This is a genomic window from Sphingobium sp. CFD-2 (assembly GCF_024611135.1).
Classification (GTDB): Bacteria; Pseudomonadota; Alphaproteobacteria; order Sphingomonadales; family Sphingomonadaceae; genus Sphingobium; species Sphingobium fuliginis.
This window is the reverse complement of sequence record NZ_CP084405.1, coordinates 56182-171524: the sequence shown is the minus strand read 5'-3', so window position 1 is coordinate 171524 and position 115343 is coordinate 56182. Positions and strand designations below refer to the sequence as shown.

103 protein-coding genes, 2 tRNA genes and 1 pseudogene (2 of these 106 only partly in view) are annotated in these 115343 nt (G+C 65.6%); 57 read left to right on the top strand and 49 right to left on the bottom strand.

Annotation, left to right across the window (positions count from 1 at the left end; genetic code table 11):
* The 9 genes from LDB29_RS00795 to LDB29_RS00755 all read right to left on the bottom strand — a co-directional run.
* Nucleotides 1–238: the start of an MFS transporter gene (locus tag LDB29_RS00795; RefSeq protein ID WP_025547204.1), read on the bottom strand. It extends 1424 nt beyond the left edge of the window; only the first 238 of its 1662 coding nucleotides appear in the window; it begins with the start codon at nt 236–238; its stop codon lies beyond the left edge, outside the window.
* An 83-nt stretch (nt 239–321) separates the two neighbouring features.
* Entirely contained in the window at nt 322–2682 is a 2361-nt protein-coding gene (locus tag LDB29_RS00790; RefSeq protein ID WP_025547202.1) for a TonB-dependent receptor, read from the bottom strand.
* Nucleotides 2683–3096: 414 nt separating this feature from the next.
* A complete protein-coding gene (locus LDB29_RS00785) occupies nt 3097–3774 on the bottom strand; it encodes a nitroreductase (protein WP_099186187.1) in 678 nt (225 codons plus the stop codon).
* 50 nt (nt 3775–3824) lie between these two features.
* Entirely contained in the window at nt 3825–4277 is a 453-nt protein-coding gene (locus LDB29_RS00780; protein ID WP_025547200.1) for a nuclear transport factor 2 family protein, read from the bottom strand.
* Between the two features lie 85 nt (nt 4278–4362).
* Nucleotides 4363–5301 (bottom strand): hydroxymethylglutaryl-CoA lyase, encoded by a 939-nt coding sequence (locus LDB29_RS00775; protein ID WP_025547199.1) that lies wholly within the window; start codon nt 5299–5301, stop codon nt 4363–4365.
* Between the two features lie 5 nt (nt 5302–5306).
* On the bottom strand, nt 5307–6116 hold the full coding sequence (locus LDB29_RS00770) for an enoyl-CoA hydratase/isomerase family protein (RefSeq protein WP_025547197.1): 810 nt from the start codon (nt 6114–6116) through the stop codon (nt 5307–5309).
* Nucleotides 6106–7257, bottom strand: coding sequence for a CaiB/BaiF CoA-transferase family protein (locus tag LDB29_RS00765; RefSeq protein ID WP_025547195.1), 1152 nt, complete (start codon nt 7255–7257; stop codon nt 6106–6108). Before LDB29_RS00765 ends, LDB29_RS00770 begins: the two co-directional genes overlap by 11 nt.
* Before the next feature lie 14 nt (nt 7258–7271).
* On the bottom strand, nt 7272–9005 hold the full coding sequence (locus LDB29_RS00760) for a hydantoinase B/oxoprolinase family protein (RefSeq protein WP_025547193.1): 1734 nt from the start codon (nt 9003–9005) through the stop codon (nt 7272–7274).
* Nucleotides 9006–9010: 5 nt separating this feature from the next.
* Complete coding sequence (locus tag LDB29_RS00755) at nt 9011–11056, bottom strand: hydantoinase/oxoprolinase family protein (protein ID WP_099186188.1); 2046 nt, start codon at nt 11054–11056, stop codon at nt 9011–9013.
* A gap of 505 nt (nt 11057–11561) precedes the next feature.
* On the opposite strand from LDB29_RS00755, the gene LDB29_RS00750 reads away from it, so the two are divergent.
* The gene (locus tag LDB29_RS00750) at nt 11562–12314 is read left to right on the top strand and encodes an SDR family NAD(P)-dependent oxidoreductase (protein WP_025547191.1); all 753 of its coding nucleotides are present in this window, start codon (nt 11562–11564) and stop codon (nt 12312–12314) included.
* A 59-nt stretch (nt 12315–12373) separates the two neighbouring features.
* Here the strand turns inward: LDB29_RS00750 and LDB29_RS00745 are convergent, their stop codons facing one another.
* From LDB29_RS00745 to LDB29_RS00730, 4 genes are all read right to left on the bottom strand, one after another.
* On the bottom strand, nt 12374–12784 hold the full coding sequence (locus LDB29_RS00745; protein WP_025547189.1) for a nuclear transport factor 2 family protein: 411 nt from the start codon (nt 12782–12784) through the stop codon (nt 12374–12376).
* A 44-nt stretch (nt 12785–12828) separates the two neighbouring features.
* Nucleotides 12829–14955, bottom strand: a complete 2127-nt coding sequence (locus LDB29_RS00740; protein ID WP_099186189.1) for a PQQ-dependent dehydrogenase, methanol/ethanol family — start codon at nt 14953–14955, stop codon at nt 12829–12831.
* A 237-nt stretch (nt 14956–15192) separates the two neighbouring features.
* Nucleotides 15193–15696 carry a hypothetical protein gene (locus LDB29_RS00735; protein WP_025547183.1) on the bottom strand — a complete coding sequence of 168 codons (504 nt, stop codon included), beginning with the start codon at nt 15694–15696 and terminating at the stop codon, nt 15193–15195.
* Between the two features lie 105 nt (nt 15697–15801).
* Nucleotides 15802–17973: a TonB-dependent receptor gene (locus tag LDB29_RS00730; RefSeq protein WP_257555680.1), complete on the bottom strand. Its 2172-nt coding sequence runs from the start codon at nt 17971–17973 to the stop codon at nt 15802–15804.
* A gap of 291 nt (nt 17974–18264) precedes the next feature.
* Here LDB29_RS00730 and LDB29_RS00725 point away from each other — a divergent pair, with 291 nt between their 5' ends.
* Entirely contained in the window at nt 18265–19350 is a 1086-nt protein-coding gene (locus LDB29_RS00725) for a LacI family DNA-binding transcriptional regulator (protein ID WP_200887603.1), read from the top strand.
* Nucleotides 19351–19411: 61 nt separating this feature from the next.
* Here the strand turns inward: LDB29_RS00725 and LDB29_RS00720 are convergent, their stop codons facing one another.
* The gene (locus LDB29_RS00720) at nt 19412–20179 is read right to left on the bottom strand and encodes an SDR family NAD(P)-dependent oxidoreductase (RefSeq protein ID WP_025547178.1); all 768 of its coding nucleotides are present in this window, start codon (nt 20177–20179) and stop codon (nt 19412–19414) included.
* Between the two features lie 242 nt (nt 20180–20421).
* Between LDB29_RS00720 and cofH the strand changes: the two genes are divergently transcribed.
* From cofH to LDB29_RS00685, 7 genes are all read left to right on the top strand, one after another.
* Nucleotides 20422–22863, top strand: coding sequence for a 5-amino-6-(D-ribitylamino)uracil--L-tyrosine 4-hydroxyphenyl transferase CofH (gene cofH, locus LDB29_RS00715; RefSeq protein WP_099186988.1), 2442 nt, complete (start codon nt 20422–20424; stop codon nt 22861–22863).
* Entirely contained in the window at nt 22860–23537 is a 678-nt protein-coding gene (gene npdG, locus LDB29_RS00710) for an NADPH-dependent F420 reductase (protein WP_025547176.1), read from the top strand. Before cofH ends, npdG begins: the two co-directional genes overlap by 4 nt.
* Nucleotides 23538–23623: 86 nt before the next feature.
* Entirely contained in the window at nt 23624–25252 is a 1629-nt protein-coding gene (locus LDB29_RS00705) for an MFS transporter (RefSeq protein ID WP_257555678.1), read from the top strand.
* Nucleotides 25253–25358: 106 nt separating this feature from the next.
* Complete coding sequence (locus LDB29_RS00700; RefSeq protein ID WP_025547173.1) at nt 25359–26780, top strand: hypothetical protein; 1422 nt, start codon at nt 25359–25361, stop codon at nt 26778–26780.
* 56 nt (nt 26781–26836) lie between these two features.
* Nucleotides 26837–27628, top strand: a complete 792-nt coding sequence (locus LDB29_RS00695) for a hypothetical protein (protein ID WP_025547172.1) — start codon at nt 26837–26839, stop codon at nt 27626–27628.
* Nucleotides 27629–27739: 111 nt separating this feature from the next.
* Complete coding sequence (locus LDB29_RS00690; RefSeq protein WP_025547170.1) at nt 27740–28324, top strand: hypothetical protein; 585 nt, start codon at nt 27740–27742, stop codon at nt 28322–28324.
* A 73-nt stretch (nt 28325–28397) separates the two neighbouring features.
* Nucleotides 28398–29030, top strand: coding sequence for a VOC family protein (locus LDB29_RS00685; RefSeq protein ID WP_025547168.1), 633 nt, complete (start codon nt 28398–28400; stop codon nt 29028–29030).
* A gap of 679 nt (nt 29031–29709) precedes the next feature.
* On the opposite strand, the gene LDB29_RS00680 is transcribed toward LDB29_RS00685, so the two are convergent.
* The 3 genes and pseudogenes from LDB29_RS00680 to LDB29_RS00675 form a co-directional block, all read right to left on the bottom strand.
* Nucleotides 29710–30021: a hypothetical protein gene (locus tag LDB29_RS00680; protein WP_025547166.1), complete on the bottom strand. Its 312-nt coding sequence runs from the start codon at nt 30019–30021 to the stop codon at nt 29710–29712.
* Nucleotides 30022–30080: 59 nt separating this feature from the next.
* Nucleotides 30081–30329, bottom strand: a pseudogene (locus tag LDB29_RS29350) (integrase arm-type DNA-binding domain-containing protein); the annotation flags it as partial.
* Between the two features lie 158 nt (nt 30330–30487).
* Nucleotides 30488–30562: transfer RNA gene (locus tag LDB29_RS00675), tRNA-Gln, on the bottom strand.
* 128 nt (nt 30563–30690) lie between these two features.
* Between LDB29_RS00675 and LDB29_RS00670 the strand changes: the two genes are divergently transcribed.
* From LDB29_RS00670 to LDB29_RS00660, 3 genes are all read left to right on the top strand, one after another.
* Nucleotides 30691–31212, top strand: coding sequence for a MarR family winged helix-turn-helix transcriptional regulator (locus LDB29_RS00670; RefSeq protein WP_025550834.1), 522 nt, complete (start codon nt 30691–30693; stop codon nt 31210–31212).
* A 74-nt stretch (nt 31213–31286) separates the two neighbouring features.
* On the top strand, nt 31287–31601 hold the full coding sequence (locus LDB29_RS00665) for a hypothetical protein (RefSeq protein WP_099186197.1): 315 nt from the start codon (nt 31287–31289) through the stop codon (nt 31599–31601).
* 106 nt (nt 31602–31707) lie between these two features.
* Entirely contained in the window at nt 31708–32592 is an 885-nt protein-coding gene (locus LDB29_RS00660; RefSeq protein WP_025550836.1) for a DMT family transporter, read from the top strand.
* 171 nt (nt 32593–32763) lie between these two features.
* Here the strand turns inward: LDB29_RS00660 and LDB29_RS00655 are convergent, their stop codons facing one another.
* A complete protein-coding gene (locus tag LDB29_RS00655) occupies nt 32764–33519 on the bottom strand; it encodes an enoyl-CoA hydratase-related protein (protein ID WP_025550838.1) in 756 nt (251 codons plus the stop codon).
* A 138-nt stretch (nt 33520–33657) separates the two neighbouring features.
* Between LDB29_RS00655 and LDB29_RS00650 the strand changes: the two genes are divergently transcribed.
* From LDB29_RS00650 to LDB29_RS00590, 13 genes are all read left to right on the top strand, one after another.
* Nucleotides 33658–34647 (top strand): bile acid:sodium symporter family protein, encoded by a 990-nt coding sequence (locus LDB29_RS00650; RefSeq protein ID WP_025550840.1) that lies wholly within the window; start codon nt 33658–33660, stop codon nt 34645–34647.
* A 4-nt stretch (nt 34648–34651) separates the two neighbouring features.
* The gene (locus LDB29_RS00645) at nt 34652–35167 is read left to right on the top strand and encodes a phosphoribosyltransferase (protein WP_025550842.1); all 516 of its coding nucleotides are present in this window, start codon (nt 34652–34654) and stop codon (nt 35165–35167) included.
* A 69-nt stretch (nt 35168–35236) separates the two neighbouring features.
* On the top strand, nt 35237–36409 hold the full coding sequence (locus tag LDB29_RS00640) for an aromatic ring-hydroxylating dioxygenase subunit alpha (protein WP_373886285.1): 1173 nt from the start codon (nt 35237–35239) through the stop codon (nt 36407–36409).
* Complete coding sequence (locus LDB29_RS00635; protein ID WP_025550846.1) at nt 36406–38016, top strand: NAD(P)/FAD-dependent oxidoreductase; 1611 nt, start codon at nt 36406–36408, stop codon at nt 38014–38016. Before LDB29_RS00640 ends, LDB29_RS00635 begins: the two co-directional genes overlap by 4 nt.
* Nucleotides 38017–38080: 64 nt before the next feature.
* Complete coding sequence (locus LDB29_RS00630) at nt 38081–39091, top strand: aspartate carbamoyltransferase catalytic subunit (RefSeq protein ID WP_025550847.1); 1011 nt, start codon at nt 38081–38083, stop codon at nt 39089–39091.
* 169 nt (nt 39092–39260) lie between these two features.
* Entirely contained in the window at nt 39261–40484 is a 1224-nt protein-coding gene (locus tag LDB29_RS00625) for a dihydroorotase family protein (RefSeq protein WP_099186198.1), read from the top strand.
* A gap of 169 nt (nt 40485–40653) precedes the next feature.
* Nucleotides 40654–40729, top strand: a tRNA-Trp gene (locus LDB29_RS00620).
* Nucleotides 40730–40899: 170 nt separating this feature from the next.
* The gene (gene secE, locus LDB29_RS00615; RefSeq protein WP_025550848.1) at nt 40900–41106 is read left to right on the top strand and encodes a preprotein translocase subunit SecE; all 207 of its coding nucleotides are present in this window, start codon (nt 40900–40902) and stop codon (nt 41104–41106) included.
* Between the two features lie 29 nt (nt 41107–41135).
* Nucleotides 41136–41672, top strand: coding sequence for a transcription termination/antitermination protein NusG (gene nusG / locus LDB29_RS00610; RefSeq protein ID WP_007683610.1), 537 nt, complete (start codon nt 41136–41138; stop codon nt 41670–41672).
* A 187-nt stretch (nt 41673–41859) separates the two neighbouring features.
* A complete protein-coding gene (rplK, locus tag LDB29_RS00605; protein ID WP_013040886.1) occupies nt 41860–42291 on the top strand; it encodes a 50S ribosomal protein L11 in 432 nt (143 codons plus the stop codon).
* Nucleotides 42292–42295: 4 nt separating this feature from the next.
* Entirely contained in the window at nt 42296–42994 is a 699-nt protein-coding gene (rplA, locus tag LDB29_RS00600; RefSeq protein ID WP_044661677.1) for a 50S ribosomal protein L1, read from the top strand.
* 360 nt (nt 42995–43354) lie between these two features.
* Nucleotides 43355–45103: a DEAD/DEAH box helicase gene (locus LDB29_RS00595; protein WP_025550852.1), complete on the top strand. Its 1749-nt coding sequence runs from the start codon at nt 43355–43357 to the stop codon at nt 45101–45103.
* A gap of 40 nt (nt 45104–45143) precedes the next feature.
* The gene (locus LDB29_RS00590) at nt 45144–46685 is read left to right on the top strand and encodes a cryptochrome/photolyase family protein (RefSeq protein WP_025550854.1); all 1542 of its coding nucleotides are present in this window, start codon (nt 45144–45146) and stop codon (nt 46683–46685) included.
* 14 nt (nt 46686–46699) lie between these two features.
* Here the strand turns inward: LDB29_RS00590 and LDB29_RS00585 are convergent, their stop codons facing one another.
* From LDB29_RS00585 to LDB29_RS00570, 4 genes are all read right to left on the bottom strand, one after another.
* Nucleotides 46700–47641, bottom strand: a complete 942-nt coding sequence (locus tag LDB29_RS00585; RefSeq protein ID WP_257555665.1) for an IS110 family transposase — start codon at nt 47639–47641, stop codon at nt 46700–46702.
* A 351-nt stretch (nt 47642–47992) separates the two neighbouring features.
* Nucleotides 47993–49639 (bottom strand): YbaL family putative K(+) efflux transporter, encoded by a 1647-nt coding sequence (gene ybaL / locus LDB29_RS00580; RefSeq protein WP_025551612.1) that lies wholly within the window; start codon nt 49637–49639, stop codon nt 47993–47995.
* 58 nt (nt 49640–49697) lie between these two features.
* Complete coding sequence (locus LDB29_RS00575) at nt 49698–49838, bottom strand: hypothetical protein (RefSeq protein WP_173676453.1); 141 nt, start codon at nt 49836–49838, stop codon at nt 49698–49700.
* Between the two features lie 56 nt (nt 49839–49894).
* Nucleotides 49895–50293, bottom strand: a complete 399-nt coding sequence (locus LDB29_RS00570; RefSeq protein ID WP_244968638.1) for a hypothetical protein — start codon at nt 50291–50293, stop codon at nt 49895–49897.
* Between the two features lie 188 nt (nt 50294–50481).
* Between LDB29_RS00570 and rplU the strand changes: the two genes are divergently transcribed.
* The 6 genes from rplU (at nt 50482) to LDB29_RS00540 (ending at nt 55336) form a co-directional block, all read left to right on the top strand.
* Nucleotides 50482–50778 (top strand): 50S ribosomal protein L21, encoded by a 297-nt coding sequence (rplU, locus tag LDB29_RS00565; RefSeq protein WP_007683601.1) that lies wholly within the window; start codon nt 50482–50484, stop codon nt 50776–50778.
* A 30-nt stretch (nt 50779–50808) separates the two neighbouring features.
* Nucleotides 50809–51078 (top strand): 50S ribosomal protein L27, encoded by a 270-nt coding sequence (gene rpmA / locus LDB29_RS00560; protein ID WP_022683124.1) that lies wholly within the window; start codon nt 50809–50811, stop codon nt 51076–51078.
* 273 nt (nt 51079–51351) lie between these two features.
* Nucleotides 51352–51942 carry a GNAT family N-acetyltransferase gene (locus LDB29_RS00555; RefSeq protein ID WP_025551609.1) on the top strand — a complete coding sequence of 197 codons (591 nt, stop codon included), beginning with the start codon at nt 51352–51354 and terminating at the stop codon, nt 51940–51942.
* Nucleotides 51943–52064: 122 nt separating this feature from the next.
* Nucleotides 52065–53159, top strand: a complete 1095-nt coding sequence (obgE, locus tag LDB29_RS00550) for a GTPase ObgE (protein ID WP_025551607.1) — start codon at nt 52065–52067, stop codon at nt 53157–53159.
* Nucleotides 53160–53280: 121 nt separating this feature from the next.
* Entirely contained in the window at nt 53281–54411 is a 1131-nt protein-coding gene (gene proB, locus LDB29_RS00545) for a glutamate 5-kinase (RefSeq protein ID WP_025551605.1), read from the top strand.
* 4 nt (nt 54412–54415) lie between these two features.
* On the top strand, nt 54416–55336 hold the full coding sequence (locus LDB29_RS00540; RefSeq protein ID WP_025551603.1) for an NAD(P)-dependent oxidoreductase: 921 nt from the start codon (nt 54416–54418) through the stop codon (nt 55334–55336).
* An 80-nt stretch (nt 55337–55416) separates the two neighbouring features.
* Here the strand turns inward: LDB29_RS00540 and folP are convergent, their stop codons facing one another.
* Together folP and LDB29_RS00530 are read right to left on the bottom strand one after the other, a co-directional pair.
* A complete protein-coding gene (gene folP / locus LDB29_RS00535; RefSeq protein WP_099186199.1) occupies nt 55417–56538 on the bottom strand; it encodes a dihydropteroate synthase in 1122 nt (373 codons plus the stop codon).
* 44 nt (nt 56539–56582) lie between these two features.
* A complete protein-coding gene (locus LDB29_RS00530) occupies nt 56583–57707 on the bottom strand; it encodes a site-specific DNA-methyltransferase (RefSeq protein ID WP_306812469.1) in 1125 nt (374 codons plus the stop codon).
* Nucleotides 57708–57997: 290 nt separating this feature from the next.
* On the opposite strand from LDB29_RS00530, the gene LDB29_RS00525 reads away from it, so the two are divergent.
* Nucleotides 57998–58339 carry a helix-turn-helix transcriptional regulator gene (locus LDB29_RS00525; RefSeq protein ID WP_025551600.1) on the top strand — a complete coding sequence of 114 codons (342 nt, stop codon included), beginning with the start codon at nt 57998–58000 and terminating at the stop codon, nt 58337–58339.
* A gap of 68 nt (nt 58340–58407) precedes the next feature.
* Here the strand turns inward: LDB29_RS00525 and LDB29_RS00520 are convergent, their stop codons facing one another.
* Nucleotides 58408–59205, bottom strand: a complete 798-nt coding sequence (locus tag LDB29_RS00520; protein ID WP_025551598.1) for a nucleotidyltransferase family protein — start codon at nt 59203–59205, stop codon at nt 58408–58410.
* A 36-nt stretch (nt 59206–59241) separates the two neighbouring features.
* Nucleotides 59242–60771 (bottom strand): M23 family metallopeptidase, encoded by a 1530-nt coding sequence (locus LDB29_RS00515; protein WP_025551597.1) that lies wholly within the window; start codon nt 60769–60771, stop codon nt 59242–59244.
* Between the two features lie 379 nt (nt 60772–61150).
* Between LDB29_RS00515 and LDB29_RS00510 the strand changes: the two genes are divergently transcribed.
* From LDB29_RS00510 to LDB29_RS00495, 4 genes are all read left to right on the top strand, one after another.
* The gene (locus LDB29_RS00510) at nt 61151–63796 is read left to right on the top strand and encodes a helicase-related protein (protein WP_257555654.1); all 2646 of its coding nucleotides are present in this window, start codon (nt 61151–61153) and stop codon (nt 63794–63796) included.
* Nucleotides 63789–64085, top strand: a complete 297-nt coding sequence (locus tag LDB29_RS00505) for an RNA-binding S4 domain-containing protein (protein ID WP_044661669.1) — start codon at nt 63789–63791, stop codon at nt 64083–64085. Before LDB29_RS00510 ends, LDB29_RS00505 begins: the two co-directional genes overlap by 8 nt.
* Nucleotides 64086–64294: 209 nt before the next feature.
* Entirely contained in the window at nt 64295–64633 is a 339-nt protein-coding gene (fdxA, locus tag LDB29_RS00500; protein WP_025551122.1) for a ferredoxin FdxA, read from the top strand.
* Nucleotides 64634–64912: 279 nt separating this feature from the next.
* Nucleotides 64913–65440, top strand: coding sequence for a CarD family transcriptional regulator (locus tag LDB29_RS00495; RefSeq protein ID WP_025551124.1), 528 nt, complete (start codon nt 64913–64915; stop codon nt 65438–65440).
* 116 nt (nt 65441–65556) lie between these two features.
* Here the strand turns inward: LDB29_RS00495 and LDB29_RS00490 are convergent, their stop codons facing one another.
* Together LDB29_RS00490 and LDB29_RS00485 are read right to left on the bottom strand one after the other, a co-directional pair.
* Complete coding sequence (locus LDB29_RS00490) at nt 65557–65796, bottom strand: hypothetical protein (RefSeq protein WP_025551125.1); 240 nt, start codon at nt 65794–65796, stop codon at nt 65557–65559.
* A gap of 71 nt (nt 65797–65867) precedes the next feature.
* The gene (locus tag LDB29_RS00485; protein WP_025551127.1) at nt 65868–66335 is read right to left on the bottom strand and encodes a hypothetical protein; all 468 of its coding nucleotides are present in this window, start codon (nt 66333–66335) and stop codon (nt 65868–65870) included.
* Between the two features lie 128 nt (nt 66336–66463).
* On the opposite strand from LDB29_RS00485, the gene betI reads away from it, so the two are divergent.
* The 3 genes from betI (at nt 66464) to ahpF (ending at nt 69582) form a co-directional block, all read left to right on the top strand.
* The gene (betI, locus tag LDB29_RS00480; RefSeq protein ID WP_048577133.1) at nt 66464–67102 is read left to right on the top strand and encodes a transcriptional regulator BetI; all 639 of its coding nucleotides are present in this window, start codon (nt 66464–66466) and stop codon (nt 67100–67102) included.
* A 131-nt stretch (nt 67103–67233) separates the two neighbouring features.
* Nucleotides 67234–67797: an alkyl hydroperoxide reductase subunit C gene (gene ahpC / locus LDB29_RS00475; RefSeq protein WP_013040906.1), complete on the top strand. Its 564-nt coding sequence runs from the start codon at nt 67234–67236 to the stop codon at nt 67795–67797.
* Between the two features lie 204 nt (nt 67798–68001).
* Nucleotides 68002–69582 (top strand): alkyl hydroperoxide reductase subunit F, encoded by a 1581-nt coding sequence (gene ahpF, locus LDB29_RS00470; RefSeq protein ID WP_025551129.1) that lies wholly within the window; start codon nt 68002–68004, stop codon nt 69580–69582.
* A 75-nt stretch (nt 69583–69657) separates the two neighbouring features.
* Here the strand turns inward: ahpF and LDB29_RS00465 are convergent, their stop codons facing one another.
* From LDB29_RS00465 to glmM, 5 genes are all read right to left on the bottom strand, one after another.
* The gene (locus LDB29_RS00465) at nt 69658–70299 is read right to left on the bottom strand and encodes a L,D-transpeptidase family protein (RefSeq protein WP_200887657.1); all 642 of its coding nucleotides are present in this window, start codon (nt 70297–70299) and stop codon (nt 69658–69660) included.
* Nucleotides 70300–70391: 92 nt separating this feature from the next.
* Entirely contained in the window at nt 70392–70991 is a 600-nt protein-coding gene (locus LDB29_RS00460; RefSeq protein ID WP_025551133.1) for a ribonuclease HII, read from the bottom strand.
* Nucleotides 70984–71745, bottom strand: a complete 762-nt coding sequence (thiD, locus tag LDB29_RS00455; protein WP_025551135.1) for a bifunctional hydroxymethylpyrimidine kinase/phosphomethylpyrimidine kinase — start codon at nt 71743–71745, stop codon at nt 70984–70986. Before thiD ends, LDB29_RS00460 begins: the two co-directional genes overlap by 8 nt.
* Nucleotides 71742–71966: a DUF1272 domain-containing protein gene (locus tag LDB29_RS00450; protein ID WP_025551137.1), complete on the bottom strand. Its 225-nt coding sequence runs from the start codon at nt 71964–71966 to the stop codon at nt 71742–71744. Before LDB29_RS00450 ends, thiD begins: the two co-directional genes overlap by 4 nt.
* Before the next feature lie 123 nt (nt 71967–72089).
* Entirely contained in the window at nt 72090–73430 is a 1341-nt protein-coding gene (gene glmM, locus LDB29_RS00445; protein ID WP_025551139.1) for a phosphoglucosamine mutase, read from the bottom strand.
* Between the two features lie 89 nt (nt 73431–73519).
* Between glmM and LDB29_RS00440 the strand changes: the two genes are divergently transcribed.
* Nucleotides 73520–74893 (top strand): sodium:alanine symporter family protein, encoded by a 1374-nt coding sequence (locus LDB29_RS00440; protein ID WP_025551141.1) that lies wholly within the window; start codon nt 73520–73522, stop codon nt 74891–74893.
* A gap of 395 nt (nt 74894–75288) precedes the next feature.
* Here LDB29_RS00440 and LDB29_RS00435 read toward each other — a convergent pair whose 3' ends face one another.
* From LDB29_RS00435 to radA, 4 genes are all read right to left on the bottom strand, one after another.
* Nucleotides 75289–76611: an aminopeptidase P family protein gene (locus LDB29_RS00435; RefSeq protein WP_099186202.1), complete on the bottom strand. Its 1323-nt coding sequence runs from the start codon at nt 76609–76611 to the stop codon at nt 75289–75291.
* 119 nt (nt 76612–76730) lie between these two features.
* On the bottom strand, nt 76731–76913 hold the full coding sequence (locus LDB29_RS00430; protein ID WP_025551144.1) for a general stress protein CsbD: 183 nt from the start codon (nt 76911–76913) through the stop codon (nt 76731–76733).
* 269 nt (nt 76914–77182) lie between these two features.
* Complete coding sequence (locus tag LDB29_RS00425) at nt 77183–77698, bottom strand: CvpA family protein (protein WP_044661661.1); 516 nt, start codon at nt 77696–77698, stop codon at nt 77183–77185.
* Nucleotides 77699–77709: 11 nt separating this feature from the next.
* On the bottom strand, nt 77710–79077 hold the full coding sequence (gene radA, locus LDB29_RS00420; protein ID WP_044661660.1) for a DNA repair protein RadA: 1368 nt from the start codon (nt 79075–79077) through the stop codon (nt 77710–77712).
* A gap of 89 nt (nt 79078–79166) precedes the next feature.
* Here radA and LDB29_RS00415 point away from each other — a divergent pair, with 89 nt between their 5' ends.
* From LDB29_RS00415 to LDB29_RS00405, 3 genes are all read left to right on the top strand, one after another.
* Nucleotides 79167–79865, top strand: coding sequence for an endonuclease/exonuclease/phosphatase family protein (locus LDB29_RS00415; protein ID WP_171009986.1), 699 nt, complete (start codon nt 79167–79169; stop codon nt 79863–79865).
* A gap of 115 nt (nt 79866–79980) precedes the next feature.
* On the top strand, nt 79981–82314 hold the full coding sequence (locus LDB29_RS00410) for a patatin-like protein (protein WP_099186204.1): 2334 nt from the start codon (nt 79981–79983) through the stop codon (nt 82312–82314).
* Complete coding sequence (locus LDB29_RS00405; RefSeq protein ID WP_099186205.1) at nt 82311–82919, top strand: hypothetical protein; 609 nt, start codon at nt 82311–82313, stop codon at nt 82917–82919. The genes LDB29_RS00410 and LDB29_RS00405 overlap by 4 nt, the downstream gene beginning before the upstream one ends.
* 4 nt (nt 82920–82923) lie before the next feature.
* Here LDB29_RS00405 and LDB29_RS00400 read toward each other — a convergent pair whose 3' ends face one another.
* Complete coding sequence (locus LDB29_RS00400) at nt 82924–83211, bottom strand: 4a-hydroxytetrahydrobiopterin dehydratase (RefSeq protein ID WP_099186206.1); 288 nt, start codon at nt 83209–83211, stop codon at nt 82924–82926.
* Nucleotides 83212–83297: 86 nt separating this feature from the next.
* Here LDB29_RS00400 and LDB29_RS00395 point away from each other — a divergent pair, with 86 nt between their 5' ends.
* From LDB29_RS00395 to LDB29_RS00385, 3 genes are read left to right on the top strand one after another with little or no spacing between them, the layout of a single operon-like run.
* A complete protein-coding gene (locus LDB29_RS00395) occupies nt 83298–83723 on the top strand; it encodes a metallopeptidase family protein (protein ID WP_044663047.1) in 426 nt (141 codons plus the stop codon).
* A complete protein-coding gene (ccmA, locus tag LDB29_RS00390) occupies nt 83720–84325 on the top strand; it encodes a heme ABC exporter ATP-binding protein CcmA (RefSeq protein WP_061940251.1) in 606 nt (201 codons plus the stop codon). The genes LDB29_RS00395 and ccmA overlap by 4 nt, the downstream gene beginning before the upstream one ends.
* Nucleotides 84322–84969 (top strand): heme exporter protein CcmB, encoded by a 648-nt coding sequence (locus tag LDB29_RS00385; protein ID WP_048577144.1) that lies wholly within the window; start codon nt 84322–84324, stop codon nt 84967–84969. Before ccmA ends, LDB29_RS00385 begins: the two co-directional genes overlap by 4 nt.
* Before the next feature lie 175 nt (nt 84970–85144).
* Here the strand turns inward: LDB29_RS00385 and LDB29_RS00380 are convergent, their stop codons facing one another.
* The 9 genes from LDB29_RS00380 to LDB29_RS00340 all read right to left on the bottom strand — a co-directional run bounded on the left by LDB29_RS00380 (nt 85145) and on the right by LDB29_RS00340 (nt 95168).
* Nucleotides 85145–85828 carry a Fe2+-dependent dioxygenase gene (locus LDB29_RS00380; RefSeq protein WP_025548744.1) on the bottom strand — a complete coding sequence of 228 codons (684 nt, stop codon included), beginning with the start codon at nt 85826–85828 and terminating at the stop codon, nt 85145–85147.
* A 49-nt stretch (nt 85829–85877) separates the two neighbouring features.
* Nucleotides 85878–86642, bottom strand: a complete 765-nt coding sequence (locus tag LDB29_RS00375; protein ID WP_025548745.1) for an energy transducer TonB — start codon at nt 86640–86642, stop codon at nt 85878–85880.
* A 175-nt stretch (nt 86643–86817) separates the two neighbouring features.
* Nucleotides 86818–89379, bottom strand: a complete 2562-nt coding sequence (locus tag LDB29_RS00370) for a TonB-dependent siderophore receptor (protein WP_025548747.1) — start codon at nt 89377–89379, stop codon at nt 86818–86820.
* 86 nt (nt 89380–89465) lie between these two features.
* Nucleotides 89466–89741 carry a ribbon-helix-helix domain-containing protein gene (locus tag LDB29_RS00365; RefSeq protein ID WP_025548748.1) on the bottom strand — a complete coding sequence of 92 codons (276 nt, stop codon included), beginning with the start codon at nt 89739–89741 and terminating at the stop codon, nt 89466–89468.
* On the bottom strand, nt 89741–90463 hold the full coding sequence (gene phbB / locus LDB29_RS00360; protein WP_025548750.1) for an acetoacetyl-CoA reductase: 723 nt from the start codon (nt 90461–90463) through the stop codon (nt 89741–89743). Before phbB ends, LDB29_RS00365 begins: the two co-directional genes overlap by 1 nt.
* 36 nt (nt 90464–90499) lie before the next feature.
* On the bottom strand, nt 90500–91471 hold the full coding sequence (gene hemH / locus LDB29_RS00355; protein ID WP_025548751.1) for a ferrochelatase: 972 nt from the start codon (nt 91469–91471) through the stop codon (nt 90500–90502).
* 5 nt (nt 91472–91476) lie between these two features.
* Nucleotides 91477–93744 (bottom strand): molybdopterin cofactor-binding domain-containing protein, encoded by a 2268-nt coding sequence (locus LDB29_RS00350; protein WP_099186207.1) that lies wholly within the window; start codon nt 93742–93744, stop codon nt 91477–91479.
* 56 nt (nt 93745–93800) lie between these two features.
* On the bottom strand, nt 93801–94229 hold the full coding sequence (locus LDB29_RS00345) for a CoA-binding protein (protein ID WP_025548752.1): 429 nt from the start codon (nt 94227–94229) through the stop codon (nt 93801–93803).
* 171 nt (nt 94230–94400) lie between these two features.
* On the bottom strand, nt 94401–95168 hold the full coding sequence (locus LDB29_RS00340) for an Mrp/NBP35 family ATP-binding protein (RefSeq protein WP_226869663.1): 768 nt from the start codon (nt 95166–95168) through the stop codon (nt 94401–94403).
* 334 nt (nt 95169–95502) lie between these two features.
* Between LDB29_RS00340 and hflK the strand changes: the two genes are divergently transcribed.
* The 8 genes from hflK to LDB29_RS00300 all read left to right on the top strand — a co-directional run bounded on the left by hflK (nt 95503) and on the right by LDB29_RS00300 (nt 105081).
* Nucleotides 95503–96630 (top strand): FtsH protease activity modulator HflK, encoded by a 1128-nt coding sequence (gene hflK, locus LDB29_RS00335; protein WP_025548756.1) that lies wholly within the window; start codon nt 95503–95505, stop codon nt 96628–96630.
* Nucleotides 96630–97475: a protease modulator HflC gene (gene hflC / locus LDB29_RS00330; protein ID WP_025548757.1), complete on the top strand. Its 846-nt coding sequence runs from the start codon at nt 96630–96632 to the stop codon at nt 97473–97475. Before hflK ends, hflC begins: the two co-directional genes overlap by 1 nt.
* A gap of 109 nt (nt 97476–97584) precedes the next feature.
* Complete coding sequence (locus LDB29_RS00325; RefSeq protein WP_025548759.1) at nt 97585–99093, top strand: Do family serine endopeptidase; 1509 nt, start codon at nt 97585–97587, stop codon at nt 99091–99093.
* 145 nt (nt 99094–99238) lie between these two features.
* Nucleotides 99239–100864, top strand: a complete 1626-nt coding sequence (locus LDB29_RS00320) for a helicase HerA-like domain-containing protein (protein ID WP_025548760.1) — start codon at nt 99239–99241, stop codon at nt 100862–100864.
* Between the two features lie 15 nt (nt 100865–100879).
* A complete protein-coding gene (locus tag LDB29_RS00315) occupies nt 100880–101323 on the top strand; it encodes a hypothetical protein (RefSeq protein ID WP_025548761.1) in 444 nt (147 codons plus the stop codon).
* 174 nt (nt 101324–101497) lie between these two features.
* The gene (locus LDB29_RS00310) at nt 101498–102802 is read left to right on the top strand and encodes an MFS transporter (protein WP_044661643.1); all 1305 of its coding nucleotides are present in this window, start codon (nt 101498–101500) and stop codon (nt 102800–102802) included.
* Nucleotides 102799–103716: a cysteine synthase A gene (gene cysK / locus LDB29_RS00305; RefSeq protein WP_025548763.1), complete on the top strand. Its 918-nt coding sequence runs from the start codon at nt 102799–102801 to the stop codon at nt 103714–103716. The genes LDB29_RS00310 and cysK overlap by 4 nt, the downstream gene beginning before the upstream one ends.
* A 30-nt stretch (nt 103717–103746) precedes the next feature.
* Nucleotides 103747–105081: a cell wall hydrolase gene (locus LDB29_RS00300; RefSeq protein ID WP_099186208.1), complete on the top strand. Its 1335-nt coding sequence runs from the start codon at nt 103747–103749 to the stop codon at nt 105079–105081.
* Nucleotides 105082–105101: 20 nt separating this feature from the next.
* Here the strand turns inward: LDB29_RS00300 and LDB29_RS00295 are convergent, their stop codons facing one another.
* Nucleotides 105102–106199 (bottom strand): helix-turn-helix transcriptional regulator, encoded by a 1098-nt coding sequence (locus tag LDB29_RS00295; protein WP_025548765.1) that lies wholly within the window; start codon nt 106197–106199, stop codon nt 105102–105104.
* A 119-nt stretch (nt 106200–106318) separates the two neighbouring features.
* Between LDB29_RS00295 and LDB29_RS00290 the strand changes: the two genes are divergently transcribed.
* Nucleotides 106319–107521 carry an MFS transporter gene (locus LDB29_RS00290; protein WP_244968636.1) on the top strand — a complete coding sequence of 401 codons (1203 nt, stop codon included), beginning with the start codon at nt 106319–106321 and terminating at the stop codon, nt 107519–107521.
* Here LDB29_RS00290 and LDB29_RS00285 read toward each other — a convergent pair.
* The gene (locus LDB29_RS00285) at nt 107501–109759 is read right to left on the bottom strand and encodes a TonB-dependent receptor (RefSeq protein ID WP_025548768.1); all 2259 of its coding nucleotides are present in this window, start codon (nt 109757–109759) and stop codon (nt 107501–107503) included. The two genes, LDB29_RS00290 and LDB29_RS00285, sit on opposite strands and share 21 nt — an antisense overlap.
* A 448-nt stretch (nt 109760–110207) precedes the next feature.
* Here LDB29_RS00285 and rpoB point away from each other — a divergent pair, with 448 nt between their 5' ends.
* Together rpoB and rpoC are read left to right on the top strand one after the other, a co-directional pair.
* Nucleotides 110208–114371 carry a DNA-directed RNA polymerase subunit beta gene (rpoB, locus tag LDB29_RS00280; protein ID WP_044661637.1) on the top strand — a complete coding sequence of 1388 codons (4164 nt, stop codon included), beginning with the start codon at nt 110208–110210 and terminating at the stop codon, nt 114369–114371.
* An 85-nt stretch (nt 114372–114456) separates the two neighbouring features.
* Nucleotides 114457–115343 carry the 5' end (the start) of a DNA-directed RNA polymerase subunit beta' gene (gene rpoC / locus LDB29_RS00275; RefSeq protein WP_037482269.1) on the top strand. 3370 nt of this gene lie beyond the right edge of the window, so only the first 887 of its 4257 coding nucleotides appear in the window; the start codon lies at nt 114457–114459; its stop codon lies off the right edge, out of view.

The following is a 115343-nucleotide window of genomic DNA, read 5'->3' as shown; positions in this document are numbered from 1 at the left end:
AGACGCCGAAAGCGGTTCCGTGCAGGAAACCAAGCTCCGCGTCGCTGAGCCCGAAATGCGCCTTGATGTCTTCGGCCAGGATCGAGAGGATGGTGCGGTCCATCCAGGTCAGGGTATAGACTCCGACAAGCACCATCAGAACATAACGGGCATAGGGACCGTCGACCGCATTCCGTTCCGCCGCGGCTCCGCCCATGACCCTGTTGTCCGGTGCAAGCGATGCGCTGCTGGCTTCCAAACCCGTTCCTCCTTCACCCGCCCGCTCATAACGTCGCTGAAGGGCGACCGGCTGCACGACGGCAAGCCGGCTACCCTTGAACGTCACTGGATATTATATCGCAGCTTCAGGCCGATCTGCCGGCCGCGCGAATAGGAGCCGAACGTCGATGTCGAAGACCCCACGCCCGTATAGTCGACTTCCAGCAGCCGCTTGTCAGTCAGATTCCGGCCGAACAGCGACATCGCCCAGCGGCCATCCTCCGGCCCGAAATCGATATGCGCGTCCAGTTGGGCATAACCGTTCTGCACCATGCGCGGATCGTTGAACGATCCCGCATTATATTTGGTGCGCGCAAAGACGGACGCGCCGGCCGCGATCTGATTGCCGTTCCCGACCGGCTGCACATATTCGACATTGAAGGAGCCCGTCCATTTGGACGAATAGGGCGTCGGCGTCCCGGAAAGATCCTGCGCGCCGCCGACACAGCCGGGCGCCAGCCGCGCATTTTGCAGCGTGTTGCAGGCTGCCCCCACGAAGGAAATATATTTGGCGTCCAGATAGGCGCCGTTGAAGCCCAGCCGCAAATTGTCGGTAACCTGATAATTGAGGTCCAGCTCGACGCCCTGCGACCGCGCCTTGCCGATGTTCGACACGACCAGGTTGAAGCCCTGCCGCACCGATTGCTGCAGGCCGTTAAATTCCTCGCGGAACACCGCGATCGAATAATCGAGGCGGTTGTCGAGCAGAAGTCCCTTTATCCCGGCCTCGACCATCCATGCCTTTTCGGACCCGAACCCGTCATTGGCCGGGCTGGTGGTATAGGTATAGTCGAAACCGCCGACCTTGGCCCCCTTCACATATTTCACATAGGCCATGTTATTGGGGGAGAATTTATACTGCACGATCGCCTGCGGCTGCCACTGGCGGTCGACCAGATGGAAGGTGCCCATGGGGAAGGCGTGCTGGATTCCGCCGAGCACCGCCGCAAGGACTCCGTCCAGCGAGGGGTCGCGCGCGGCCAGCAGCGCGGCGCGCGAGGTGTCAAGATCGATGTTCGGAATGATGCGCGCCGCGAACATGCTCTGCCCGGCCTTTTTCCGCGTGTCGGAATAGCGGACGCCGCCGGACAGGCTCAACTGATCGGTCAGATGGTAGGTGAGATCCACGAAAGCCGAAAAGACCCGGTTCTTCTGATCGAAGGTGAAGTTCCGCGAGAAAGGCGTCGCCGCGGTTCCGGTAAGCCCCAGGGCGCCCAGATTCAGTTCCTGGTTCGCGTCGATCGCCAGGGTGTCGCGCTGATAATAGCCGCCGACGGTGGCGTCCAGCTTGCCGAAAGTGCCGCCAAAGCGCAGTTCCTGGCTGAACTGCTTATAGTGGGTCCATTGCCCGTTCACGAATGCGGGACTGTGGTTGATGCCGTCGGTGCCGTATATCACGACGCCGTCGCTCTTCCGCCATGCCGTGGTCGAGGTCAGCGTCCCGCCCGCAATGTCGTAATTGATGTCGGCCTGATAAAGTTGCGCTTCCAGCTCCGCCAATTCGTCGGTGAAGAACGGCGCGACATTGGTGTTGACGTAGCGCGTGTCCTTGTCGCCCACCACGGGATAGAGCGAGGTATTGCCCACCAGCGGCTGGTTGGTCGGCACCAGCGTGTTGCCGCGGTCCTTGATCCGGTCAAGCTCGGCGCGCAGCACGATGTCCAGCCCGTCGACCGGCTGCAGCCGCAGCGACGGACGTATCGCATAGTTGCGCGTTTCGGGTTCGCGTTCGCCCTTGACCGGATTGTCATATCGTCCCCGGTCCAGATTCTGGAAAAGCCCCGCCACGCGCAGACTCATGCCCTCGCTGAGCGGAACGGTGACGCCGGTCTGCGCCTGAAATTCGCGGCCATAAAATTCGTAGCCGATCGAACCGTCAGCCTCGAATTCGTCGCCGGGCTTCTTGGTCGAGATATTGAGCGCGCCGGCCGTGGCGCTGTTGCCGAACGTCAGCACCTGCGGCCCCTTCAGCACTTCCACCCGCTCGACATCGAAGATCGGAATGCGGGCTTCCTGGTCGCGGCCGTAGGAGACGTTGTCGACGAATTTACCGACGGCTTGTTCGAAACCCGCATTGCCGCCCGACCCGAACCCGCGGATGACCGCCACGCTGTTCGCGGCGCCATAGGTGTAGTTGAAGCTGGGCGTGATCTTGCCGATGTCGATCATCTGCGTGATATTCTGCCGCTGCAAAGTCTCGCCGCTCAAGGCGGTGATCGCCACGGGAACGTCGCGAAGGCTTTCGGAACGCTTGCGCGCCGTCACGACAATGTCGCCAACCGATGAGCCGCCGCCCGCGGCCTGGTCCGCGCCCGCCGCCTGGGGAGCTTCCTGCGCCTGCACCGCCCCGGCCGCCAACGCCACGGCGGAAACCCCCGCCAGTGCCTTGGCCGCCGCGATATGCCATTTTCCCATTGCGATCATCCTCTTTCCCCTCCTTATGATGCGCCGGTCTCGTCGCCGTCGCGCGCTTTTCGATGCTGTGGCTCGGGTCCGTTTCGAAACGGATCGCCATTCAGGCCGATCCGGACAAACGTCCTCCCGGCCACGGGCAGAACAAATTTAATATAGGTACAGAACACGCCCCTTCCGTCATCGCGCACCGCGATTTCAGGATATTTTGAGGTCGCGCTATTCAACGATCTTCGACGAAGAGAGATTTCTCTGCTTCACGAATATCCATGGCATGGATTTTCCACAGCTATCGTCCATCTCTCCCGTCCTGGTCCTGGAGGCCGATCTGAACTTCCCGACATCTTTCGGGCTTTATGCGCAATCGACCTCTTCATTATCGATTCGTATCTTAGGACACAGGCCGGCGCGTGTCAATGAAACGTTTCATTTATGAAAAGTGACATGATCCTGAATGGCCGTCTTGCCGATCCAGTAGCGGCTGGCCGCCGAATCTAGGTCGGGATAGCCGAAGGATATGCCGAAAAGCATCTTGAGCGACGGATCGATGCCCAGCACCTCGCGGGCCGTTTCCGCGAAAAAGCCGAGCAAGGTCTGGGGCACGCCCCCCAGGCCGTGGGCCGCAAGCGAAAGCAGGAACGTCTGAGCATACATGCCCACATCGCCGGCGATCCGGACGCTGTCGTAGAATGACGGCATGAACAGCAGGCAGGCATGCGGCGCACCAAAGAATTCGAGATTCCGCAGCATCGTCATGCGACGCTCGTCGAACGCCTCGCGCGCGACGCCCAGCGCTTCGTAATAAGCGGCGGCCTGGGCCTTCTGGCGGTCGCTGTAGACGCCGTAAAGTTCATCATATCCAAACGGAAAATCAGGCGTCAGCCGTCCCGCCGCCTCCGCCTCCAGCATCGCCTTGCTCAGCTCGTCGCGCTTCGCGCCGGAGACGATATGCACCGACCAGGGCTGGATATTGGCGTTCGATGGGGCATGGCGCGCATCATCGACCACCGCCTGCATCAACGCGTCCGGCACGGGCGTCGGAAGAAAGGCCCGAACGGACCGCCGTTCGCGAACGACATCGTGAAACAATTTGCTCTCATCCATCGCAAGTTCACCTTATTGAGACAGAAGCGGATACCGCCAGACGCCGTTCGTCAAGCGTCTACCAGTCGTTTTCCGAACAAGGCGACGTCCAGTTGAAGCGGGTCCAGAAATTCGACAAGCTCGGCAAAACCCTCGCCCTCGACACGCAGGTAGAAACCGTAGAAGGGCTGGGCATAGGGACCATATTTGCCCGCGCCGCCGGTGCTGGACGCCCGCAAAAAGGCGCGATAGCCGTCGATCATGATTTCCGAGAACGTCATCTGCGGACGCACCGTGAAATGCACGAGCAGGGGCGCCAGCCGCTCCATCGTGTCGTCCGGGCCATAATAGGTGCCCGATACCGGGGATTCGCCTATAAGCGTATACACCGCATCCGCATTGAGCATGCGGTAGCAAGCTTCGAAATCCCCGGCCACATCACGCTCTATGAAGCGATCGACCAGTGCGCGGGTCTTCTTCTCCGCGACCGCCCGCTCTTCGAGGCTCAGACTATAATCAAGCATGTCATCTCTCCCAAACGGCCCATGGCGGGGATACCGCGCCTCACCAAATTATGAAACGTTTCATATCTCACTTTCCAGCCATACATCAAGACGCGACGCGCATCGTCTTGGGCAGGCCCGCGCGGGCGAGCTGGCCGCCAAGCGCGCCGGGCGGCAACATCGCGGCGACGGCCGATCGCGCAGCCAGCAGCCGGGCGAGATCGATCCCGGTATCCACCCCCATCAGCTCGAACATGAATATGAGGTCCTCGATCGCGACATTGCCCGTCGCCCCCGGCGCATGCGGACAGCCGCCCAGTCCGCCGAGCGACCCATCGAAGATACGGATGCCCGCCCGATAGGCTGAAAAGGCGTTGGCAAGCGCCAGCCCACGCGTATCGTGCAGGTGGATGGCGATGGGCAAATCGGCAAAGCGTTCCAGCATCGCCGCGCTCAACCCGGCGACCGCGATCGGATCGGCATAGCCCACCGTGTCGGCTATGGTGATGCCGTCGACGCCGGCGGCGGCGACCTCTTCAGCCAGCCGGAGGGTCGCCTCGGGATCGACCCTGCCTTCGATCGAACAGCCGAACGCGGTCGACAATCCGACATCGATCCCGGGGCGACCATCCGGCGGAAGGCTTGCCAGCATCGCCACGATCTCGCGCAATTGGCCAATCGATTCATGGGGCGTGCGGCGGACATTGGCCAGATTATGGCTTTCGCTCACCGAGATGACGAAGTTGATCTTGTCGACGCCCGCTTCGGCGGCGAGCTGCGCGCCCCTGAGATTGGGCGCGAGCGCTGTCACCGTCAATCCCTCAACCCCCCGGGCGTAGCGGACGATGTCGGCCGCGTCGGCAAATTGCGGCATGAGCGTCGCGGGTACGAAGGAGCAGACCTCCATCTCCCGCAGTCCAGCCGCGCGTTCGGCGTCGATCCAGGCTTGCTTCTGCCCGGTCGTCGGACCGGCGGCCAGCATCTGAAGACCGTCCCTAAGCCCGACTTCCCGAATGACGACAGGCCGAATGACGACAGGGTCCATCGCGCTCACCGCCCCTGAAACACCGGCGGGCGCTTCTCGTTGAAGGCCGCTATCCCCTCGCGCCGGTCTTCCGTCCCGATCAGGCGGCTATAGGCCTCGACCTCAAAGAACAGCCCCGTCCGCAAATCCATCTGCAGGCCAAAGCCAATCGACTTCTTCGCTTGCGCGATCGCGATCGGCGCGTTGGCGCAAATCGTCGCCGCGGTCTCCAGCGCGGCCGCCATGATGGCCGCGCCGGGCATGATCTTGTTCACCAGCCCCCATTCCAGCGCTTCGGCCGCCCCGAAAATGGCGCCGCTCAGGATGAGTTCCTTGGCGCGGGGGGCGCCGACGATCCGGGCCAGATGCTGCGTGCCGCCGCCGCCAGGCATGATGCCCCGCATCACTTCGGGAAAGCCGAAGCGGGCATGATCCGCGGCATAGGCGAAATCGCATCCGAGCATCAGTTCCAGCCCGCCCGCAAGCGCCGCCCCATTGACGACCGCGATCGTCGGGATCGGGCAGTCGCTGATCGCGCGCACCATCCGCTCGAACAGATAATGCTGTTCCTGAAACGCCGCATCGTCCATGCCGTTGCGTTCCTTGAGGTCGGCGCCGGCGCAGAAGATGCGATCGCCTTCAGCCGTCAGGATTATGCACCGATAGAGGGACGGTTTCGCCTCCAGAGCGCCGAAGATCCGGACAAGCTCCTCGCCCATCCTGGTGTTCAGCGAATTGCCGCGGCCCGCCCTTGCAAGCGTGATGCGCAGCATATGATCGCCGGGATGATCGAGGCGGACGGTTTCCAGACCGTCGAAGCTGAGTTCATGCGCCATGATGACTCCGCGTTTCCAGGGGATCGTGCGCGCCCAGCCGGGGGCCGGGCCGGCCGAGCGGCGGGCGGCAACTGTCAAAGGCGAGCGGAAGGCCGACCGTCTTTAACTCATTGCCGGAGGTGGCGCCGATGATGCCCAACGCGCCGACCTGCGCGCTGCCCATCACCTGATCGATGCTGTTCACCCGGCCGCAGGGGACGCCGGCGCCCTCCAGCTCCTTCTCCAGATTCGGTCGGTTGCGTTCGCAGATCATGGCCTGCAGCATGGGAAGAAGCGCGCTTCGGTTGCGGACGCGCATGTCGTTGGTGGCGAAACGCGGGTCGCCGCCCAGCTCGGGCGCGCCAAGCACGGAACAAAGCGAACGGAACAATTTGTCGTTGCCCGCCGAAATCATCAGCTCTTCGCCATTGCGGCAGAAGAAGGTCTGATAGGGCACGATGTTGGCATTGCCCGAACCATGCCTTTCGGGCGCTTCGCCGGAATTCAGATAGTCCGAAATCTGGACCGTCTGCCAGGCGAGCGCGGTTTCATAGAGGGACGTGTCGATCGTCGCGCCGACGCCCGTCTTCGACCGCTCGATATAGGCGGACAATATGCCCATGCACGCCCACATTCCCGTGCCCATGTCATTCACCGAGATCGGAATGCGGATGCTGGGATCGCCGGCGCGGCCCAGCAGGCTCATCATGCCGCTCACCGCCTGGATCAGCGGATCATAGCCGGGATGATCGCGCAACGGCCCGGTCGAGCCGAAAGCGGTGATGTTGCAATAGATGAGCGCGGGCTTGGCCGCGCGCAGCGTCGCCGCGTCCAGGCCGACGCGCTCGACGATGCCCCGCTTGAGATTCTGAACGACGATGTCGGCTTCGCCCAGGATCAGATCCGCGATCTGCCCGACCGACCGGCTGTCGCGAAGATCGGCGGTGACGCTCTCCTTGCCCAGATTGACGGCGTGGAACATGATCGCCGCGTCGCCATGGCGCACCGAACCCCATGCGCGGGCGTGATCGCCCATCCCCGCATTCTCGATCTTGGTGACGGTCGCGCCAAGCTGGCCCAGAATATGGCCGGCATAGGGCGCCGACAGGCTGTGGCCGATCTCGACCACCTTCACGCCCGCCAGCGGAAGGGGACGCGTCATGTGCTGGTCCCCCATCAAACGGCTGCCTTCCCGGTCGCGGAACCGCTATCCGGCGCCGCCTGGCGATAGTCCCGGCGCGCAGCGGCCGCCGTCACGTAACCGTCGGCCAGATCGGCGGCGATCGCCGCCTGATCGCGGTCCTCCGGCTTCCCGAAACCGCCGCTGCCGGCCGGTTGCACCAGAACCCGGTCGCCCTTCCGCACGATGACATGGCTGCCGCGCGCGGGAACCGTCTCGACCGTGCCGTCGGACCGTTCGATCTCGCATTTGAAGCAACTGCCCGGCAGGCCGCCCTCCAGACCGTCGGGCACCTGACGCTCGCGCTCTCCGGCGACGGTGAAGGTCGCTTCGTCATAATCGACGCGATAGACCCGCCGCGCGGCCAGGCCGCCGCGATGGCGGCCCGCGCCGCCGCTGTCCGCCACCAGGCTCCATTCGTCTATGCGCAACGGATAGGCCTGCTCTATGGCCTCCACCGATTGCGCGCCCGCATTGCCGACATAGACGCGGATCGCGCTCACGCCGTCCTTGTCACTGCGCGCGCCCATGCCGCCCGCATGCACGTCGAACAGGCTGGCGAAGCGCCGGCCGGTCCGCGCCACCCGATCCTCATCCGGATCGGAACCGGCGAAGATTCCCGCGCACGCCGCGCAGTTGCTCTGCGCCGTGACGCGCTGGGGCACCGCAGGCGCGAGGGCTTTCAGCAGCATGTCGATCACCCGCGGCGACGTTTCCGTCACGCCGGACACGACGGAGGCGGGAAAGCTGCAGTTGAGGACGCTGCCTTCCGGCGCGATCACCTTCACCGGCCGATAGCAGCCCTGGTTGATGGGGATCATGTTGTCGGTGATCGCCTTCACCGTGAACCAGGTGCTGTTGTAGGTGACCGACAAGGGGCAGTTGATGCCGCCGCGCACCTGCGCTCCGCTGCCGCTATAGTCGAATTCGATCGTGTCGCCCTGCTTGGTGATCTTGACCCGAATAGGGATCAAGGGCCGCTCGCCGTCGACCTCGTAGACGGCGTCGATCTCATCCTCGCCCAGATACACGCCATCGGGCATCGCTTCGAGCGCCTGGCGCATCAGCGCCTCGGAATGGTCCAGCGATCGCGACATGGCGGACTTCAGGGCGTCGGCGCCATAGCGCTCGACCAGAGTCAATATGCGCTGGCCGCCGACGAAGCAGCCGGCATATTGCGCCTGCATGTCCAGCAGCCGCGTCTCGGGATCGCGCGTATTTTGCAGGATCAGGGTCTTCACATCCTCGACCACCCGGTCGTCGCGATAGAGCCGGACGGGAGGAATGCGAACACCCTCGCCAAAAATGTCCCAGGTCTCCGCCGCGAAGCTGCCGGGGGACTGGCCGCCTATGTCGCTCCAATGCCCCTTGGTCATCACATAGGCGACGATCCTGTCGCCCGCGAAGACGGGTCTGGTGAACTGCACGTCCGGGTGATGATTGCCGCCCCCCAGATAGACGTCGTTGCTGATGATGACGTCGCCGGGCCGCAGATTGTCCGCGCCGATCGCCTGGACGGTGGCCTTGGTCGAGATGACCGCCGCGCCGAGCATCGTGGGTATGTCATTGCCCTGCGCGACCAGTTGCATCTCATCGTCGAAGATCGCGGCCGATGCGTCCCCGCCGGAATGGATGATGGGGCTTCCCGCCGTGCGGGTCATGGCGATCTTCATCTCGCGCGCGATCGCATACAGGCTGCTGCGGATGATTTCGTAGGTTATGGTATCCATCGCTGTCAGAGCTCTACAATGAGGTTGCTGAAGGCATCGAGGTAAGCCACGTGCCCGGTGTCGACGACGAGGCAACTGCTCGCTTCCTCGATCACGGCCGGGCCGTGCACCCGGTCGCCGTCGCGAAGCCTGCCGCGCTTGAAGACGGGAACGTCGATCATCTCCCCGCCCAGATAGAGGCGGCGCACGCGCGAAGTCTGCAGCGGTTCGAGATCGGATGTCCCGTCGCTCGACCTTATGGTTCCGCGCCAACCCGTCTCCGCTTCGGCGCGCGCCCGGATGTTGACGCAGATGATCGGCTGATCCGGCTTGATGAAATTCCACTGCCGCATATGCGCGGCCTCGAAAGCGGCGCGGATGCCCGCCACGTCCACCGCGCCTTCCCCGATGTCGACCGTCATCGCCTCCGGCTGACCGGCATATCGGCAATCGACCCGCCGCGTCACCCGGATGTCGGCGCCGCCGCTGACATAGGATGACAGGTCGGCCCGCACCTCATCCTCGAGCGAGGCGAACATCGCCGCCAGTGCTTCGGGATCAAGCGCGGCCAGTTCGCTCTCGATCGAGGTCTGCCTGTCGATCGACTGATCCGCGACGGTCATGCCGAAGGCGCTGAACAGACCCGGCAACGCAGGCACGACGACCTTCCTGATCTCCAGCTCGCTGGCGAGGTCGATGGCGTGGACAGGGCCGGCGCCGCCATAGCAGACATAGACGAAGTCCCGCGGATCATAGCCCCGCTCGACCGTCATCAGCCGCATCGCCTGCGCCATCAAGGCGTTGGCCACCGCCCGGACGGTCCGCGCTGCCTCCAGGACGGAGGTGCCGAGAGGTTCGGCAAGATGCTTTTCGATCGCCCGCCGCGCCGCCTCGACATCCAGCGGGAAAGTGCCGTTCAGGAAGCTGTCCGGATCGATATAGCCAAGCACGAGGTTGCAGTCGGTCACGGTCGGCCGCGTGCCGCCGCGCCCATAGCAGGCCGGGCCTGGGTCCGCCGCCGCGCTTTCGGGGCCGATGCGCACGCCGCCGCCCACATCGATCCAGGCGATGGACCCGCCGCCGGCGCCGACCGAGTCGATATCGATCGTCGGAGACCGAACGGTATAGGAATGAAGCAGGCCCGAAGTGCGAAGCTCCGGCTTGCTGTCGCGGATCAGCGACACGTCGAAGGTCGTGCCCCCCATGTCGCCCAGGATCGAGTTCGAAAGGCCAAGCCGCTCCGTCACGCGGGTGGTCGCGCTCACGCCGCCCGCAGGCCCGGATTCGAGCAGCACGACCGGCCGCGCCTCCACGAAGTCGGGATGGGCCAGGCCGCCGTTCGACTGCATGAACAGCAGCTCGCCGCCGAAGCCGAGTTCGCGTAGCGCGCCCTTGAAGGTGCGGATATAGCGGCTGCACACCGGACCCAGCATCGCGTTCATAACGACGGTGCTGGTGCGCTCATATTCCATCAGTTCCGGATTGACCTCGTGGGAGGTGGTGATGAAGCGATCCGGCAGCCTCTCTCGCAATATCTCCGCCACGCGCAGTTCATGCGCGGGATTGGTGTAGGAGTGAAGCAGGCACACGGCGACAGCCTCGATGTCCGATCCGGCGAGCTGGTCGGCCAGCGCCTTCACCTCCTCCTCGTCCAACGGCTTGGCGATATTGCCTTTGGCGTCGATGCGTTCGTCGACCTCCAGCCGCCAGCGCCGTTTGACCAGTTCGCGGGGCGCCTCGAACTGAAGATCGTACAGATCGGCGCGATCATGCCGCGACACCCGGCGGATCTCCAATATGTCGCGGAACCCCTTGGTCGTCACCAGGGCGGTCCTGGCCCCCTTATGCTCGACCACCATGTTGGTCGCCATGGTCGTGCCATGACCGACGAAATCGATGTCCTCGCTCTTATAGGCGCTGATCTCCAGGATCGCCTTAAAACCCTCGATCGCCCCTATGACGCGGTCGGCGGGCGTGGTTGGGACCTTCACCGACCAGTGACGGTCCAACTCATCGTCGATGAGAACGACGTCCGTGAAGGTTCCGCCAACATCGATACCCACTCGCCTCATGCCAACATCCTCAGTTGAATTCGAATTTCTTTTTGCGCCGATCGGACGAGACCATCTTACACCTAACCGCTGTCTCCGCCGCCCCGCGGCAAGAAGCCCATTGGAATCTTCCCGCTATCCGCGCTGCTCCTGCCCCTACCGCACCCCATGGCGACTGTCAATGAAACGTTTCATATTTATTGTGGCGTTTGCATGAAGCCCGGCTCCCGCATGCCCTTCGGCCGCCGTTATTCTGGGAGAAGCACCCTATCGCTCGCGCCGAAGCCGACGGGAAGCGGATGCGGAGCATTTTAATATGAATCGTTTCATTGACACTATGCCATGCATGCCTATATCCCGTGATCCAGGGAATGCGCCCGGCGCGGGACCGGATATTTCTCCCTCCCTTGCAGACGATCCAATCGCGGAGACGTTCCGTCACCCATCTGCGGAGATCGGCGCCGGACCTTTCTTGTCGCGCAGCCCATTAATGGCGGCTTTGACCGCCGCGAACGGAGAAGAAGGCATGAGCAAATTGGCCGGAAAGGTTGCGGTCGTCACGGGAGGAAGCAGCGGCATTGGCCTTGCCACCGCGCAAGCCTTCGTCGAGGCGGGCGCCTATGTCTATATTACCGGCCGCCGCAAGGCCGAACTGGATGCCGCGGTGGCGCAAATCGGCGGGAATGTTGCCGGCATCCAGGCCGACTCGGCCCGGAAGGACGATCTGGAAAGATTGTTCAGGACGATCGCGGCGGACAAGCGGCGGATCGACGTGCTGTTCGCCAATGCCGGCGGCGGCGCAATCATCCCCCTCGCGGACGTGACCGAAGGGCATTTCGACGATGTTTTCGACCGCAATGTCAAAGGCGTGTTCTTCACCGTCCAGGCCGCCTTGCCCCTGCTGGTGGAGGGCGCGTCCGTCATCCTGGTGGGATCGACGGCGGGGAGCATGGGCAATGAGTCGTTCAGCGTCTACAGCGCCAGCAAGGCGGCCGTCAGAAATTTCGCCCGCAACTGGATATTGGACCTGAAGGACCGGCATATCCGGGTCAATACGCTCAGCCCCGGTCCCATTCGCACCCCTGCCCTGGTCGGACTGGCAGGCCCCGACGCCGATCAGCAACAGGCCCTGCTGGACCGCATGGCCAGCCTGGTGCCGCTCGGCCGCGTCGGGGAGCCGGAGGAAGTGGCGAAAGTGGCCCTCTTCCTCGCCTCCGACGATTCGAGCTACGTCACCGGCTCGGAGCTTTTCGTCGATGGCGGGCGCGCCCAGATTTAGCCGGGGCGGCCCTTGGCAAAGCGCGCAGGCGGCATATCCGCCTGCGCCTGCTCCATCCTCTATGCCGACACCAGCTTCTTGCCGAAAAGCGCGACCTCGATCTGCACCGTGTCGAGAAACTCGACTATTTCCGCAAAGCCATCGCCCTTGGCGTGCAGGAAAAAGCCGTAATAGGGCTGATCATATGTTCCATAGGCGGCCGCCGCGCGCCCGGACGCGCGCAGAAATGCCTTGTCGCCATCCACCAGCACGTCCGAGACCTTGATGTCCGGCGCGCCCGTGAAGCGCGAAAGGTGCGGCGCCAGGCGGGTGAAAAGATCGTCCACCCCCTCATAAACGCCCGACGCGGGCGTCGTGCCCGTCAGGATGTAGCGCCCGTCCGCATTGAGCATGCGGAAGGCCTGCTCAGGCCGTCCGGACTCAAGATGATCCGCGAATTGGCGGACCAGTTCACGCGTCGCTTCACACATATCGCCATCTCCTTGTTCGCCCCGAAAGCCGTTGCCGTGCAATCTCAGAGCCCCCCTCTCACCTCGGCTTGCTCCGTGTCCCGCGCACGCGCGCGGGCGCGGATATATTGGTAGAGATCCTCTATCTCCCGGTCCGAAAGGTCGTCGAACAGAGGCATTCCCCGCGAGACGAGCGCTCCGCCTTTCAGAATCTCCTTGAATGCTGACCGGTCCAGCGCCACGCCCGACTCCCGCAAATCCGGCGCGTTGCCCGAAGCGATCGCGGCGGCGCCGTGACACATGCCACATGTCAGCATGGCGTAGACTTTCGCCCCGGTCCGAACCCGTTTCGGGTCGAGCGCAAGGCGCGGATCGTCCAGCTTATGCACCACGAAATCCGGGGGCGGCGTCGCAGGCAGGTTCGCCTTTCCGCCCAGGGCGAAGCTCAGCAGCCGCCTCGGCTGAAGCCCATATTTCCAGCCCTGATCATGGCCCGGACCACCCATGCCGCCCATGGCGCCATAGCCCACGAGGATAGACAGATATTGGCGACCGTCCACCGAATAGCTGATGGGCGGAGCGATAATGCCCAGCTTGGTATCAAAGCTCCAAAGTCTTTCCCCAGTCGTCGCGGAATAGGCGTATAATTTTCCCGTATTCGTGCCCTGGAAAACGAGATTGCCCCCAGTCGTCAACGTACCGGCGTTGAGCGAAGTCGGATAATCCACGCGCCATCGCACCTTTTGCGCGACCGGATCCCAGGCCAGCAGCGACCCTTTACCGTCCAGCCGATCGCCGGGATCTTTCATGGGCTCAATGGCGGCGCCAATGCGGAAGCTGATCCGCTTTTCGTTCGGATCGACGTCCACGGCCTCCGCCCTGGTCAGCGCAGGGCCATATTTCATGCCCGACTGCATATAGGGAATATAGGCCAGGCCGGTCCGGGGATTATAGGACATGGCCTGCCAATTATGCGCGCCGTAATTGTCCGGATAGATGATCGCGGCCCCCTTTTCGCCGCGAATGCCGGGCCGCTCGACCGGCCGGCCGGTGGCCAGATCGATATGGTCGGCCCAAGTCACCTTTCCGATCTTCCCGGCCGAAATCAGTTTTCCGTCGGCGCGATCTATGACATAGAAGAAACCGTTGGTCGGCGCCTGCATCATCACCTTGCGCGTCTTGCCCTGCACGGCGATGTCGGCCAGGATGATGTCGGCGGTCGCCTTATAATCCCAAACCTCGTTGGGATTATATTGATAGTGCCATTTATATGCCCCGCTATCCGCATCGACGGCGACGACCGACGCCAGGAACAGATTGTCCTGGCCCTTGGGATCATTCGATCGGAACTTGTTGTTCCAGGGGCCGCCATTGCCGGTGCCGATCAGTATCTGATTGAAGCTTTCGTCAAAGGTGATGGCGTTCCACGGCGTGCCGCCGCCCCCATATTTCCACCATTCCCCCGACCAGCTTTTCGCGGCCATGGCCATCGCATCATTTTCAAACCCCTTCGCGGGGTCTCCGGGCACGGTGAAGAAGCGCCATGCGAGCTTGCCCGTCTTCGCATCGAATGCGGTCACATAGCCCCGGCTTCCGAATTCCGATCCGCTGTTGCCGATGATCACCTTGCCCTTGAAGGCCCGCGGCGCGCCGGTGCTGGTCGAATTGCTGCCGGGAACCAGGAAGCTGCTCTGCCAGACGAGCTTGCCGGTCCGCGCATCGACCGCCACCATCCTGCAATCGCGGGTCGCCACGAAAATCCTGCCGTCCGCATAGGCCACGCCGCGATTGGTCGCCCATGCGCGCCGAATATCGCGCGGCGCCGCCTCATTGGCCTGCGGATCATAGGTCCACAGCAGTCGTCCTGTCCGCGCATCGACGGCATATATATGGCCGAAGGCGCCGCTGAAATAGAGCGTCCCGCCCACCTCGATCGGGGTCGCCGCCAGCGCCGATTGCTCATCCAGATCAAGCGACCAGACGAGTCCAAGCTGGCCGACATTCTTGTCGTCGATCTGCGCGACAGGCACGAAACGCTGCTCGTCATGCCCATTGCCATAGCCGACCCAGTCGGCATCGCGCCCCTGGGTCGGCGCGCCAGACGAGCGGTTGCAGGCCGGCAAGGCCAGCAGCGGGACAAGGAGCAGAAAGCCGCCCCATCGGCTCTTTCGACGAACGGCTGGGCACGGCATTAATATCCCCTTTCCCCATGACTGAAGCATAGGCCGCATCCGCGAGCCAGACCGGCGCCGCAGGCAGACGGCGCGCCAGCATGCCTTCAGCGGCACGCCGGCCCGTTCAATGGATTGCAGCGCCTTCGCCGTCACCGACGCCTGAGCAAGAACTCCGGCGGCAAGGCGCCGGCGGATGCGGGCGAAAGGGGCATTGCCGGCCGGGGAAACGGCTCTACCCCGGACGGTAGGCCGCGTTCAGGCGCCCGCCATGGTCCAGACGTCCCGATCATCCTCCGGCGGCACGACCGCGGCGCCATACATTTTGGTCGCCATTTCGATCGGATCGTTCCATTCGATGATCTCGGCATAGCCTTCTTCCACGGCGCGGAACCAATAGCCGTAATAAGGCTGCGAATAGCTGCCGTAGCGGGCCTTGCCGCCCTGCCCCACCGCGCGCAACAGCGCCATGTCGCCATCGACCATGATGTGCGAGAATTTGATGGTAGGCCGAACAAGATAGCGCTCATATTGCGGGGCCATCTTGGTGAAACATTCTTCCTTGCTGAACTTGCCCGAAACGGGCGTGTTTCCTAGCAGTACGAAATAGCTGTCGGGCGTCATCTTATCCAGGACTTCCTCGTAAGTCCGCCCTTCGACATTATCGATGAAATGCTTGACCCATTTGCGCGTGTTCTTCTCGATCCGCAGCTTCTCTTCGATGTCCATATTCTCCGTGGACACTATATTGCCTTCGGCCATCCTCTCTCGCCTCTCTCCATTGGGGTGCAAGCCATCGGCATTCCGCCGACCTTGGACCATATTTACCCTTCGTCCGGCATCGCGTCAATGAAACGTTTCATATAATCAATAGCGGTAGGACAGCGTGGCGCCGAACGTTCTTGGCGCGGCCGGGACCTGATTGTCGCCAACAGGCGTGGCGGAAGGCCCCGCTATGACGAAATAATATTTGTCGAGCAGATTCTTGCCCCACAGCCTGATGTCCAGCGGGCCGTCGCCGGGCGTCCAGGAAATGCTGCCGTTGACCAACGTGTAGGAATGTTGGCGCAGCCGCTTGTCCGCCACCCAATAATAGCCGTCATTATACTGAACGCCCAGACTGGCAACGACTTCCCCGATTTGGGTGGGCAGACTGTATCTAGCCGACATATTGCCGACGAACTTCGGCGTGCGAGCCGTCGTCTCGCCCTTTGCGTTGATGGGGCCGCCAATATTGTTGCCGTTGGCGTCCCTCGGCTGATAGTTGAAATAATCCGTATAATGACCGTCCATGATCGACAGGGCCCCGCTGAGCTTCAGTCTTGCAGCGGGAACATAGTCGAAATTCGCCTCAAAGCCCTTTATCCTCGACCCGGCAGCGTTATCGACGACATTCCCGCCAAATTCGGAAACGTTCACCTGCTGATTCGTATAGTCATAATAGAAGCCGTTAATGTTCAAGCGAAGCTTGCGATTGAACAATTCAGTTTTCAGGCCAGCTTCATAGGATGTCAGTTTCTCCGGATCGAATTTTCCGCCGGGCTGAAGCAGATTATATCCGCCACTCTTGAAGCCCGTATTGAAGGAGACATAGCCCAGAATGTCCGGCGTGAATTTATAATCAAGCGCGACCCTGAAAGTCGGCTTCTTCACGCTTTGGCTATCGGTCAATCCACCCGCCGGAAAGAAGAATCTCTGCTTTTCCCAGGTATAGCGCGCTCCACCCGTCAGTTTCAGGCCGGGCAGGACTTCAACGGTCGCCTGAGCGAAACCGGCCAGGGATTCCGTCCGCTGCTGGTCGAAAGGCACATAGACCGTGCCGTTGACCGCGAAATCGTCATAGGAGCCCCGCGCATTATAATAGAATGCGCCAACCATCCAGCTCAGGGCCGCATCGCCCTGGCCGGCGATCCTCAGTTCCTGCGAAAAATTGCGGAAGCGCGTATTCCAGAGGATGTCGATGACGGGCAAGTCCGTTTGATCCTGATCCAGCCCGTAAACGCTACGCAATTTCCGATAGGCGGAAATGCTGGTGAGATTGCCCCAGTCGAAATCATGATCGACTTTCAGCGAGACGCCGCCTGACTTGACGGAGAGAGAATCGGGTTGATTAATGTTCGCATTGAACTTTCCCGGATAACCGATCGGTTCGGAAGCACCCGGAAGGGGGGAAGAAGACCCAGCTATTCGCTGATAACTGATCGTATTGGCGATGTCGGAATAGTCGGCCGAGACATGGACGATCGTCGCGTCGGACAGATCGAATTTCCATTTGTTGCGGACCGATATATTGCCGATCGCCTGCTTGTTGATCTCCGACCCGTCGAAGAAATTGCGGCCATATCCTTGGCCCTGATCCTCATACAAGGCCGAAATGCTGGTCGATACCGCATCGCTCAGACCGGTCGAGGCGTAGACCGAAGCGCTGACATATTCGTAATTGCCATATGTCACGGCGAAATCCAGATGGGGCTCTTGCGTCGGCTCCAGCGTCTGGACCTGGATGACGCCGCCCGTCGCATTGCGGCCGAACAAGGTGCCCTGAGGCCCGTTGAGCACGTCGATCTGCTTGACGCCCTTCAGGGAAAAGAGATTGGCGAGCGGCGCCGCCATATAGACATCGTCGACATAGATAGCGACCGCGGCTTCCGATGTGGGATCGAAGAGGTCCGATCCGACGCCCCGGATATAGGGGCTGGCGGCACCGACCTGACTGTTGAAGATCAGGCTTGGCGTCGCCTGGGCGAGATCGGAAGTGCTAGACACGCCTTGCTGCGAAAGAGCTGCCGCCGACAGGGATGTCACAGCGATCGGCACGTCCTGAAGACGCTCGCTGCGATGCTGGGCGGTGACCACAATCTCTTCCAACTGCCCCGTCGATAGGCTGGCCTCGCGTACGCTCGACGTCGCTGACTGGGCGTTTGCGGCAGCAGGCGCCGATGCGGCGGAGAGCGCCAGCAAGGAGCCATGCAACAGCCGGGACCGCACGATGTTTGAGCGCGAGCCCGTCCGACCGGAATATAGTGCCTGTGACCGCATATTCGCGTCCTCCCCCTTTTTCATTGTCGATTTTACGCAGCCGAGCTTGGCTCAGACATGGCGAAGCCGTTTCGCGCACCTATACAGTTCGAATCGAACTTGTCAATGAAACGTTTCATATAACATTGAATATCGATTGCTCCCCCGCCAGGGGACTCGGGAAGGGATGCTTCTGATGTTTGCATCGATCCCGGTTTCGCCCTATGTCGTGGGGGACAGGCACATGATCGATAAACGGCCGGGCCCTCATCCATCGGGCCGACATGCCGAGAAGATGCGGGTAAGAATAAGGTGGCGAAACAGGATACAAGACCCACGATCAGGCATGTCGCCGCATTGGCGGAGGTATCGCTTGGAACCGTTTCCCGCGTCCTCAACAACCATAATTCCGTCAAGCCGGCGATCCGCAAGAAAGTGCTGGAGGCCATCGACCAGCTCGGCTTCAAACCCGACGCGATCGCCCAGAGCATGCGCGTGGGATCGACTCGCACGATCGGCTGCATCTTGCGCGATCTCACCATCCCGCCGCTGATGGCGTTCATCAGCGCCGCGCACGACACGTTGGACGCGGCGGGCTTCTCGCTCCTCATCTCCAACACCGAAGGCCGCGAGGAACGCGAGCGCACCCTTCTTTCCAGCCTGTCCCGGCGCCGGATCGACGGGATCATATTCGGCAACTACACGCCAATCGTGGGGGAATTCCGGGATTTTCTACTGGAACTGAACGTGCCGATCGTGCTGTTCGATCGCAACGAAGCATCTTTCGACGCCGTCATCGTCGACCATCGTGCAGGCGTTTTTCAGGCGACCAAGAGCCTGCTGGAGCTGGGCCACAGGCGCATCGCGCTCATCACCGGCGATCAGCACCTCTATCTGGCGCGCGAACGTCTGCAGGGCTATCAGGAGGCGTTCGCGGAAATGGGCCTGTCGCCCGATCCCACCCTGCTCTCCTCGAAAAGCTTCCTCGCCAGCGCGGCCTACGACGTCGCCACCGACATGCTGCAACGGCCCGAGCCCCCCACCGCCATATTGGCGGGCGGCATGGACATGCTTTCGGGCGTGCTTCGGGCCGTGCACGACCGGGGCCTGCGCATTCCCGAGGATATTTCGGTGATCGGCGCCGCCAATTCGGACCTGGCGGAGCTGCATTCACCCCCGATCGCCATGATCGATTGGGATTATGCCAAGGTCGGCCGATTGGCGGCCACCCTTTTGCTCGACAGGATCAACGGCACCGCCGAAAGCGAGGCCCGGCATGTGATCGTGCCGACACATTATATCGCCCGTCCTTCGATCGGCGCGCCGCGAGCGGCGGAACCCGCCAAGCCCAAACCCAAATCCGCAAAGCCGAAAAAAGACACGGCGGCGGTAGTTTAGACGGGAAAGGGCGAACCGCGTCCGGCGGCGGCCTAAACGACCGCCGCCTGCCCGCAGACCGTCACACGGACCCATATCCGCCGTCGACCGGCACTATGGCGCCGGTGCAATAGCTTGCCGCGTCGCTCGCCAGGAACAGGACCGCCGCAGCCACTTCCTCCTGCTTTCCGAACCGCCCCATCGGCGTCATGTCCATCCAGACCTCAGCCCAGGCGCGAACCTCTCCGCCGATTTCCGCCGGATCGGTCATCGGCGCGGCGATATAGCTTGGAGCGACCGCATTCACCCGCACATTATGGGGCGCAAAGGCGACCGCCAGCGATTTGGTGAGGGTGTGCACCGCCCCCTTGCTGGTGCAATAGGGCAGCGGATTTTGCGGGCGCAGGCCACCGAAACCGGCCAGCGAGCCGATATTGACGATCGATCCCGCCCCCCTTTCAACCATGCGGCGCCCAAAAGCCTGCGAACAGTAGAAGACGGCATCGACATTCACCTCCATCGTGCGCTTCCATGCCGCCGCCGTGGTTTCGAGCGGGTCCATGACAAGCACGATGCCCGCATTGTTGACCAGAATATCGATCGGGCCGACATCCTCGGCCAATGCCTCCACCCGATCGGCCTGCGTCAGATCGGCCTGCCGATGATGCGCGAGCCGCCCGGCCGCGACCAGGGCCGACGCCGTTTGCTCGGCGGTTTCGCCATCGATGTCGACGATCACGACTTCCGCGCCCGCCTCCGCCAGCGCCCGCGCAATCTCCGCGCCGATCCCGCGCCCTCCACCCGTCACCAAAGCCCGGCGCCCGTCCAGGCGAAACCTTTCAAGATACATTCCGATCTCCTTTTCTTGCGCGCATCGGGGCGTGCCTGAATGATCTGGGATAAACGCGCTCAAACCAAGGCGGCGTTCAAATTCCCGCGCATCATGGCTAGCATCGCACGCGCCATCTTGCAATGAATCGTTTCATTTACTAGGTGACGGTCTCCCGCTGCTGAAGAACGGGGCGCCAGCCCTTGCGCCCGACAATCGGGAATCGATGCCCTCTTCAGATGGGATGCGACAGGAAGATGCACATGTCAGTTGAACCCGATCCGGGCCCGGATAGCGCGGTTTCTTATCCCGGCGATCGGCTGCTCTCCAGCGAGCTTCCCGCCTTGATGGCGCAGGCGCGCCGGATTCGCGACGGGGGTCACGGCCGAATACGCACCTTCTCCCCGAAAGTGTTCATCCCGCTCACGCATCTCTGCCGGGACGTCTGCCATTATTGCACTTTCGCCAGGCCGCCCCGGCGCGGCGAGCCCGCCTTCCTGGACCGCGAGGCGATTTTGCGGATCGCCCGCGCCGGTCGCGACGCCGGCTGCACCGAAGCCCTGTTCACTCTGGGCGAAAAGCCGGAACTGCGATATGCGGCGGCACGCCACGCCCTGTCGGAACTGGGCCACGAAACGACCATATCCTATCTTGCCGAAGCCATGCGACTCGTCCTCGAAGAGACAGGACTGCTGCCGCATGCCAATCCCGGAACCCTCTCCCGCGACGAGATGGCGTTGCTCAGAACCACGTCCGTTTCCCAGGGCCTGATGCTGGAAAGCACATCGGAACGACTGTGCCAGCCCGGCGGCCCGCATCATGGATCGCCGGACAAGGCGCCTGCGAACCGGCTGGCGACCATCGCCCTTGCCGGCGAGCTGCGGATTCCCTTCACCACAGGCATACTGATCGGCATCGGAGAGACGCGTGCCGAACGGCTGGAAACGCTGGGCGCGATCCGCGAATTGCACCGGCGGCATGGCCATATCCAGGAGATCATCGTCCAGAGCTTCCGCGCCAAGCCGGGGACCAGGATGGCGACGGCCCAAGAGCCGGACCTGGAAGATCTGCTGTGGACGCTGGCCGCCGCCCGCATCATGTTCGGGCCGCAAATGCACATCCAGGCGCCGCCGAACCTGTCGGCGTCCGATTACCCGCTTCTGCTCGACGCCGGGATCGACGATTGGGGCGGCATCTCTCCCGTCACGATCGACCATGTCAATCCCGAGGCGCCCTGGCCCCATATCGCCAAACTGCGCGATCATACGGCCGCTGCAGGCGCGACGCTGGTTCCGCGCCTGCCTCTCTATCCCGACTTCCTGCGCGACCTGAACCGGTGGGTCGACCCGGCATTGACGCCCGCCATCTTGGCCAGGAGCGATGGCGGCGGCTTTGCCCGGGAAGACCGCTGGACGGTCGGTGATGCCGGACATCCTGCGCCTCCCGCGCCATCCTTGCGCCATCGGTCCGCCCACCCCTCGATCCTCTCTCTGACCGAGCGAGCCATGGCGGGCGACGAACTGGCTGAGGATGACGTCGCCCGGCTGTTCACCGCCCGCGACGATGATCTGGCGAGCATCTGCGACGCGGCGGACAGGCTGCGCGCAAAGACCACCGGCGACGCGATCTCCTACGTCGTGACGCGCAACATCAACTATACCAATATCTGCGGCTATCATTGTCATTTCTGCGCCTTTTCGAAAGGCAGCCGCCACGATGCGCTGGGCGGACCCGCCTATAATCTCGACCTGGACGAGATCGCCCGGCGCACCGCCGAAGCATGGAACCGGGGCGCGACCGAGGTCTGCATGCAGGGCGGCATCCATCCGCATTATACGGGACAGACCTATCTCGACATTTGCCGCGCCGCCCGCGACGCGGCGCCGGGCATCCACATCCACGCCTTCTCCCCGCTCGAAATCCATCACGGCGCCGGAACGCTTGGCATTTCCCCCGCGGCATTTCTCGAAAGATTGCAGGATGCCGGCCTGTACAGCCTGCCGGGCACCGCCGCCGAGATCCTGGACGATGAGGTGCGCGCCCAGATCTGTCCCGACAAATTGTCCACCGCTTCATGGCTGGACATCGTCGAAACCGCGCATCGGGTGGGTTTGCGCACCACCTCCACCATCATGTTCGGCCATGTCGACCGGTACGAGCATTGGGCGCGCCATATCCTTGCCCTGCGCCGTCTTCAGCAGCGCACTGGCGGACTGACGGAGTTCGTGCCTCTGCCCTTCGTATCGAAGGAAGCGCCCATGGCCTTGCGGGGCCGCTCCCGCCAAGGCCCCACATTCCGGGAGGCGGTGTTGATGCATGCGATCGGCCGGCTCGTCCTTCATCCGCTGGTGCCCAATATTCAGGTGTCGTGGGTGAAGATGGGACTGGAAGGCGCGCTGCACTGCCTCCGGGCGGGCGCCAACGACTTTGGCGGCACCTTGATGAATGAGAGCATCTCAAGGGCCGCGGGCGCGCAGCATGGACAGGAATTCTCGCCGCCCGAGATGGAAGCGGCGATCGGCTCGATCGGACGCCGGCCCCGGCTTCGCACCACCCTCTATGCCGATGCGAGCGAGGAACGGCGCGCAAAGGCCTTCGCCGCCGCCCCCCTCGCTCCGGTGGTGCTGACGCCGCCGCATGGCGCGGCGCGCAAGCCGAAAAGCCCTCTCTCCTCCCAACTCATGACCTGCGGGAATTCACTATGACGACAGACAAGCCGACCATTGCGGTCGTAGGCGGCACGGGCAATCTGGGCTGGGCGCTCGCGCGGCGGTGGGCCAAGGCCGGCTATCCGGTGATCATCGGATCGCGCGACGCGGCGAAAGCCGAAGCCGAAGCCTCCCGACTGAACGGGGAACTGGCTTCTCCGGCGATGCGGGGAGCCAGCAATGGGGAGGCGGCAAGGCAGGCCGACATCATCGTCGTCACCGTGCCTTTCGCCTCCCAGACCGCGATATTGGAGGACATACGGCCGATGGTCGCGGGCAAGCTGGTCGTGGACACGACCGTTCCCCTCATGCCGCCCAAAGTCGCCCGGGTGCAGCTCCCGCCCGAAGGCTGCGCCGCTCTGGTCGCGCAACGCATGCTGGGGGACGATGCGCAGTTGGTGTCGGCCTTTCACAATGTCGCGGCCCACAAGCTCGCCACCGACGAAAACGTCGATTGCGACGTGCTCATATTCGGGGATCAGAAGGCAGCGCGGGCGCGCGTCGTGGCGCTTGCAGAAGCGGCCGGGCTGCGCGGTCTCCATGCGGGGCCGCTCGCAAATTCGGCGGCGGCCGAAGCGCTCACCTCCGTGATGATCTTCATCAACAAAAATTACGCCGCCGATGGCGCGGGGATTTGCATCACCGGCTCGATCGCGCAACTGGTGGATTGAAGGCTCTCCGCCGCGCCGGTCCCCGACCGGACGGCCTTCGTGTCAAAGTGAACAGGCTGACGCCGTTCGGATAAAGGACGAATAAAATGGGAGAGACCGTCAGCGGCCCGCGCTATATCTCCGGCAAAGGCCATTCCGGGCCGGCTGCTTCCCCCTATCTGGCGGATGGCCGTTATGCCCATTTCGTTCTTTTCGTCCTTCTGGGCGTATATTCCGTCGCCTGGATGGATCGCACGATCCTCTCGATCCTGGCCGAAGACGTTAAGCGGCATTTTCAGCTCACCGACGCCCAGCTCGGCTTCCTGCACGGCACGGCGTTCGGCGTGTTCTACGCCCTGTTCGGCTATCCGCTGGGCCGCTTGGCCGATCAGTGCAGGCGCGTTCGCCTGATGTCCGTATGCCTGGTCCTGTGGTCGGCCATGACCGCCTTTTCCGGGCTGGCGGCGAATGTCGGGCAGCTTGTCGTGGCGCGGATCGGCGTGGGCATCGGAGAGGCCGCGGCGGCGCCGATCTCCTATTCGCTGCTGTCCGACTGGTTCTCCCGCACGCGTCGCGGGATGGCCTTGGGCATATATGGCGCGGGCCTTTATCTCGGTCAGGGCCTGGCCTTCACCGCTGGCGCCTTCGTGGTGGTCCGCTGGACGGAGACCTTCGGCAAAGTGGGACCATTCGGCCTAGAGGGCTGGCAGGCGGCCTTCCTGATATTGGCGATTCCGGGCATGGCGCTGGCGGTGGTCGTCTCGGCGCTGCGCGAACCCTTGCGGGGGCTGGCCGACGGGATCGAAAGGCCAAGCACGCCGGGCCTCTGGTCAAGCTTCTTCGACGATGTCGCGAGCGTGATCCCGCCCTTCACCCTGTATCAGACGGCGCGCTGCGGGCCGCGCATATTCGGCCATAACATCCTCTTCGCGGCTTTCGCCATCTTGCTGAGTTGGACGCTCATCCATGCGACGGGCGACGTGCTGCAATGGCTTGCGCTCAGCTTGGTATCCTACGCCATCTTTTCCTCCGCGCAGATCTTGCGGACCCGCGATCCGGCGGCCCATGCCCTGACCTGGCGCACGCCCGCCTTCATGTGCGCGACATTGGGCTTCAGCCTCGCTTCCATGCTGACCATCAATCTCGGCTTCTGGACCGCGCCGCTCGCCCTTCGCTCCATGGCCCTGGATAAAGCGACCGTCGGCACCGTGCTGGGCCTCACCACGACCATATTCGGCATGCTGGGCGTCATATCGGGCGGGCGACTGGCGGACCTGATGCTGCGCCGAAGCCCGGCAGGCCGGATTCATGTCGGCCTGGCCTCCGTCATCATCCCGATCCCCTTCGTGATCGGCATGTGCATCACCCGGAATCCAACGGTCTTCTTCCTGTTGAACGTCCCGGTCGTGTTCTTCGGCATCATGTGGCTGCCCGCGGGCGCCGCCACCATCCAGGAGCTTGTCATGCCCCGCATGCGCGGCACGGCGGCGGCCATCCTGTCCCTGATGAGCACCTTCATCGGATCGGCGTTCGGCCCCTATCTCGTCGGCAAGGTATCGGCCGCCCAAGGCAGCTTGTCCATCGGCATCCTCGCTAGCCTGCCCGCTTCGCTCGCGGCCTTAGCACTGCTCTGGATCGCCCGTCGCCAGGTTCCCGCAGCCGAAAGCTCGAAGGCCGCCAGAGCGGGGCATGCGGAAGATGCCGGCGCGCGCGTGAAATCCCGCCCTCAAATATGAATCGTTTCATTGCACCACTGGAGAGCTGCTGCTATTGTCGATTCAACAGCGCAAGGGAACGCTGGCGGGGATGCTTGGCAGTCCAAAAAACGAAAAGGCAATAATCATGCAGCATGGAGAGCGCCTCGCAGAACAGGCGAAATTATTGTCCGAAGCACCGGAATATTTCCTGGAAATGCCGACCGCCGACCTCTTCGCCATCGGCGGGGAAGAATTGGAGGCGATTCAACTCTCGCTCCTGCAACGCCGCTTTCAGGAATTGCGGCCCAGGATCGCCCTGCTCGATCGGCTCGCTTCCGAAGCCGGGATCACGCAGATCAACGATCTTTCCGACCTGGCTAGGCTTGGCCTGCCTCACACGGTCTATAAATCCTATTCCGCACAAGATGTCGAAGAAGGGCGCTATGACCGCCTGACCGCCTGGCTCGACGCGCTGACCGCTTTCGACCTTTCGCATATCGACGTTTCCGAATGCGCGTCCCTGGAATCCTGGCTTCGCCGCATCGAGGAGGCGACGTCGATGCGGCCCATATCCTCGTCCGGAACGACCGGCAAAATATCGATCCTGCCAAGAGGCCTGCCGGAAGACGCAGCCCAGCTCGCTTTGCTCGTCCGGTCGTTCGAACCCTATCGCGACGAACCCGGCATGGACATTCGCGATGGCGACGTCACGCTCCTGATGCCATGGCCTGCGGACAGCGGTCGGCAATCTTACAGCTATTTCATAGAGTTGCTGCGATGCACCGTCTATGCTGGCCAAGAACATCTGGTGAAGACCTTTGCCAAGGGCCGCGTGACCGCCGACGAATTGAGTCTCGCCAGCCGGCTTCGCCGCGCCGAAACCATGGGGGAGGAGATCATCCTCTCCGACGCGGAAAAGCAGATCGCTCATCAGGTCAACGAACGGCTGCGGAACATGGACGCCATGACCAACGCCTTCATCGACGAAGCGATCGTCGGACAGAAGGGAAAGCGCGTCCTCATCTTCAGCTTCCTCCAGAAGCTCCACGAGCTGGCGGCGATCTGCAAGGAACGCGGCATTAAGGCGGAATGGTCGCCCGACAGCGTCATCATAACCGCCGGCGGCACCAAAGGCTTCGACTTCCCCGATGGATGGCAAGAAACGCTTCGCGAAATATTCCCTTATCCCATCAGGGACAATTATGGGATGAGCGAGACCACATCGGGCGGGATAGGTTGCTCCCAGGGTCATTTTCATCCCCTGCCCTGGGGGATCAACATGGTGCTCGACCCCCAAACCGGAGAGGCCAGGCCGCGCAAGGGCAGACAGACGGGCAGGCTGCTCGTCTACGACCTGCTGGCAACAAGTTTCTGGCCGGCCACGCTCTCCGGAGATCTTGTCACGATCGACTTCGATGGCGGTTGCGCGTGCGGGCGGGAAGGCCCTTACACCCTTGCGACGATCGCCCGCCTCGAAGCGGATCAGGGCGGGAATGACAAGATCAGCAGCGCGCCGATGCTGGAGGCGTTTGCGAAACTGGGCGCGTTCACCTCGACCCTGTCATGACCGGCTGAAGCGCCCTTGCCTGCGTCGCAACGTCGAAGAGAAAATCGAAAGAGGCCATGATGATCCGGAACGTCTATATGATGAACCTCAATTCCCTCGACGCCTTGCCGCGCTGGGAAAGATGGTATTGGCGTCATCATGCGCCCGAAGCCGTGGAAGCTATGGGGCCATGGCTCCGCCGCTATCAGAGTTGGCGGGCGATCCCGGAGCGGGAGGACTTCAGCCCGCTCGGTCATTATAATTATCGCTGGACCGAACTCTGGTTCAACGACTTCGAGATCATGGACCGCCCGCTCGTGCTGACCTGGTGGGATGGGCAGGACGTGGAAAGCGACACCCCCCTTGAAGACCCCTATCATGGCGGCTGGTCGGGGAGCATGGATGGGCCCCATCCGATCGCCCAATCCTGGGTGCCCGCCATTCCCCAGATCAGGATCGACAATCATCCTTCCGCGACCGAGGAACCGGCGGCGTTCCGCTGGACCGGGCTGATCCGCTTCCCCACGGGGGGAGAAGCGGCGGACCGATGGTTCACCGATCATGTCCTGGCGGGCCTGGCGCGTACCGAGGGCGTGCTCCGCATCCGGTCGAGCCGGACATTGCATGTGCCGGAGGATATTCTGCGGAACCTTTCGAGCCGGGAGCCGCAGCAATTCATATGGGAACGCTTCTTCGAGATCGATGTCACGCGATTGAGCATTTTTCGTGCCGCCGCGCTTTCGCTGCTGGAATGGGACCCGGACAAACGCAGGCTCGCGCATGGGGTCGAGCCCTATCGGGATCTGATCAGCATCGTCACGCTCGAACGCCCGGATTGGCGCCTCCACGACATCGTGCCGAAAGGATGACATCGGCAGTCCCCGCCAGCCCCGCATCCCCCCAATGGCAAGCTGACATCGGCGCGCGAAGCAGATATGATGAAACGATTCACGGTTTAAATCGCATTTCAGGAGACGGACATGAAATATGACATTCGCTTGTTGACCAAGGCGGCCGACGATCTGCTCAGGAAAGTCACCAATCCCCGGCATCGCAAGATATTGATCAACTACCGCCGCCACGCCATTTTGGAGGTCTGCGGGCGGTATGAGGAGATTCTGGCGGAAGATTTGACGGTCGAGAACCCGGATTATCTGATGTATGTCGGCGGCGCGCCCGTTCCCTATAAGGGCCGGGACCGGGTCGAAGCTCTCTACGGTTCGATGGTCAAGACCAATATCTGCGTCATGATGTTCGAAAATGAACTGCTTCGCGTCGACGATACAGGTTTCTCCACCAGGGTCACCTTCCATATCTTCATGCCGGCCGCGATCGCGATCCATTTCGGCGCTCCGATCGAAGCCCATCAGCTTGACGAGATGGTCATCCAGACGACCGACCGGATCATGGTCTGGGACTATAATGAGGATTGCAAGCTGACGGGCGAGAATATCTGGGTCGGCGGCGCCAGCTACCGCATCTGCCCGCCGGACGAGGTGATCACCATCGAAGAGTGCAATCGGATTCTCATGCCGCTGATCGACAAGGTTCCCGAGCCGGGTTGAACCGGCGCAACCGACGGGCCGAGCGGCCGCCAATGGCTGCCGACGTCGAAAACCGCGATAGGAGTATGCAATAATGACTGGAAGCACCACGCCCGAATGGCCGAACGGGGTCAGGGCGCTCAACAAGCTGTCCGCCCCGATCCGGCAGATCGGCGTCATCGTCCGCGACATCGACGCCGCCATGCGCTATTGGAGCGAATTGACCGGCGTCGGCCCGTTCGTGGTTTTCCGGAACCTCGCCCTGGACGATGACTATCGCTATCGCGGCCGCTTGTCGAAGCCCCCCGTCGTGGACCTCGCGCTCGGCTATTCGGGAGCCATCCAGTTCGAGCTCATCCAACAGCTCAACGATGCTCCCAGCGGTTTTCTGGACTATATCGCGGCCGGGCAGGAAGGCATGCAGCATGTCTCGCCGCAATTCGCCTCACCGGAGGAATATGACGCGGCTTATGCGCATCTCTGCGGCAACGGGCTGGAGGTAGTTCATGAGGGGCGGATGAAGGACACGCCGTTCCGGATCGCTTATTTCTCCCTGCCCGGCGGCGGATTTCCACAATATGAGATCAGCGAGGTCCGCCATCCATCGATGGTGCCCGCCTTCGACCGCATTCAGCAATTGAACGAGGAATGGGACGGCACGACTCCGGCCGTGATCGAGATCATGGACATGGCGGAAATGGGTAAGGTTCTGGGATTAGAACCTTAGCTCGTCTTTGCACGATCCGGTGGCGAAGTCGAGTGCCAGGACTACGCGCAAGTCTCAGAGAGTGTTGATGAATGTCTCCGAACCAGAACTGGAGGCCGGCGGCCATTGCGTTACCGAATGTGCCGCATCGACTGCCCGCATTACGGACATTGGGCTCTCGGCTTTCTTCCCAAGGTACGGAAGCCGCTCGAAGAGCTGAGCCTCTATAGTCACGGCATGATGAGGAAAATCAACTCCGCTTCCAGATCTTTCGGCATGGGCACCGCCGTTATTGGCGATCCACAGAAAGTAGGCGACTGCCTCGCTCAGACGGCGCGGCATGGATAACCGCGTTTTGGTCGGCGGCCGACCGGCAGCTATTCCGCTGTCAGGCCGGCTGCTCAAGCCTGGATGACTGACCGCCTTCGGGAATGGTCGGCAATTGCACCACCCCCCTGCCAGAACCGCGTAACGCAGCGTCGCCATGTCGTCGTTCACGAGCCGGGACGCGTGCGTGACGCTTGCCGTTTCACCCCCGGCATGTTCGAGATGCCAATGATAATCGCGCGACGCCGGCCTCAGGACGACGCTGGGCAAGCGGTTGAGATCGGCTGGAGAGGAGAGCGCCCTAGCAAAATGACCGCATGATCACAGTGGCCGACTTTGCGCATTCCAGTTCCTCCAGGCTGAGCTTGCGGACTCATGGCGTCTCAGGAAAGCGCAGGTCGCTGAGGCCCCTAGCATGATCGACCGCCAAACCGACTTCCTTGTCGCGCAAAGATGCCGCCCATCCAAAAACTCCTTCAGTTCGGCCGGGTCGGTTCGCACGAGCCTGCGCTGTCTTCCCCTTCGCTTCCCCCAGGGCAATCAGATCGTCCTTCGTCACGTCATGAATGGCCTTGGCCAACTTGGGTTCGACATAACGGGCGAATAGGGTGATCTTGTCCGATATGGTCCGCGGCTTGTTCTTTCGTTTGGACCGTGAAATTCGACCCTTCCGGACGGCTTCCATGCGAGATCATGGGCCCGCTTGACCGCCATCGTGGCAAGCCGCTCCGCCTCCCGCCAAGCATCGCGCGGATCAATACCACTTTCAATCGCGACATTGAGTTCCCCTGCCCACTTCCGTGCAGCCGCGATGGCAAACGCCGGATAAGAATCGAGCGTTCGCCTCAGAAAGGCGCTTCGGGGATATCCAGCGCATATATTCCATGTCTTCCTGCCGCTCAGCAGTAGTTGGACCGAAAGCCCGGGCGTCAGGGGGGCATTAAGGGAACCCTTCACCAATCCATCGATCAGCGAGGGGGTAAGCGTAGGCATGCGAGTCATAGCCCGATATCCTGGTCGGCCCCTCCCTCGATGAAAGCGCGATAAAAGAGGAGTCAAATCCGGCCCAAATGAGGCGAACCGGGCCAACTCTCTTCTACGATGATTCTGACACAAGTCATGGGAAACGGGCCAAATCTAGAGGATTCAGCTGGCTGGGGCGGCAGGATTCGAACCTGCGCATGGCGGTACCAAAAACCGCTGCCTTACCGCTTGGCTACGCCCCAGCATCGCCCGGACATCGCCGGCGCGGATCGCCATATAGCGCCTGTTGCGCGAAAGGAAAGCCTAGTCATTATTTTCCGGAACCGCCAATATGCGCGCGCCCTTTCCTCTCAGCCTGGAACCGACCGGCATGTCCGCGCCCCATTCCCCATCCCCCGTCCCGACATCCCAGATCGCGCCCGCTTCACCGCTTTTCCTGCGCGAGGATGAGATCCGGCGCGGCATAGAGATGCTCTATTTCGGCTATTCCGCGCTGACCCGCTCGATCGACGAAGGGCTCGCCGCGCAGGGGCTGGGCCGGGCGCATCACCGCGCCCTCTATTTCATCTCGCGCCAGCCCGACCTGACCGTCAAGGACCTGCTGCGCCTGCTCGCCATCACCAAGCAGTCGCTGGGCCGCGTGCTCAACGACCTGATCGAGCAGGGTTATATCGAAACCCGGCAAGGCGCCAGCGACCGGCGGCAGAAATTGCTGCGGCTGAGCCCGGCCGGCGTCGCGCTGGAGGCGGAGCTGTTCCGCGCCCTGCGGGAAAAGATGGCCGCCGCCTATGCCCAGGCGGGGCAGGGCTCCGTCACCGGCTTCTGGCGCGTGCTGGAGGGGCTGATTCCCGATCAGGACCGGTCCATGGTGTTCGGCCTGCGCGGCCGGTGAAGGATCGTTACGCAACCTTATCGCCGCAGGGGCGCTTATCTGCTCTTTGTTGAAGGCAAGATAAGGGTGAACCCATGCGCACATCATTCCTGACCGCCATGTCGGCGCTGACCGTCCTCGGCGCATCGGCCTGTTCGGAAAAGGCGGCCGACAATCTGGAAAATGCCGGCTCCGCGATCGGCAGCGACGTCGGCAATACGGTCGACCGGGCGGGCGACAGGATCGAACGGGGCCTGGACGAGGCGGGCAATGCGATAGACGAAGGTTCCGGCCGCCTCGGCGCGGCCATGGACAATGCCTCCCGCGATGCGGAGCGGGAGGCGCGCGAAGCGAAGCGGGATGTCGGCGCGGCGATGGAACGCGCGGGCAACGACATCCGCAACGACTGACGGCACGGAAAAGAACTGGGGAAAGGGATCGGAAAAACGCCGCGCCCTGCCGACCGGACGGGAGCGGCGCTTGACCTGAGCGGCCATCCGCAGCACCAGCGACGGCATGCACGGCGCCGCACCCGAAACCCCCTCCCGGCTGATGATCGGGCGCCCGGAACTGGCGCTGATCGGCATCACCCTGCTGTGGGGCGGCACCTTCCTGATCGTGCATCAGGCGATGCGGCACAGCGGACCGCTGTTCTTCGTCGGACTGCGCTTCGGCACCGCCGCCCTGATCGCCCTCCCCCTCGCCCTGCCGGTCTTGCGCGGCGTCACGCGGCGGGAATGGCTGGCGGGGACGATGATCGGCTGCGGCATCTTCACCGGCTATACGCTCCAGACCTGGGGCCTGCGGACGATCCCCAGCAGCACCTCCGCCTTCATCACGGCGGCCTATGTGCCGCTGGTCCCCATCCTGCAATGGATCGTCCTGCGCAGGCGGCCGCGCCTCGCAAGCTGGATCGGCGTGGCGCTGGCCTTCGCCGGCCTGCTGCTGATCGCCGCGCCGCGGGACGGGCTGTCGCTCGGCCGGGGGGAGGCGCTGACGCTCATCAGCACGCTCGCCATCGCGCTGGAGATCATCTTCATCAGCCTCTGGGCGGGCCGCGTCGATGTGGCGCGGGTGACGTTCATCCAGTTGGCGGTGACGTCCCTGCTCGCCTTCGCCTGCATGGTTCCGGCCGGAGAGGCCGTCCCGCCCATCAACTGGATCGTCATGCTGTCGGCCTGCGGGCTGGGCCTGATGACGGCGCTGATCCAGCTGGTGATGAACTGGGCGCAGCGCAGCGTGTCGGCCACCCGTGCAACGCTGATCTATGCCGGAGAGCCCGTCTGGGCGGGCCTGATCGGCTGGATCGCGGGCGACCGCCTGCCCGCCAGCGCCCTGCTGGGCGGCGCGCTGGTGGTCGCCGCCGTCATCGTCAGCGAAATCCGCTTCGGCAAGCCTTAGAGCGCGCCGGGAGCAGCCGACCCGCAGCCGATCCGATGCAGCCATAGAGGAACCCGCCACAGCGGCGGGACACTAAGAGCATCGTGCGCAAAAGTGGGAACCGGTTTTGCGCACGATGCGACAACAAAAGCTTGGAGCGCACGGCCTGCGCAGGATCTAACGCAGCGCGCTCTAGCGGCGGAACACCGGCGCGCGCTTCTCGAAGAAGGCGGCGAACGCCTCCTGCGCCTCGGCGGATTGCATCGTCTGCTGGAACAGGCGCGCCTCCTCCTCGATCCGCTGGTTCAGCGCCGCCGGGTCGCCCTTCATCAGCCGGCGCGTCGCGGCAAGCGCCTGGGGCGGCTTGGTCATCAGCAACGCCGCCTTCTGCCGGGCATGGTCCAGCAGCGCGTCTGCCGGGACGATCGCCGTGACGAAACCCGCATGGTCGGCGGTCTGCGCATCCATCGGCTCGCCCAGAAGCAGCATCGACGCCGCCTTGGCATAGCCCAATATGGCCGGCGCCAGCAGGCTGGAGCCCGCCTCCGGCACGATCCCCAGATTGACGAAGGGCATGATGAACCGCACGTCGGGGCTCGCATAGACCAGGTCGCAATGGAACAGCATGGTCGTCCCCACCCCCACGGCCAGACCCTGCACGGCGGCGACCACCGGCTTGTCGAAGGCGGCGATGGCGCGGATGAAGGCGAAGGCCGCCTCCCCGCCCTGCGGACCGGACATGAAATCCTTAAGGTCGTTCCCCGCGCAGAAGGCGTCGCCCTTGCCCGCGAACAGCACGGCGCCGATCCCGTCCCGCGCGGATGCGTCGGCCAGCGCGGCGGTCATGGTGCGGTACATGTCGGCGGTCAGCGCATTCTTCTTTTCCGGCCGGTCGATGTGGATTTCGACGACGCCCTGATTTTCGACAATGGCTATCCCTTCGCTCACGACCGGAGTCTCCTTGCTGTTCTTCCGCCCTTGTCACGGATGTCGCCGGTGTCGCGGGCCTCTTGGTTCGTCGCGACTGTTGGCGCATCGGCACGAGCGCGTCTATCCTTTTCCGTCCATCCTGCCTAAAGGCGACCCATGCAACGCCTGCGCGAGATACTGGACCCCTTCCTGCTGCTGCTGATCGGCACGGTGGCGCTCGCCTCCCTGCTGCCCGCCCGCGGGGAAGCCGCCGGCCTGGCCGGGGCGGCCGCCGATGCGGGCATCGTCCTGCTTTTCTTCCTGCACGGCGCCAAGCTGTCGCGGGAGGCGATCTGGAATGGCGCCCGGGCCTGGAAACTGCATCTGGCGACCCTGGGAACGACCTTCGCGGTCTTTCCCCTGATCGGCCTGGCGACTCAGCAGGCGGCGGCGATCCCGCCTTCGATGCGGGCGGGGCTGCTGTTCCTGACGCTGCTGCCCTCCACGGTGCAATCCTCGATCGCCTTCACCGCCATTGCGCGGGGCAATGTCGCGGCGGCGGTGGTCAGCGCATCCTTCTCCAACCTGCTGGGCATCGTCCTGACGCCGCTGCTGGTCGCGCTGACGATGGAGAAGAACGGGACGGGCGGCCTGATCTCGCTCTCCTCGGTCGAGGACATCGTGCTGCAACTGCTGCTGCCCTTCGTCATCGGCCACCTGTCCCGGCCATGGATCGGCGGCTTCGTCAGCCGGCACAAGGCGATGCTGGGGCGGGTGGATCGCGGATCGATCCTGCTGGTGGTCTATTCCGCCTTCAGCGCGGCGGTGGTGGAAGGATTGTGGCAGAAGGTGTCGCGCGGCGAATTGCTGCTGCTGGCCGCGATCTGCATCGCCATGCTGGTCGTCGTGCTGGTCTTCACCTTCCTGCTGGGACGGCTGCTCGGCCTGTCGCGGGAGGACGCGATCGTGCTGCAATTCTGCGGATCGAAGAAAAGCCTGGCGTCGGGCGTGCCCATCGCCGGGGTGCTGTTCCCCGCCAGTGCGGTGGGGCCGATCCTGCTGCCGGTCATGCTGTTCCACCAGATACAGTTGATGGCCTGCGCCTTCCTCGCCCGCCGCTACGGCGCGGCGGCGGATGCCGAAACCCGTCTGGCGGCGGCGGGCTGACGCGATGGGCCAGCCGATCCTGACCCCCGTCACCATGGATGCGTTCCTGGCCCAGATCGATGCGCTGGCCCGCGCCCTGGCGGCGTCGCAATGGCGGCCCGATTATCTGGTGGGCATCGGACGCGGCGGCCTGGTGCCCGCCACCTATCTCAGCCATGCGACCGGCCTCGCCATGCTGTCGGTCGACCTGTCGGCGAAGCTGCCCGATTTCGGAGAGGCGCTGCTGGCCGGCCTGGCGCAGCGCGCAGCGACAGGCGAAACGCTGCTGTTCGTCGACGACATCAACGACAGCGGACGGACGATCAATGCCGTGCGCAATGCCCTGGCGCCCGCTCCCGCCGCAGGGGTGCGCTTCGCGGTCCTGATCGACAATATCCGGTCCGCCGCCACGGTGGACTATCGCGCGGAAACGATCGACCGGGACGCGACGAAGGACTGGTTCGTCTTTCCGTGGGAGGCGGTGGCCAGCCGGGACAGCATATTGGCCGACTGGGGCGAGGTGCCGGAAAGAACGGCTTAGGACAGGTCCGACCGCCGCCATTGCCGGAAAAACGAGGTTGTTATACATACGTAAAATCTATCGGCTGGGGTGGGGCGCGGGATAGTGGAGGAAGGCGGGCAACTGACGGACCCGGACGCGGCATGGAGCCTGCCGGCATGGACCTATCGCGATCCCGAATTTTTCGAGCTGGAGCTGCGCCGGATATTCCGCCCCTCCTGGCAGATCGTGGCGCATGAAAGCGACATTCCCGCTCCCGGCGATTTCCGCACGCTGGACTATATCGGGGAAAGCGTCATCCTGATCCGGGGCGGGGACGGCGTCATCCGCGCCTTCGCCAATGTCTGCCGCCATCGCGGCGCGCGGATCGTGGACGCCGCCGCGGGCTGCGCCAGGAAGCTCACCTGCCCCTATCATGGCTGGACCTATGACGACCGGGGCCGCCTGACCGGGGTGCCGCTGAAGGCCGGCTACGACTTCGACCCCGCCCGCCATGGGCTCCACGCCGTGGAGGTCGAGGATTTCCACGGCTTTCTCTTCGTCAGGCTGGAGGATGACGGCGGCCCCCGCGTAGCGGAGATGATGGCGCCCCATGGTCAGGAGATCGCGGCCTATCGCTTCGCGGACTTGAGGGCCATGGGGCGCATGACGCTGCGGCCCCGCGCGGTGAACTGGAAGGTCATCGGGGACAATTATTCGGACGGGCTGCATATCGCGGTCGCGCATCCCGGACTGCGGCGCCTGATGGGGGAGGGCTATCGGGTGGAAACCGGCGCCCATGCCGACCGGATGTGCGGGCCGATCCTCCGCCAGCCCTCCTCCAACCCGTCCGAGCGGGCCTATCAGCATTTCCTGCCGCGCATACCGCATCTGGGGGATGAGCGGCAGCGGCTTTGGACCTATTTCAGGCTGTGGCCCAATATCGCCTTCGACATATATCCCGACCAGGTGGACTTCATGCAGTGGCTGCCGCTGTCCCCCACCCGATCGCTGATCCGGGAGGTTCCCTATGCGATTCCTGACGAGCGGCGGGAAATGAAGGCCGCCCGCTACCTCAACTGGCGGATCAACCGGCGGGTGAATGCGGAGGACAGCGCCCTGCTGGACCGGGTGCAGGCGGGCCTTTCCTCGGACAGCTTCACCGTCGGCCCCCTGTCGACGCAGGAGGTGGCGCTCCGCCATTTCTGCGCGCGGATGCGACGGATCATTCCGCAGGCGCGGCTGCATCGCGCCCCGGCCCCGGGATGGAGCCGGGCGGCATGACCGGGGCCTATGACGCGGTCATCATCGGCGGCGGGCATAACGGGCTGGTCTGCGCCTTCTATCTGGCGCGGGCGGGGTACCGGGTGCGGATACTGGAACGGCGCGCCATCGCCGGCGGCGCCGCCGTGACGGAGGAGTTCCACCCCGGCTTCCGCAATTCGGTGGCAAGCTACACGGTCAGCCTGCTCCACCCCAAGGTGATAAGCGACATGCGGCTGGCCGAACATGGCTATCGCGTGCTCGAACGGCCGATCAGCAATTTCTTCCCCCAGCCGGACGGCCGCTATCTGAAGCTGGGCGGCGGGCTGGAGCGGACGCAGGCGGAATTCGCGAAGTTCAGCCAGAAAGACGCCGCCACCCTCCCCGCCTATTATGACGCGCTGGAGGTGGTGGCGGACCTGCTGCGCGACATGACGCTGAAGGCGCCGCCCAATGCGGGCGACGGGCTGGCGATGATCGCCGCCGCGCTCCGGCAGGGACGGCGGATGGGCAGCCTGACGCTGGAACAGCAGCGCGACGTGCTGGAACTGTTCACCCGCTCGGCACGCGGCTTCCTCGACGGCTGGTTCGAGAGCGAGGCGGTGAAGGCCGCCTTCGGCTTCGACGCGATCGTGGGCAACTATGCCTCCCCCGACGCGCCGGGCAGCGCCTATGTGCTGCTGCACCATGTCTTCGGGGAGGTGAACGGGAAGAAGGGCGCCTGGGGCCACAGCGTCGGCGGCATGGGCACGATCACCCGGATCATGGCGCAGGTGGTGCGCGGCCTCGGCGTGGAAATCAGCCTGGAGGCGCCGGTCGCATCCGTGCTGGTCGACGGCGCGCGCGCCGTGGGCGTCCGGCTGGAAAGCGGCGAGGAGGTGATGGGCAGGGCCGTCATCGCCAATGTGGGGCCGAAACTGCTCTACGAGCGGCTGATGGACCCCGCCGACCTGCCGCCGGATTTCCTGAGGCGCATCCGCGGGTTCAAAACGGCGTCGGGCACCTTCCGCATGAATGTCGCGCTGTCGTCCCTGCCCGACTTCACCTGCCTGCCCGGCATGGGCGAACATCACCAGTCGGGCATCATCATCGCGCCCACGCTCGACTATATGGACCGCGCCTATATGGACGCGAAGCGCGAAGGCTGGTCGCGCGAGCCGATCGTGGAGATGCTGATCCCCTCGACCGTGGACGAAAGCCTCGCCCCGGCCGGCTGCCATGTGGCCAGCCTCTTCTGCCAGCAATTCGCGCCGGTCCTGCCCGACGGACGCCGTTGGGACGATGAGCGGGAGGCGGCGGCGGATCGCATCGTCGCCACGGTCGACGCCCATGCGCCCGGCTTCGCCCGATCGGTGATCGCGCGGGACATTCTCTCCCCGCTCGACCTCGAACGGAAATTCGGGCTGGTCGGCGGCGACATCATGCATGGCAACATGACCCTGGACCAGCTCTGGGCGGCGCGACCGGTCCTGGGCCACGGCGCCTATCGCGGACCCCTGAAGGGCCTCTACATGTGCGGCGCGGGCACCCATCCGGGCGGCGGCGTGACCGGCGCGCCCGGCCACAATGCCGCGCGGGAGGTGATGAAGGACGGCGCGCTGCTGGGCCGCTGGCTCGGACGGGGCTGAACCTGCCTCGCAGGAAGGGGAGCATACTTGCCCTCTTCCCCACCCTCGCCTAAAGCGTCGGCTCATGCCCGACATCCCCGTTTCCTCCACCCAGTCCGATCTTGAAGGGGGCGACCTGACCGGCCGGGCGCTGTTCCCGCATCGGCATCTGCTCTCCATCGCGGACCTCAAGCCATGGGAAATCCGCTTTCTCCTCGATGAGGCGGAACATTGGGCCAGGAGCAACCGGGGCGGCGCGCGCAAGCATGACGACCGGCTCGCCGGCATGACCCAGATCAACGCCTTTTTCGAAAACAGCACGCGCACGCTGCTGTCCTTCGAGATCGCGGGCAAGCGCCTGGGCGCCGACGTCGTCAACATGCATGCCGGCCAGTCCAGCGTGAAGAAGGGCGAGACGCTGATCGACACCGCCATGACGCTCAACGCCATGGCCGCCGACGTGATCGTCATCCGCCACGCCAGTTCGGGCGCGGTCGCGCTGATCGCGGACAAGGTCGACTGCCCGGTGCTGAACGCGGGCGACGGCTGGCACCAGCATCCGACCCAGGCCCTGCTCGACGCCCTCACCATCCGCCGGCGCAAGGGCGGGTTCGAAGGGCTGATCGTCGCGATCTGCGGCGACGTGCTGCACAGCCGGGTGGCGCGCTCGAACATGCTCTGCCTCGCGGCCCTCGGCGCGCAGGTCCGCGCCGTCGCCCCGCCGACGCTGATGCCGCCGGAGGTCGAGATGCTGGGCGCGACGCCCTACACCCGCATGGACGAAGGGCTGGAGGGCGCGGACGTCGTCATGATGCTGCGGCTCCAGAATGAACGGATGGACGGCGCCTTCATCCCCTCCCCGCGCGAATATCACATGCTCTACGGACTGACGCCGGAACGGCTGGCCATCGCCAGACCCGACGCGCTGGTGATGCACCCCGGCCCGATGAACCGGGGCGTGGAGATCGCCAGCGTCGTCGCCGATCACCCGCAACGCTCCGCCATCACGGAACAGGTGGAAATGGGCGTCGCCATCCGCATGGCCTGCCTGGACGTGCTGACCAGAGGCGCGCGCGGCGTGGAGGGTTGGGCATGACGAGCCCCTCTCTCGTCATCCCCGCCCGTTCCTTCGCCACGTCCGCCCGCTCCTCAGTCATCCCCGCCCCCTCACCCGTCATCCCCGCGAAGGCGGGGACCCATCTCCCGCCCCATCCCAAAACGCAAGGCAGGGGGATTGACGGCATTGGCCGCAAGGTGAATCCGAAATGACCAAACTCGCCATCATCAACGGAAAGCTGGCCGACCCCGCAGGCAATGACCTCGCCACCGGCGTCATCCTGATCGAGGATGACCGCATCCTCGCAACCGGCGACATCACCGTGCCGCAAGATGCCGAAACCATCGACGCAAACGGCCTCGTCGTCGCGCCCGGCCTCGTCGACCTCGGCGTCTTCGCCACCGACAAGCCGGCCTTCCACTTCGGCGGCATCACCCGTGCCGCGCTGATGCCCGATCAATCCTCCCCGCTGGACGATGCCGGCCTCATCCGCCAGGCGACGCGGGCGGGCAAGCCCGACTTCTGGGTCCACCCCATCGCGGCGGCCACCCGCGGCCTGAAGGGGGCCGAGCTGGCGGAGATCGGCATGATGCAGGCCGCAGGGGCGAAGGCGGTCGGCACCGGACGCCAGTGGATCGCCGATTCCGGCGTGATGATGCGCGTGCTGTCCTATGCCTCGGGCCTTGGCCTCACCGTCATCACCCATGCGGAGGATAGCGGCCTTGCGGGCAAGGCCGTGGCGACCAGCGGCGAAACGGCGACGCGGCTCGGCCTGCCCCACGCGCCCGCCTGCGCCGAAGCGATGGCCATCGCCCGCGACATCATGCTGGCGCGGGTGACCGGCGGCGCGATCCATTTCCGGCTGGTGACGACCCGGGCGGGTTTCGACCTGATCCGCGCGGCCAGGGCGGATGGCCTCAGGATCACCTGCGGCATCAGCCCGGCCTATCTCTTCCTCTCCGACAATGCGGTGACGGATTTCCGCACCTTCGCGCGCCTCTCTCCGCCGCTGCGGTCAGAGGACGACCGGAAGGCCGCGATCGAAGCGGTCGCGGACGGCACCGTCGACGTCATCACGTCCAGCCACGACCCCCGCGGGCCGGAGGACAAGCGCCTGCCCTTCGCGGACGCCGCCCCCGGCATGGCCGGCGCGGAAACGCTGCTCGCCCTGTCGCTCAACCTGGTGCGGGACGGGCATGTGACGCTCAACCGGCTGATGACCCTGCTCAGCGCCAATCCGGCAAGGATATTGGGCGTCAACGGCGGCAGCTTCGCGGCAGGCAGCGCCGCCGACCTGATCTTCATCGATCCGGACGCGCCGTGGATCGTGGATTCGGGGAAGATGGCCGCCCAGGCCGGAAACACGCCGTTCGACCGCATGCCCGTGCAGGGCCGCGTGCGCAGGATCATGAAGGGGGGAAATTTCCTCTAGGGCGATCTCCAGTGAAATGGCCCATTCCAAGGTTCGGAAATCACCGCAGGCAGGGAAAATCGAGGGCATGTTCCGATTCCATCCAATCGGAACATGCTCTCGGTTTTCCCGCTTGCTCTCCCCGGCGGGCCACGCTAAAGCGCCCTCCTTCGCTGGCCCCGGCCAGTGCAGGAGTGTAGCTCAGTTGGTAGAGCGTCGGTCTCCAAAACCGAATGCCGGGGGTTCGAGTCCCTCCACTCCTGCCAAGCGAACTGGCCGCGAAACCTTGAAATATCGGGGGTTCGCGGCTAGCTGTGCTTGACGAAGCATGGGTCGCGGAGCGCGGCCGCACCCCCGGACGCCGAACAGGGCGGGATCGGGAGGGCGGACTGTTGCTTCGCGCTTTGGTGTTTGTTGGAAGGATTTGGTGCGGGCGATGGCGAAGGTTTCTCCGGGCGAATTCGTCAATCAGGTGAAGACCGAAGCGTCGAAGATCGTGTGGCCCACGGGCCGCGAAACGATCATGACCGGCGTGATGGTGGTCATCATGACCTCGCTGTTGGGCCTGTTCTTCTTCGGCATCGACACCTTCTTCGGCGCGATCGTCCAGTGGCTGCTGGCGTTCGCCGCCGGACAGGCCTGACGACGAAACTGGGAGTTTGACAGGATAACATGGCGCGCTGGTACATCATCCACGCCTATTCGGGCTTCGAGAACAAGGTCAAGGAATCGATCCTGTCCGAAGCCGAGCGCATGGGCCTCTCCCAGCTGGTCGAGCAGGTGGAAGTCCCCACCGAGACCGTGACGGAGGTGAAGCGCGGCAAGAAGGTGCAGGTCGAGCGCAAGTTCATGCCCGGCTATGTCCTCGCCAAGCTGGCGATGAACGACGACATCTACCATCTCGTCAAGAACACGCCGAAGGTGACGGGTTTCCTGGGGTCCAGCGGCAAGCCGCAGGCCATCAGCGAGGCGGAGGCCGCCCGCTATTTCGGCGCGCAGAAGGCCGCCGAAGCCGCGCCCAAGCACAAGATCAACGTCGATTACGAAATCGGCGACAGCGTCAAGGTGCTGGACGGCCCCTTCGCCAGCTTCAACGGCACGGTCGAGGAACTGGATTTCGAAAAGAACCGGGTCAAGGTGTCGGTGTCGATCTTCGGCCGCGCCACTCCGGTCGAACTGGACTTCGAACAGGTCGAACTGTCGAAGTGATTTTCACGAGATCCCAGCGAAAGCTGGGATCTCGTGCCCCAGGCCGTTCCCTTGCGGCCTGAGATGCCAGCTTCCGCTGGCATGACGACAAGGGAAAGTGCGGGAGGATCGCTCCGGTGATCCGTCAATACCGCTAAACTTGAACCGGGCGCGCCTTCGGGCACGCCCAGCAACAGAGTGAGTGACAATGGCCAAGAAGATTACGGGCTATATCAAGCTCCAGGTGCCCGCTGGAGCCGCCAACCCCTCGCCGCCGATCGGTCCGGCGCTGGGTCAGCGCGGTGTGAACATCATGGAATTCTGCAAGGCGTTCAACGCCTCGACGGAAAAGATGGAAAAGGGCACCCCGCTGCCGACCATCATCACCGTCTATGCGGACCGTTCGTTCAGCTTCGTCACGAAGCAGCCGCCCGCCACCTACCTGATCAAGAAGGCCGTCAACCTGAAGTCGGGCTCGAAGGAGCCGGGCAAGGTTTCCGCCGGAAAGATCAAGCGCTCGCAGCTCGCCGAAATCGCGCAGGCCAAGATGGCCGACCTGAACGCGAACGACATCGACGCAGCGACGAAGATCATCGAAGGCTCCGCCCGCGCGATGGGCCTCGAAGTGGTGGAGGGCTAAGACCATGGCAAAGCTGACGAAGAAGGCGAAGGCCCTGGCCGCTGCCGTTGACCGCGAAAAGCTGCACGGCGTCGATGAGGCGCTGGGCCTGATCAAGACCCATGCGACCGCCAAGTTCGACGAAAGCGTCGAAATCGCGATCAACCTGGGCGTCGATCCGCGTCACGCCGACCAGATGGTCCGTGGCGTCGTGACCCTCCCCGCCGGCACCGGCAAGGACGTCCGCGTCGCCGTGTTCGCCCGCGGCGACAAGGCTGAAGCCGCGACCGCCGCCGGCGCCGACGTGGTGGGCGCCGAAGACCTGCTCGAATCGATCCAGGCGGGCAATATCGACTTCCAGCGCGTGATCGCCACCCCCGACATGATGGGTCTGGTCGGTCGCCTGGGCAAGGTTCTGGGCCCCAAGGGCCTGATGCCGAACCCGAAGCTGGGCACCGTCACCCCGAACGTCGCCGAAGCGGTCAAGGCCGCCAAGGGCGGCCAGATCGAATTCCGCGTCGAAAAGGCGGGCATCATCCATGCCGGCCTCGGCAAGGCGAGCTTCTCGGCCGAAGACCTGCGCAGGAATTTCGACGCCTTCGTCGACGCCATCGTCAAGGCGAAGCCGTCGGGTTCGAAGGGCAAGTACGTCCGCAAGATCGCCCTGTCGTCCTCGATGGGCCCGGGCGTGAAGGTCGACGTGGCGGAAGTCGCTTCGGCCTGATCCGACGCACAAACAGATAGGGGAGCCTCCTTCCTCCATGCGGGGAAGGAGGCTTTCGCTTTTTAGAGACTTGGCACCATGAAACGCCCTCTCACCCGTTCGGGCTGAGCCTGTCGAAGCCCTCTTCTTTTCCTGAAGGAAAGAAAAAAGCCCCTTCGACAAGCTCAGGGCGAACGGAGGACAGGCATGCATGTTATAACGCGATCACCAGACACCGTGACCTTGGGCGGACTCGCCCGGCAACGGTGTGAACTTCGGGGTGCATGACCTTGCACCCCGGCTCCAAAAACCCCCGGAGCGCATTGAGGTCACCTTCGTATCCGTCGGGAATGGCGGGTCGCTTTACCGATGGAAAATATAATGTCTTTCGAACATCTCCCCACCCTCCTGTCCGACGCGCTGACGCGAAAGGGCTATGAAAGCCTGACCCCGGTCCAGGCCGAAGTCACCCAGGCGCAAGCCGAAGGCCGCGACCTCATCGTCTCGGCGCAGACCGGATCGGGCAAGACGGTCGCCTTCGGCCTCGCCATGGCCGCCGAACTGCTGGGCGAACAGAACCGCCTGCCCGTCGCCGCCCAGCCGCTGGCCCTCGCCATCGCGCCGACCCGCGAACTGGCGCTTCAGGTCGCGCGCGAACTGGAATGGCTCTATGGCGAGGCGCGCGCCCGCATCACCACCTGCGTCGGCGGCATGGACGCCGCCAAGGAACGCCGCGCGCTTTCCCACGGCGCGCACATCGTCGTCGGCACGCCGGGCCGCCTGCGCGACCATCTCGAACGCGGCGCGCTCGACCTGTCGGCGATCAGGACGGTGGTGCTCGATGAAGCCGACGAAATGCTCGACATGGGCTTCCGCGAGGATCTGGAAGAAATCCTCGACGGCGCGCCCGAAGGCCGCCGCACGCTCCTTTTCTCCGCCACCATGCCCAAGCCGATCGTGGCGCTGGCCAGGCGCTACCAGAAGGACGCGCTGCGCATCTCCACCGTCAGCGACGAGCGCGGCCATGGCGACATCAGCTATCAGGCCGTCACCGTCGCCCCCGCCGACATCGAAAACGCGGTGGTCAACCTGCTGCGCTATCATGAGGCGGAAACGGCGATCCTCTTCTGCGCAACCCGCGACAACGTCCGCCACCTCCACGCCAGCCTGACGGAGCGCGGCTTCGCGGCGGTGGCGCTGTCGGGCGAACACAGCCAGAATGAGCGCAACCACGCGCTGCAGGCCCTGCGCGACCGCCGCGCCCGCGTCTGCGTCGCGACCGACGTCGCGGCGCGCGGCATCGACCTCCCCAATCTCAGCCTCGTCGTCCATGTCGAAATCCCGCGCGACGCGGAAACGATGCAGCACCGCTCCGGCCGCACCGGCCGCGCCGGCAAGAAGGGGACGGCCGTGCTGATCGTCCCCTATCCGCGCCGCCGCCGGGTCGAATCCATGCTGCGCGGCGCGAAGATCCCCGTCGAATGGGGCACCCCGCCCAGCCGGGAAGCGATACAGGAACAGGACAATGCCCGCCTGCGCGAGAAGCTGATGGAACGCGCCGAGCTGGACGAGCAGGACTGGGCGCTGGGCGCCGAACTGCTGGCCGAAAAATCGCCCAAGGAAATCGCCGCCATGCTGGTCAAGAGCGCCCGCGCCGCCCTTCCCGCGCCGGAGGAGCTGCTGGACGCCAGCGAAGCGCCCGCCCGCCGCGACGGACCGCGTCCGGGGTTTGAGGATACGGTCTGGTTCCGCATGGACATCGGCCGCAACCAGAATGCCGATCCGCGCTGGATATTGCCGCTCATCTGCCGCCGCGGCCATGTGTCGCGGCAGGAGATCGGCGCGATCCGCATCGCCGCCAATGAAACGATGTTCGAAATCCCTTCCGCCATCGCGGCGAAGTTCGTCGGCGCGGTGAAACGCACCGGCCAGGCCAGCGACGAGGGCGCCGAAGTCGCGATCGAGCAGATCGAGGGCAAGCCCCGCGAAATGGCGCGCGAAAACCGGCGCGACGGCGGCCCGCGCGGCAAGGGTCGCCCCAATGAAGGGCACGGCCCCAGGCCCGCCTATGGCGCGCGGCCGTTCAAGGGCGGCCCGCGCAAGGCTGGCCCCCGCAAGCCCCGCGGTTGACCGGGCGGGAGCCGGGCAGCCCTTCATGCATTGAAAAGCCATGGCTGCCCCCCTCCTCATCCCGATCCTCGGCGACCAGCTGACGCCCGGCATCGCGTCGCTCCGGAACGCCGACCCGGCAAACAGCATCCTGCTGATGATGGAGGTGGCGGACGAAACCACCTATGTCCGCCATCACAAGGCCAAGATCGCCTTCATCCTCTCCGCCATGCGCCATCATGCCGATCGGTTGAGGGCGCTCGGATGGACGGTCGACTATGTGAAGCTCGACCAGCCGGAAAACAGCGGCAGCTTCACCGGGGAGGTCGCCCGCGCCATCGAACGCCACCGTCCCTCCGCCATCCACGTCACGGAGGGCGGCGAATGGCGCGTCCGCGCGATGCTGGAGGAATGGGAAGGCCGCTTCGGCATCCCCGTCACCATCCATGAGGATGACCGCTTCCTCTGCTCCCATGCCGAATTCGATGCCTGGGCGGCGGCGCGCCAGCAGCTCAGGATGGAATTTTTCTACCGCGACATGCGCCGCAGGACCGGGCTGTTGCTGACGGAAGAGGGCGAACCCGAAGGCGGCCAGTGGAATTTCGACGCGGAAAACCGAAAACCGCCGCCCCGGCGCGACCTGTTGATGCCGCAGCCGCTCCGCTTCCGCCCCGACCCGATCACGCGGGATGTGCTGGCGCTGGTCGCGGCGCGTTTTTCAGACCATATCGGTTCGCTCGACCATTTCCACTTCGCCGTCACGCATGAGGATGCGCAACGCCAGCAGGACCATTTCCTCGACCAGGCCCTGCCCCGCTTCGGGGACTATCAGGACGCGATGCTGACCGATGAGCCATTCCTCTGGCACTCGGTCCTTTCGCCCTATATCAACGCCGGACTGCTCGACCCGCTGTCGCTCTGCCGGGCGGTGGAGGGGCGATACCGCGCCGGCAGGGTCCCGCTCAACGCGGCGGAGGGCTTCATCCGGCAGGTCATCGGCTGGCGCGAATATGTGCGCGGGGTCTATTGGCACGAAGGCCCCGGCTATGGCCGCCGCAACGCGCTGGATGCGACGCGCGACCTGCCCGGCTTCTACTGGACGGGCAAGACCGACATGCACTGCATGGCCCGGGCGGTCGGCCAGACCATCGACCACGCTTACGCCCATCATATCCAGCGACTGATGATCACCGGCAATTTCGCCCTGCTCGCCGGGATCGACCCCGTGCAGGTGCATGTCTGGTATCTGGAGGTCTATGCCGACGCCTATGAATGGGTGGAAATGCCCAACACCATTGGCATGGCGCTGTTCGCGGACGGCGGCCTGCTGGGGTCGAAACCCTATGCGGCGGGCGGCGCCTATATCAACCGCATGTCGGATTATTGCGGCCGGTGCCGCTATGACGTGAAGCAGCGCCTTGGCGAGGACGCCTGCCCCTTCAACGCCCTCTACTGGGACTTTCTGGCCCGCAACGAGCGGAAGCTGGCGCGCAATCCGCGCCTCGCCATGCCCTATCGCAACTGGAACCGGATGAGCGTGGAGGACCGCGCCGCCCTCAGGAAACAGGCGGCGCGGTTCCTCGACGGATTGGGCAACGGTTAGAGTATCCGTGATGATCAAGCTGGAGATTGCGTCCAGCATCGATCGGCTTTGAGCATGGCGTTCGCGGTGACGACGAGCTTTCGCATGACGGCGGTGATGGCGATCTTGGCGGGCTTGCCGGCAGTAACGAGCTGCTGATATTTTGCCTTGAGATCGGGATTGTACCGGGCGGCGACGAGGGCCGGCATATAGAGAGCCTGCCGCACGTTGGCGCGTCCGCCGCGGATGAAGCTCTTGCCTTTCCATTGTCCGGACTGTCGAGCGACGGGGGCGAGACCGGCGAGGGATGCGGCCTGCTTGTTCTCGAGGCTGCCGAGTTCGGGCATGGTGGCGATGAGCTGGTTGGCGGTCAGCGTTCCGACGCCGGCGATGCTGGTGAGGATCTCATGCCGGCGGGCGAGCGCGGCATCGGCGGCGATCAGGTTGGTGATCTCGGTATCGAGCGCCTCGATATGCCGTTCGATCTGCTCGAGCCGCTGCCGGCACTGGCGCTTGAGGAAGGCGATGGTGAGGTTCTTCTCGCGATTCTTGAGCGCGGTGCGATCGCGCACGAGGCCGTCTCGGGCATTGATGAGCTCCGCTATCTGCGCCTGCTGTGCGCTTCGAGCGGGTCTGACCGGCGGCTGCAAGGTGGCCGCCATACGGGCCAGCAACATGGCATCGATGCGATCGGTCTTGGCCAGAATGCCAGTCGCCTGGGCGAAGCGCCGGGCGCGCTCCGGGTTGAGCTTCACGCAGGGCCAGTCGGCCAGAGCCGCCTCCAGCGCCCGATGGTAGGTTGCGGTTGCCTCATAGGCGATCCGCTCGACCGGCCATTGTCGCAGCCAGGCGATCAGTGCCTTGTGGCCCTTGGCCGTGTTGGTGAACTGGCGCTCGACGCCGATGGGGTGAGCATAGCAATCGAGGCTCGCTTTGGAGATGTCGATGCCGATCGTCTGTGGTAGATTGTCGCTCATCTTTTCCGCTGTCCCATGCTTGTCATCCGGGTCCAAAACCCCGGTATCCGTTCGGGCCGACACGAAAAGAAAGGGGCGATCCTACTCTAACCCGGTCTCACAACGACCGGCGCTTTCACGATCCGTCCCCTTCCGCCCGGGCCGGGGTGGCCACCCCGGCCCGGGCAATCCAGCATGACCCAAACGGACCGCAATGTCATAAGACAAGCGCGCTGCGTTAAATCCTACGCAGGCCGCGCGCTCCAAGCTTTTGTTGTCGCATCCTTTTAAGCGCAAGACCGGTTCCCACTTTTGCGCACGATGCTCTAGAATGCCTTCGCATCGATCGACCAAGCTCCGTTTGACAACACCCTAACCCGCCCCGCAGAGCGACAGCATCCGCGCCGCCAGCTCCCGCTCCCCCATCACCACATGGGGCACGCCCAGCCCCTCCAGATGCCTGACCTCCGCATCGGAATGGGCGCGGGCGATGACCTGAAGATGGGGATTGAGGTGGCGCGCATGTTCGTGGATCGCGCCGCCCTCGAACCCTTCGGGCACGGCGATCAGCAGCCGCCGCGCCTCGTTTATGCCGGCCGCCCGCAGATGCCGGTCCTCCAGCGCGCTGCCCCGCACCACGGTAAGGCCGGCCTCCTCCGCCTCTTCCGCCCGGTCGGAATCGGCTTCGATCACCACGAAATGCGCGCCCTTCTCGGCCAGCCGATCCGCGATCAGCTTCCCCACCCGGCCATAGCCGACCAGGATGACATGGCCGATGCGCGGCTTGGCCTTCGCCTTCTGGGCCTGCGCCTCTTCCTCCACCTCCTCCTGCTTGTGCCCGCGCACGATCAGGGAGAAGATCAGCGGATTGAGGAAGATCGAAACGATCGCGCCCGCAAGGATCAGGTCGCGCGCCTCGGCCGGCAAGACCCCCAATCCCGTCCCCAAGGAGGCGAGGATGAAGGAGAATTCCCCGATCTGCGCCAGGCTCGCCGCGATGGTGAGCGCCGTGTCGCCCGGATGGCCGAAGGCGCGGACGATGGCGAAGGCGGCGATCGACTTGCCGACGATGATGATCGCCACCGTCGCCAGCAACGGCAGCGGCTGCTCGACCAGCACCGCCGGATTGAACAGCATGCCGACGGAAACGAAGAAGAGCACGGCGAAGGCGTCGCGCAGCGGCAGCGTCTCCTCAGTCGCGCGGCGGCTGAGCGGCGTCTCGCCCAAGATCATGCCGGCGAAGAACGCCCCCAGCGCGAAGGACACGTCGAAGGCGACCGCCGCGCCGAACGCGACGCCCAGCGCTATCGCCAGCACGGCCAGGCGGAACAGCTCGCGCGATCCGCTATGCACGACCCAGTGCAACGCCCAGGGAATGACGCGGCGGCCGACCACCAGCATCAGCGCGACGAAGCCCGCGACCTTCAGCAGCGTGCCCAGCAGCGGCGCCAGCAAGGCCCCGGCATTGGCCCCGCCCGCCGCATCGGCATTGTTCATGACCCCGGCAAGCGCGGGGAGCAGCACCAGCGCCAGCACCATCACCAGATCCTCGACGATCAGCCATCCGACGGCGATCCGGCCCCGGCGCGTTTCCACCAGGTCCGCCCCCTGCAGGGCGCGCAGCAGCACGACGGTGCTCGCCACCGACAGCGCCAGGCCGAAGACCAGCCCGCCCAGCAGCGGCCAGCCCATGACATGCGCCAGGCCCATGCCCATCAGCGTCGCCACCGCGATCTGGCCCAGCGCGCCGGGCACCGCGATGTTCTTCACCGACAGAAGGTCGCGCAGGGAGAAATGCAGGCCGACGCCGAACATCAGCAGGATGACGCCGATCTCCGCCAGTTCATTGGCCAGGCTGGCATTGGCGACGAAGCCCGGTGTGAACGGCCCGACCATGATCCCGGCGATCAGATAGCCGACAAGCGGCGACAATTTCAAGCGATGGGCGATGGCGCCCATGACGAAGGCGACGACAAGGCCCGCGACGATCGTTCCGATCAGGGGCGTGTGATGGGGCATGGAGTGTCTTTCCCTGACCGCCGATGGAGGAACGCCCTCCATCGGCGGCATATCATATTCATTCAGCGACGGTCAGCATCGCCGCCGACAACAGCGCGCCGGCCGCGCCCAGTCCCGCCATGACGGCCGGCATGAACCACCATGGCGGACGGCGGCGGGACGAGCCCGCGCTGCCGCGTCTCGATCTTCTGCGGGTCATGAAGAGGCTCCTTTTTCCTGATGGCGGCCTGGAACGGCCGCCCAGAGGGCGATGCGTCAGGAAAGGACCGGGGGCGCCCGCGCCCGCCGGGGGGAAAGCAGGTGGAAGGACGGGAAAGAAACGAAGGCGGGAGAGAATCGGTCGCCGGCGCGCAGCAGGACGACGCCCGGCAGCATTGCGATGGCCATCGGCCCGCTCATGGCGAACGCCGGAAACGGCGCCCGCCCGTCGCCATCCGGCTCGATGGCCTGCGCGGCGACAGGGGTCGCATGGGCGCGGGCCTTCAACACCACGGCGGTGGTGGCCGGGTTGAAGGCGGAGCCGGTGAACCGGCTGGATGGCGGCCCCAGGGGCGCGAGCGCGCTCAGCAGGGCCACGCCGATCGACAGCCACAGGGTCAGGATGAACAGCAGCCGGGCGGCCAGTGCTTCATTCCTGTATGGCGCTGGCGTCATGCGTGATGCTATCCTTTCGCCGCGCCAAGATAGGGACGCGCAAGGCCAAAAACCAGCCCCGAATGCCGCGCTTGCCGGTTGACATGGGCGAGTCATTCCAGTAGCGGGCCACATTCCCGCGCGGGTCCAACAGGGCATTGTCCCTCGACGATCTGCGTAAAGCAGATTTGAACGAGAAGAGAAGAGCCATGTTCGCAGTCGTGCGCACGGGCGGCAAGCAGTATCGCGTCGCCGCCGGAGACAAGATCGTCGTCGAGAAGCTGGCCGGTGAGGCTGGCGACAAGGTGACCCTGGATGACGTCCTGTTCGCCGGCGAAGGCAGCGACGTGAAGGACGCAGCCAAGCTGACCGTCGCCGCCGAAATCGTCGCGCAGGCGAAGGGCGAGAAGGTCATCGTTTTCAAGAAGCGCCGCCGGCACAACTACCGTCGTCGCAACGGCCACCGCCAGAATCACACGATCCTCAAGATCGTGTCGATCGCCTGAGCCGCAGCAAAGTCACGAGGAGTTTAAGTCATGGCACATAAGAAAGCTGGCGGTTCGTCGCGCAACGGTCGCGATTCGGAATCGAAGCGCCTTGGCGTGAAGAAGTTCGGCGGTCAGGAAGTGATCGGCGGCAACATCATCATTCGCCAGCGCGGCACCCGCGTCTATCCGGGCCGCAATGTCGGCATGGGCAAGGACCACACGCTGTTCGCGCTGGGTGAAGGCCGCGTGGTATTCCACACCGGCAAGCTCGGCCGCAAATATGTGTCGGTCGACGCACTGGCCGAAGCAGCCGAATAACGGACGATCGATGACGGATCGTCCCTCGCAATCGGGGCGATCCTCCTGGCGGAACGACTTTGGTCACACCGCCAGAGTTCGAGGGAAACAAGGGGCGCCCCATCCGGGAGCGCCCCTTTTTCGTATCGACGGGCGTCTCCCCTGAATTTCCCTCAACTCTCTGGAACCCCTCGCTTTCTCGCGCGTCGTGCGGGCGGGGCCCAGCCAGAGAAGATAGTCGTTAAGCCGTAACTTTTCGCGGTCATTGGCGCGCCGGAGATTAGGAGACTTTCGATGTTCGCCCGTACCCCCCGCCTGTTGCTGCGGCCCGGCTGGATGGAAGATGCGCCGGCCCTTGCCGAAGCGATCGGCGATGCGGCCGTCCTGCGCAACCTGACCCGCGCACCGGCCGCCTACAGCCAGGCCGATGCGCAGGCGTTCCTGGCCCAGCCGCAGGACCCGCGCCTGCCCAGCCTGCTTGCCTTCACCCGCACCAAGGGCGCGCCGCGCCTTGTCGGCGGCTGCGGCCTCCATGCAGCGGCTGATGGCAGGGTGGAGCTGGGCTATTGGATCGCCCGCCCCTATTGGGGACTCGGCTTCGCGACCGAAGCGGCCAGCGCCGTCATGCACATGGCCCGCGCCTCGGGCGTCCGCGATGTGCGCGCCGCCCATTTCGTGGACAATCCGGCATCCGGCAACGTCCTGCGCAAGCTCGGCTTCCGCTATACCGGCCGGATGGAAAGGCGCTTCAGCCTGGGCCGGGGCGCGGCGGCGGATTGCCTGGTCTTCGAGGAAGGCGCCTCCGGACAGGCGGGCGCCAGCCCCATGATGACGGATTCGTCGACCGACCTCTACGGGGATTCGCTGCCCGCGCTGGCGGCCTGATCCCTGCTGCCGGGGATGGCGGCGCGGCGCCGCCTTCTCCGGCGCCGGCCGCTTTTCGGGCAAGCGGCCGCTTTTGCCGCGCGCCTGTTTAATTCCGCCGCATAAACCGCTATGGGCGCGCGATGCATTTTCTTGATCAAGCGAAGATTTTCATCAAGTCCGGCTGGGGCGGTCCCGGCGCGGTCAGTTTCCGGCGCGAAAAATATGTCGAATATGGCGGTCCCGACGGCGGCAATGGCGGCAAGGGCGGCGACATCATCTTCGAGGCGGTAGCCGGGCTGAACACCCTGATCGACTTCCGCTACACCCAGCATTTCAAGGCGCAGCGCGGCATGCCCGGCGCGGGCAAGAACCGCTATGGCGCCGGCGGCGAAGACCTCGTCATCAAGGTGCCGGTGGGCACGCAGATCCTGTCCGATCCCACGCCCGTCGACGGTACGGAGGATGAGGACGGGACGATGGAATATGAACAGGAACTGCTGGCCGACTTCACGCAGGTGGGGCAACGCATCGTGCTGCTGCGCGGCGGCGACGGCGGGCGCGGCAACCTGTCCTACAAGACCAGCACCAACCGCGCCCCGCGCCAGCATGGCACGGGTTGGCCGGGGCAGGAAATGTGGGTGTGGCTGCGGCTGAAGCTGCTGGCCGATGTGGGCCTTGTGGGCATGCCCAATGCGGGCAAGTCGACCTTCATCAACCAGGTCACCAACACCAAGGCGAAGGTCGGCGCCTATGCCTTCACCACCACCAAGCCGCAACTGGGCGTGGTGCTGCATCGCGACCGGGAATTCGTGCTGGCCGACATTCCGGGCCTGATCGAGGGCGCGGCCGAGGGCGCGGGGATCGGCGACCGCTTCCTGGGCCATGTCGAACGCTGCCGGGTGCTGCTGCACCTGATCGACGCGACCGGCGACGACCCGGTCGAACAGTTCCGCATCGTGCAGGATGAACTCGCGGCCTATGGCGGCGGGCTGGACGAAAAGCCGCAGATCGTGGCGCTCAACAAGGGCGACCTGCTGGGGCCGGAACTGATGGAGGACATTGCCGGCCAGCTTCGGGACGAGGCCGGGGTGGACGATGTGTTCATCATCTCCGGCGCGACCGGCGAAGGCGTGCCGGCCCTGCTGGACGCAGTGCTGCCGCTGCTGGACCAGCCCGGCGAGGATGATGAGGATGGGACAGAAGAAGAAGACGAGAAGCCGTGGTCGCCACTGTAACTCCTCCCCTCCCCTTCAGGGAAGGGGTCGGGGATGGGGGCTTGCCGGATAGGGCTTCCCCCGCCTTGCCTCCTCACCCCACCCCCTCCCCTGCAGGGGAGGAGCGCATTCGGACCGCTTCATGACTTCTTCCCTCTCCGGCTTCCCTCCTTCGCAAATCCGCCGCCTGGTCATCAAGATCGGCTCCGCCCTGCTCGTCGATCCGAAGGGCGAGGTGCGCCAATCCTGGCTGCGCACGCTGGTGGCCGACATCGCGGCGCGCAAGGCTGCGGGCCAGCAGATCATCATCGTCTCCTCCGGCGCCATCGCCCTGGGGGCCCGGCGGCTGAAACTGCCCAAGGGCGGACGCGGCTCGCTCGAAGACGCGCAGGCGGCCGCCGCCACCGGCCAGATCGCGCTGTCGCAATGCTGGGCCAGCCTGCTCCACGAAAGGGGCATCACCGCCGCGCAGATGCTGGTGACGCTGGACGATCTGGAAAACCGCCGCCGCTATCTCAATGCGTCGGCCACGCTGGAACGGCTGATGGCGCTCGACGTCGTGCCGGTCGTGAACGAGAATGACAGCGTCGCCACGGCGGAAATCCGCTTCGGCGACAATGACCGGCTGGCGGCGCGCATCGGACAGGCGGCACGGGCTGACGCAGTTGTGCTGCTGTCGGACGTCGACGGGCTTTACACCGCCAACCCGCATGTCGATGCGGACGCCATGCTGATAGAGACAATCGAGCGCATCGATGCGCGCATCGCCGGGATGGCGGACGGCGGCTCCGCCTCGGGCATGGGATCGGGGGGCATGACCTCCAAGATCGAGGCGGCGCGGATCGCGACCGGGGCCGGCGCGCATCTGGCGATCATCTCGGGCAAGGTGGATTCGCCGCTGTCGCACTGGACGGATGGCGGCAAGGGCTCGATCTTCCTCGCCGCACAGGCCAGGGGCGCGCGCAAGGGCTGGCTCGCCGGCCGCCTCACCGTGCGCGGTCGTATCGTGGTCGATGCGGGGGCGGAGGCCGCCCTGGGCCGCGGCAACAGCCTGCTCCCGGCCGGCGTGGCGCGGGTCGATGGCATCTTCGCCCGCGGCGATGTGGTCGACATATTGGCCGAGGATGGTCGGGTGATCGCCCGCGGCCTCATCGAATATGACAGCGAGGAAGCCTCCCGCATCGCCGGCAAGCGCAGCGAGGACATCGCCGCGCTGCTGGGGCATCTGCCCCGCTCGGTGCTGGTCCACCGCGATCATATGGCGATGGTCTGATCCCATGTCCCTGCGCATTGCGATGACGGGCGCGACGGGTTTCGTCGGCGCCGAAACGCTCCATCAGGCTCTGGCGGCGGGACATCATGTCAGCGCCATCACCCGCCGGGCGCAGCCGCCGCGCGCCCATCTCAAATGGGTGCCCGGCGCGCTGGAGGACCGGGCGGCGCTCAACACGCTGGTGCGCGACGCCGATGTGGTGATCCACATCGCCGGCGTGGTGAACGCGCCCGACCGCGAAGGCTTCGAAACGGGCAATGCGCGCGGCACCATGGCGGTGGTCGACGCGATGCGGCATCGCGGGGTCAAGCGGCTGATCCACGTCTCCTCGCTTTCGGCGCGGGAACCGGAACTGTCGGACTATGGCTGGTCGAAGGAACTGGCGGAGCGGCATGTGAAGGCGAGCGGCCTCGACTGGACGATCATCCGCCCGCCCGCCATCTACGGCCCCGGCGACCGGGAGATGCTGGAACTGTTCCGCATGGCCCGGCGCGGGATCATGCTGATGCCGCCCGGCGGACGCCTGTCGGTGATCGAGGTGGGCGACCTCGCCCGTCTGTTCCTGACGCTGGCGGTCGAAAAGGACATGAAGAGCCTGACCCATGTCTATGAGGTCGATGACGGCACGCCCGGCGGCTGGGACCATATGGACTTCGCGCAGGCGATCGGACGCGCCGTCGGACGGCCGGTGCGGACCTTCGCGACGCCCGCCTGGCTGCTGGGCATGGGCGCGCGCCTCGACCGGCTGGTGCGCGGCAGGAACGCCAGGCTGACGCCCGACCGGGTCAGCTATTTCTGCCACCCCGACTGGGTCGTGACGAAGCGCAGGCAACCGCCCAAAAAGCTGTGGGTGCCCCGGGTGCCGACGGAAGAGGGATTGAAGGCCACTGCCGAAGCCTATCGGGCGAAAGGCTGGCTGCGATAAGCGGCACGGCCTCCGCCACGGCCTGAACGGGGACTCTCCCGGCAAGGCCTAAACCGCCTCCCCTTTCTCCGCACGATGCTCTAAACCGCGCCCAAGCCCGCATCCGCGAGACCGCGCCAGAGGTGCAGCGCCTGAACGCTTTCCGCGACATCATGCACCCGCACCATCTGCGCGCCCAGTTCAGCGGCGCGAAAGACCAGGGCCACCGATCCGCCCAGCCGCTCCGCCGCCGGCGCCTCATTCGACAGCGCCCCGATCAGGCGCTTGCGGCTGCCCGCGAACAGCAGCGGCACGCCCAGCCCCTGCAACGTCGCCAGCCCGTTCACCAGCGCCAGATTGTCGCCCAGCGACTTGCCGAATCCCAATCCCGGATCGACCATGATCTTCCCGCGCGGCACCCCCGCCGCCAGACAGGCGTCCACCCGCGCCTCCAGCATGTCGAACACATCGGCCACGACATCGCCATAACCCCCGGCATTGTCGTGCGGATCGTCCCCGGCCGACGGCGCATGCATCAGGATGACGGGGCACCCCGCCGCAACCGTCACTTCCATGGCGCGGGGATCATGCCGCAGCGCGCTCACATCATTGACGACCGACGCTCCCGCCGCCAGCGCGGCTTCCATCACCGCCGCCTTACGGGTGTCGATGGACATGGGGATCCCCGCCGCCGCCAGCCTTTCGATCACCGGCACGACGCGGGCGATCTCATCCCCTTCCCACAGGCGCGGCGCCCTGGGCCGGGTGGATTCGCCGCCCACATCGATCAGCGCCGCCCCCGCCGCCGCCATGGCGAAGCCCGCATCGGCCGCCGCCTGCGGATCGTCCATATGCCTGCCGCCGTCGGAAAAGCTGTCCGGCGTGATGTTCAGGATCGCCATCACCTGCGGCGCGTCGAACCGGATGGTGCGTTCCCCCAGCACCAGGGGCGGACGCTGCGCAGAGATATTGGCCGCCAGCCGCTGCGCCCGCTCCGCCAGCGCATCGGGCAGCCCCGCAATGGCGTCGGCAAATTCCGCGACCGGCACCGTCGCCCGCGCCACCCGCCGCCCGTCCTTCCGCGCCGTCAGCTCATAAGCCTGGAACCACAGCAACCCATTGCCCATCCGCGCCGCCGACCCGTCGGCCAGACCGACGGGCGACGGCACGAACCAGATGGGGCGCAGGTAAAGCCGCGCATCGGCAGGAAGCTGTGGCAACATCTTCAAACTCCGTCGCCCAGAGCCCGAAAGGAAATCCGGGATCGTTAAGGCTCGTTCGCCAGCAAATAGGTCTGCCGCAGCGCATCGATCGGCTTCAGCACGCCCTCCACCTCGCAATGCCAGAAGGTCCAGCCATTGCAACTCGGCGCACCCTGCAAGGTCGCGCCCATCTTGTGGATCGAGCCGGTATCCGCCCCCACCGACAGCGATCCGTCCGCCCGCACCACCGCCTGCCAGCGCCGCTTCGAATCCGTCAGCACCGCGCCGGGCTGCAGATAGCCCGTCTCGACCAGCGTGCCGAACGCCACCTTGGGCTGCTGCCGCGCCGTCTGCATGATGGTCAGCGCGCTTTCGTCCAGCGGCAGCGCCGCCTCGATCCGCTCCAGCGCGACCTCGATATAATCGTCCTCGCGCTCGATGCCGATCCACCTGCGGCCCAGGCGCTTGGCCACCGCGCCCGTCGTCCCGGTGCCGAAAAAGGGATCGAGCACCACGTCGCCCGGCTTCGTACAGGCCAGCAGCACGCGATAGAGCAGGGCCTCCGGCTTCTGCGTCGGATGCGCCTTGGTGCCGTTGCGCTTCAGCCGTTCCTGCCCGCCGCAGATCGGCAGCACCCAGTCGGACCGCATCTGCAACTCGTCGTTCAGCGTCTTCATCGCCTTGTAGTTGAACGTATATCGCGCATCCTCGCCCTGGCTCGCCCAGATCAGCGTCTCATGCGCGTTGGTGAAGCGCGTGCCCTTGAAATTGGGCATGGGATTGGACTTGCGCCAGATGATGTCGTTGAGGATCCAGAAGCCCTCGTCCTGCAACGCCGTGCCGACGCGGAAGATATTGTGGTAGCTGCCGATCACCCAGATGGTGCCGTTCGGCTTCAATATGCGCCGCGCTTCCCGCAGCCAGGCCTTGGTGAAACGGTCGTAGGAACCCAGCGTATCGAACTTGTCCCAGTCATTGTCGACCGCGTCCACCCGGCTGCCCTCGGGCCGGAACAGGTCGCCGCCAAGCTGGAGATTATAGGGCGGGTCCGCGAAGATCATGTCGATGCACGCATCGGGCAGCTTCGCCATTTCCGCGATGCAGTCGCCGCGCAGCAGGCGGTCGGCCTCGACCTCCACGAGCGCAACCGCCTTTTTCCGCCGCGGCGCGACGCGTTCCATGACACCCATTTCGTGACCCCCGTTTCCTTCTGAGGCCCAGCGATGAGTCCTCCGGAGTCAGCCGTCAAGATCAGCAACTTAGGGTTCAAGCCTCACATAATGGTTAACATGACGGAGAACGAACCGGGTAGCCACTAGATATTGAGTCGACAGCGACTCGAAAGACTCAAGATCGGCTAGTGTGACTCAAAAGACTCAGCGGAGAACAGGCCCGAAGTTTTTTTGGTTAACGCCGCTGGGAAGGGTAAAAACCGCCTTCACCTTGACCCATCGATAACCCGATGATTATGAATGGGTCCATGACCGACCATATTTTAAAGGGGGATCGATCGGCCTCCTGCGACGAACTGTTCAAGGCCCTGTCGGACGGCACCCGGCGCGCCCTGCTGGAATATCTGGTGCGCGAAGGGGAACAGAGCGTCCACGCCCTCACCGCCATTTCCGGCGTATCGCAACCCATGGTGTCCCGCCATCTCGGCAAGCTGAAACGCGCCAGCCTCGTGACGGCCCGCCGCGCCGGGCGCGAAACCTATTATTCCGCCCGCGCCAAGGGCCTTGCGCCCGTCGTGCAGTGGATGGCGGTCTACGGCGCGCTCTGGTCGCAGCGTTTCACCGCGCTGGAGGAACTGGACGCCTACTGACTTTCGAACATGGAACAACATGCGGAAATGGAATTAGGTGCTCCTGCGCAGGCAGGAACACGCCGCTTCTATCGCACAGACCCCGCCAGGATCGCCTCGATCAGCGCCACGTCATCCGGCTTGTCCGCGTCGATGCAGGCCTCCGCCTTCTCCATCGCCACCAGCCGCGCCACGATCCCGAAGCGCCGCCCCACCCGCGCGATCCCGCCCCGCAGCGTCGAAATCCGCAGCACCGCGCCCAGCAGGGCCAGCGGTCCGAAGGCGGACAGAATCTTCCACCCCTTCTTCCGGTCCTGCTCGACCTCCTGCCACAGCGCGACCACCGGCCGCGCCTTGCCGCTGCCGAACCAGAAGAGATTCGCCCCCGACCACCCGCCGTCGCGAAATTTGAGCCAGGTCCGCCGCGACCCCGGATAGCGCGCCAGCAATGTCCTGCGCTCGACCATCGCCACGGCGATGTCCGCGCCGGATGCCTCGCGCACCATCTGGTCCAGCATGGCCCCGTCCAGCAGCACATGATCCGCCGTCGTCATCAGCAGGGGAAAGGGCAGGTCCCCCCGGTCCAGCAAGGCGATGAGGGAGGAAGCGATTCCGCCCCCGCTCCTTTCGAACCGCACTTCGGGATGCTCCGCCAGCCAGGCGGTCGCCGGATCGGCGGCGAACAGTTCCGGCGCCTGGGTCAGCACGACCAGCCGCCCGACCGCCGGATGCGCCAGCAGGGCGCGGGCCGGCCGGTTGATCATCGGCTCCCCCGCCACCGGCACCAGCGGCTTGACCGCCACGCCGGCCGCCGCCGCCAGGGGATCGGGGATCGGCCGCGCCCCGGCCAGCAGGATCGCGGTGATGTCGGAAGCCGCTGCGTTCATTCCCGCCCGTTAGCGGAGGGAATCGCCCGCGAAAAGCTATTTCCCGGCCGCGGCCGGCGCCGCGCTCTTCTGCGCCACCTGCACGGGCAGGCCGATGCGCAGGCTCTTCAACTGCACCAGCCGCTGCCGGAAAGCCGCCAGTTCCCTGCCCGCCAATTGCGATGTCGTGGTGAACCGCACCGACAGCGGATTGATCGTCCGTCCGTTCCGGTACAGCTCATAATGCAGATGCGGCCCGGTCGACAGGCCCGACGATCCGACATAGCCGATCACCTGCCCCTGCCGCACCCGCTGCCCCGGCGACGCGGCGATGCGGCTCATATGCGCATAGCCTGTGGCAAGGCCGTTGCCATGCTCCAGCCGCACATAATTGCCATGCCCGCCATGCCGCCCGGCATAGGACACCACGCCGTCCGTCGCCGCATAGATGGGCGAACCATAATGGGCGGCAAAATCGATCCCCGCATGCATGCGGGTATAACCCAGGATCGGATGGCGCCGCATGCCGAAGCTGGACGACATGCGCCCCGCCACCGGCGCCGACAGCACGCCACGCCGCTGGCCGACGCCCGACGCCTCGAACCACTGGGTCCGCCCGTCCTGCGTCCATTTCAGCATGTCGATGCCGCGCCCGCTCGCCCGGTGCAGCCCGGCGAACAGCAGGTCGCCCACCTCTACGTCGCCCGTGTCGGCCCGCCGATATTCGGTGACGATGTCATAGCGGTCCCCCGCCGAGATCGATCCGAGATCGACCTGCTGCGCGACGACGCGCAGGAAACTCTGGATCGCCTTGGGCGGCGCGCCCGCGGCCCGCGCCGATCGATAGAGGCTCTCGCCCACCACGCCCTGGATGCGCAGCGGCGTCTCGTCCACATGGATCGCCGTCCGCTGCACCTGCAGGACCCCGCCGGCCCGCGCGATCTCGATCCCCAGATCGAGCCGCGCCCGGAAGCTCAGCCGGTCCAGCGGCCGCGGCACGTCCCGGCTCGGCCGGCGGCCCAGCACGATGTCCAGCGGCGTGCCCGGCTTCAATCCCGCGCCGGTGTCGCCCGCCACCAGGCTCGTCACCGTCGCCACGTCGCCGCCGCTCACGCCCGCCCGCGCCAGCGCCCGGCCCAGCGAATCGCTGCCGCCGATCTGCGCGCGCAATTCGATCTGCGGCCGCTCCGGCGTCTCGCGCAGCGGCTGCACCGCGTCGGTCGGCCCCATGCGCCGTCCGCTGTCCGCGCCCAGGGCAAGCGGCATGATCATCTGGCTGCGCACTTCGTCGAACTGCCTCGCCGGCATCAGCGGCTGCGGCGCGCCGGGCAGGGCATGAAAGCCCGGCGACAGATAAAGCGCCGCCGCGCACAGCCCGAAACAGGTCGCAAGTCCCCGGAACCAGGTGAAACTTCCCACCCGCTGGCCGAGGTCGGGAACCAGTTCCACATCCTCGGCCCAGTCGCGCAGCTTCTCCCGCCAGTCGCGCCGATCCTCGGCCGGTCCCGCCCTGCGGATCGAGTCAGTCAGCCACAGGGACGCGGAAGCGCCACCCTGCTGGGCATTGATCTGACCATCATGAAACACGGTAAAACACGCCCCCGGGGCAAATATCGCCCGACCCCCGCCGCGCGTTCATCCGCAATTTTGTAAAAGCACAAGGTTAAAGTCAAATAAACACGCCTTTTTTAACCCTTTTTCCGCGACCGGCCGTGCCCCGCAAAGGACCGGCGGACCAATCCCCGCCGCTCGTCCCCTCATCCTCGCCTCTCCCCGTCACCCCCGCCTCCTCCGTTCATCCCCACCCCCTCCCCGTCATCCCCGCGAAGGCGGGGATCCATCTCCCACCCCCACCCCCGCCGCAAGGCCGGCGGCCCACCCGCAAGACCCGCGCACCCCAATTCGACCTCCCGCCCGGGCCTTTCCCCTTGCCCTTCCTCGATCCATGCCCGACATAGCAGGGACCATGGCCCAGTTCGCCCGATCGCCCCTCACCGCCGTCCTGGGCCCCACCAACACCGGCAAGACCCACCTCGCCGTCGAACGCATGTGCGGCCATAGCTCCGGGATGATGGGCTTCCCGCTGCGCCTGCTGGCGCGGGAAGTCTATGACCGGGTGGCCGGCATGAAGGGCCCGGCGCAGGTCGCCCTCATCACCGGCGAGGAAAAGATCGTGCCCCCCGGCGCCCGCTATTTCCTCTGCACCGCGGAATCCATGCCGATCGGTCGGCAGGCCGGGACCGCGAACGAGGGGCTGGCGGATTACGCCTTCGTCGCCCTGGACGAAGCCCAGCTCGGCGCCGATCCGGAACGCGGCCATGTCTTCACCGACCGCCTCCTGCGCGCCAGGGGCCGGGAGGAAACGATGATCCTCGGCTCGGCCAGCATCGGCCGGGTGGTGAAGGCGTTGGTCCCCGATGCGGAGATCATCGGCCGCCCGCGTTTCTCGACGCTCAGCTATGCCGGCGCGAAAAAGCTCTCCCGCCTGCCCAAGCGTTCCGCCATCGTCGCCTTCTCCGCCGAGGAGGTCTATGCCGTGGCGGAAATGCTCCGCCGCTTCCGGGGCGGCGCGGCGGTGGTGATGGGCGCGCTCTCGCCCCGCACCCGCAATGCGCAGGTGCAGATGTTCCTGAACGGAGAGGTCGACTATCTGGTCGCCACCGACGCGATCGGCATGGGCCTCAACCTCGACGTCGCGCATGTCGCCTTCGCCTCGCTGCGCAAATATGACGGCCGCCGCACCCGCCGCCTGACCGTCGCGGAAACGGCGCAGATCGCCGGTCGCGCCGGCCGCCACCACCAGGACGGCACCTTCGGCAGCCTGGGCCATGAGGATGGCGACGCCGCCTTCACGCCGGAGGAGATAGAGGCGATAGAGGCGCACCGGTTTCCGCCGGTGGAGCAGCTTTTCTGGCGCAACGGCACGCCGCGCACCGACCGGCTGGATCACCTCATTTCCGATCTGGAGCAGAAGCCCAAACGCCCCGAACTGCGCGCCGCGCCCGAAGCGGTCGACCTCGCCGTGCTCAGGCGGCTCGCCGACGACCCGCTGGTGATTGATCGGGCACGCGGCAGGAAGCAGGTCGAACGGCTCTGGGCCGCCTGCGGCCTGCCCGATTTCCAGAAACTGGGCGCCGAACATCATGCCCGCGCCGTCAGCCGCATCTGGCGCTTCCTGTCCGAAGGGACGGGCCACATCCCCCGCGACTGGTTCGCCCAGCAGATTGCGCGACTCGATTCGGTTCAGGGCGACATCGACACCCTCTCCGGCCGGATCGCCGCCGCCCGCACCTGGTCCTACATCGCCCATCGCGCCGACTGGCTCGCCCATCCGGCGGAAATGGCGGAGCGCACCCGCGCCCTCGAAGAAAAGCTCTCCGACGCGCTCCACGCCGCGCTGACGCAGCGTTTCGTGGACCGGCGCACCACCGTTCTGCTAAGGGACATCGGCCAAAGCGCGGCCAATCTGCCGGTCGAAATCGAACAGGACGGGACAGTCTGCGTCGATGGCGAGACGATCGGGCGACTTGACGGATTTCGTTTCTCGGTCGATCCCGCTACCCGGCATCAGGACAGGAAGATGCTGCTGGCGGCCGCTGAACGGCGCCTTGGAAGGATATTGCGAGTGAAGGCTGACGAATTGCTGGGCGCACCCGATACCGATTTCGCGCTCATGGACGAAGCAGGGCAGGCCCCCGGCATAAGCTGGAAGGGCGATCCGGTGGCGACGCTGCACGGCGGCCCCGCGCTGCTGACCCCGGAAATCCGTCTGGACCGCGCGCTCCTCGCAATGGGACAGGATGTGCAGAAGCAGGTGGCGGCCCGCCTTGCCGCATGGATGGACGCGCAGAAGGAAAAGCATCTGCTGCCCCTCACCAGGATGGTGGCCAGCAGCGCCGATCCCGAAGTCCCCGCCGTCGTCCGCGCCGTCTTCGCCCAGCTTGCCGATGCCGGCGGCGTCATCGCGCGCACCGAACTCGATTCGGCGCTCGGCCATCTCGACAAGGACCAGCGCCATCTGCTGCGCCGCGCCGGCATCGACATCGGCGTGCTCGATATCTATCATCCCGGCCTGCTGAAGCCCGGCGCCGCCCGCTGGCGCGCCGCCCTGCTGGCCGCGCGCCTGGGCAAGCCCTGCCTGCCCCTGCCCGGCCCGGGCCTCACCCTGATCCCGGCCGGCGAAAAGCCTGAGCAGATGGGCGCCCGCATCGCCGGCTTCCGCGGCTTTGGCGAACAGATGCTGCGCATCGACATGGCCGAACGCATGGCCCGCACCGCGCATGAAGCCATCGCCAGGAACGAGGCCTTCACCGCGCAGAGCCCGCAGATCGTCTCGCTCGGCCTGTCGGAGGACGCCTTCCTGCAACTGATGCGCCTCGCGGGCTTCCGCGCCGTGGAGGCGCCTGCGGAGGGCGGACCCAATTGGGCCTTCCGTGGCCGGCAGAAGGCGCGGACGCACCAGCAGCATCCGGGCCGCGAAAAGCGCGGCGCGCCCGCCCAGGGCAAGCCCCGCAACGACCGGGGGCCGCGCCCCGCCGCCTCGTCCGGCCCTGCCCCCACCGGCAACCATGCCTTTGCGGGCCTTGCCGAACTGCTGGGCCGCAATGGCTGACGCGGGCCTGGTCGCGGCCCACGGCCCCAGCCTGCGCATCGACAAGTTCCTCTGGTTCGCGCGCCTCGCAAAGAGCCGTTCGGTCGCCCAGAAAATGGCGGAGGACGGCCATATCCGCCTCAACGGCCGCCGCATCGAACGCTCGCACGCGCCGGTGCGGGCCGGCGATCTCATCACCTTTCCCCATCCCAGCGGCGTCCGGGTCGTCCGCATCCTCCAGCTCCCCGGCCGCCGAGGCCCCGCCCCCGAAGCCCAGTCCTGCTACGAGGAACTGACGGTCGGCGCCTGAAGCCCCCCCCCCCTTTTGTCGTTCCCGCGAAGGCGGGAACCCATCTCCCAACATCGCCCCCGGCTCATCGGCAGGGAAGATGAATCCCCGCCCCCACAGGGATAACGGGAAAAAGCCCACTACCCGCGCCCCAACAATATCCTCATTGACCTTCGCGCCGACCGCGCATAGCAGGGCGCCGATTGTCTCCCTACCAAGAGTGCTGACCCATGACCTATGTCGTGACCGATAACTGCATCCGCTGCAAATATATGGATTGCGTCGAGGTTTGCCCCGTGGACTGTTTCTACGAGGGCGAGAACATGCTGGTCATCAATCCGAACGAGTGCATCGACTGCGGCGTGTGCGAACCGGAATGCCCTGCCGAGGCGATTCTGCCCGATACGGAGAACGGCCTGGAAAAATGGCTGGAGCTGAACACGAAATTCTCCGCCGAATGGCCCAACATCACCGTCAAGGGTGAAGCCCCCGCCGACGCCGACGAGATGAAGGGCATCGAAAACAAGCTGGAGAAATTCTTCTCGCCGGAGCCCGGCGCGGGCAGCTGAAGCGCCGCGCCGCAAGGCTGTCGCGAACCGCCGCCGGCATCCTCATGAAGACTAGCTGTTGCGTTTAATTTGCACCGCCACTCCCGGATTTTGTGTCCGGGGGTGGCAATTTTGTTACGAATCTGCTAAATAGGCGCCAACAGGTGGACATGGTCGCGTCCACTACGGAGACAAATGCCTGATGTTATGATGGTGGCGCCGCGCTTCCCTGGCTCGTGCACCTTTTCGCACCTGCAACGCGAATGCCACCGCTCCCCCGAAGACATGGAAAGGTTTCAAATGGCTGCCAAGGCGCTGTCCTTTGACGTAGGTGATTATGTTGTTTACCCCAAGCATGGCGTTGGCCGCGTCATAGAACTGCAGAAGGAGCAGATTGCGGGCATGGAGCTGGAACTCTATGTCCTGCGCTTCGAAAAGGAGCGGATGACGCTCCGCGTGCCCACGAACAAGGCCGAGGGCGTCGGCATGCGCAAGCTGTCCTCCAACAAGACGCTGGAGGAAGCGGTCGAAACCCTGAAGGGCAAGCCCAAGGTGAAGCGCACCATGTGGTCGCGCCGCGCGCAGGAATATGAAGCGAAGATCAATTCGGGCGATCTGGTGTCGATCGCCGAAGTGACCCGCGACCTGTTCCGCGCCGACGATCAGCCGGAACAGAGCTATTCCGAACGGCAGATCTTTGAAGCCGCGTCCAGCCGCCTCGCCCGCGAACTCGCGGCGATGGAGGAAACGGACGAACCGAGCGCGCTCAAGAAGATCCTGCGCATCCTCAACGAAGCCGCACCCCGGCATGCGAAGGTGGAAGGCTGACGACATCCGGCTGAGCCGACAACGGCAGGCCAGAATTAAGGGCGCCCCGAACAGGGCGCCCTTTTTTTGCAATCCAACCGGACGAACGGCGGGAGACCGCCGGTGCGGCGCCGGGCCTATTCGCCCTTCGCAGCGCCCGCCGCGTCCTTCGCCGCATCTCCGACATCGCTCGCCGCCTGGCCGACCTGCGTGGCCGCGCTCTCGACTGCGCTGTCCTTCCGGCTCTGGCTGCTGATCAGGAAGAAGGCGGCAATCGCCACGACCACGACCAGCAGGAGAACCGCCACCATGGTTCCGCCGCCGCCACGCTTCTCGATGATCGTGGTCGTCGCCGGACGATCCTGATAATCCGCCATAGAAATCCTCCTCGTCTTCACGCCACCCGGCGGCATAAATGCGCAAGCGAGCGGGCGGGTTCCTGACCGGATCAGCGGCAATAGCCCTCCCGGCCCGGCAGCACGATCAGGCAATCCTGCCGGCCGGCAAGATCCTTGAACCCGGTTTCCGCGCCCGTGCCCGGACGAATGCTCAGGTCCCTGCCGTCGCGCACGAAGCGGATCGTCGCCCCTTCGGCCACGCCGGGATAGTCTCCCTGCCGGTCCAGATTGTCCTGATTGGCGATGGCATAATGTCCGGGCCGGCCATCGGGCGACGGCTGGATGTCCAGGAACAGCCCCTCCGGCCCATTCCACCGCCCGACCCACTCGTCGGTGGGCAGGCCCGCCGCCCCGTTGGCGGCGGCATTGACGGCATCGGGCTCGGCAATCGCCTCCACATCGGCCGGCTGCGCGGCATTGTTCGCGGCCCCGCCCTCGTCGGCGCTCCTGGCGCAACCGGAAGTTAGCGCTCCCATCGCCATCAGCGGGAGAATCAGGCCCAGATTGCGACGATTCATCCATCTTTCTCCTTGCAATTGACCCGATAAACCGCTGAACGCGGGGCTTCGATCCATTTCCCGACAGGGGGCGGAGCCGCTTGCCAGCGGCTGCGGCGGGAAGGCAGGATCATGGGCGGGGAAAAGAGATGGAGAACAAGGTTGAGGGGCGCCCGGAAAGGGCGCGGTTCGTTCGCGAATCCGCCGATGTCCGGCGGCAGGCCCTGATCGAGGCGACGGCGCGCTGTCTTTCGGAAAAGGGCGTGGGCGGCACCTCCGTCCGCGCGATCTGCGCCTATGCCGGCGTTTCGGCCGGTTTGCTCACCCATTATTTCGACGGCGTCGACGCGCTGATCCTGGCCACCTATCGCGATGTCGGTGAAAAGGTCGCCGCCGCCATGGAACGCGCCGTGGCGGAGGCCGGCTCCTGCCCCCGCGCACGGCTCTGGGCCTATCTGCGCTCCAACTTCCAGCCGCCCGTGCTGGACCCCGATCTGCTGGCGACCTGGATTTCCTTCTGGAGCCTCAACAAGACCAATCCCGCCATCGCCGCCACCCATGCCGAAACCTATGGCGGCGGGCGCGAACGCATGGAGGTGCTGCTGCGCGAGGCGGCGCCCCAGATTCCCCGTCCCGACGCGCGCATCGCCGCCATCGGGCTTACCGCGATGATCGACGGCCTGTGGCTGGAACTGTGCCTCGACTCCTCCACCTTCACCATAGAGGAAGCGCTGGGCATGCTGGAGGAGGCGATGAACTACGTCCTGCAAAAGCCGAGAAACGGCTAGATCGATCAATGAAGCTGGCGGTGATCGTTTTTATCAATCAACCTTGTCGATAAAACCAATTTCACGGCGCCCTGCGCTTTCCCTACATGGGTCGGGCAACAGCAACCCCCTAAAAAGGAACTGGAAAGCCCATGGCGCTTATCAACACGACCATCAAGCCGTTCAAGGCCACCGCTTACAAGGAAGGCAAGTTCGTCGACGTGACCGACGCCGACGTGAAGGGCAAGTGGGCCGTCTTCTTCTTCTACCCCGCCGACTTCACCTTCGTCTGCCCGACGGAGCTGGAGGATCTGGCCGACATCTACCCGACGCTGCAGAAGCTGAACGTAGAGGTGTACTCGGTGTCGACCGACACGCATTTCAGCCACAAGGCCTGGCACGACACCTCGCCGGCCATCGGCAAGATCAACTATTATATGCTGGGCGACCAGTCGGGCCAGATCACCAATAATTTCGACGTGATGCGCCCGGGCGTGGGCCTTGCCGACCGCGCGACCTTCCTGGTCGATCCCGAAGGCGTGATCCAGTTCATGGAAATCACCTCGGAAGGCGTCGGCCGCAACGCGACCGAACTGCTCCGCAAGGTCAAGGCCGCGCAATATGTCGCCGCCAATCCCGGCGAAGTCTGCCCGGCCAAGTGGGAAGAAGGCGAAGCGACCCTTGCTCCGTCGCTCGACCTGGTCGGCAAGATCTGAAGACCTGAAAGGGCGTCTGCCGGATCGGATCGAGTTCCTCCCTGATCCGGCAGCGCCTCTGCATGCCGCGTGCTCCTGCCTTCGCAGGAGCACGACGAAGTCAAATCGCATCATCGCAAACACCGCCGGACCTTCGGGTCGCACCGTTCCGGCGAACATGTAGCCGCGCCCCGGATAGGCGCGCCCAACCCAAGGAGACCGAAGATGTTGGACGCAAATCTGAAGGCCCAGCTCAAGGCCTATATGGCGAACATCACCCAGCCGATCGAGCTGGTCGCATCGCTGGACGACAGCCCCAAGAGCCGCGAACTCAAGACGCTGCTGGATGAGATCGCCGAACTGTCGGACAAGGTGACGATCGCCGCCGGTAACGCCAGCCGCGTCCCCAGCTTCATGATCCGCCGCACCGGCACGGACATCGGCGTCACCTTCGCCGGCCTGCCCATGGGGCATGAATTCACCTCGCTCGTGCTGGCGCTGCTCCAGGTCGGCGGCCATCCGTCGAAGGCGGCGCAGGACCTGATCCAGCAGATCAGGGATATTGACGGCGACTTCGCCTTCGAAACCTATTTCTCGCTCTCCTGCCAGAACTGCCCCGACGTGGTGCAGGCGCTGAACCTGATGAGCGTGCTCAACCCGCGCATCAGCCACACCGCCATCGACGGCGCGCTGTTCAAGGAAGAGGTCGACGCGCGCAAGGTCATGGCCGTCCCCACCGTCTTCCTGAACGGCGAACCCTTCGCCAGCGGCCGCATGGAGCTGGAGCAGATCGTCGCCAGGATCGACAGCGGCGCGGCGGCCCGCGCGGCGGAGAAGATCAAGGCCCAGGACCCGTTCGAGGTGCTGGTGGTGGGCGGCGGCCCCGCCGGCGCGGCGGCGGCCATCTACGCGGCGCGCAAGGGCATCCGCACCGGCGTCGCGGCGGAACGCTTCGGCGGCCAGGTGCTCGACACCATGGACATAGAGAATTTCATCTCGGTCAGCCGCACCGAAGGGCCCAAGCTCGCCTCCGCGCTGGAAGCGCATGTGAAGGACTATGATGTCGAGATCATGAACCTCCAGAAGGCGGCGAAACTGATCCCGGCCAGGGCCGAAGGCGGCTATCACGAAGTCGTCCTCGAAAATGGCGCGTCGCTCAAGGGCCGCACCGTCATCCTCTCCACCGGCGCCCGCTGGCGGCAGATGGGCGTGCCCGGCGAGGATGAATATCGCAACAAGGGCGTCGCCTACTGCCCCCATTGCGACGGTCCGCTGTTCAAGGGCAAGCGCGTCGCGGTGATCGGCGGCGGCAACAGCGGCGTGGAGGCGGCGATCGACCTCGCCGGCATCGTCGCCCATGTGACGCTGATCGAATATGACAGCCAGCTCCGCGCCGACGCCGTGCTCCAGCGCAAGCTCGCCAGCCTGCCCAATGTCAGGATCATCACCTCGGCCCTGACGACCAGGGTCGACGGCAATGGCGAGAAAGTGACCGGCCTCAGCTACAAGGACCGCAACGGCGGCACGGAGCATGATGTCGAGCTGGAGGGCATTTTCGTCCAGATCGGCCTCGTCCCCAACACCGAATGGCTGAAGGACGCGATCGCCCTCTCCCCGCGCGGAGAGATAGAGATCGACGCGCGCGGCGAAACCAGCCAGCCGGGCATCTTCGCGGCAGGCGACTGCACGACCGTGCCCTATAAGCAGATCGTGATCGCCATGGGAGCCGGATCGACGGCGGCGCTGTCCGCCTTCGACTATCTCATCCGCCTCCCCGCGACGGAGGAAACCGCGGAAGCGGCCTGATCGGAATGCCGGAAAACAGGAAGGCGGCGGGATCTAGCAGGAACCCGCCGCCTTCCTGCCCCGTCCGAAGGGCCCCTAACGCCGCATCAACCTCAGCCGGAATATCCCCGGATCGACCTCCAGCATCGGCGCGCCCGCTCCCACCCCCGCATCGTCGCGCTGCGCCAGCACGACCGGCGCCTGCGGCGTGAAGGTGGCGACCGCGCTCCCCGGATCGCCCACCACCAACGCATCCACCATCAGCGCGGGGCTCAGCCGGTCCGACGTCACGCTGACCAGCGTGCCGATCTGCGTCATCCCGAACAGCTTGCGGGCGAAGGCCTGGGGCAGGCGAATGCACCCATGGCTCGCCGGATAGCCGGGATTATGCCCGGCATGCAGCGCGATCCCGTCCCAGGTCAGCCGCTGCATGAAGGGCATGGGCGCGTTGGAATAGAGGTTCGACCGATGCCATTCCCGCTTCTGCAACACCGGAAACTCGCCGGTGGGCGTGCGATGCCCCTTCATGCCGGTCGACACGCTGGCGACCCCGACCAGCCGGTCGCCGTCATAGACATGCACCCTCTGCCGCTCGATGCTGATGACCAGATAGAGCGGCCCGGCAAAGGGCCCCTCCTCCAGCCAGCGATAGCCCCCCGGCCCCAGCGCCTCCTGCGCCCCGGCCGGCGGCGCCACCGCACAGGTCAGCAACAGCAGGAAGGTCAGAAAGGCGCGCATAAACACCTTCTTAACCATAAGACGGCGCAGCGCCAGCCCCCGGCGGACTCGCATCGGTATCGGATCGGGACGGTCGCCGCCCCGGCGCGTCCCTAAAGCAGGCTCAACTGCGCGACCGGCGCAAAGCTCCTGCGGTGCAGCGGCGTCGGCCCATGCTCGCGCAGCGCGGCCAGATGCCGGGCGCTGCCATAGCCCTTGTTGCTTTCCCAGCCATAATGCGGGTGCGCCGCCGCCGCCTCAATCATCATCCGGTCGCGCGCCTCCTTCGCCAATATGGATGCCGCCGCGATGGACAGGCATTTGGCGTCGCCCTCGACCACCGCCGTCGACGCCCAGCGCCATTGCGGACAGCGATTGCCATCCACCAGCACATGCGCGCAGTCATGGGTCAGCGCCTCCACCGCCCGCGTCATCGCCAGCATCGTCGCCCAGAGGATGTTGAGGCTGTCGATCTCCTCGACCGAAGCGACCCCCAGGCCCCAGCACAGCGCCCGCGCCTTGATCTCCCCCTCCAGCACGGCCCGCTTCGCCGCGCTGAGCTGCTTGCTGTCGTTGAGCCCGTCCGGGCAATCCTCCCGCCGCAGGATCACCGCAGCCGCCACCACCGGCCCGGCCAGCGGCCCCCGCCCGGCCTCGTCCACCCCGGCGACCAGCCCCGGATGATGCCGCAATTCATGGGCGAAATCAGGCATGGTCATGAAATCCGAACGGCGCGCCCATCGGCCCATGTCCGCCGCCAAGGCCGGGCGCCAGCGCCAGCGCCTCCCGCACATATTTGCGCGCCCGCTCGATCGCGTCGATCATGTCCCATCCCTGCCCCAGCCCGGTCGCGATCGCGCTGGCCAGCGTGCAGCCCGTGCCATGGCTGTGCCGCGTGTCGATCCGCGCATTGCTCCAGGCCTTCACCACGCCGCCCGGCCCGATCAGCCGGTCGGTCAGCATCGGCCCCTCGCCATGGCCGCCCTTGGCCAGCACATGCGTCGCGAAGCGGACCGCGATCTCCTCCCCGCCCAGCGCGTCCAGCTCCGGAATATTGGGCGTCACCAGCGCCGCCAGCGCCATCAGCCGCTCGAACGCCGCCACCGTCGCCTCATCGGCCAGCGCCGAACCGCTGGTCGCCACCATCACCGGATCGAAGACGATGGGCACGCCTTCCAGCGCCGCCAGCCGCTCGGCCACCGCCGCCGCCGTCTCCGCCGATCCGATCATGCCGATCTTCACCGCGTCGACCCCGATGTCGCCGATCACGCTTTCCATCTGCGCGATCACCATGTCGGCCGGCACCGGATGGACGCCCTGCACGCCCAGCGTGTTCTGCGCGGTGATCGCGGTGATCGCCGTCATGGCATGGCCGCCCAACAGCGTCACGGTGCGGATGTCGGCCTGGATGCCGGCACCGCCGCCGCTGTCGGACCCGGCGACGATCAGGATGCGGGCGATGCTCATCCCCCGAAACGCCGCTCCGCCGAAGCCGGATGCCGCTTCAACGCATCCCCCACCCGCGTCGGCCGGTCCATCAACTCCCCGCCGCAATTGGGGCAGCGGTCGTCCAGCGCCTCCGCGCAGGGCGCGCAAAAGCTGCATTCGAAGGAACAGATGAACGCCCCCGGCTGGTCGGCGGGCAGATCGACGCCGCAGCGTTCGCAATCGGGCCGCATCTCAAGCATGGACGATCGCCCTCCGTCCGTCGTTCGCGCGCAGGCGGGAACCCATCTCCCGCCGCCTCCCCCGGCCCGGACGCGCTGGAAAGGCAGCGCCATATCGGCAAGGACAACCGCAACGCAACGCCGTCACGCCGCCGCCTTCGCCACGGCGTCGCAGATGCGCTCCACCACGTCCCTGACCTGCTCCTCGCGGTCGCCTTCCGCCATCACCCGGATCACCGGCTCCGTGCCGGACGGACGGATCACCAGCCGCCCGCACCCGTTCAGCTCCGCCTCCGCCTGCGCGATCACCTTCCGCACATCCTCATGCTCCAGCGGCCTGCCGCCGGAAAAGCGCACATTCTTCAGCAATTGCGGCACCGGATCGAACTGGTGCAGCACCTCGCTCGCCGGCTTGCCGGACCGCACCAGCGCCGCCAGCACCTGCAGCGCCGCCATCGTGCCGTCGCCGGTCGTCGCATAGTCGGACAGGATCATGTGCCCCGACTGCTCGCCCCCGACATTGAAGCCGCCCTCGCGCATCCGCTCCAGCACATAACGGTCGCCCACCTTGGTCCGCTCCAGCGCCATGCCCTGCCCGGCCAGAAACCGCTCCAGCCCCAGGTTCGACATCACCGTCGCCACCAGCCCGCCGCCGCGCAGCATCCCCGCCTTCGCGAAATTGCCCGCGATCAGGGCCATGATCTGGTCGCCGTCGACGATCGCGCCATGCTCGTCCACCACGATCAGCCGGTCGGCATCGCCGTCCAGCGCGATGCCGATGTCGGCGCCCGACGACACCACCGTTTCCTGCAACAGCAGCGGCGCGGTCGATCCGCACTGGTCGTTGATGTTGATGCCGTTGGGCGTGACGCCGATCGCCACCACCTCCGCCCCCAATTCCCACAGGGCGGAAGGGGCGACCTGATAGGCCGCGCCATTGGCGCAATCGACCACGATCTTCAGCCCGTCCAGCCGCAGATCGGCGGGAAAGCTGGACTTGACCGCATGGATATAGCGGCCGCGCGCATCCTCCACGCGGCGGGCGCGGCCGATGTCCTGCGACGCGGCCAGCGGGATCTGCTGGTCCAGCATCGCCTCGATCTTCAGCTCATCCTCGTCCGACAGCTTGTAGCCGTCCGGGCCGAATAATTTTATGCCATTGTCGAAATAGGGATTGTGGCTGGCCGAAATCATCACGCCCAGGTCGGCGCGCATCGAATGGGCCAGCAACGCCACGGCGGGCGTCGGGATCGGCCCGAACTGTACCACGTCCATGCCGACCGCCGTGAACCCGGCGACCAGCGCATTTTCGACCATATAGCCCGACAGCCGCGTATCCTTGCCGATCACCACGCGATGGCGATGGGTGCCGCGCTGGAAATGCTTGCCCGCCGCCATGCCGACCTTCATCGCCAGTTCGGCGGTCATCGGCCATTGGTTGGTGCGCCCGCGAATGCCGTCCGTACCGAAATATTTCCTGCTCATCGTCCCTGCCCGCCCCGCGGTGAAGCTCTCATGCTTCCCATAGCAATCTTTGTTCGACTTTCCAGCAAGGACCGGCCATCCCCTTGCGAATGGACGGATTCAATGCAGCGGTCGACGCCCTTTCCGGCGCGGTCTTCATGAAGGTGCCGGTGCTCGGCGCGCAGATCGAGCTGATCGTGCTCTATCTGGCGCTGCCGATGCTGTTCTTCACCCTCTGGCTCGGCTTTCCCAACCTGACCGCGGTGGGCCGGGCGCTCCGCATCCTCAGGGCGCAGCCGCATGCGGGCGAGGCGAAGGGCGACGTCAGCCAGTGGGGCGCGCTGTCGACGGCGCTGTCGGGCACCATCGGCCTCGGCAACATCGCGGGCGTCGCGGTCGCGCTGACGATGGGCGGGCCGGGCGCGATCCTCTGGATGTTCATCATCGGCTGGTTCGCCATGACGGTGAAGATGGCGGAAGTGACGCTGGGCCTCAAATATCGCGTCTTCGACGCGCAGGGCCATGTGCATGGCGGGCCGATGTATGTGCTGAAGGCGGTGGGCGCGGCGCGCGGCTGGCCGAAGATCGGGCTGATATTGGGCGGCTTCTACGCCTTTTTCGCGCTGTTCGGGGCCATCCCCATGGTGCAGGTCAACCAGAGCTTCGCGCAGGTGAAGGTGGTGACCGGCTTCGCCAATGGCTGGGCCTATGGCACGATGCTGGCCGGCGCGGTGGCGCTGGTGACGCTGGGCGGCGCGGCCTGGCTGGGCGAGGTGGCGAAGCGGCTGACGCCGCTCAAGGTCGCGGTCTATCTGATCGGCGTCGCGACCGTGCTGATCCTTCACGCCGCCGCCATTCCGGGCGCGCTGGCGGACATCTGGCACGGCGCATGGAACGGGCAGGCCGCGACCGGCGGCGCGGTGGGCGCCTTCGTCGCGGGCATGCGGCGCGCCGTTTTCGCCAGCGAGGCGGGCGTGGGATCGGCGGTGATGGCGCACAGCCTGGCGCGGGTGCGGCACCCGGTGTCGGAGGGGCTGGTCGCCCTGCTGGAACCGCTGCTCGGCACGATGATCGTCTGCGCGCTGGGCGGGCTGGCGCTGGTCGTGGCGGGCACATGGAATGGCGGGCTGGAGGGGATCGCCATCACCTCCGCCGCCTTCGCGCAGGTTTCGCCCTCCTTCCCCTGGCTGCTGGCGGTGGTCGTGGTGCTGTTCGCCTATTCGACGCTGGTGGCGTGGGGCTTTTACGGGCTTCAGGCCTGGGGCTATCTGTTCGGCAACGGTCCCCGGGCGCAATGGACCTACAAGATCCTCTATATCGTCGCCTTGCCCCCCGCCGCCGCCATCGACCTCGGCCGGGTGGTCGGCATCGTCGACAGCAGCTTCTTCCTGATGGCGATCCCCAATGTCATCGCCCTCTACCTCTGCGCGGGCGAACTGCGACGCGACGTGCGGGCCTATCTCGCCGCGCCCGAAGAGGATTAAAATCGATTTCAGCAAACCGCGCTCCTGCACGGACAAGTTCAAGTCTCGCCAGCCCGCATGATGTGGGAAGGAATCGGACACCCACCTTACCCCTCTCCCTCGAGGGAGAGGGCTGCGCAGACTTGGCAGCTTGCTGCCTAGTCGCAGCTGGGTGAGGGGGTTGCGATCCAACGGATCGCGCGGGCCGCAGGCCCGCTCCCCCTCATCCAACCCCGCCCCGTCTCCTCCGTCGCCAACGCTTCCCATCCTTCCCTCAAGGGAGAAGGAAGGTCTTGAACTTGCCCACACACCCCAGAGCAGATCCCAATCCGACTGCATCGGCTCGACTGCTTCAAGTTTCCGTTTTGTCGCCTTTTCCAAGTCAGCAGATGATTCCATCCGCCCGGAAAGCAAGCCTACCGCCCCATCGCAGCCTCGATCTCCGCGACGGTGCGCGGCACGGCTTCGCTCAGCCGCTGCGAACCGGTCGGCGTGATCAGGTACAGATCCTCGATCCGGATGCCGTAATTGGCGGACTGGACGTACAGCCCCGGCTCCACGGTGATCACCGCGCCCGGCGGCAGCGGCTTCGACATGTCGCCCACATCATGGACGTCCAGCCCGACCAGATGCCCCAGCCCATGGGTGAAGTCGTCCACCCGCCCGGCCTTGCGGAACACGTCCTTCGCCGCCTCGACCAGATCCTCATAATAGACCCCGGCCTTCAGCCTGGCGACGGCCGCCGCCTGCGCGGCGAGGACCAGTTCATAGGATGCCCGCTGTTCGTCGGTGAACCTGCCGCCGGCGGGGAAGGTGCGCGTCACGTCGCAGGCATATCCCCCGACGGAGGCCGCCGCGTCGATCAGGATCAGGTCCTTCTCCCCGATCACCCCGCCGCCGCCGGTATAGTGCAGCGACGCCGCGTTGCGCCCGGTGGCGACGATGCTGTCATAGGCCAGCCCGTCGCCGCCCCCGGCGCGGAAACCATCCTCCAATATCGCCTTCAACTGCCTTTCGGTCATGCCGGGCCGCACCTGCTTCATCGCGGCGAGATGGCCGCGCGCCGTCGCCGCCATCGCCTTGCGCATCAGCTCCAGTTCGCGCGCCTCCTTGACGATGCGCAGCGCGGGCAGAAGGCCGCTGTCGTCCTTCAGGGATACGCCCGGCACCCGCTGCATCACCTTGCCGTAAAGCTCCAGCGCCCTGGGCACGGGCGCGGACGCGCTGACGATCGGCCCCAGGAAATGCAGGGTCTTGGACCGCTCGGCCAAAGCGGTGACAAGGCTCCCCAGCCCGCCGGTGCGCGCCACCCGGGAAAAGCCCGTGCGCCGCTCCACTTCGGTGCCCAGCGGCAGGCGCTCGACCTCCCACCGCTCCGACTCCACATCGCGCGACGGCAGCAGCAGCCATTCCCTGACCGTGCGTTCGGCGGGCGCCATGACAAGCACGGCGTCCGGCTCGTCGACAATGCCGGTGAGCCATGCGAAATCGCCATCCTGCACGAAGGGCGGCGCCACCGCCGCGCTGCTTTCCACCGGCCCCGCGCCATGGACGACGGCGACGCCGTCCTTCAACGCCTCCATCACCCGGCGGCGGCGCTCGCGAAACACATCGGGCGCGAAGGGAACGGTGCCCGAAGGCGTCGCAAAGCCCTGCGGCGGCAGGACCTGCGCCCGCAACCCGGCGGCGCACAGGAACGAAGCCGCCCCGCCCGCGATTATCGACCGTCGATCCCACATGTCCCTGAACTCCCTTGCTGAAAGGATTGGAACAGCAAGAGGCGTATGATGTCAATAATACAGTAAAAGGCCCCGCCAAAAAGGCGAGGCCATTCTATGGAAGCTTCTTGGACTTGGGCTCAGATCTTGTCGCCAAGCGCGCCCTTGACCGAACCCTTGACGTCCTGCGCCGTGCCCTTGGCCTTCTGCGCCTTGCCCTCCGCGACCAGATCGGGATCGCGCTGGTTGCGCCCAGCCGCTTCCTTGATCGCACCGGCCGCCTTGTTGCCGGCCGCCTTCACCTTGTCGGTCATCTCGCCCATCGGTTGTCTCCTTCAGTTGCTGTTGCCCGATAAACGGATGGGCAGAACCGAAAGTTGCCTCCAATACGCAGGCGGAACGGACGGAAGAGGAAACAGGGTGACAGGCGGACTCGGGGGATCGCCCGCTAGAGCCAATCGACATTCAGCCCTGAGGGCCTGCAAATGATGCTTTTCCCTGCTTCCGGTGCTCACCTACCATGAGTAGGCTGCGCTCCGGGTCACGGAAAACCATCATTTTCGGCTCGTCATCTTCTGAATGTCGATTGGCTCTAGTCCGTCTCGGATGGCTTGCGCGCCCGCCGTTCCGCCACGAATTCGCTGATCGCCTGACCGCTGGCGTTCAGCAGCGGATAGGTCCGCGCATCGGACAGCCAATCCGGCCGCCGCGCACCGCTGCCGTAGAAAGTGTCGTAAACCAGGCTGAACGCCAGAAAGACCAGCGTCGCGCCGATCAGCCCCTTGACCGCGCCGAAGCCCGCGCCCAGCACCCGATCGACGGGACCCAGCACCGACTGCCGCGTGCGCCGGCCGATGGCGTGAGCCAGCAGCTTGCCCGCGCCGAAGGTGATGCCGAACACCAAGGCGAAGGCAAGCACCGCCGCGCCGCTGGTGCTGCCGACGAAGGGCGCCGCCAGTTCCGTCGCCGAAGCGTGAAAAAGGCGGATCGCGAAGATCGCCAGCACCCAGGCGATCAGCGACAGGGTTTCCTGCACGAAACCGCGCATCAGGCCGAAAATGGCGCAGCCGCCGATCAGCAGTAGGACGAGAATGTCGATCGCGTTCATCGCGCTGTTGGCTATCCGCGGCCGAGCATCTGGTCAACAAGTTGCGCAAGGGCGCGATAACCGCTGACCGAAATGCCCTTGACCCCATCGGCCACGGCGGCGGGAACGAAAGCGCGGTTGAAACCGAGCTTGGCCGCCTCGCGCAACCGCAACGGGGCATGGGCCACCGGGCGGATTTCGCCGGACAAGGCGATTTCCCCGAACAGGACGACATCGGCGGGCACCGGCCGCTCCGACAGCGCCGACATCAGCGCGGCCGCGACCGCCAGGTCGGCCGCCGGGTCCGACAGGCGATAGCCGCCCGCGACGTTCAGATAGACTTCGCAGGTCGAAAAGCTGAGGCCGCAGCGCGCCTCCAGCACGGCCAGCACCATGGCCAGCCGCCCGCTGTCCCAACCCACGACAGCCCGGCGGGGCGTGGCCCCGCTCGAAAGGCGGACGACCAGCGCCTGGATCTCCACCAGCACCGGGCGCGTCCCTTCCAGCGCCGGAAAGACGGTGGCGCCGGTCACATTCTCGTCGCGATGGGTCAGGAACAGGGCGGACGGATTGGCGACCTCCTCCAGCCCCTCGGCCACCATCGCGAACACGCCGATCTCGTCCGTGCCGCCGAAGCGGTTCTTGATCGCGCGCAGGATGCGATATTGGTGGCTGCGCTCTCCCTCGAAGCTCAGCACCGTATCGACCATATGCTCCAGCACGCGGGGGCCCGCGATGCTGCCGTCCTTGGTCACATGACCGACAAGGATCAGGGCGGTGCCGCGCTGCTTGGCGAAGCGGATCAGTTCCTGGCTGGACGCGCGCACCTGGCTCACCGTGCCGGGCGCGCCCTCGATCAGGTCGCTGTGCATCGTCTGGATCGAATCGATGATCAGCAGCGCGGGCGGCGCGCCCTCCCCCAGCGTCGTCAGTATGTCGCGCACCGAAGTGGCGCTGGCAAGCTGCACGGGCGCATTGCCAAGCCCCAGCCGCTGCGCGCGCAGGCGCACCTGATCCGACGCTTCCTCGCCGCTGATATAGGCGACGCTGTGCCCGGCCGACGCAATGCGCGCGGCCGCCTGCAACAGCAGGGTCGACTTGCCTATGCCCGGATCGCCGCCGATCAGCGTGGCGGAACCGGACACGATGCCGCCGCCCAGCGCCCGATCGAACTCCGCAATGCCGGTGGTGGTGCGGGGCGGCAGTTCGACCTTGTCGTCCAGCCCCACCAGCGTCAGCGCCCTGCCGCCGCTATGCAGGTCGTGGCGGGCGGAAAAGACCGTTTCGGCCGCTTCCTCGACAATGCTGTTCCATTCGCCGCAATCGTCGCACTGCCCCTGCCACCGGCCCGAGACGGTGCCGCATTGCTGACAGACGAATTTTCGCTTTGCCTTGGCCATCCGGCACGCATATCAGAACATATGCGGAACACAAATCCTCTTTGCATCTTGCCATGGAAACCGGGCGCACTGTGGCGCATTGTTTCGCCATGAAGACCATTCGCGTCGCGAGCTACAATATCCGCAAGGCCATAGGCACCGACCGCCGCCGGGTTCCCGAGCGGGTGATCGACGTGCTGAACGAACTGGACGCCGACATCATCGCCCTGCAGGAGGCCGACCGGCGCTTCGGCGTCCGCTCGGCGGCGCTGCCGCCCTGGCTGCTGGAGAGCATCAGCCCCTATAAGCCGGTGCCGCTCAACGTGCAGGTCGATTCGATGGGCTGGCACGGCAACGCCATATTGGTGCGCAAGGATGTGGAGATCGGCGCGCACGACGTTCTGCACCTCCCCTGCCTGGAGCCGCGCGGCGCGACCATGGCGGAGGTCACGTTGGGCAAGACGCATCTTCGCATCTTCGGCATGCATCTGGACCTGTCCGGGCTCTGGCGGCGCAAGCAGGCCGCCGCCGTGATCCACGCGGCAGGGCAGCGCGACGCCATGCCGACGGTGCTGATGGGCGACCTCAACGAATGGAGCGCGGAACGGGGGTGCCTGGCGGATTTCGCACGGCATTACAGCTTCGCGCCCTGCGGCCGTTCCTTCCATGCGCGACGGCCGGTGGCGCGGCTCGACCGGATCATGCATTGCGGGCAGTTGAAGCTGGTCGATTGCGGCGTGCATGAAAGCGCGGGAGCGCGAAAGGCGTCCGACCATCTGCCCATCTGGGCGGAATTCAAGCTGGGGTGACGGCGAAGCTCCATCATGTTCCTGCGAAGGCGGGAGCACCGAACCCTTTGGGCAAACGCGCCTGTCCATCTGCGCCCCCTCGACAAGCCCCCCTTGCTCTGCAACTCTCAACCCCATGAAAGAGCGGGAACTCAGGCTCGCACTGGTCTGCTATGGTGGGATCAGCCTGGCCGTCTACATGCACGGCATCACCAAGGAGATCTGGCATCTGGCCCGGGCCAGCCGGGCGTTCCATGACGGCGTGCCGTCCGGCAACAGCAGCGAGGCGGTCTATCGCAAGCTGCTGGAGGATCTGGAAACGGCCTGCGGCGTCAAATTGCGGGTGATGCCCGACATCATCGCCGGGGCCAGCGCCGGCGGCATCAACGGCATCTTCCTGGCGCAGGCGATAGAGACTGGCCAGTCGCTGGACCCGCTGACCGATATGTGGCTCGACAATGCCGATGTCGAAAAGCTGCTCGATCCCGATGCCCGCCCCGCCCGGCGGATCACCAAATTCTGGGCGACGCCGCTTGTGTGGATGGCGGCGCGGCATCCGGGAGATACGGTCGAGCGCACCGTCGCCCCCGATACGCGGGAGGAGGTTCGGCACAAGCTGTCGCACTTCATCCGCTCCCGCTGGTTCGAGCCTCCCTTCGGCGGGGAAATCTTCACGGCCATGATCCTGGACGCCTTCGACGCGATGGAGGCGACCGGGCGCGGCCCGGCGCTGCTGCCGCCCGGCCATCCGCTGGACCTGTTCGTCACCGTCACGGATTTCGAAGGGCATCCGCAGAGCCTGAACCTCAACAGCCCCCCACAGGTGGTGGAGACGGAACATCGGCTCTCCATCGGCTTTCGCGCCCGCGGACATGGACAGCGCAACCTTGCCGATCCCGCCGAACTGGTCTTCGCCGCCCGCGCCACGGCCAGCTTTCCCGGCGCCTTTCCGCCCTTCACCGTGCGCGAGCTGGACCGGGTGCTGAAACGCCGCTATCGCGCCTGGCCGACGCGGGACGCCTTTCTGGCGCGCGCCCTTCCCCGCCATGCGGCGCGCGGACGCGCCGAGGACGCGGTGCTGATCGACGGCTCGGTGCTGGCCAACGCCCCGTTCGCCCAGGCCATCGGCGCGCTCAGGAACCGCCCCTCCCGGCGGGAGGTCGACCGGCGCTTCGTCTATATCGATCCCAAGCCCGGCCATCGCTCGATCCAGCTCAACCGCCACGGCGAGGCGGAGGAAGCCTCATCGGGCGAGGATGCGCCGCTGCCGGGCTTCTTCCGCACCATTTTCGGCGCGCTCAGCGACATTCCCCGCGAACAGCCGATCCGCGACAATCTGGACGCCATAGACCGGCACAGCGCCCGCATCCGGCGCATGGCGCGCATATTGACCGCTCTGCGGCCCGGCATAGAGGCGGAGGTCGAAAGCGCCATCGGCGGCATGCTGTTCCTGGATCGCCCGACGCCGGCGCGGCTGTCCGCCTGGCGCAGCAAGGCCCAGCAACGGGCCGCCAGTTCCGCCGGCTTCGCCTTCCCCGCTTACGGCCACCTCAAGCTGTCCGGCATCGTCGAGGACCTGGCCGACCTGCTGTTCCACCTGAGCGGGGAGGAAAGCGCGCTGATGCGCGAAAGCTACCGCCAGGCGCTATGGGGCCATGTCAGGTCGATCGGTGCGGACCAGTTGACGGAGGATGTCGGACCGGCATCCGCCCCGGTCGGCTTCTTCCGCCAGCATGACCTGCCCTTCCGCATTCGCCGCCTGCGCTTCCTCGCCCGGCGTCTGGCCGAAACGCTGGAGGTGGAGGGCGCCGCGGACGACGCCGTCATCCAGAAGATGCACGACGCCATCTACGCCGCCCTGTCGCACTATACCGAATGCGAGGGCGCCGACTTCTACAATGGGGAAATCAAGGCGGCGGCGCGCGAAGTCCCCAATGATCCCGGCGCAGCGCTAGAGGCGGTGGCGCAGCTACGTGGCCTGCGCGAACGGGACGAAGCGGCGGACATGATGCTGGCCGATGCCCTGGCGGCGCTGCCCAGGGCGGCGCGTCGGACCATGCTGCTCGCCTATCTCGGCTTCCCCTTCTACGACATCGCCACCCTGCCGCTGCTGCAAGGGCATGGGATGGACGAATATGATCCGGTCAAGGTCGACCGCATCTCGCCGGAGGATTGCAGCGCGATCCGCTCCGGCGGGGCGGAAGCGACGCTGAAAGGCGTAGAATTCAATAATTTCGGCGCCTTCTTCAGCCGCGCCTATCGGGAGAACGACTATCTGTGGGGGCGGCTTCATGGGGTGGAGCGGCTGCTGGACATCGTGATTTCTGCATGTCCCGCGGCAAGCCGTCTTTCCCAGGAAGCGGTGCATCAATATAGGCGAACCGCTTTCATGGCGATTCTGGATGAGGAGGAGGAGCGGCTGGACCATGCCGCCGACCTGATCGCCAGCTTGAGAGAGGAGATCGGGTGAACGCAGGCAAGACGCTGTTTCCGATGCTGGTGCTGGCACTGGCCGCCGGTTGTTCTCCTGGCTCCGATGGACAGACGAGCGCAAAGGCGGGGGAACGGCCCGGCGAGCCGCGTGACGCCCTCGGTTCCCTCGCGCTACCCGACATGCCTTTGCGCCGGGAAGAGGCGGCGGAGACGCTTCCCGCATCTTCCGCCCTCGCTGCCGCGCCTTCGCGCCCCGGCGGACAAGACGCCCGACGGCAGGCAGACGCCGACCCGACGAGCGCCGTGCCATTGCGGCTGCTGCCGATGAAGCCTTCGGTGGTCAACATCCCGCCGCCCCCCTATGTCCCCGACCTGCCGCCATCGGACGGCGCGGCCGACATCCAGCCCTTTCCCGATGAGGTGACGCGCTACATGGTCGACCGCGACAGTTGCGACCATTTCCGGGGCGAGGAAGCCTATGATCCGGAGCGGCTGGCCTATTTGCAGGACAATATCGCGGCGCTCTGCACCGGCACCGATGCGCGGCTGGCGCTGCTGCGCCACCGCTATGCCCATGTCCCGGCGGTCATCTCGGCGCTCAGCGGCTATGATGACCGGATCGAAGGAAATGCGTCGCAATAGGGCCTTATAAAAGGGCGTCGATCTGGGCGGCGAGTTCGATGTCCCGGCGCGACAGGCCGCCGGCATCATGGGTGGTGAGCAGGATGTCGACGCGGTTGTAGACATTCGACCATTCGGGATGATGATCCGCCTTTTCCGCAAGCAGCGCCACCTGCGTCATGAAGCCGAAGGCGGCGTTGAAATCCTTAAAGGTGAAAAGGCGGCGGATGCCGTCTGGATCCTGCACCGGCGCCCATTCCGGCAGATTCCTCAGCGCCAGCGCGCGTTCCTCCCCATCCAGTTTCGCGATCATTTGTCTTTCCCGTCCCTTGCCCGGCCGATTCCTGGCGGCGTTAACTCATTTTCCCAAGCGTCGGCGGTTTGCAGACGATTCGGAACATGCTTTATGTCTCTCCCATGGACGATGCCGGTCAACAGCCCCGATTTGCGCCGACGCGCGAGGATATAGAAAGCCTGGCGCTGGCGGCCCTGTCGCGCCTGCCGGAACCGTTTCGTTCGCACCTGTCGAATGTCGTGCTGTTTGTCGAGGAATTTGCCGATCCGCAGGTGCTCAAGGAAATGGAGATCGACGATCCCTTCGGCCTGACCGGCCTTTACACCGGCCGGCCCGTCGGGGAAGCGGCGCAAAGCGGAGACCTGCCGCCGACGGTCCATCTTTTCCGCCGCCCGCTGCTGGACGAATGGGTGGAAACCGGCGTGCCGCTCGACATGCTGATCACCCATGTCGTCGTGCATGAGATCGGCCATCATTTCGGCCTGTCCGATCTCGACATGCATGTGCTGGAGGACATGGTCACTTTATGAGCCGGGCGGGATTGCACCTGTCGGGCGTCGCCTGCGCGCGCGGCGGGCGGCTGCTGTTCCGCGGCGTCGACCTGGCGATGGAGCCGGGCGGCAGCGCCTTGCTGAAGGGGCCGAACGGCATCGGCAAGTCCAGCCTGATGCGGATTTGCGCCGGGCTGCTGCGGGCAACGGCGGGGACGGTCGATCGCCATGGCCGGATCGCGCTGGCGGACGAGCGGCTGGCGTTGGACATGGAGCAACCGCTCGAAGCGGCGCTCCGTTTCTGGACGCGGTTGGATGCAGTGGCGTCGGACGCACTGGACGCGGCGATGGCGGCAATGGCGCTGGAGCCCCTCCGCCAGGTGCCGGTGCGCATGCTGTCGACCGGGCAGCGCAAGCGGGCTGCGCTGGCACGGGTGATCGCCAGCGGCGCGCCGATCTGGCTGCTGGACGAGCCGGGCAACGGGCTGGACGAAGCGGCACTGGACCTGCTCGGAACGGCGGTTGCGGGGCATCTGGCCAAGGGCGGGATCGTCGTGGCGGCGTCGCACCAGCCGCTGCCGCTGGCGACGCCGGTGATTGTGGCGATGCAGGACCATGCATGGGCGGAGGAGGAGGCATGACCATCCTCCTGACGCTCGCGGCGCGGGATTTGCGGCAGTCCTGGCAATCCGCCGGGCTGTGGCTGCCGGTCGCCTTCCTGTTGCTGGTGGCCAGCCTCTATCCCTTTGCCGTGGGGCCGGACGCGGCGCTGCTGCAGCGGAGCGGCGGCGGCATGCTGTGGATCGCGGCGTTGCTGGCCAGTCTTTTGCCCGTGGACCGGCTGGTGGCGCCGGATCGGGATGCGGGCGTTCTCGATCAGATAGCCCTGCGCGGGATCGGGGAGGAGACGGTCGTGCTCGCCCGGCTGATCGCCCATTGGCTGGGCTTCGGCCCGGCGCTGATGATCGCCACCCTGCCCGCCGCCGCACTGTTGAAGCTGGACGGGGCGACCATAGGCTTGCTGGAAGCCGGATTGCTGATCGGCACGCCCGCCCTTGCGGCGCTGGGGCTGCTGGTGGCGACGCTGACGGCAGGCCTGCGCTCCAGCGGGGCGCTCGCCGGACTACTGGCCCTGCCGCTCGCCGTGCCGCTGCTGATCTTCGGCGCCGGGACGCTGGGGGACGGAAGCGGCGCAGCGCTCAAGTTCCTGGGCGCAGCGTCCCTGCTGCTGGTCGCGATCACCCCCTTTGCCGGCGGCGCGGCAATCCGCGCCGGGCGGGAGTGAAAGACGGGTTGGGTGGTTTCTTGCCATTAAGCCCCTCCCCTTCAGGGGAGGGGTTGGGGTGGGGGCGTGCCTTTACAGGTCAACTTTTCCCGTGGGGCACGCCCCCACCCCTCAGTCCCCTCCCCTGAAGGGGAGGGGAAGCATTGACGTCCGCCATTGCCCAATTCCCACCAGATCACGCGTCGGCCCATCGCCGCAGCAGATTGTGATACACGCCGGTCAACCGGATGACCTGCGCATTGTCATGGCCCAGTTCGCCCGCCAGCGCCTGAACGCTGCTGTCGAGATCGAATAGCATCTGCCGCGCGGCATCGTCCCGCACCATGGATTGTAGCCAGAAGAAGCTGGCCACCCGACGCCCCCGCGTCACCGGTTCCACCCGATGCAGCGACGATGACGGATAGAGCACCGCATGGCCGGCCGGCAGCTTCACCTGCTGCACGCCGAAATTGGTCTCGACCGTCAGTTCGCCGCCGTCATAGCTGCCGGGCTCCTCCAGGAAGACGGTGATCGACAGGTCCGAGCGCACGCGAAAGCCGGTGCCGGCCTGCATCCGCACTGCATTGTCGACATGGGTGCCGAAGGCCTGACCGCCTGCATAGCTGTTGAACAGCGGCGGGAAGACCTTGAGCGGCAACGCGGCGGCAATGAACAGGGGCGAGCGGCCCAGAGCATCCAGCACGATCTGCCCTGCCTGCTTCGCTTCGCCGCAATCCTCCGGCAGTTGCAGGTTGCGCTTGGCGAGCGCGGACTGGTGGCCGGAGGTGACATTGCCGTCGACCCACTGCGCCGCGTCGATCAGCGCGCGGACCCGGGCGACGGCCTGGCCATCCAGCAGTTCGGGAATGACAGTCAGCATGCCGATGAACCTGGACAGGCACGGATGAAGCGCAAGCGGCCCATTGCCGTCACGCCGCCCCGCCGCGCAGGACGAAGGGAATTTCGACCACGCCCTTGACCCGAACCGCCTGGCCATCGCGCATCACGGGTTTCCAGCGCCAGCCGCGCACCGCGTCGCGCGCCGCATTGTCGAGCCGGGGAAAACCGCTGCTCTGCGCGATGGAGAGATTCTCCACCGCGCCATCCAGACCCAGCGTCAGAGCCAGAACGACGGTCCCCTGTTCGCGCCTGCGACGGCTCTCCACCGGATAGCGGGGCGGCTTGCCGGCGATCATCTGCGCGCCCAGGTCGCCGCCCTGGACCAGGCTCGATCCCATGGATGCGGCGGGCGGCGCGGGGGGTGAGGAAAGCGCGACGGGAGGAGCAGGCGGCGCAGGCGGCACGATCTCGGGCGTGGTCGCCACGGCCGGCGCCGGCGGCTGGGGCACTTTCACCAGTGGCGGCGGCGCGACGATCTTGGTCTGCGGCGGGGGTGGCGGGGCCTCCGCGGATGGAGGCGGAGGAGGCGGTGGCATGAGGTTCACGACCGACAGGCGCGCCTCCCGCACGCGCTGCGCATGATGCCGGACCTGGACCAGCGCGGCGATAAGGACGGCATGAAGCAGGACGATGACAAGAATGGCTGGAACGTTCGGCCCACGCCGCGCGCCGTAGCGGGCGGGAGCATCCTCGAATCGAACGGTTACGCTGGGGACGGAGAGCGGAACGGCGGGGGATGGGACGATCGCGTCATCCGCCGCCTCTTCAACATATCCATCTGCTACGCGAAGCATGCCAGATCCCCTTTGCCGCCCTGCCGGCGAAACCGGTCCATAACGCGAATCCTAATGCTACTCAATCGCATCTTTGCCATGGGACCGGACGGGTGGCGACCCGAGGAGGATAGGAGTGCATCGCCACCCGCCCGCTTCCCCCGGCAAGGGACGAGTGCCGGGGGATAGGGATCGGTCAGAACATATAGTTGAGGCTGAACACCGCCGACCGGGTCGGGGCAGGCTGCGCCCAACTGTTATTGATGTTGTTGCGCACCGTCGTCACATATTTCTCATTGGTGAAGTTCTGCACATTCACCTGCGCCTTCAGATTCTCCGTGATCGGGTAGGAGGCCATGAAACGGTGGATGGTGTAGCTTGGCACCCGGTAGCCGACATAGCTGTTGGCGACCAGTTGGGCGAGCGACGGCTGGTTCAACAGGAAGCTGCCCTGATAGGTCAGGCCATAGCCCAGTTCCAGGCCGAAGCCGAAGCGGTAGGTGGTAAACAGGCTGCCCGAATGCTTCGGGGTATTGGTCAGCGCGTAACCAGCCGTCGGATCAAGGAAGGTCGTGCTGTTGGCGCAGGTTCCGGCCGCCGGGTCGGTCGCGCCCGGATGGGCGAGGCAATAGTCGGAAACGCCCTGCTTGATCTTGCTCTTGAGGTACATGTAATTGGCGGAAATCGTCCAGTTGCTGGTGATGTTGCCCGACGCGCCGAAGGACACGCCCTCCACCCGCTGGCGGCCATCCGTCGCCTGATCGGGCAGCAGCGGATCGCCCGACACCACCTTGATCTGGTTGCGGTCGTTGCGGAACAGCGCGAGTGTCAGCAGCAACTGCTTGTCGAACAGGTCGGCCTTGGCGCCGATCTCGTAATTCTTCGTGGTTTCCGGCCTGACATTGCAGGTGCCGCTGCCGCCCGCGGCATTGTCCGCGGTGCAGCTTCCGTCGACCGACGATTTGGACGGCAGCTTGGAGTTGCCGAAAGCGACATAAAGGCTGGTGTCCGGCGTCGGCTTCACGACCGCGCCGATGCGGAAGGAAAAGAGATTGTCGTCCACCTCCAGCCGAGTGCCGACCGTGCTGATCTGGCCAAGCTGCGCCGAACCGCCCGTCGTGTTGTAGGTGAAGGTGCGGTTGAAGCCCTTGACCTTCTCATAGCGGACGCCGCCGTTGATCTCGAACCAGTCGGTGAACTTCATCGTATCGAACAGATAGGCGGCATAGCTGGTCTGTTCCCCGACATTATGCGTGCCCAGGATGAAGTTGACCGGCCCGACATAATTGTTGCTGCCATAGACGCGGGCCAGGCCGGTGGTGGCCGCCGGGCCGACGATGCCGGACGACGGATCGGCAATGTTCACCAGCGGCAGGTAGAAACCAAGGCTGGCGGCGGCGCTATAGGCCGGATTGGCGGCGCCGGCGCCGGTGGCAGGCGCGGTGAAAGGCGCGGCATAGGGATCGAAGCCGTTGGCGCTGCGGCCCAGGCTGCCCTGCAACTGATCGTAGCGCTCCCACAGGGCCGAACCGCCGACGACCAGCGTATGGCCGATGCCGCCGGTGTCGAAATCGGCGCTGAGGTCGATCTGGTTATAGGCGGTTTCATTGGTGATGAAGCGCTGGTTGCCGCGGCCGCCGATCGGCAGGTAATAGCCGACTGGAATGGTGAGCGTTTCGCCGGCGGCGGTCGTGCCGATGCGCTGGGTGCATGCGCCGCCGGTGTCCGGATTGAAGCCGCCCGCCGTTCCGTTGTCGAGGCAGAAGACGCCGTTCGGCTGGCTGGTCACCGTATCCTGGCGGATATGTTCGTACCGCGTCAGGTTGCGGACCTTGACCGTATCGCTGAAGGCATGGCTGAAGATCGCCTGCAGCGACTTGGTCTTGCTGTCCTGGCGGTCGAGATTGGCGAAGCCGTAATAGCCCGACCGGTCGAACTGGTCGACGATGCCCCCCAGCGCCGGGAAGTAGCGGATGCCATATTGCGGCATCGCCTTGTCATCCAGATATTCGCCCTGCAGCGTCAGGCTGGTGGGGCTGTCGATGCCGATGGTGATCGCGGGCGCCACGCCCCAGCGCTCATAATCCTCGACATCGCGGCCCGGCACATCGTTGCGGTGATAGACGGCGTTGAGGCGCACGGCGATCAGGTCGTTGACGCGCTTGTTCGCGTCGATGGTCGCCCGATAATAATTGTCCGTGCCGATCCCGGCGTTCAGGATCGTCTTGTCGTCGGCCAGCGGACGCTTCGTCACCAGGTTGATCGTGCCAGCGACCGAACCGCCGCCGTTCATGACCGAATTGGCGCCGTTGGTGACTTCGACCTGCTCGATATTATAGACTTCGTTGCGGTTCAGGAACGCGCCGGAACGCACGCCGTCGACCGTGACGTCGTTCTTCGCGTCCTGCCCGCGCAGGATGATGCGGTCGCCATAGCCGAAGCCGCCCTCGCCCGCGCCGAAGGTGATGCCGGGAACGGTCGACAGCACGTCGCGCAGGGTCAGCAGGTTCTGCTGCTGGATGGTTTCCTTGCCGATCACCGTGATGGTCTGCGGCGTATCGAGCAGCGGCCGGGTATATTTGGGCGATTCCGCCTTTTCGACCTTGACGGGCGATTCGTCGATCGCCGTGTCGGTGACCGTCATCCCGCCAAGCTTGGCGCCCTGCGCTGCATCCTGCGCCTGCGCGGACGAGGCAAAGGCGATCGCGCCGACGCAACTCAGCGCCAGGAAGGACGGTCGTGACAGTGCTTTGGACATGGAAACAGAACCCCTTTCTTGAACCTTGAGGGGTCTGCTATTGCGACTTGTTCGCAGAGTCAACGCTATTGCGAGTAATTATTATTTTATGATTGTATATTATCGTTGAAAAGCCAGCATCTTATCGCGCTCGCCAGATTGGGCGGATCGGCCGCCGCCATGCGCGCGACATCGATGCGCGCGATCAAGGCGTTGACGGGCAAACCTTCCCGCAGGGCGGCCGCGCGCAGGGCTTGCCAGAATATCGGTTCCAGGCTGATCGCGGTCTGATGGCCCGCAATCGTCACGCTGCGCTTGACGGGCGGAGCGAAGGGCGATGCCGCCGGCGCCGAAGCGTCAATGGAAGGCCCCTCGCCTTCCATCAGTACATATGCTGGCCGCCGTTGATCGACAGCGTGCTGCCGGTCACGAAGCCCGCCTCCTCGCTGCAGAAGAAGGCGACGCCGCGGGCGATCTCATCGGCATGGCCCAGACGGCCGACCGGTATCTTGGCGACGATCTTCTCCAGCACCGCCTGCGGCACCGCCGCGACCATGTCGGTGTCGATATAGCCCGGCGCGATCGCATTGACGGTGACGCCATATTTCGCGCCTTCCTGTGCCAGCGCCTTGGTGAAGCCATGGATGCCGGACTTGGCGGCCGCATAGTTGACCTGGCCATATTGGCCCGCCTGCCCGTTGATCGATCCGATATTGACGAAACGGCCCCAGCCGCGCTCCCGCATCCCGCCGAAGGTCGCCTTGGCCATGTTGAAGCAACCGCCCAGATTGATACGCATCACCTCGTTCCAGTCGTCGAAGCTCATCTTCGCCAGCACGCCGTCGCGGGTGATGCCCGCATTGTTGACGACGACGTCGATCGGCCCCAGCGCCTCGGCCACCTGCGCGCAACCGTCCAGACAGGCCTGGTGATCGCCCACGTCCCATTTGAAGGACGCTATGCCCGTCTTGTCCGAAAAGGCCTGCGCCTTGGCGTCGTTGCCGGCATAGTTGGCGGCGACCGTGAACCCCATCTCCTTGAGCGCCAGGCTGATCGCCTCGCCAATTCCACGCGTTCCGCCCGTGACGACTGCAACCTTGCTCATAGTGGCTCTCCTCAAAGAATATTGACGGGACGAAACTTACCTCTCCAACCAGCCAGCCAGTTCGCGACGGGCCAGAGTCTCGCACAGATTCATAGCGTCCGGGGAGGCGTTCAAACAACTCAAATGGACAAAATTATTGCCACCGGAAGCGATAAAATCCTCTTTGCCGCGAATGGCGATTTCCTCTAGGGTTTCCAGGCAATCCGCCGAGAAGCCGGGGGTCAGGACGGCAACATTCCGGACATTTTCCGAAGGGAGCTGCCGCAGCACCGCATCGGTTGCCGGGCCCAGCCATTTCGCGGGGCCGAAACGCGATTGGAAGGTGACCCGGACCTCCCGCCCCAGCGCCTCGCCCAGCAGCCTTGCGCTTTCGACGCACTGGTCGCGATAGGGATCGCCCAATTGCCGCGTTCGCTCCGGCATGCCGTGGAAGCTGGCGATCAGCAGGTCCGGCGCGAAATCCAGCGTGGCGAGCTGGGCCTGAGTCGATGCGCGCAGCGCCTCGATATAGGCGGGATCGGCATGATAGGGCGGCAGCGTGCGGATCGCCGGCTGCGCCCGCATCTTCGCCAGCGCCGCATAGGCGGCATCGAGCGCGGTGGCCGTCGTCGCCGCGCAATATTGGGGATAGAGCGGAGCCAGCAGGATGCGGTCGCACCCTGCGGCGACCATCGCCGCCAGCCGCGCGCCGATCGCCGGATTGCCATAGCGCATCGCCCAATCGACCATAACGCCAGCGCCCATCCGCTCCTGAAGCCCGCGGGCGGCGTCGCGCGTATAGACGGCGAGCGGCGATCCCTCCTTCATCCACACCTGCCGATAGGCATGGGCGGATTTCTTCGGACGGGTCAGCAGGATCGGGCCGCGCAGGATCGGCTGCCACAGCAGTTGCGGAATTTCCACGACGCGCCGGTCGGAAAGGAATTCGGCCAGATAGCGCCGCACCGATGCCGGGTCGGGACCGTCGGGCGTGCCCAGATTGATGATGAGAAGGCCGATCTTGCCCAAGAATTTCACCCTTCCATCAGCAGGGGCAGGGTGCGGAAACGCCGCCCCGCCGTGGTGAACAGCGCATTGGCGACGGCGGGCGCCACCAGCGGCGCGCCCAGGTCTGTCAGCCCGGCGGGAGGCGCGGTGCTGCGGATCAGTTCGACCGTCACTTCCCCGACATCGCCCAGCCGCGGCAGACCCATGCGGCCCAGCATCGCCCGCGTCGGCATGCCCTTCGCATAGGGGACGGACGCCCCCATGGCGAATGCCAGCCCATGGATCAGGCCGCTTTCGACCTGCTGCCGGGCAATGTCCGGATTGACCTGATCCCCGCCGTCCACCGCGGCGACGATCCGTGAGACCTGCAACTTGCCCTCGGCCATGCCCGCCTCCACCATCACGGCGATGAAGGCGCCGTTCATCACATGCGCCGCCAGTCCCTGCCCGCTTCCTTCTATGCCGCCCTGCCAGCCGCCCATGGCGCCGACGGTGGTCAGGCAATGCGCCAGCCGGGGATTGCCGCCCAGCATCTGGATACGAAAGGACATCGCCTCCATCTGCGCCTGATGCGCCAGCTCGTCCATGAAACTTTCGGTGAAGAAGGCGCCGTGCAGATGCGCGTTGCCACGTGCGAACCCCAGCGGCAGGCCGACATCGGCGGGGAAGTGATCGACCGCCCAGTTGGGCACCGCATAGGGCAGCTCCATGCCCGCCACCGCCAGCCGGGTGGACGTGCCGGACGCATCGGCGCCGGCCTCGTGCGGCAGCTTGCCATGGGCGATGCGCGCCCATGTCTGGGTCAGGGCGCAGGGGGCGGCGACCTTCGCCGACCAGCCCTCGATCGCGCCGTTGCGGCCCAGCTTGCCCGCCATGCGCGCATGGGCGGGGGCGCTGGGCCTGTCCTGGATCACATCCTCCAGCCGCGACCAGAGCAGTTGCACCGGCCGCCCCATCTCGCGCGAGAGGAGCGCGGCCTGCACGCCGGCCTCGAAATCCATGCGGCGGCCATAGCCTCCGCCGGCATGCAGCGGGTAGAGCGTCACCGCTTCCGCCGACAGCCCCAGCGCGCGGGCGATGGCGGCGCGGGCCAGGCCGGGCGCCTGCGTCGCCATCCATATTTCCGCGCTGTCCTCGCCGATCCGGGCGGTGGCGCACATCGGCTCCAGCGCCAGATGCAGGCCCGGCCGCACCCGATATTCGCTGGCAAGGATGGTCGCATCCCCGAACAGCGGCTGCGGATCGCCCTGCGCATAAAGCCGTTCGCCGGAGCCGGAAAAGGCCTGCTCCAGCGCCGCCTCCATCCCGGCGCTGTCCACCGGCCTGCCGGAAAGCGTAAAGACCGGATCGGCCAGATCGAGCGCCTTGTTCGCCGCCCACCAGTTGCTGGCGACCGCCGCGACCCACCGGTCCCGCCGCACCAGCTTCAGGAAGCCGGTGACGGATTTCGCCGCGCCCTCGTTGACGCTTTTCAGCACGGCATCCCCGATCGGCCCCTGCCGGATGGAGGCGAAGACCATGTCGGGCAGGCGGATGTCGGCGGCGAAATTATGGCTGCCGTCGATCTTGGACGGGGTGTCCAGCCGGGGAAGCTCCTGCCCCGCCAGCCGGTCCACCTCCGCCTGGCGGAAGGGCAATATCTCGGGCAGGTCGAAGGTCGCGGCATCCTCCACCACCTCGCCCAGCTTCAACCGGCGCTGCCCGCCGTCGGAAATGATGCCGTTCTGGATGTCGCAGCTTTCCCAGGCGACGTCCCAGCGCGCCGCCGCCGCCTTGCACAGCAGCACCCGCGCCGCCGCGCCCGCCTCCCGATAGGGCTGGTGGAACATCGGCACCGACGTGCCCGCGCCCGTCAGCATCAGGGCGCGGCGGGTCGCATATTGATCGATGGTCCATTCGCCCGCCTCGCCCGCCAGCCGGCTCCAGTCATTGGCCAGCCATTCTCGCGCCAGCAGGATATTGGCGTAGAGCGGCCCGATCGGCGCGCTCTGCACGCCGACGGTCCGCCAGTCCGCGCCCAGTTCGTCGGCCAGTATCTGCGGCAGAAGGGTCGTGACCCCCTGCCCCATCTCGGTCTGGGGCACGATGACGACGACCTGGCCCGACCGGTCAATCTTCAGGAAAGCGTTGAACGCGGTCTCGCCCGGCGCGGTGTTGAGACTGGCGCGATAGGAGCGCGGCCATATGGCCCATGCCAGCAGCAGCCCCACCGTGGCGCCCCCGCCGACCAGCAGGGTGCGCCGGTCCAAACCCTTTTTCGTCTGCTGACCCTGCTTCCGCGGTGCGCGCCCCATGCCATCGCTGATAGAGGGGCTTGGAAGCTCTGCAAAGCCCTATTGCGCCCGAAGGTTCAGGCGACGGGCCTGAGCTGGAGCCGGCGTATCTCGATGGCGGGGCAGCGATCCATCACCACCTTGAGCCCGGCCGCCTCAGCCCGGGCCGCCGCGGCCTCATCGACCACGGCCAACTGCATCCAGACCGCCTTGGCCCCTGCCGCTATGGCATCGTCCACGACCTCCCCCGCGGCGTCGCTGCGGCGGAAGATGTCGACCATGTCGATCGGCACGCCGATGTCGGACAGGCTGGCCCAGACGAATTCGCCATGGACATGCTCGCCCGCGATCTGCGGATTGACGGGCAGCACGCGATAGCCGTGATCCTGAAGGGTCTTCATCACGCCATAGCTCGGCCGGTCGGGCCGGTCGGAAATGCCGACCAGCGCTATGGTGCGGGTTTCGTTCAACAGATCGGCTATATCCTGCGCATCGGTAAGCGGCATGAGGGGTCCTCCATATTCGCGAGACATGGGAAGGACGCTGGAGAGGCGCAAGCCGTTCCCTCCAACCCCTTCATCCCCACGGAAGCCGGGATCTCAGGCGATAGGGCATGGAGTAGTCTCACGAGGTCCGGCTATCGCCGGGACGACGAAAGAAGGAACAGGGTGAAGACGTCAGCGCCCACCCCGCAGCCACGCAACGACCTTCTCCGCAATCGTGCGGAAAGCCACACCATGCGCGTCGTCCCCCGCCGCCGGAGGATCGCCCGCATCGGACCGGCGGCGAATGTCGATGGCGAGCGGTATCCGGCCAAGGAAGGGCATCCCCATTTCCCCGGCGGCCGCTTCCGCGCCGCCCTGACCGAAGGGGTCCGACACTTCCCCGCAATGGGGGCAGGCATAGCCCGCCATATTCTCGACCAGGCCGATCATCGGCACCTGCGTCTGCTCGAACAGGCTCACCGCGCGTACCGCGTCGATCAGCGCCAGGTCCTGCGGCGTGGAGACGATGACGGCGCCGGCCGGCTTGTGCTTCTGCACCATCGACAGCTGCACATCGCCCGTGCCCGGCGGCATGTCGACGATCAGCAGCTCCGCATCGCCCCAATCCGCCTCGATCAGCTGGGCCAGCGCATTGCCCGCCATCGGCCCGCGCCAGGCGAGCGCCTTGCCCGGCTCGACCAGATGGCCCATGGAAAGCATCGGAACGCCAAAGGGGCTCTGCACCGGGATGAGCTGCTTGTCCTTCGCCTGCGGCTTCCTGTCCTCGCTGGCCATCAGCCGCGCCTGCGACGGGCCGTAAATATCGGCGTCGACCAGCCCGACCTTCACCCCCAGCCTTTGCAGCGCGACGGCGAGATTGGCCGACAGCGTGGATTTGCCCACCCCGCCCTTGCCCGATGCGACGGCGACGATCTTCAGCGGCCTGCGCTCGGCCGTCATGGCGATGCGCACATCCTCGACACCGGGCACGGTCAGCGCGCCCTCCCGGATCGCGGCGGCCACGGCTTCGCGCTGATCGGACGACAGGCCCGCCACGTCCAGCACCAGCGACATCACCCCGTCCTTGAGGCGCGGCGCGCTGGCGCGGCCGTCGGTCAGCGTTTTGAGTCGAGCGGCGAAATCTTCAAGCTGGGTCATGGCAGGCCATCTAGGGACTTTCCCCGTCCGGCGAAACCGGCAGGCCGCCGTTTTTCTTGGCCATCGACATCATTCGAAACAATAATCGTTGCGAAGGGCACTGTTTTTCGCCGGAGAGCCTACCTATAGAGAAGGCATGAAGAGATTTTTCGGGTGGATGCCGGGCATAGCGAGCGCCATGGCCCAGGGTCCGTGGGGCGGCAAGAGCGACGGTCCGGACGGCAATGACGGCCAGGGCAAGGGCGGCGAAGGCAAGGGCAGCGACGGGCCGCGCAACCCGTGGACCCAGCCGGGACGCCCCGGCGCCAAGGGCCCTTCCGCGATCGAGGAACTGCTCCGCCGCAGCAAGGAAAGCTTCGGCCAGGGGGGTGGCGGCTTCGGCAATCTGCCGCCCCGCCCATCCGGCAAGGCGCTGTGGCCGGCCGCCATCGGCATATTGGTGGTGCTGTGGCTGGTCCTGACCTGCTTCCACCGGGTCGGCCCGCAGGAACGCGGCGTCGTCACCCTGCTGGGCAAATACAGCCGCACCCTGTCCCCCGGCATCAGCCTGACGCTGCCTGCCCCGCTGGAAAATGTGACGACCGTCGACGTCGAGGAAATCCGCACCATCGACATCGGCTCGACGCGGGCGGAGAGCGAGAATCTGGTCCTGACCGGCGACCAGAACATCATCGACCTCGCTTATTCCGTGCGCTGGAACATCCGCAGCCCGGAACTCTATCTGTTCCAGCTTTCCGACCCTGACTCATCGGTGCGCGAAGTCGCCGAAAGCGCGATGCGCTCCGTCGTCGCCAGCGTCAGCCTGGAGGATGCGCTGGGCGCCGGCCGCACGGAGATCGAGCAGCAGGTCGAACAACGGATGCAGGAGATATTGGACGGCTACCGCTCGGGCATCCGCGTGCAGGGCGTCGCGATCAAGCAGGCCGATCCGCCGACCGCCGTCAACGATGCGTTCAAGGCGGTGTCCGCGGCGCAGCAGACGGCCCAGACCTATCTCAACGAAGCCCGCGCCGCCGCGCAGCAGGTGACCGCCAAGGCGCAGGGCGAAGCCGCCGCCTTCGACAAGGTCTATGAGCAGTACAGGCTCGCGCCCGACGTCACCCGCCGCCGCATGTATTATGAAACCATGGAGGGTGTCCTGTCGAACGTCGACAAGACCATCGTCGAAAGCGGCAATGTCACGCCCTATCTGCCCCTTCCCGAACTCAAGCGCCGGGCGCAGGGCGGCACCGCGCAGGGCAGCGCGACCGTGGAGGGCCAGTGATGCAGAACCTCGTCCGCCATCCCGTCGCGCTGGCGCTGCTGGCCATCGCCGCGCTGCTGCTGATCGGCAGCACCATCGCCATCGTGCCTGAAACCAAGCAGGGCGTGATCGTGCGCTTCGGCGATCCCAAGAAGATCATCAACCGCTATCGCCCCAACGAGGATTTCGGCAAGACGGGCGCGGGGATCATCCTGCGCTGGCCGTTCATCGACCAGATCGTCTGGATCGACAAACGCGTCCTGTCGGTGGAGATGGAGCGGCAGCAGGTGCTGTCCACCGACCAGCTCCGGCTTCAGGTCGACGCCTTCGCCCGTTACCGCATCGTCGATCCGCTGCGCATGTACATCGCGGCGGGCAGCGAGGAGCGGGTGTCGGACGCCCTGCGCCCGATATTGGGCTCCGCGCTGCGCAACGAACTGGGCAAGCGGCCCTTCGCGGCGCTGCTCTCCCCCGAGCGGGGCCAAGTGATGGACAATATCGAGGCGGGCCTGAACCGCGTCGCCCGGCAATATGGCGCGCAGATCGTCGATGTGCGGATCAAGCGGGCCGACCTGCCCGACGGCGCGCCGCTGGAAAGCGCCTTCACCCGCATGCGCACGGCGCGGGAACAGGAAGCGCTCACCATCCGCGCTCAGGGCGCCAAGCAGGCGCAGATCATCCGCGCGGAGGCGGACGCCAACGCCGCCCGCATCTATTCGGAAAGCTTCGGCAAGGACGCCCAGTTCTACGATTTCTATCGCGCCATGCAGGCCTATCGCTATACTTTCGCTCCGGACCGGCAGGGGTCGACCACCATGGTCCTCTCCCGCGACAATGATTTCCTGAAGCAGTTCCAGGGGCGTTGATTTCATTACGGAACCAGCGTCATTCAATGAGGGTTAAGGCAAGACGGCGCATCCCGCTCATCGCAGAGTCCCGCCTTTCCTTCGCAAGTTCATGAGAGGACCGTCACGAGTGCGTTACGCTTATGCCATTACCGGCGCCCTGCTGCTCGGCGGCACGGCCATCGCCGTCACGACCAGTTCCAATGTCGGCGCGCAGGTCGCGCAGAATGAAGGCATGCAGGCCGCCGCCCCCGCCGGCGCCCCGGCAAGCCTGGCCGACATGGTCGAGAAGCTGCAACCGGCCGTGGTCAACATTTCCACCAAGCAGCGCGTGCAGGTGCAGAATCCCTTCGCCGGCACGCCCTTTGGCGACCTGTTCGGCGCTCCGGGCGGAAGGCCGCAGACCCGTCAGGCGCAATCGCTGGGGTCGGGCTTCATCATCTCCGCCGACGGCTATATCGTCACCAACAACCATGTGGTGTCCGCCGGCGCGGAAGGGGCCAGCGTCGATTCCATCACCGTCACGCTGACCAATAGCGAGGAATATCCCGCCAAGCTGGTGGGCCGCGATCCCGCGACCGACATCGCCGTGCTCAAGATCGAGCCGAGGAAAGCCCTGCCCTTCGTGAAGTTCGGGGACAGCACCAAGGCGCGCGTGGGCGACTGGGTGATCGCCATCGGCAATCCCTTCGCCCTGTCGGGCACGGTGACGGCCGGCATCATTTCCGCCGTGCATCGCGGCACCGGCGGCACCTACGACAAGTTCATCCAGACCGACGCCTCGATCAACCAGGGCAATAGCGGCGGTCCGATGTTCGACATGCGCGGCAATGTGATCGGCATCAACAGCCAGATCCTGTCGCCCTCGGGCGGCAATGTCGGCATCGGCTTCGCCATCCCGTCGGAACAGGCGGCGCCCATCGTCGACACGCTGCGCAAGGGCCAGGCCGTCAAGCGCGGCTATCTGGGCATCCAGATCAGCCCGCTGGGCGAGGATCTGGCCGATTCCCTTGGCCTCGCCAAGAATCGCGGCGAATTCGTGCAGGGCGTGGAGCCCGGCAAGGGCGCCGACAAGGCCGGGATCAAGGCGGGCGACGTGATCGTCAGCGTCGCCGGCCAGGAAGTGACGCCGGACCAGAATCTCTCGTCCATCGTCGCCAACCAGCCGATCGGCGGACGCGTGCCGATCGTGCTGCTGCGCAATGGACAGCGGCAGACGGTGACGGCCGTCGTGGGCGAACGCCCGTCCGAAGACGAACTCAACGCCTTCGCCCAGAGCCAGGATGAGGATTTCAGCCAGCAGCAGGAGAACCCCTCCAATAATGGCCAGGCCAGCCAGCAGTCGCTGGGCATTTCGGCCATTCCGCTGACCTCGACCATCATCCGCCAGCTCGGCATCGCCGCCGATACGCGGGGTATCGTGATCACCGCCGTCGACGGCTCGACCGATGCAGGCGCCAAGGGCCTGCGCCGCGGCGACGTCATCATCACCGCGAACAACCGGCCCGTCGCGACCCAGGCGGACCTCGACGCGCAGGTGAAGGCGGTGTCGGCGCAGGGCCGCAGCGCGATCCTGCTCCAGGTGCTGCGGCGCGGCCAGCCCGCCGTGTTCCTGCCCGTGCGGCTGCGCGACAAATAAGCGCGCGCGCCGCACGACAGGCCCAGAGCTGAAAACCAGCCGATCGTTACGGGTCGCGCTTGCCGGAAGCCCTGCCTCGCCTCTACAAAGGGACGGCAGACTCCAGTGGGCGCGGCCCGTCACCTTTTTGGGAGAATGACGCGAGATGAGCGACGGCATTTTCATCGGCCTTGGCGCGCCGGACAAGGACGGCGGCATCCCCCAGACGCTGAACCTGCGCCGGGCCAATCGCCATGGCCTGATCGCCGGCGCGACCGGCACGGGCAAGACCGTGACGCTCCAGGGCATAGCCGAAAGCTTCTCCGCGCTGGGCGTGCCCGTCTTCCTCGCCGACGTGAAGGGCGACCTGGCGGGCATTGCCATGGCCGGCTCCCCCACCGCGAAAAATGCGGACAAGCTGGTGGCGCGGGCCAGGGAGATCGGCCTCGACAATTACAGCTATGCCGACAATCCCGCCATCTTCTGGGACTTGTACGGCGAGCAGGGCCATCCCGTCCGCACCACCGTCAGCGAGATGGGGCCGCTGCTGCTTTCCCGGCTGATGGACCTCAACGAAACGCAGGAGGGCGTGCTCTCCATCGCCTTCAAATATGCCGATGAGGAAGGGCTGCTGCTGCTCGACCTGGGCGACCTGCAGGCAATGCTGGCCTATTGCGCGGAAAATGCCGACAGCCTGTCCGCGCGCTACGGCAATGTGACCAAGGCCAGCGTCGGCGCGATCCAGCGGCAATTGCTCCAGCTCGAAAGCCAGGGCGGCGACCATTTCTTCGGCGAACCCGCGCTCGACATCCACGACATGTTGCAGGTGGATGAAAAGGGGCGCGGCTATGTCAACATCCTCGCCGCCGACAGGCTGATGCAGAGCCCGAAGCTCTACGCCACCTTCCTGCTCTGGCTGCTCTCCGAACTGTTCGAGACGCTGCCGGAGGTGGGCGACCCGGACAAGCCGGTCCTCGTCTTCTTCTTCGACGAGGCGCATCTCCTCTTCGACGATGCGCCCAAGGCGCTGACCGACAAGATCGAACAGGTGGTGCGACTGATCCGTTCCAAGGGCGTCGGCGTCTATTTCGTGACGCAGAACCCGATCGACATTCCGGAAGATGTGGCGGGCCAGCTTGGCAATCGGGTCCAGCACGCCCTGCGCGCCTTCACCCCCCGCGACCAGAAGGCGATCAAGGCAGCGGCGGAAACCTTCCGCGTCAATCCGGACCTGAACGTCGAAACCGCGATCACCGAACTCAAGGTGGGCGAGGCGCTGGTGTCGCTGCTGCAGGAGGACGGCTCGCCCGGCATCGTCCAGCGCACGTTGATCGCCCCGCCCCGGTCGCGCCTGGGCCCGCTTGATGCCAGGGAACGGGCGATCATCCAGTCCATATCGCCCTGCGCGGGCAAATATGACGCGACCGTCGATCGGGAGTCGGCCGAGGAAATCCTCGCCGCCCGGGGTCAGGCCGCCGCCGCCGCCGCCCAGGCCGCCAAGGCGCAGGCCGAAGCGGACAAGGCGGCCGCCGCCCAGGCCAAAATAGAGGCCAAGCAGCGCGAGGCCCAGCTAAAGGAACAGGCGCGGCAGGAAGCCGCCGCCGCCCGCGAAGCCGCCAGGCCCTCCTCCTTCGACAAGGCGATCCAGTCCGCGACCCGTTCCGCCGCCTCGTCCGTCGGGCGTCAGGTCGCCAATGAAATCGGCCGGGCGGTCTTCGGCGGGTCCAGCCGCAGGTCCGGCGGCATTGCGGGGCAACTGGTGCGCGGCATATTGGGCAGCCTGTTCAAATAAGAGGGGAGACATGCCATGCGAAAGACGATCATCTTCACCTTAGGCATCTTCACCCGGGGCATCTTCACCCTGGCCATCTGCACCCTGGGTCTGGGGCCTGCCCTGCCCGCCCATGCACAGGATTATCGCGACCTGCGCCGCGCCACGGACGCCGCCATCGCCAGCGACATCGCCCGCGACCGTCAGGCCGAACGCGATGCCAGGCGTCAACCCTATGTGTCGCCCGGCTACGGCCCGATCCAGACCGCCACGGCAGCCCGCAATGCCTGCGCGGCCAAGGCGCGGGAAGAGGCAGGACCTGGCGCGAAGGTCCTGGGACGGATCGCCGCCAGCACCATGTCCACCGGTTGGGAAGTGGAAGGCGAAGTCGGTCCGTTCGACGGCCGGCGGTCGGTGCCCTTCGTCTGCTCGGTGCGCAATGGATCGGTAAGCGGCATCCTGTTGCAGCCGGATCGCTAGGGTTCGCCCCCACCGACACGGAAAGCCTGCCCAGCCGAAAGCCGCCATGCCCAATCGCATGGGGAACAGGCCCGATCTCCTCTAAAGCCAGACCATCACCGCCCCAAATATTGCTGCGCCTTTTCTCTACCGCCGCGGTTGCGAGGATCATTGTGCAGGCGCTAAGGAGGGCGCATGCTTAGCCCCCCGGTTCCCGCCCATCCCCTGCGCTTCGGCAATTTCCGGGCCTATCTTCTGGGGCGGCTGGCGACGGTTCTGGCGCAATATAGCATGATGATCATATTGGGCTGGCAGGCCTATAATGTCGCCCGCGAAACGATGAGCACCGCCGCCGCCTCGGCCCAGCTCGGCCTGATCGGGCTGGCGCAGTTCCTGCCCCTCTTCTTCCTGACGCCCGTGACGGGATGGGTGGCCGACCATTTCGACCGGCGCCTGATCACCCGTTTCACCCTGCTGCTGCTGGTGCTGGCGTCGGCCGTCCTCGCCTTCGCCACCTATGAGGGCTGGGTCAGCCTGCCGCTGATCTTCGGCATCGCCGCCCTGGTCGGCGTCGCGCGTGCATTCAATGGCCCGGCCTATAGCGCGCTCGCCCCCAATCTGGTCCCGCGCGAACTGCTGCCCAACGCGATCGCCATTTCCAGCGTCGTGTGGCAGGCGGGCATGATCGCGGGCCCGGCGCTGGGCGGCTATGCCTATGCGATGCAGCCCTGGGGGGCCTATGCGCTGGCCTCGGGCCTGTTTACGGTCGCCCTGCTCTGCATGATGCTGATCGGCCCGGTGCCTCAGCCGCCGCGCGACACCAGCCGGCACCCGGTGCGCCAGATGATCGACGGCCTCACCTATGTCCGCACCAACCGGCTGGTTCTGGCGACCATCACGCTCGACCTGTTCGCGGTGCTGCTGGCGGGCGCGACGGCGCTGTTGCCGGTCTATGCCCGCGACATATTGCATGTGGGTTCGGCCGGCCTCGGCCATCTTGCCGCTTCCCCCGGCATCGGCGCGGGGGTCACCGCCCTTTTCTTCTCCTTCCGGCCGATGAAGACGGAAGTCGGACTCAAGATGCTGGGCGCCGTCATCCTCTTCGGCATCGCCACGATCGTCTTCGGCTCGACCGCCTTCCTGCCCCGCGCCATCGCGCCGGAAGTCGGCATCGGCGCGCTGATCCTGCTGGGATCGGCCGACATGGTGTCCGTCTATGTCCGCCAGTCGCTGATCCAGCTTCACACCCCCGACGAGATGCGCGGCCGCGTATCCAGCCTGTCGCAGCTCACCATTTCCGCCTCCAACGAACTGGGCGAGGCGGAGTCCGGCTTCCTCGCCGCGCTGGTCGGGCCGGTCGCGGCGGTGATCGGCGGCGGGATCGGCGCCATCGTGATAACCCTTATCTGGGCGAAGCTCTTTCCAGAACTCCGCCTTGCCCGTACCTTCGACCCACCCGAAACAAGGGCGGCCGAGCCCACGCAGGAGAAAGTGCAATGAAGGCATCCAGTATCTTGGAAACCATCGGCAACACGCCGCATATCCGCGTCAACCGGCTGTTCGGTGATGCGGAGGTGTGGATCAAGTCCGAACGGTCCAACCCCGGCGGGTCGATCAAGGACCGAATCGCCCTGTCGATGATCGAGGCGGCGGAGGCGTCGGGCGATCTCAAGCCCGGCGGCACCATCATCGAACCGACATCCGGCAATACCGGCGTCGGCCTGGCCATGGTCGCGGCGGTCAAGGGCTACAAGCTGATCCTGGTCATGCCCGAGAGCATGAGCCTGGAACGCCGCCGGCTGATGCTGGCCTATGGCGCCAGCTTCGACCTGACGCCGCGCGAAAAGGGCATGAAGGGCGCGATCGAGCGTGCGCTGGAACTGGTCGAGCAGACCCCCGGTTCCTGGATGCCGCAACAGTTCGAGAACCCCGCCAATATCGACGTGCATGTCCGCACCACGGCGCATGAAATCGCCACGGACTTTGCCGACTCGCCGCTTGACGCCCTGATTACCGGCGTCGGCACCGGCGGCCACATCACCGGCGTCGCGCAGGTGCTCAAGCAGCTCTGGCCCCATCTGAAGGTCTATGCGGTCGAACCGACCCTGTCCCATGTCATCAGCGGCGGCCAGCCCGGTCCTCACCCGATCCAGGGGATCGGCGCGGGCTTCATTCCCGCCAACCTCCACACCCAGTTGCTGGACGGCGTGATCCAGGTCGATCCGGCCGACGCCAAGGAATTTGCCCGCCGCGCCGCGCGGGAGGAAGGCGTGCTGATCGGCATCTCCTCCGGCGCGACGCTGGCCGCCATCCATCAGAAGCTGCCGGAACTCCCGGCGGGCAGCCGCGTTCTGGGCTTCAACTATGACACCGGCGAACGCTATCTGTCGGTGCCCGACTTCCTGCCCGAATAAGGCCAGACACAGGCAAGAGCCGGAACGGGCATGACCGACGCAAACCCCACCAGCCAGCCGCATTGTTCGATGTGGCTGCTCTGGCTCGTGCTGTTCGTCGGCCTGCCCGCTATGGTTTCCGCCTGGGAGGCGCGGGTGCCTCCCGGCAGGCCGCGCCCGGAAGCCGTCGCCGCCGCCCGGCTCACGCGCCCCGCCACGCCGCCGCCGGCGGTCGCGCCGGTGGAGGTCTATGCGCTGGAGCGCGATCAGGCGCGGGCCTTCAACGCCGCCATTCCCTTCTCCCGCCTGCCCAATCCGGCGGCGCGGCCATTCCTCTTCTCAGGATCGCCCATCGACCTTGCCCGCGCCACGGACTGCCTGGCCGCCGCGCAGCTTTACGAGGCGGGCGACGATGCCGTGGGCGAGCGGGCCGTCGCGCAGGTGGTGCTGAACCGCGTGCGGCATCCCGCCTTTCCCAAGACGGTCTGCGGCGTCGTCTTCCAGGGGCAGGAACGGGCTACGGGGTGCCAGTTCACCTTCACCTGCGACGGCGCGCTCGCCCGCACGCCGACACAGGCGGCCTGGGAAAGGGCGCGGGACATCGCGCGGGCGGCCCTGGCGGGCAAGGTGTACAAGCCGGTCGGCTACGCCACCCATTATCATACCGATTGGGTCGTGCCCTATTGGAGCGGCAGCCTGGACAAGATCACGTCCGTGGGCACCCATCTCTTCTTCCGCTGGCGGGGCTGGTGGGGCACGCCCCCCGCCTTCCGCCGCGCGGGCGAAAGCGGCGAGCCGCTGGTGCAGCGCATCGCGCGCCTGTCCGCCGCGCACCAGGGCGATCCGGATGCGCCCGCCGGTCTGTCCCCGCCTGCCCTGACCGACGGCACGCTGGCCGACCTCGCCGCCCGGCCGCAGCAGGCGATAGGGGCGGATTCGCTGGGCCGGACGATGGCCGGCGTCCGGCTCATCGCCATCGCGCCGGGGGCCAGGAGTTTCCTGGTCGAACTGGGGCGCGCCATCTCCCCCGACAGTTGGCCGACCATGGCCCAGACCTTCTGCGCCGGGCGCCCGGAATGCCGGATCATGGCCTGGCGAGCGGGAACCGCGCCGGGCGGCCTGCCTCTGTCGGGCGACCAGATGGAAAGCATGGCCTTCGCCTATATCCACAACAGCGCGACGGGATTGCAGCGCTCGCTCTGGAACTGCTTCCAGACGCCGCGCGGCAACAAGGATGAATGCATGCTCCAGCGGAACCCCAGGGCGGCAGCCCCGCCGCCGCCGCCCGCCGCGCCGGAACTGGCGGGCGTGCGCCGCAAGGAACGCTTCGAAGTTGTGAAGATTGCGCCGCCGTCGCCGGCCGTGACGGCGCCCGCCCAACCCTGAAGGGCGCTCCGCCTCGCCTGCTATTCCATGTTCTCGAACCCGCTCAGGCGCGGCAGCGCGCCGATGCGGGCGACCAGTTCGGACTGGCGGCTGCAATCCAGCTTCACATAGATATTCTTGATCTGCGTCCGCACGGTGTTGAGCGCCACGCCGCGTTCCTGCGACAGGTCTTCCAGGCCCCGTCCCTGGCAAAGCGCTTCGGCCACCTCCGCCTCCGCCCTGGTGAGGCCGTAAAGCGATCGGATGCGGCTGGCGAGGCTCTGGTCCCGGTCCGCGGGATCGGTGGCGATCGCGACGATCTGCCGCTCCATGCCGACCCGCACCGCGGCGATCGACAGCACATAGGGCGCGCCCCGTTCGCGATGGACGAAGATCGCGCTCGCCTGTCCACCCTGCCGGGCCGTCGCAGCCCTGAAGGCGGCCTGCAACGCTTCGTCGTCGCGGGGATCGCGCGCCTTCAACTGCCGCTGCCGCAAGCTCAGCGCATCGCCCCGGCGCAGCAGCGCGTCCGCCATTCGGTTGCAGTCGATCAGCGCGCCGTTGGCGCGCAGGGTGAAGACGGCATGGCCCACCATGTCGAGCGTGGCGTGCAGCGAACGGCCATAATGGTTGGCGCGGTCCAGCTTGCTGCGGATCGCGAACATGCGGCCGATATGATCGATGCTGTCCTGCATCGCCCGCACTTCGTCCTCGTTGAACGGCTTTTGCGTGCGCCCCCGATGCAGGCCGATATGGCCGGTCGTCCCGTCCTTCCGGATCACGCCGCCCAGACAGCGGAAAGTGTCGTCGCCCATGCCCTTGATCCACTCATTGTAGATGCGGCTGCCTTCATAGGCATGGGTCGGTACGAGCGCTTCGACATTCCAGACGCGATTGACCGCCTCTGCCCGGTCCAGCGCGACGCCCCAAATGTCGTCGTCCTGAAACTCCTCGTCGTAAAGCGCCATTTGCGCATCGGTGAAATAGCCGGAGTAGGAGATTTCCGCGACATGCTGGGGCGTGCGGCCCCAATGCAGAACGCCCGAGCGCGCGCCGACCGCATCGGCCAGCGTCGAAGCCAGCCGGTCGAACGCGCCGTCGTCGGTCGCCGCGTCGTAAATATCCTCCGTCCGGATCACAGCTTTGCCCCGATCTCTCCACGTCCCCATGCGGAATATACGCAATTGCGCCCTGCCGCATTGCACAAATCGGACACCGATCCATTCAAATTGCTGGAAAAACGGATAAAGCTGCCGTCGTGCCGCGTCCCTTGCTCCTCCTCCCCCGCTTTTCCGCAGACGGCGCCTGGCTTCCGGTCCTCGCCCTGTCGGCCATGACGCTGCTGGTCCAGGGGTGCACGCTGATGTCGCTGGGCGTGCTCCTGCCCGGGATCGCGGCCGATTTCGGGGGGCAGGCGGGCGGCGGCGCCACCGCGTTCCTGCTGGCGATGAGCCTTGCCAGCCTGGCGGTCGGTTCGTCCATGGGAAAAGCCGGCGTCCGGCCGGTGCTGCTGATCGGCGTTCTGCTCAGTGCGGCCGGCTTCGCGCTCGCCGCCATCGCGCAGCAGCGAACGGCCTTGATGGCGGGCATGGCGCTGTCGGGCTTCGGCGCGGGCGCATCGACCATCGTGCCCGGCATCGCCGTCATCACGCGGCATCATGTGGCGCGGCGAGGCCTCGCGCTTGCGGTCTTTCTGGGCGCCGCCGTCGTGGCGGGCGCCGTCGTACCGCCATTTGTCGCGGCGGCCATGACCTTCTGGACCTGGCGCATGGCCATGCTGTTCTGCTCGGCGGCGATCATGCTGGCCTGCCCCCTGCTGGTGCTGCTCGTCCCCGGGGGCCGGACGGATGCCGGGCCGATGCCGGTGGAGCGGACCGCGCGTCCAGCAGCCATCCGGACGGGGAATTTCCTCAGGATCGCGCTGGCCATGACCCTGTTGCAGCTCGCGATCAACGGCGTGCTGTTCGCGGCGGTGGACAGCCTGATGGCGGAGGGCCTGAGCCAATCCACGGCGGTCCTCGCCTATAGCAGCGCCAATCTGCTCGGCCTGCCCGCCCTGTTGATGGGCGGCATGCTGGCCGACCGGCTCGGCGCGCGGCGCAGCCTGACCGCGACGGCGCTGCTGCTGGCCGCGGGGACCATGGCGCTGCTGGGGGTCCGCATGATGGACATGGCCGGGGTCTGGCTGTTCGTCCTGCTCTGGGGCGTTGCGAGCGCGCTGCCGGGCCAGTCGGGATCGATGCTGCTCGCCGACGCGGCGGAGGCGGAGGCGTTCCCCCGGCTGCTCGGCCTCAACACCGCGATCATCAGCCTGGTTGGCGCGCTGGCGCCGCTCTGGACAGACCAGATGCGCGCGGCGGGCGGCGGTTACGGCTTGCCCGTCTCGGTCTATGCGGCACTCGCACTGGCCGCCGCGCCGCTTATCGCATCGGTTCGTTCGTCACAGTGCGAAGCTGGCTGACAGACCGACAGTGCGCGGCCGTTGCGCCATTTCGCGCAGCGGCGATCCGGTTACCGGCACCAGCTCCGCATTGCGGTAGAGCAGCGCGCGGCTGTTCAGCAGATTGTCGACAAAGGCGGACAACTGCCAGCCATCGCGGCCAAGCCCCATGCGCAGGAACAGCAGTTCGCTTCCCTCGCCCGAATAGACACGCGGATCATAGGCCACCGACCGGGTCGAAGGTGCGCGGCGATAGCGCCCTGCCTGCCGCCATTCGGTCCGCACGAAACCGTCCAGCCGCCCCGGCAGCGTAAAGCCATATTCCGCCGCCAGCGTCCCCGACCATCGCGGTACATAGGGTATCCGGTCGCCCGCCGCGACGATAGTCGAGCCTGGAAGCCCAACATCGCGGCGGAAACGCGCATCCACGAAGCCGAACGAGAAATCCAGCACCAGCCGCCGCAGCGGCTCGCTCCGTAACGCCAGCTCGACACCCTGGTTGCGAGCCGCCCCCAGGTTGTCGACATAGGAAAAGCCGCAATTGGGCAAGGTGACGGACTGCTGTATGCGTCGCCAGTCGATGCGGAAAGCGGCCAACGACAAGTGAAGCCGCCGAGCGGGCAATCCCGCCTTTACGCCCACCTCATAACTCCAGAGCGAGTCGGAGCCATAGCTGTCCGGTGCGGCAGCGCGGCCCAGCGCCGAAAGATCGGCCGCGCAACTGTTCGCCGGCACCGCTCCATTGGTCCCCCCGCCGCGAAAACCCTTGCCGGCGCTCAGATAGACAAGACTGTCGCCCCCCGGTCGCCAGGACAGCCCGGCATAGGGAATGAGGGGCGTATCGCTTTGTCCCCGGGGCCCGACCGCGTTGCTGCCGCCCGCAAAAGGCCCCTCCGACATCAAGCGGAAGCGCAATGGATTATAGGACAGACGCAGGCCTCCCGTCACTTCCCAACGGGGCGCGAAGGTCCAGTTTGCCTGCCCGAAAACCGCCAGCGTGCGCTCGCGAATTTGCTGCCGGCTTTGATAGCTCAGCCCGCCGGGCAGCAACGGCAGGCCGAAAATCTCCTCGATCGACAGGCCCAGTTGCGACTGCGCGAGATCGGCGATCCCAGGCTCGACCACATGCTGTTCCATGGCGATCCGCGATCGGCTGTAGAAGCCGCCGACGAGCCAGCGGACGGACGCACGAGGATCGGCGGATGCAATGCGCAACTCCTGCGTGAAAACCGTTTGATCGACCGTCGTCCGGCTATAGCTGCCGCCCGGCGTGCGGATTCCCGGGACCATGCCACCCAATATGATCTCTCCGAAATAGCCCGAATAATCCACTATCTGGCGGTTGCGGCGGTCCAACCAGGCGGTGACGCCGGTCAGCACGGCGCCGCCCAGGTCCAGCCGCGCGGTGAGGTCGGGCAAAAGGAAACGATCATGGCCCGGCTGGCGGAGGCTGGCGGTCTGACGGAAGAGACCCAGGCTGCTTTCGTAAAAGGGCAGGTCGCCCCGCTTCGCCCTCTGGAAGAAGAGCGACGGCGTCAACTCCAGGCGCTCGCCAAGAGCCGCCTTCAACGCGAAGCGCAGACCCAGCGCCGCGTCGTGATCGATATTCTTCGTCAACAGGCCGCCGGAAGCAGGGTCGAACCGGTCGATAACGCCGGCATCGCGGCGATAATAAGCGCTGACGCGCATGCCGATCCGGCCGGGCAATATGGCGCCGCCCAGGGCCGCCTGCATTTCGCGGCTGAATCCCCCTCTCCCGACCAACGCAAACTCGCCGCTGGCCTGCCCATCCAAGCCTTCCAGTTGAGGCTGCCGGGTCAGGGTGCGGATGGTGCCGCCCATGGAATCCGCGCCGAACAGCGTGCCCTGCGGCCCGCGCAGCACCTCGACGCGGTCGAGGTCGAAACGGCGCAGGTCGGGATTGCCCGCCACCTCCAGCGACCGGATCTGAATAGGCACATCATCGACATAGAGGCCGATCGTGGATGCGCCGATGGGAGAAAAGACGCCGCGCATGATCGGCTGCTGCGCACCAAAGGCACCTATGGTCGGCATGGTGAGATTAGGCGCCACGCCAGCCAGATCGGCCAGCCTGGCAATACCGCGCCGTTCCAGATCGGCCGCATCAAGGCGGTCAAGACTGATCGGCACCCTCTCCTGCGCTTCGGCCACGCGACGGGCGGTGACGAAGACGGCATGCTCGCCGGCCGAAGGTTCCCCGGCTTCATCGCCCTCCTGCCCATAGGCAGGCGCCGCCATGGCCAGTGCGAAAGCGCAACACAGGCGCGCCCATGGCTTCACGACAGACGAGCCGACGGCAGAAGAGGTTGAATCCCGGCAAAAGCCATCCCATCTCTCTACAGCAACGACCTGACGCGGCAACCAGCCAGAATCAACAGACCTGCCCCCTTCACAAGAGCGGGCATGGAGCCTATATGAGTCTTTCAAATCCGGCTCTTGCACTGCCCTCGGGCGTGCGGGAACCGTCCCCCGGATCGCCCGGGGACCGGCTTCGTTTAGCGCACGGGACCGGCGGGATTGGGCGAAAACGGCGGGTCACAAGACGCTGACAGTGCGGATCGGACAGTCCCGGCCCGCACTTTTTTGCGTGGCGGTGGAGGGGCGAATCACCCCTGAAACCGACAGGCCAGGCTGAATTTTCGCTGCGATGCGAAAAAATGCGACGAACAACCAGGCAGGATACGCAATGGCGACCAAAGCTCTCCCCACGATCAGCAATACCGGCGCGAAGAAGCGCATCAGAAAGGTATTCGGCGACATCCACGAAGTGGTGCAGATGCCGAACCTGATCGAAGTCCAGCGGGAGAGCTATGAGCAGTTCCTCCGTTCCGATCCGTCGATCGGCTATGTCTCCGGCCTGGAAAAGACCCTGCGCTCGGTCTTCCCGATCCGCGATTTCGCCGGCACCGCCGAAATGGACTTCGTCCATTACGAGCTGGAAGACCCGAAATATGACGTCGAGGAATGCCGTCAGCGCGGCATCACCTATGCGGCGCCGATGCGCGTCACGCTGCGCCTGATCGTGTTCGAGGTGGATGCCGACACCGAAACCCGCTCCGTCCTGGATATCAAGGAGCAGGACGTGTACATGGGCGACATGCCGCTCATGACGCAGAACGGCACCTTCATCGTCAACGGCACGGAGCGCGTCATCGTGTCGCAGATGCACCGCTCGCCGGGCGTCCTGTTCGACCATGACCGGGGCAAGACCCACTCTTCGGGCAAATATCTGTTCGCCGCCCGCGTGATCCCCTATCGCGGTTCGTGGCTCGACTTCGAATTCGACGCCAAGGACATCGTCAACGTCCGCATCGACCGCAAGCGCAAGCTGCCGGTCACGGCGTTGCTCTATGCGCTCGGCCTCAATGCCGAGGACATTCTGGGCTATTTCTACAACAAGGTGACCTTCCTGCGCGGCGAAGGCGGCTGGCAGATTCCCTACACCGCCGAAGCCTGGCGCGGCCAGAAGCCCGCCTTCGACATCGTCGACGCCAAGTCGGGCGAGGTGGTGTTCGCCGCCGGTCACAAGATTTCGCCCCGCGCCGCCAACAAGGCGGAGAAGGACGGCCTTGAAACCCTGCTGATCCCGACCGAGGAAGTCTATGGCCGCTACAGTGCCTATGACCTCATCAACGAGTCGACCGGCGAAATCTACATCGAGGCCGGGGACGAAGTGTCGCCGGAAAATCTGGAGAAGCTGGACAAGGCGGGCATCGACCGCCTCGAACTGCTCGACATCGACCATGTCACCACCGGCCCGTGGATCCGCAACACGCTGAAGGCCGACAAGGCCGAGGAGCGGGACCAGGCGCTGGCCGACATCTATCGCGTGATGCGCCCCGGCGAACCGCCGACGAAGGAAACCGCCGAAGCCCTCTTCGCCGGCCTCTTCTTCGATCCGGAACGCTACGACCTGTCGGCCGTGGGCCGCGTCAAGCTCAACATGCGCCTCGACCTCGACGCCGAGGATACCGTCACCACCCTGCGGACCGAGGACATCCTTGCGGTCGTCAAGGAACTGGTGAACCTGAAGGACGGCAAGGGCGAGATCGACGACATCGACAATCTCGGCAACCGCCGCGTCCGCTCGGTGGGCGAACTGCTGGAAAACCAGTATCGCGTCGGGCTGTTGCGCATGGAGCGCGCCGTCAAGGAACGCATGTCGAGCGTCGACGTGTCGACCGTGATGCCGAACGACCTCATCAACGCCAAGCCCGCCGTGGCCGCCGTGCGTGAGTTCTTCGGCTCCTCGCAGCTTTCGCAGTTCATGGACCAGACCAACCCGCTGTCGGAAGTCACCCACAAGCGCCGCGTCTCTGCGCTTGGGCCGGGCGGCCTGACCCGCGAGCGCGCCGGCTTCGAAGTCCGCGACGTTCACCCGACCCATTATGGCCGCATCTGCCCGATCGAAACGCCGGAAGGCCCGAACATCGGTCTGATCAACAGCCTCGCGACCTTCAGCCGCGTGAACAAATACGGCTTCATCGAAACGCCCTACCGCAAGGTGATCGACGGCAAGGTGACGAACGAGGTCGTCTATCTGTCGGCAATGGAAGAAGCCAAGCACACGATCGCGCAGGCCAACGCCGAGCTGACCGAAGAGGGCACGCTGGCCGAAGACCTGATCTCGGCGCGTGAGGCGGGCGAATTCCTGATGGCGCCCAAGGACCACATCACCCTGATGGACGTCAGCCCCAAGCAGCTGGTGTCGGTCGCGGCCTCGCTCATCCCGTTCCTGGAAAATGACGACGCCAACCGCGCGCTCATGGGATCGAACATGCAGCGTCAGGCCGTGCCGCTGGTCCGTGCCGAGGCGCCGTTCGTCGGCACCGGCATGGAAGGCACGGTTGCGCGTGACTCGGGCGCCGCAATCGCGGCGCGTCGCGCGGGCATCATCGATCAGGTCGACGCGACCCGCATCGTGATCCGCGCCACCGGCGACATCGAACCCGGCCAGTCGGGCGTCGACATCTACACGCTGCAGAAGTTCCAGCGCTCCAACCAGGACACCTGCATCAACCAGCGCCCGCTGGTGAAGGTGGGCGACCTGATCGAAGCGGGCGACGTCATCGCGGACGGCCCGTCGACCGAGTTCGGCGAGCTGGCGCTGGGCCGCAACACGCTGGTCGCGTTCATGCCCTGGAACGGCTACAACTACGAAGACTCCATCCTGATCTCCGAGCGGATCGTGAAGGATGACGTCTTCACCTCGATCCATATCGAGGAGTTCGAGGTCATGGCCCGCGACACCAAGCTGGGGCCGGAGGACATCACCCGCGACATCCCGAACGTCGGCGAGGAAGCGCTGCGCAACCTCGACGAGGCGGGCATCGTCTATATCGGCGCCGAAGTGGAGCCGGGCGACATCCTGGTCGGCAAGATCACCCCCAAGGGCGAATCGCCGATGACCCCGGAAGAAAAGCTGCTCCGCGCGATCTTCGGTGAAAAGGCGAGCGACGTGCGCGACACCTCGCTGCGTCTGCCGCCGGGCGTTGCCGGCACGGTCGTGGAAGTCCGCGTCTTCAACCGCCACGGCATCGACAAGGATGAGCGCGCCATGGCGATCGAGCGGGAGGAAATCGACCGCCTCGCCAAGGACCGCGAGGACGAACGCGCCATCCTCAATCGCGCGACCTTCAACCGCCTCCAGGAAATGCTGCTGGGCCAGACCGCCACGGCCGCTCCCAAGGGCGTGCGCAAGGGCGTGGAAATCGACGAAGCCCTGCTGGCTGAGGTCGAGCGTCATGAATGGTGGAAGTTCGCGGTCGCGGACGACGCCCGCCAGGCCGGCATCGAAGCCGTCAAGGCGCAATATGACGAAGCGGTGAAGCTGATCGTCGAGAAGTTCGAGGACCGCGTCGACAAGCTGCAGCGCGGCGACGAACTGCCCCCGGGCGTGCTCAAGATGGTGAAGGTCTTCGTCGCGGTGAAGCGCAAGCTGCAGCCGGGCGACAAGATGGCCGGCCGTCACGGCAACAAGGGCGTCATCTCGCGCATCCTGCCGATCGAGGACATGCCGTTCCTGGAGGACGGCACCCATGTCGACATCGTGCTGAACCCGCTGGGCGTGCCGTCGCGCATGAACGTCGGGCAGATCTTCGAAACGCACCTCGGCTGGGCCGCGCGCGGCCTGGGCCAGCAGCTCAAGCATGCGCTGGAGGAATGGCGCGAAGCCAATCCGAACGCGCAGGGCGGTGAGATGCCGGATGCGGTGAAGACCCGCCTGCTCGAAACCTATGGGCCGCAATATGCCGACCAGATCGAAGGCCGCACGGCCGATCAGATCGTGGACCTGGCCGAACATCTCGCACGCGGCGTGCCGATGGCGACCCCGGTGTTCGACGGCGCCCGCGAAGCGGACGTGTCGGCGATGCTGGAACTGGCGGGCCTGCACTCGTCGGGCCAGTCGGACCTGTTCGACGGCCGCACGGGCGACAAGTTCGACCGCAAGGTGACTGTCGGCATCATCTACATGCTGAAGCTGCACCACCTGGTCGACGACAAGATCCACGCACGCTCCATCGGCCCCTACAGCCTCGTCACCCAGCAGCCGCTGGGCGGTAAGGCGCAGTTCGGCGGCCAGCGCTTCGGTGAGATGGAGGTGTGGGCGCTCCAGGCCTATGGCGCCGCCTACACGCTGCAGGAAATGCTGACAGTGAAGTCGGACGACGTGGTCGGCCGCACCAAGGTCTATGAGGCGATCGTCAAGGGCGACGACACGTTCGAGGCCGGCATTCCCGAAAGCTTCAACGTGCTGGTCAAGGAAATGCGCTCGCTGGGCCTCAATGTCGAACTCGCGTCGATGGACGAGATCGAGGACGATGACGGCTTCGCGCAGGCGGCGGAATAAAGGGAACTCCGGAGCGCTGTCTCGCGAAGACGGCGCTCCCTCCCTGCCCCGCCCCGAACAATTTACCCTCTAGAGGGACTGAAAAATGAACGAACTGACGAACTTCGCCAATCCGATCCAGAAGCCGGAAACCTTCGACCAGATCCAGATCGGCCTTGCCTCTCCGGAGCGCATCCGCAGCTGGTCCTTCGGCGAGATCAAGAAGCCGGAAACCATCAACTACCGCACGTTCAAGCCGGAACGTGACGGCCTGTTCTGCGCCCGCATCTTCGGTCCGATCAAGGACTATGAATGCCTGTGCGGCAAGTACAAGCGCATGAAGTACAAGGGCATCGTGTGCGAGAAGTGCGGTGTCGAAGTCACGGTGTCGAAGGTCCGCCGCGAACGGATGGGCCATATCGAACTGGCCGCGCCCGTCGCGCACATCTGGTTCCTGAAGTCGCTGCCCTCGCGCATCGGCCTGCTGCTCGACATGCAGCTCAAGCAGCTTGAGCGCGTCCTTTATTTCGAAAGCTACATCGTCACCGAGCCGGGCCTGACCCCGCTGGAGAAGTATCAGCTTCTGACCGAGGACGAACTGCTCGACGCGCAGGACGAATATGGCGAAGACGCCTTCTCCGCCGGCATCGGCGCGGAAGCGGTCAAGCAGATGCTGATGGACCTCGACCTTGAGGGCGAGAAGCAGGCGCTGCTGGACGAACTGGCCGTCACCAAGTCGGAACTGAAGCCCAAGAAGATCATCAAGCGGCTGAAGGTCGTCGAGTCCTTCCTGGAATCGGGCAACCGGCCTGAGTGGATGATCCTGGACGTCGTGCCGGTCATCCCGCCGGAACTGCGCCCGCTTGTTCCCCTGGACGGCGGCCGCTTCGCGACCTCGGACCTGAACGACCTCTATCGCCGCGTCATCAACCGCAACAACCGCCTGAAGCGGCTGATGGAGCTGCGCGCGCCGGACATCATCGTCCGCAACGA

Excerpts from the sequence above, each read along its gene's own strand:
- LDB29_RS00540 (WP_025551603.1), top strand. The coding sequence starts at position 54,416 with ATGTCCCTGCGCATTGCGATGACGGGCGCGACGGGTTTCGTCGGCGCC.
- LDB29_RS00695 (WP_025547172.1), top strand. The coding sequence starts at position 26,837 with ATGATGATCCGGAACGTCTATATGATGAACCTCAATTCCCTCGACGCC.
- rplA (WP_044661677.1), top strand. The coding sequence starts at position 42,296 with ATGGCAAAGCTGACGAAGAAGGCGAAGGCCCTGGCCGCTGCCGTTGAC.
- LDB29_RS00375 (WP_025548745.1), bottom strand. The coding sequence starts at position 86,642 with ATGCTTCGCGTAGCAGATGGATATGTTGAAGAGGCGGCGGATGACGCG.
- thiD (WP_025551135.1), bottom strand. The coding sequence starts at position 71,745 with ATGAGCATCGCCCGCATCCTGATCGTCGCCGGGTCCGACAGCGGCGGC.
- LDB29_RS00665 (WP_099186197.1), top strand. The coding sequence starts at position 31,287 with ATGCGCACATCATTCCTGACCGCCATGTCGGCGCTGACCGTCCTCGGC.
- rpoB (WP_044661637.1), top strand. The coding sequence starts at position 110,208 with ATGGCGACCAAAGCTCTCCCCACGATCAGCAATACCGGCGCGAAGAAG.
- LDB29_RS00730 (WP_257555680.1), bottom strand. The coding sequence starts at position 17,973 with ATGCGGTCACAGGCACTATATTCCGGTCGGACGGGCTCGCGCTCAAAC.
- LDB29_RS00585 (WP_257555665.1), bottom strand. The coding sequence starts at position 47,641 with ATGAGCGACAATCTACCACAGACGATCGGCATCGACATCTCCAAAGCG.
- cysK (WP_025548763.1), top strand. The coding sequence starts at position 102,799 with ATGAAGGCATCCAGTATCTTGGAAACCATCGGCAACACGCCGCATATC.
- LDB29_RS00555 (WP_025551609.1), top strand. The coding sequence starts at position 51,352 with ATGTTCGCCCGTACCCCCCGCCTGTTGCTGCGGCCCGGCTGGATGGAA.
- LDB29_RS00495 (WP_025551124.1), top strand. The coding sequence starts at position 64,913 with ATGGCTGCCAAGGCGCTGTCCTTTGACGTAGGTGATTATGTTGTTTAC.
- LDB29_RS00635 (WP_025550846.1), top strand. The coding sequence starts at position 36,406 with ATGACCGGGGCCTATGACGCGGTCATCATCGGCGGCGGGCATAACGGG.
- LDB29_RS00660 (WP_025550836.1), top strand. The coding sequence starts at position 31,708 with ATGCACGGCGCCGCACCCGAAACCCCCTCCCGGCTGATGATCGGGCGC.
- LDB29_RS00575 (WP_173676453.1), bottom strand. The coding sequence starts at position 49,838 with ATGACCCGCAGAAGATCGAGACGCGGCAGCGCGGGCTCGTCCCGCCGC.
- LDB29_RS00525 (WP_025551600.1), top strand. The coding sequence starts at position 57,998 with ATGACCGACCATATTTTAAAGGGGGATCGATCGGCCTCCTGCGACGAA.
- LDB29_RS00630 (WP_025550847.1), top strand. The coding sequence starts at position 38,081 with ATGCCCGACATCCCCGTTTCCTCCACCCAGTCCGATCTTGAAGGGGGC.
- LDB29_RS00680 (WP_025547166.1), bottom strand. The coding sequence starts at position 30,021 with ATGGAAGCCGTCCGGAAGGGTCGAATTTCACGGTCCAAACGAAAGAAC.
- LDB29_RS00785 (WP_099186187.1), bottom strand. The coding sequence starts at position 3,774 with ATGGATGAGAGCAAATTGTTTCACGATGTCGTTCGCGAACGGCGGTCC.
- LDB29_RS00720 (WP_025547178.1), bottom strand. The coding sequence starts at position 20,179 with ATGTATCTTGAAAGGTTTCGCCTGGACGGGCGCCGGGCTTTGGTGACG.
- LDB29_RS00320 (WP_025548760.1), top strand. The coding sequence starts at position 99,239 with ATGAGCGACGGCATTTTCATCGGCCTTGGCGCGCCGGACAAGGACGGC.
- rpmA (WP_022683124.1), top strand. The coding sequence starts at position 50,809 with ATGGCACATAAGAAAGCTGGCGGTTCGTCGCGCAACGGTCGCGATTCG.
- hflC (WP_025548757.1), top strand. The coding sequence starts at position 96,630 with ATGCAGAACCTCGTCCGCCATCCCGTCGCGCTGGCGCTGCTGGCCATC.
- proB (WP_025551605.1), top strand. The coding sequence starts at position 53,281 with ATGACTTCTTCCCTCTCCGGCTTCCCTCCTTCGCAAATCCGCCGCCTG.
- nusG (WP_007683610.1), top strand. The coding sequence starts at position 41,136 with ATGGCGCGCTGGTACATCATCCACGCCTATTCGGGCTTCGAGAACAAG.
- LDB29_RS00285 (WP_025548768.1), bottom strand. The coding sequence starts at position 109,759 with ATGGCGGCGCCTGCCTATGGGCAGGAGGGCGATGAAGCCGGGGAACCT.
- LDB29_RS00460 (WP_025551133.1), bottom strand. The coding sequence starts at position 70,991 with ATGCCTGATTTCGCCCATGAATTGCGGCATCATCCGGGGCTGGTCGCC.
- LDB29_RS00300 (WP_099186208.1), top strand. The coding sequence starts at position 103,747 with ATGACCGACGCAAACCCCACCAGCCAGCCGCATTGTTCGATGTGGCTG.
- LDB29_RS00685 (WP_025547168.1), top strand. The coding sequence starts at position 28,398 with ATGACTGGAAGCACCACGCCCGAATGGCCGAACGGGGTCAGGGCGCTC.
- LDB29_RS00765 (WP_025547195.1), bottom strand. The coding sequence starts at position 7,257 with ATGACGCGTCCCCTTCCGCTGGCGGGCGTGAAGGTGGTCGAGATCGGC.
- LDB29_RS00505 (WP_044661669.1), top strand. The coding sequence starts at position 63,789 with ATGGCTGACGCGGGCCTGGTCGCGGCCCACGGCCCCAGCCTGCGCATC.
- LDB29_RS00490 (WP_025551125.1), bottom strand. The coding sequence starts at position 65,796 with ATGGCGGATTATCAGGATCGTCCGGCGACGACCACGATCATCGAGAAG.
- LDB29_RS00755 (WP_099186188.1), bottom strand. The coding sequence starts at position 11,056 with ATGAGGCGAGTGGGTATCGATGTTGGCGGAACCTTCACGGACGTCGTT.
- betI (WP_048577133.1), top strand. The coding sequence starts at position 66,464 with ATGGAGAACAAGGTTGAGGGGCGCCCGGAAAGGGCGCGGTTCGTTCGC.
- LDB29_RS00315 (WP_025548761.1), top strand. The coding sequence starts at position 100,880 with ATGCGAAAGACGATCATCTTCACCTTAGGCATCTTCACCCGGGGCATC.
- LDB29_RS00570 (WP_244968638.1), bottom strand. The coding sequence starts at position 50,293 with ATGACGCCAGCGCCATACAGGAATGAAGCACTGGCCGCCCGGCTGCTG.
- npdG (WP_025547176.1), top strand. The coding sequence starts at position 22,860 with ATGACGACAGACAAGCCGACCATTGCGGTCGTAGGCGGCACGGGCAAT.
- rplU (WP_007683601.1), top strand. The coding sequence starts at position 50,482 with ATGTTCGCAGTCGTGCGCACGGGCGGCAAGCAGTATCGCGTCGCCGCC.
- LDB29_RS00395 (WP_044663047.1), top strand. The coding sequence starts at position 83,298 with ATGCTTTATGTCTCTCCCATGGACGATGCCGGTCAACAGCCCCGATTT.
- LDB29_RS00340 (WP_226869663.1), bottom strand. The coding sequence starts at position 95,168 with ATGACGGCCGAGCGCAGGCCGCTGAAGATCGTCGCCGTCGCATCGGGC.
- LDB29_RS00380 (WP_025548744.1), bottom strand. The coding sequence starts at position 85,828 with ATGCTGACTGTCATTCCCGAACTGCTGGATGGCCAGGCCGTCGCCCGG.
- LDB29_RS00365 (WP_025548748.1), bottom strand. The coding sequence starts at position 89,741 with ATGGAAGGCGAGGGGCCTTCCATTGACGCTTCGGCGCCGGCGGCATCG.
- folP (WP_099186199.1), bottom strand. The coding sequence starts at position 56,538 with ATGTTGCCACAGCTTCCTGCCGATGCGCGGCTTTACCTGCGCCCCATC.
- LDB29_RS00740 (WP_099186189.1), bottom strand. The coding sequence starts at position 14,955 with ATGCCGTGCCCAGCCGTTCGTCGAAAGAGCCGATGGGGCGGCTTTCTG.
- LDB29_RS00385 (WP_048577144.1), top strand. The coding sequence starts at position 84,322 with ATGACCATCCTCCTGACGCTCGCGGCGCGGGATTTGCGGCAGTCCTGG.
- LDB29_RS00530 (WP_306812469.1), bottom strand. The coding sequence starts at position 57,707 with ATGGGTGTCATGGAACGCGTCGCGCCGCGGCGGAAAAAGGCGGTTGCG.
- LDB29_RS00700 (WP_025547173.1), top strand. The coding sequence starts at position 25,359 with ATGCAGCATGGAGAGCGCCTCGCAGAACAGGCGAAATTATTGTCCGAA.
- LDB29_RS00350 (WP_099186207.1), bottom strand. The coding sequence starts at position 93,744 with ATGGGGCGCGCACCGCGGAAGCAGGGTCAGCAGACGAAAAAGGGTTTG.
- LDB29_RS00590 (WP_025550854.1), top strand. The coding sequence starts at position 45,144 with ATGGCTGCCCCCCTCCTCATCCCGATCCTCGGCGACCAGCTGACGCCC.
- ahpF (WP_025551129.1), top strand. The coding sequence starts at position 68,002 with ATGTTGGACGCAAATCTGAAGGCCCAGCTCAAGGCCTATATGGCGAAC.
- radA (WP_044661660.1), bottom strand. The coding sequence starts at position 79,077 with ATGGCCAAGGCAAAGCGAAAATTCGTCTGTCAGCAATGCGGCACCGTC.
- LDB29_RS00370 (WP_025548747.1), bottom strand. The coding sequence starts at position 89,379 with ATGTCCAAAGCACTGTCACGACCGTCCTTCCTGGCGCTGAGTTGCGTC.
- LDB29_RS00595 (WP_025550852.1), top strand. The coding sequence starts at position 43,355 with ATGTCTTTCGAACATCTCCCCACCCTCCTGTCCGACGCGCTGACGCGA.
- LDB29_RS00485 (WP_025551127.1), bottom strand. The coding sequence starts at position 66,335 with ATGAATCGTCGCAATCTGGGCCTGATTCTCCCGCTGATGGCGATGGGA.
- LDB29_RS00780 (WP_025547200.1), bottom strand. The coding sequence starts at position 4,277 with ATGCTTGATTATAGTCTGAGCCTCGAAGAGCGGGCGGTCGCGGAGAAG.
- LDB29_RS00735 (WP_025547183.1), bottom strand. The coding sequence starts at position 15,696 with ATGGCCGAAGGCAATATAGTGTCCACGGAGAATATGGACATCGAAGAG.
- LDB29_RS00425 (WP_044661661.1), bottom strand. The coding sequence starts at position 77,698 with ATGAACGCGATCGACATTCTCGTCCTACTGCTGATCGGCGGCTGCGCC.
- LDB29_RS00775 (WP_025547199.1), bottom strand. The coding sequence starts at position 5,301 with ATGGACCCTGTCGTCATTCGGCCTGTCGTCATTCGGGAAGTCGGGCTT.
- ccmA (WP_061940251.1), top strand. The coding sequence starts at position 83,720 with ATGAGCCGGGCGGGATTGCACCTGTCGGGCGTCGCCTGCGCGCGCGGC.
- LDB29_RS00770 (WP_025547197.1), bottom strand. The coding sequence starts at position 6,116 with ATGGCGCATGAACTCAGCTTCGACGGTCTGGAAACCGTCCGCCTCGAT.
- LDB29_RS00440 (WP_025551141.1), top strand. The coding sequence starts at position 73,520 with ATGGACGGATTCAATGCAGCGGTCGACGCCCTTTCCGGCGCGGTCTTC.
- phbB (WP_025548750.1), bottom strand. The coding sequence starts at position 90,463 with ATGAGCAAGGTTGCAGTCGTCACGGGCGGAACGCGTGGAATTGGCGAG.
- glmM (WP_025551139.1), bottom strand. The coding sequence starts at position 73,430 with ATGAGCAGGAAATATTTCGGTACGGACGGCATTCGCGGGCGCACCAAC.
- cofH (WP_099186988.1), top strand. The coding sequence starts at position 20,422 with ATGTCAGTTGAACCCGATCCGGGCCCGGATAGCGCGGTTTCTTATCCC.
- hflK (WP_025548756.1), top strand. The coding sequence starts at position 95,503 with ATGAAGAGATTTTTCGGGTGGATGCCGGGCATAGCGAGCGCCATGGCC.
- LDB29_RS00760 (WP_025547193.1), bottom strand. The coding sequence starts at position 9,005 with ATGGATACCATAACCTACGAAATCATCCGCAGCAGCCTGTATGCGATC.
- LDB29_RS00790 (WP_025547202.1), bottom strand. The coding sequence starts at position 2,682 with ATGATCGCAATGGGAAAATGGCATATCGCGGCGGCCAAGGCACTGGCG.
- LDB29_RS00745 (WP_025547189.1), bottom strand. The coding sequence starts at position 12,784 with ATGTGTGAAGCGACGCGTGAACTGGTCCGCCAATTCGCGGATCATCTT.
- LDB29_RS00520 (WP_025551598.1), bottom strand. The coding sequence starts at position 59,205 with ATGAACGCAGCGGCTTCCGACATCACCGCGATCCTGCTGGCCGGGGCG.
- LDB29_RS00510 (WP_257555654.1), top strand. The coding sequence starts at position 61,151 with ATGGCCCAGTTCGCCCGATCGCCCCTCACCGCCGTCCTGGGCCCCACC.
- LDB29_RS00310 (WP_044661643.1), top strand. The coding sequence starts at position 101,498 with ATGCTTAGCCCCCCGGTTCCCGCCCATCCCCTGCGCTTCGGCAATTTC.
- fdxA (WP_025551122.1), top strand. The coding sequence starts at position 64,295 with ATGACCTATGTCGTGACCGATAACTGCATCCGCTGCAAATATATGGAT.
- LDB29_RS00670 (WP_025550834.1), top strand. The coding sequence starts at position 30,691 with ATGTCCGCGCCCCATTCCCCATCCCCCGTCCCGACATCCCAGATCGCG.
- obgE (WP_025551607.1), top strand. The coding sequence starts at position 52,065 with ATGCATTTTCTTGATCAAGCGAAGATTTTCATCAAGTCCGGCTGGGGC.
- ahpC (WP_013040906.1), top strand. The coding sequence starts at position 67,234 with ATGGCGCTTATCAACACGACCATCAAGCCGTTCAAGGCCACCGCTTAC.
- LDB29_RS00705 (WP_257555678.1), top strand. The coding sequence starts at position 23,624 with ATGGGAGAGACCGTCAGCGGCCCGCGCTATATCTCCGGCAAAGGCCAT.
- LDB29_RS00345 (WP_025548752.1), bottom strand. The coding sequence starts at position 94,229 with ATGCCGCTTACCGATGCGCAGGATATAGCCGATCTGTTGAACGAAACC.
- LDB29_RS00435 (WP_099186202.1), bottom strand. The coding sequence starts at position 76,611 with ATGTGGGATCGACGGTCGATAATCGCGGGCGGGGCGGCTTCGTTCCTG.
- LDB29_RS00430 (WP_025551144.1), bottom strand. The coding sequence starts at position 76,913 with ATGGGCGAGATGACCGACAAGGTGAAGGCGGCCGGCAACAAGGCGGCC.
- LDB29_RS00750 (WP_025547191.1), top strand. The coding sequence starts at position 11,562 with ATGAGCAAATTGGCCGGAAAGGTTGCGGTCGTCACGGGAGGAAGCAGC.
- rplK (WP_013040886.1), top strand. The coding sequence starts at position 41,860 with ATGGCCAAGAAGATTACGGGCTATATCAAGCTCCAGGTGCCCGCTGGA.
- LDB29_RS00650 (WP_025550840.1), top strand. The coding sequence starts at position 33,658 with ATGCAACGCCTGCGCGAGATACTGGACCCCTTCCTGCTGCTGCTGATC.
- LDB29_RS00415 (WP_171009986.1), top strand. The coding sequence starts at position 79,167 with ATGAAGACCATTCGCGTCGCGAGCTACAATATCCGCAAGGCCATAGGC.
- LDB29_RS00690 (WP_025547170.1), top strand. The coding sequence starts at position 27,740 with ATGAAATATGACATTCGCTTGTTGACCAAGGCGGCCGACGATCTGCTC.
- LDB29_RS00450 (WP_025551137.1), bottom strand. The coding sequence starts at position 71,966 with ATGCTTGAGATGCGGCCCGATTGCGAACGCTGCGGCGTCGATCTGCCC.
- LDB29_RS00410 (WP_099186204.1), top strand. The coding sequence starts at position 79,981 with ATGAAAGAGCGGGAACTCAGGCTCGCACTGGTCTGCTATGGTGGGATC.
- ybaL (WP_025551612.1), bottom strand. The coding sequence starts at position 49,639 with ATGCCCCATCACACGCCCCTGATCGGAACGATCGTCGCGGGCCTTGTC.
- LDB29_RS00645 (WP_025550842.1), top strand. The coding sequence starts at position 34,652 with ATGGGCCAGCCGATCCTGACCCCCGTCACCATGGATGCGTTCCTGGCC.
- LDB29_RS00465 (WP_200887657.1), bottom strand. The coding sequence starts at position 70,299 with ATGCGCGCCTTTCTGACCTTCCTGCTGTTGCTGACCTGTGCGGTGGCG.
- secE (WP_025550848.1), top strand. The coding sequence starts at position 40,900 with ATGGCGAAGGTTTCTCCGGGCGAATTCGTCAATCAGGTGAAGACCGAA.
- LDB29_RS00625 (WP_099186198.1), top strand. The coding sequence starts at position 39,261 with ATGACCAAACTCGCCATCATCAACGGAAAGCTGGCCGACCCCGCAGGC.
- LDB29_RS00400 (WP_099186206.1), bottom strand. The coding sequence starts at position 83,211 with ATGATCGCGAAACTGGATGGGGAGGAACGCGCGCTGGCGCTGAGGAAT.